Here is a 115,343-nt window from a genome sequence, read left to right as displayed (position 1 = left end):
ACCTTTACATTGTTATACCATTGACTATCCATTTAAAGCTAAGGCGTCTCGTCTAAATCGGTCCGTTAAAATGATAGTGCTAAGAATTATAACTTAACTACATTCTCCCCAAGAATAGAGTCCGTAATAGCGTACATATTTGTAATACTACCTACGCCAAGTTCTTCTTTTACCCCAAAGTAATCGAGACAAATGCCACATGCTGCAATTTCAACACCAAGATCAGCTAGTTTTTTAATATTTTCTAAATGAACAGAATCATTTACAACCATCTTAACACTGCTATTGATGAAATAGATTTTAGATGGTTTTACATCGGCTTCAAGCATGCATACCCAGAACGTTTTCATTAGGTTACGGCCTAATTCTTCACTACCTTCACCAAGATAGTCCTTTGTCATCAAGATGACACGGTTTCCGTAACTCATGGGTTCACTGCTACCATCTGCTACTGGATTATCATTAGGGGTCATAGTGAGGTAGAAATCCTTACCATCTTGGCGGATTGCCACACCATAACCACGAGACTTGCCAAACTTTTCTACATTATCGCGACTCACTTCATTATCTACAATAGTAGTAATAACAGCATCTGGATTCGCATCGCTAACCTTCTTAGTTTCAATCACAGGCTTTGGACACAAGCTACCACGTACATCTACAGTTAATTCATTTGTATTGCTCATCATACACCTCTATATTATATACATTATATATTTTGTAAAAGTATTACCTATCAGCTATCAGCTATCAGCTATCAGCTATCAGCTATCAGCTAATGATATTGTAATTAAATATCGATAGCCAATAGTAGAAAACTGTTTTTTTATAAAACTATTCTGTAACACGTACCGCTAGTCCACTGAAACTTTCAACAGTACCAACAATACTAGCACAGTCAATGCCAGATTCGTGTAAGGCCTCAACCAATTTATTACCTTCACTAGCAGGCACGGAGAATAGTAAACCGCCAGAGGTTTGTGGATCAAAGAGAATATCCGTCCATACAGGGTCCAAAGCCTGATCTACTTGAACGTCTGTTATAGCCTTTCGATTCCCATAGGATGCAGCAGGCACCAAGCCCATTTGAGCTGCTTCGATGACATTATCAAATAGTGGAATGTCATAAGCTTTAATATGAATGGTCACATCAGAGGCACTAGCCATTTCTACGGAATGTCCCATTAGACTAAAGCCTGTTACGTCTGTACAAGCATGGATGGTAAAGTTGTGAGCCACCTCTGCTCCCACCCGATTTAATGTACTCATGCTAGTGACGGCCTGCTCAGTACCTACAGGGAATAAATCACCTTTTAGAGCATTATTCATAATTCCTGTACCAATTCGCTTAGTTAATATCAGCACATCCCCTACTTGAGCCCCTTTATTTTTCCAAATTCGATTTGGATTCACTTGCCCTGTTACAGACATACCGAAGATAGGCTCTTTATTTTCAATGCTGTGACCACCAACGATGGCAGCACCAGATTCAGCCACGATAGATCCCGCTCCGTTTAATACATCTGTTAATATACCTTGTTCAACAAGAGGCACAGGGAACCCCACAATATTCATAGCCGTTAAAGGCGTACCGCCCATAGCATATACATCACTCAAAGCATTAGCAGCCGCAATTTTACCAAATAAAATAGGATCATTAACCATGGGCGTAAAGAAATCTAATGTTTGCACTAATGCTAGTGTATCTGAAAGTTTATATACCCCTGCATCGTCAGCACCTGTCATATCTGCCAGTACGTGTTCATTGGTAACAGGTGTCACTGCTTTTAATACACGATTTAATATATGAGGCCCAATCTTACACGCACAGCCCCCACTTGTTACGTAATCAGTGAGTCGTACCATACGTCCTCCTTATTCATTCTCAGGCAATCGAGATACGATTTTCTTAACTGCCTTTTCAAATTTCGGGCGCGGCATCAATAGTTGATGACCACAACCATTACATACGATGAGAAAGTCTGTACCAATCCGTTTAACTTCCCATTCATCACTGCCACAGGGATGTGACTTTTTCATTTTTACCACATCGCCTATATAATATCTAACAAATGCCATAGCGCCTCCTTTTATATCGTTCAGTATTTATATACTTATTATACAAAAAATACAATGTTCTATAAATATATCAGAATTCTATAGTTATATAGTTATTTTATGGGGAGTTATTAGTACATTTAACAAAAAGATTATTAATACGTAATCAATAATGATTTTTCATTTAGTTATCATTCTCAATATCAAAATGAACTTATTTTATAAACCCTATACTATTCAACCTTTAAAAAACCGCATTTTTACTACATTGATAATATTTATCATTTAGAAAATTCTCGAAATAAATTTTACAAAAACACTTGCATTTCTCATTTAGTATGTTACAATATAGTCAACAATGATTATTCGTTAAGTATACGGATACACCATTGTATATAAAACTGTTAAGACGGCAAGTGCCGAAAAAACAAAAATCAGTAAGTACTATTTTAAGAGTTAGGCAAGTGTCTATTTAATCTAAGAATAAGTTTTCTTACTAAGGCGAAGTCGCCCACGAAAATTGTAGAATAAGTATTCTATTATTTGAATTCACAACCAAGTGGTTATGAATATATAAGTTAAGTAACAAATTTGAAAATTATCGTAAGTACAAAGGAGTATTAAAATGGCAGAATTAAAAGGTTCTAACACTGAAAAAAATCTTCAAGCAGCATTCGCTGGCGAATCCCAAGCATTCCAAAAATATACTTTCTACGCAGCAGCAGCTCGTAAAGCTGGCATGAACGAAATCGCTGATTATTTCGAAGAAACAGCTCACAACGAATCCGCACATGCTAAATTGTGGTTCAAAGCTCTTCATGGTGGCGACGTATCTTCCGATATCGAAGCTAACCTTCGTGATGCAGCAGCTGGCGAAAACTACGAACACACTACAATGTACAAAGATTTCGCTGACGAAGCTGAAAAAGAAGGCTTTGCAAAAATCGCTTACCAAATGCGCGAAGTTGGTAAAATCGAAGCTCGTCATGAAGCTCGTTACCTTGCATTAGCAGCTCGAGTATCTGGTAACAAAGTATTCACTAACGACGAACCAGTAGCTTGGATCTGCGCTAACTGTGGCTATGTACACATTGGTGAAGAAGCTCCTAAAGTTTGCCCAGTATGTGCTCACCCACAAGCTTTCTTCCAACGTTTGGTTGAATCCTTCTAATCTGTAAATACGACACTAACTAAACTAACAACCTGTAAGTACAGATTTAAATTAAACACACCTGTAAGTACAATATAATCTTACAGTAAGTACTAACAACTTCCTTATCAAAAAGACGATGACTTAGGTCATCGTCTTTTTTTGTGTTCTATTCGCTATTTAGTACTATCCACTAAATGCTTAAACTGTTGTACCGCCTCATAAGGGTTATCTGCATGAGCAATAGCAGATATGATGGCAACACCACAGGCTCCTGCTTCTAGTATAGGCTTCGCATTGTCTAAAGTTATTCCCCCAATACCAACACATGGTAAGGTCAAGCCTTCTGCTTGTAGTTCAGCGACACGCTCCGGTCCACATGGCTCTTGTGCATCAGGCTTACTACTTGTAGCATACATTGGTCCTACACCTACACAGTCAGCATAGATTATATCAGTCTTATGAAGTTCCTCTACGGAGTGAATGGAGATGCCAACCACCTTATGGCCTACAAGATTATGCACCTCTTCTAGACGCATATCTTCTTGACCTACATGTACACCATCAGCATTAACAGCCATCGCTAAGTCTACATCATCATTGATAACATAGAGTACATTATACTTTGCACAGATTTGTTTTAATTGTTGGGCTAACTCTAGTTTCTGTTGCCCCACTAAGGTACCTGCGCCCTTTTCTCTAAATTGAAAACAAGTCACACCACCTCGACAAGCGTCCTCTACGATAGAGAGCAAACGATGTTCATTCAGTTCCACATCTTGCGTACCACTGATGAAATATACTTCTAATTGATCCGGCACAACTACAGGGCGTATATGATTTTCAGACATAAGCACCGCATCATCAAGTGTATATAATCTATCCATAAAGGCTACACTAAAGCTACCAGGTTTTACGCCACTTACCTGTACTGCACTTTCACCGGCTAAACCATAGTAAGCCAATGCATAGGCGAGAAACTCACCGATAGATAGTCTGTTTTTATATGGATAATAAGCGCTAAAGAAAGCCGCCAAAACAGCTCCTAATAGACAGCCCGTGCCCGTTACAGCTGTCATAATAGGATGACCATGCGGTACGGCAAACACCCGAGTTCCATCAGAAACATAATCCTCTTCGCCAGTAGCTACAACAGGGCAGTTGATAAGACGTGCGAGTCGATAAGCAATAACAGCACTATCCTCAACTTGTGCGCCATCTACACCTTTACCTTCTGTAGAATTATTATCCTCATCATCAGGACCTAAAGCATCGTAGATAGCTTTAATTTCGCTTTGGTTACCTCGTAATAGAGAGATGTTGCCAGTCTTAATCAAATCTAACACCACAGATAGACGATAAGCCCCCGCATGACAACCTACTGGATCTAAAACGATAGGAACCTCATGTTTCTTTGCCAGTGCTATGGCATCTTTGTAGTAACTAACTTTGTCTGGGGTAAGAGTACCAATATTAATGAGTAGCGTCGATGCATGGACGATGAGATCTTTCAAATCTTCACTACACTCACTCATCACCGGTGATGCACCAATGGCGAGCAAACCATTGGCCGTAAAGGTCCTCACCACATCATTGGTAATACAAATAACGAGAGGGTTTCTCTGGCGCAAGATTTCTAATATATTGAGTTCAGGCCAAGTTTGACCATTCATGTATTGATTTTCATAGGTCATATCACTATCTCCTCTCATCATTTTTCAAGAGCTCATCCATCGTTTCAGGTCCATTAGATAAGAGTCCATAAGCCATATGATTAACGGGACCACAGCCATTTCCCAGCCCAGGATTATGTTTAATAGCAAGTGCAATATAGTCCTTGGCAATACCAATGGCATCCATTACATCACGCCCTTTAGCGAGCTCCGCCGTTATCACTGCGGAGAAAGTACAGCCTGTACCATGAGTATGCACCGTATCATATTTAGGGCTTGTCCAAGTACGGACGCTACCATCTTTAGTGAAAGCATAATCCGTTGCATCTTCACCGATGTGACCACCTTTAATGATAACTACTTGAGGTCCTAAGTCCTGTAAGATACGATTAGCCGCCATTGTTATGTCGCTTTCACAATCAATAGACATGTCCGCTAAGACCTCAGCCTCGCTGCGGTTAGGTGTAATCACTGTAGCCGTCGGAATAAGTTTAGATTTTAAGAAATTTACTGCCTCATCTGATACGAGTCGGTCACCGCTAGTGGCAATCATAACGGGATCCATTACATAAGGAATTGGTTTACTCACATAAGGATAGATAAGATCCATCATCTCCGGCAAGGCAATCATGCCCGTCTTAACGGCTTGAGGTTCAATGTCAGAATACACATCGTGTAATTGCTGCTCAATACTCTCTAGCGACAGATGTTCTACATGATGTACGCCCGTCGTATTTTGGGCTACCACAGAGGTAACAACAGCCATGCCGTATATGTGACGACTTTGGAAGGATTTCAAATCAGCCATAATACCGGCGCCACCGCTAGGATCAGTACCAGCAATTGTCAATGCAGTATGTAGTTTCATTATACCTCCTTATGTAATAGATGACGACGAGATAAGATTTGTAATACTATGAAACCAATGCAAGCACCTGTTATAGAGCTCATGGCGAAGGATGTAATCAAGGTCAACAATGCCAAAGGTTTACCTAACAAGAAATTGGCTATAGGATAACTCACAAGAGCACCGATAAGGCCGGTACCAATGATTTCGCCTAGAGCTGCCGCCCATAGAGCGTTATATTTCTTATATAAATAAGCCGATAACCAAGCGCCAATCATGCTGCCTGGAAAGGCTAAAGGAGAACCTAGTGCCAATATATTGCGCAAACAAGATGTACTAAAGGCAGCACCTACGGAAAATCTTGCCCCCACCACAACGGCTAAGATAACATTAATCATATGTTGAAACGGAAAAATACGCGCTGGTCCAATAGGAATTGATGTAGTAGATAATACTACGCCTAAAGCTACACATATGCTAGCAATAATTAGTTTTTTCATAATACCTCCAGACATATAAAAACGAGACCACTTCAAATGGAATGGTCTCGTAATAGTTTAGTATTATGTTGCACTCCACTTCCCTACGCCAGTATTATCTGGATCAGGTCTAGGGTTTTGAATGGTCAATCTCAGCAAAAGCACCCCTAGTGGCAATATATTTTTATACTCTAGTTATAACATCAATATACAATCTATGCAACAAAAGAATTGACGGTTCCCGTAGCACCTCGTATAATGAAGCCATAACGGGGTGCTCACATGAGTGGGCTGAGAGTAAGCTAACGCTTTAACCCATAACCTGATTTGGATAATGCCAACGTAGGGAACATAGAGGATTAATAGCCGAGTTCCTTTTTGGACTCGGCTTTTTCTATGACTTCCTGGCAAGGAGGACGTATGAAAGACACATACATTACACAACCACAGTTCGCCATGATATGGTTTGGTGCCGCTCTATCTATAGCGGAAATTATGACAGGAACCTATCTAGCCCCCTTAGGGCTCACTCAAGGTCTATATGCCATCATACTAGGGCATATCATCGGCGGTATATTGCTCTTTGGAGCGGGCCTCATCGGTGGACGTTTACGGCAAGGCAGTATGAATACTACCGCCTTCAGCTTTGGACCACTAGGAGCTAAAGGCTTTGCCTTTTTAAATATGCTTCAACTTATCGGCTGGACTAGCATCATGATCTACGATGCTATGCTAGCCTTACAAGAGCTAGCCCCCCTATCCCCTATGATTTGGACGATAGCTATTGGAGCGCTTGTCATCCTGTGGCTTTTCATCGGTCTCCACAATACGGGCTATATTCAAGCCATCGTATCGGTGTTATTGCTAGGTCTCACCCTCTACATGGGCGCTCACATGATATCGCAGTGGCCTAGTGAAGCTAGCCTTCTAACTAGCGGAAACATGAGTTTCATTGCTGCCCTTGAGTTATCTATTGCCATGCCCCTATCTTGGCTACCACTCATCAGTGATTATACCCGTGAAAGTAAAAAACCTTTCTCCGCATCACTTACAAGTGCTACAGTCTACACTGTAACAAGTATCGTTATGTACACCTTAGGTCTTAGTGCCGCAATCTTTGGTGGTGGCGACTCCATCATTACTATCATGATGAATGCAGGACTTGGCCTTGCGGGCCTCATCGTTATCATCTTCTCTACCGTTACTACAACCTTTATGGACGCTTACTCTGCAGGCGTATCTAGTACAACTATCTATAATGGTGCCTCCAGTAAAGGTATCGCCGTCATCGTTACTATCGTGGGCACTATTGCAGCTATTCTCTATCCAATGGATGATATTACAGACTTCCTATACCTCATCGGCTCTGTATTTGCGCCGATGATTGCCATCTTATTGGCGGACTACTTTATCAATCGCCAACAAGTACAAACACTTTCAGCTTATCTCGTACGAGGGCTAATCTGGGCTGTATCCGTTGGTTTATACCACTATATGTTACATAGTGAAAGCACAATAGGTGCTACATTACCAGCCTTTACAATGGCATTTGTCGTTACAGCTATCGTTGGATTTATAAGTAAAACAGCACACATATCAACAGAAATTAAGTAGCATTAGCAAGTAACATCTATTATAAACGTACTAATTCAATACTAAAGATTAAAGATAATAGTAAGTACACTGCTATCATTGCTATCAACTATCTAAAAAGAAAACACCTTCACAATCCACTAGTTACTGAACTATACATCTCAAAATTGTGTCCAGTTTTTGGCATGTAGTTCATAGGATTATGAAGGTGTTTTATGTATCTCTATTTAATTTTAAAGTATTTTATCACTGTATCAAAACCATACGATTTAAATGTTTATCATCATTCAGCAATCGTAATAAGCCCGTTTTCACAGGTCCAGTGTCTATCTCCTACGCTTTCTGCTTCGCTTTCATCATGGGTAACCCATACGCAAGGTACATCCCATTCACGGATGATAGATACGAGATCCTCACGAACTTGCTTTCTCAAGTTCCAATCGAGTGCAGATAAAGGCTCATCGAGGAGCAAAATAGTCGGTTTAGAGTAGAGCGCACGACCTAATGCAACCCGTTGTTGCTCACCACCAGATAAGCTACCCGCCTTAGTATGGCGGTATTTTTCTAAACCTAAACGTTGTAATAGCGTATCGCACATCTCAGGTGTACCGCGCTTACTGTAGGTAATATTATTTTCTACGGACAAGTGAGGAAATACGATATTACCTTGTGGCATATAGCCTACTTGACGGTCTTGAGCAGGTACCCAGATTTTTTTATCCCGATCAACCCACGTTGTTTCATCACATTGAATACTGCCAGTTGTGGGTTTTACGAGGCCTGCAATACATTTGATGAACGTACTTTTACCACTACCGGACTGTCCAGTCAATACAGTAATCCCAGAAGTCAATGTACCCTCAGCTTTCACAGTTACAGAAGGTCTAGCTACAGTAAAAGAAAATGTAATCATAGAACCTCCTAATTATTATCTGTATGGCGGAACAAGGAACCTTTTGTAATAAGATGAATCCCGCTCAGTAACGCCAATGTAAGAACACAAATATAAATAACGAGCTCAAAGGCATCCATGTACTGCCCGGCCTCTACATAGGAGTAGATAGCTAATGGCATAGTGCGTGTTACCTTTGGAATATTACCAGCAATCAAGATGGTCGCACCAAATTCGCCCATGGCACGGCAGAACGCTAAAATACTACCTGTTAAAATACCTTTCCATGCGAGCGGTACAGATATGGTAAAGAAAATGCGTAGCTCTGAAGCACCTAATGTTCGAGCTACATCCTCCATATTATGATCTACGGACTGCAATGCAGAACGTACTGTTTGATAAAACAGTGGAAATGCAATAACAGAAGAGGCTATGACAGCACCAGAAGCGGCAAAGACGACACTCATGCCATGAGCTTCAAGCCAAGCCCCAAAGGCATAGCCCGGTGTAAATACCATAAGCAGCGCAAAACCAACGACTACTGGCGGTAATACTAGTGGCAATGTAATAAGAGCATCAAGAATAGCAATGCCGCCCCATTTACAGCGATTCATCCAGTAGCAAACGGCTAAGCCACTTAAGATAACAATAACGAGAGCAATGCTCGCCACCCACAGCGATAGCCAGAATGGACTCATGCTATACCCCCTTTCTATTTAATAATGCTGAAATCATATATTTCCAGCTAGGACTAACAATAATAATATATATATTGTATCATAAGAAAACGCTAGCCATGAGAGCTAGCGTTTTACCCTTATTTAGAAGTGGAGAAACCGTATTTCTCTAATACTTTTTGTCCCTCTGGGCTCATTACATATTGGTAGAAATCTTTTGCCAATGCATTGTCATATTTTTTAATAATACCGATTGGATAGACAACTGGATCATGAGAGTCTGCAGGTGTTACTGCAGAAATTTGAACGGCATCACCTGCTGCAATGGCATCAGTTTTGTAGATGAAGCCCGCATCACCAGCACCTTGGCTAATAGATGCTGTTACAGCTTTTACGTCTTTAGCATATACTACATTTGGTTCAACTTGTTCCCAAACACCTAATTTTGTTAATACTTGTTTACCATAATTACCAGCTGGTACTGTTTCAGGATTACCTAAAACGATACGTTTAACAGAAGCAATTTGATTTAATTCAATTTTAGGTTGCCCTTTTGGAACTACAAGAACTAACTCATTAGTTACGAAAGGTTTAACATCAGTTACAAGGTCTTTCTCTTGTAACATTTTCATATTTTTTTCGTCAGCAGAGATAAATAAGCTAGCTGGTGCACCTTGTTCAATTTGTTGACGCAATGTACCAGAACCAGCAAAGTTAATAGCAATTTGATCATCTGCTAAATTATGGCTTTTTTTGTAAGCATCAGCGAGTTCTGTAAGAGCCCCTTTAAGACTGGCAGCAGCTTGTACAGTAATCTTTTCAGATGTACTTGGTTTACCTGTTTCTGCCGGTTTGCTTGCATCGTTACCACAGCCTACTAGAAAAGCAAGCATGAAAACGCTCATTAATACTAATAGAATTCGTTTCATAATTCCTCCTGTGCATCCCTTTGGACTCCACACTGTGAAAGCTATGATTACTAACCGCAGAGACACCATCAAAGAACAAACTAAATATACAATATATTCACATTATACTATACATTTGTTAATTATTATGTATGTAAAAGCTCACATTTGTATATATATTTCTGATGAATATGATAAGTAATCATAATGAATCAACTTTTAAGCCCCAAAACAATACATCCTATGGTATGATAATACTATAAATACTATATAATGATACTCTAATAATTAATGAGAAACTCCAGGTGAGACAATGAATATATTTGAATTAATTGGTCATATATTTATGAATTCTATGATCCCAATCTTCATACTCATCGGCGTAGGATTTATACTAGATAGGAAATTCAAACTTGACCTCTATACATTGAGTAAATTGAATTTCTATATACTACTACCAACCTTTGTATTCAGAGCCATGTATGAAGCAAAATTTACATCTAGCACACTAGAAATTGTATTTTGTGCACTAGTTGTACTCATCCTAAACTCTATACTTTCTGGTATAGTCGGTAAAATCCAAGGCTATGACGTGGCCAAAATTGCAACATTAAAAAACTGCGTCATGTTTAATAACGTTGGAAATATGGGTATTGCTCTTGCCATCTTCGTATTTACGAATGTGCCTTATATCATTGATGGCGCAACCCCCTATGCTGACTTAGGCCTCGTTAGCGTTGTATCTATCATGATTATACAAACCATTACGAGTAATACCTATGGTTTCTACCAAGCTGGTGCTGGCCGATTGAGCACAAAAGATGCCTTAAACGTAGTATTCCATATGCCAATGGTATACGCTATCCCTCTAGCATTACTTTGTCAGCTTTTGCCTTTTGATTTACATGGCCTCTTCTTCTTTGCACCTCTTAAGATTTTTGCTAATGCCTTTGTTGGTGTTGCGATGATTGCCTTAGGGGTTCAAATTAATAGAACACCATTAAACTTCTTTAAGGCCGATGTTATGCTCGCTACATCCTTACGACTCATCGTAAGCCCTCTTATCGCAGCAGTTATTACGATACTCTTTATTATGTTCTATGGCCCAATGCATCCAATAGCAGCACAGACTATAGTCATTACCTACAGTGTCCCAACAGCTATTAATATGGCACTCATCGCTATTGAAATGAAGAATAATCCTGAATATGCTACGCAAATCGTTATGGGCACCACAATTCTATCGGCAGTAACTATGCCGCTATTTATTACAATCGCCTATTACCTTTTCCCATTATATTGATACTAGTATACCTATACAAAAAGGAGCCCTTTTAAAGGGCTCCTTTTGTACACTTTAAACAATTATCGTATTACTTACTGATGAGATACGTGTTCCATACCCATTCTTACGAGACCTTCTACATGATCATCGTTTAGAGAGTAGTATGCAGTTTTCCCTTCCTTACGATAGGTTACAAGGCGTGCTTGACGTAATACACGTAATTGGTGTGAAATAGCAGATTGACCCATTCCCATTGTTTCTGCAATATGATTAACACACATTTCATTTTCTAATAATAATTCTACTATTTTAAGGCGCGTAGGATCTCCCAAGATTTTAAACAGTTCTGCTAGCTTTAGCAATGCTTCTTGTTTGTCGCTCATATAATCCCCCATATCTTAAATCACTATTCATGTTTATGTATCATTCTTATATTACTTATGTTCTTACTCATTTGTAACCCCGTGGGGCATATATATAAATATTATATCATTTTTATTATATTAAAAAAGAGACTTTGTTTAAACAAAGTCTCTTTTTATATCATATCTATACAGGATATGAATTATTTAATGATTAATACAGGGCAAGTGGAGTGACTAGTTACATAGCTACTTACGCTACCCATGAACAAGCCTTTCAATGGACCAAGGCCACGGCTACCCATTACGATAAGATCAGCATTGTATTTTTTAGCTACTGCCAACAATGCAGGGCCAGGGGAGCCAACTTCGAATACGCTTTTAACTTTTACACCTGTAGGAATTTCTTTCACTACATCGTTAAGAATTTCTTTACCAGTTTCTTCCATATCTTCCGCAATTTGTTCAGATACGTAGCCACCGGAAATTGGTGTTTGATCGAAATTGGAAATAGCAGACACAATATTTGCAACGTGAACAATAATCAATTCAGCATGGTTGCGGTCCGCTACAGCGAGAGCATGTTCCAACGCACGTTTAGCATTTTCAGAACCATCAGTAGGTACGACAATAGTTTTGTAGGTAACCATAATAACCCCTCCTATTTCTAATCCCTCAAAGGGGATATGATCAAAGATCGTTTAGCCTATATTATTATATTCTAGACCATCAAGGAAAACTCCTCTTTTTCTAGAGGATTTCTTTTATTATAGCACAAATTATACAGAATTATACAAATAAAAGAATATTATGTGTATATTACAACACTTGCGAAGATTGGTTCGTATTCAATGTAGTAGTCAACTTGAATCCATCGAGCACATCGATAAGCTCTGGTGTGCTAAGGCTTGTGCCTGCTGGGCCAATCATACGAGCCACAGCTACATTGCCTTCATTACCTAAGATAATAGTAGCTGCGAAGGATACTGGTGCCGCTGCGGATGTATCAGCCGTATTAGGATTCTTCATATGACCTGCCAAGTAGAACATAACATTACCATCGATGATATGCGTTTCGTATCGAGTGATGGTTGCCTTATTTACCTCAACCAATTGTTTAAGATAGTAATCACCTAGCATTTGTTTACCCATCATCGTAGGCATGCCTGTGCTAACTGCTTGTACTGGAATTGTAAAAGATTCAATATCAAGGCGTACATTATGCTTAGTGAAAGCAATTTTCCCCTTTTCATTAAGACGGGTAAATCCTTTTGGATAATTAAATTTGATGCCTTCAGCTATGCTAATATCACTAGTGCCAGAGATAAATTGTTTAACACCTTTAATCGTACTAGAACCAGTTTTATTTAATAATTCAAAGGACGGAATCGTATGTTCCATCAAGCCTTGTTCCATAAACTCCCCTTGAATAGGGGCATAAGTACTAGCTAAATTATAGCGATGTGTTGGGTCCTTATCCATGATGAATTCCGCTTCAAATACGGATTGAACAGGCTCTGTAGAGGTCATTTCAGCATACGATTTTGGTGTCGTCTTATCCCAACGCGCTGATATAGCCCCTTTCTTGTTAAAGAAGCCACCAACAATATCATTATTTTCAAAGGCATTACTATGTTGACGCCAAATGCTCAAATATTCTTCATCAGACATACCCTTGATTGGCACGCCATACCAAGTCGTATTCCATTCCTTTTGAGATACCCCATCTTGCGGTGTATTATTGCGCTTTGTAAAAGACACAGTATAGGAATCATCTTGAGTTGGACCTGCTAAGTTGAAAGAATAGCCTTGAATATGCTCACTTTCACTGCGCACATCCATATCCAGTTTAACACCATCAGCTACACGCCAAGGAAGCGTAAAGGTATAGCCATTTTTATAATCCTTAACCACTGTATTCATCGTAGTAGCATAGGACTTATATTGTTCTGGCAAGATAGATGCAGAGTCTTTTTGTGAGTCTACAATAGCTATTGGTGTGCTAGGTGTCCCCTGCAAACCTTCCGCCATAATAGAGGTCGTGCCCATAGCCATTACAGCTAATGTAGCGGCAATAAAACGTAACTTCATAAGACCTCCTATAACATATTCTCCAAGAACGCTTTCGTTCTATCGTTCTGTGGATTATTGAAAATTTGCTCTGGTGTGCCTTCCTCTTGGATGACACCGTCGGCCATGAAGATGACACGGTCAGATACTTCACGAGCAAAGTTCATTTCATGAGTTACGATAATCATCGTCATGTGATCATCAGCCAACTGTTTAATAGTCTTTAGAACCTCACCTGTTAACTCTGGGTCAAGAGCAGATGTTGGTTCATCAAAGAGCATAATTTCTGGATTCATCGCCAATGCACGAGCTATAGCCACACGTTGTTGTTGGCCCCCAGATAAACGGGATGGATACATATCGCGCTTTTCCCATAGGCCAACTTTATTAAGTAATCGCTCTGCAATCGATAAAATCTCATCATCTTTCATGCCTTTTACCATACGCGGTGCGATCATAATATTATCGAGCACGGTCATATGAGGGAATAAATTGAAAGATTGGAACACCATGCCCATCCGTAATAGCAAGTCATGTTGTGTTTCTTGGCTTGCATAGTTTACAGTGCCATTAGCATCAGTACTAGCAAGAACAGTGCCATCTACAGTAATAGAACCACCGTCGATAGTCTCTAATTGACCTAAACAGCGCAAGAATGTAGATTTACCAGACCCAGAAGGACCGATAATAGAAACGATTTCCCCTCTATTCATTTTGAGCGATACATCGCGCAATACAGTTTGATTGTTAAAGCGTTTTTCAATACGCTCCATATTTACAAATGTCATAAGTACCTCTTAAATCGTCGCATTCTTTTATCTAAACATACTAATCATTGAGTATTAGCCCACTATATGAACAATAATTGGATGTAAAATACGACAAGCAACTACAGAATAGATTAATCTTCGTATACAGCAAATCTTCTTTCTAAGTAGTTGAAGATATTTGTCAAAATAAAGGTAAAGATCAAGTAGAACAAAGCTGCCACCAAGAAGGCAGAGATGTCAAAGTCACGTTGTACGATAGATTTTGTAATACGCAAGATATCATTCATAGCCAATACGTATACGAGAGAAGTATCTTTCAACAAGTTAATTGTCTCATTCGCAAGTGGAGGCAATACGCGTTTAAACATTTGTGGCAAGATGATCTTACGCATCGTTTGGGCATAAGTAAATCCAAGAACCTTTGCCCCTTCGTACTGACCACGAGAGATGGATTGAATACCACCGCGGAAAATTTCACATAAATACGCTGCGTAGTTTAATACGAATGTAAGCACCGCTGCTGTAGCATCATCCATTTGGACAGCACCATCTGTAATGATAGGTAATGCATAATAGACGAATAAAATTTGAAGCATTAGTGGTGTGCCGCGCATCAAATATACGAAAGCTTCAACGATTTTGTCGAGCACTGTAAATTTAGATAAACGTACCAAAGCAAGTAGAATACCACCAGGAATGGATAAGATCCATACAATACAGAATAGCGATACGGTTACCTTCAAACCATCAGCAATGGTTGGGATAATCTGCAATAAATAATCTAACATGGAATACTCCTTCAAAACACGACTAGAGAAGAGGCATCTGGCCTCTTCTCTAGTGTACATTTCGTTCTTTAATTATCTGTTGTACAAACTGACCATAGTACTATTAGTATATCACGAATTGTACTATTTAGCATCGCTCTTATCTAGGTCTGCGCTAGAGCCCAACCATTTTTCAACGATTTTATCAGCAGTACCATCTTTTTTCATTTCAGCTAAGATACCATTGATTTTATCACGCAATGCAGTGTCATCTTTACGGAAGCCAACAGCGAAGTTATCAACACCGTAATCAGTACCTTCTACGATTTTGTATTTACCAGGTTCTTTTGTCATGAGGTAACGAGCGATAACACCATCTGCGATAACTGCATCAACACGTCCAATACCAAGATCCATGAAAGCACTTACAAAATCAGCATAAGATTTAGTTTCTTTCACAGTTTTACCGCTTGGATCGTTTTGCAATGCAGATTCACCAGTACTAGCTTGTTGAACACCTACTACTTTACCTGCAAGATCTGCTTTAGATTTAATGGATTCATCTTCATTACGAACAACGATGTATTGTTTATCCTTCATATACGTGTTGGAGAACAAGATATTTTTCTCACGTTCAGGAGAAACTGTTAAGCCATTCCATAAAGCGTCAATTTTTTTAGATTTCAACTCAGCTTCTTTACTAGACCAGTCGATAGCTTTGAATTCCACATCCATGCCAGCGCGTTTAGCTGCTTCTTTAGCCATATCGATATCAAGACCTACGATTTCGCCTTTATCATCTTTAAAGCCCATTGGAGGGAAGCTATCATCTAAGCCGATAACGATTTTTTTAGGTAATTCTTTATTAGCAGTTTTAGTATCACTACCACAACCCGTTACAAATACCATCATAGATACTGCTGCAAGGCCAACGGCCATCATTTTTTTCCAATTCATAACTATCCTCCACGGTGTATTACACCTTTAACTACTTGCTAATATATGCTGTACAGAACTCATGTCTGTACCCGATGATTGTATTATACTTTAGTTCATTAAAGTTGTAAATAGCTAATTTGATGAATTTTAAGATTTTTTAGTTCTCTCATGGATCATACAGGATTATAGTACTAAATCCTTTGTATATACGCATACATTATGTATCTGAATGCTTATGAATCGCTTCAATCATGGCCATTTTGTCTTTATACCCTACCTGTGCGAGATCTAATGGTATTACATAAATTCCACCATGACCATTCATAGCCTGCAACTCACGCCAACCTTCAGTAAATCCAACTATATGCTCATAATCGACAAAGACAAAATATTCATCGCCATGAAAGAGGCTGTGAAAGTATTCTTTCACAGAAAAAGGCCTTCGCTTTAACACGAGGCCCTTTTCACAGATAAATGCTTGACTTTCACCTAATCTATGAAGGGTCCACAATATTACGAGCAACAACAGATAATACCATATACGCTCAGCCCAATCGGAGGGCATATATTTTACAATTAAGGCGCAAACCAATAGACCGATGATACGACCGGCCCACTGAATTCCACGATGTATTTCTAAGCTCTGTTGTACGGTACCTGATGAAAAGCGTTCCATCGCCTCTTGTTTCGTCATGGCTTACCTCACAAATTGAAAGTCTACTATATGATTTTATTTACGGCACAAGCCCATAGCTTGCTCTACTTTACGATACATTTGACTTGCTTTAGCATGAGCTTTAGCAGCACCTTCATCGAGAATAACATCGAGTTCAGGGCTTGTAATCAACTCATTGTAACGTTGTTGAATTGGCTCAAGAGTTGCTACCAATAGGTCTGCGATATCGGATTTGAAGACGCCATAACCTTTACCAGCATACATTTCTTCGATAGCTTCATAGCTGTCTTTTGTGATAGCACGGTAAATGCCCATCAAGTTAGAAATGCCGGGTTTGTTTTCTTTATCATAACGCACCGCGTTATCAGAGTCAGTTTGAGCGCGTTTCAATTTTTTCACGATCAAGTCTGGTGCATCCAAAAGACGAATTGTAGCATTTTGGTTATCATCAGATTTACTCATTTTCTTAGTTGGCTCTTGTAAGCTCATAACGCGAGCACCACCTTCGCCTACCTTGATATCAGGTACTACGAAAGTTTCGCCAAATCTACGGTTAAAACGCTCTGCCAAATTACGAGTCAACTCAAGATGTTGTTTTTGGTCCTCACCTACTGGAACATAGTTAGTACCATATAACAAAATATCTGCCGCCATCAATGGTGGATACGTAAGCAACGCAGTAGGAATAGAGTCACCTTGCTTTTGAGACTTATCTTTGTACTGTGTCATACGCTCTAATTCGCCAACATAGCTGATAGATTGCATAACCCAACCGAGTTTAACATGCTCAGGCACTTCGGATTGCACAAATAATGTTACCTTTTTAGGATCGAGGCCAACAGCGAGGTATAACGCAGCCAAATTACGAGTATTTTGGAATAACTCTTTTGGATCTTGCGGTACAGTGATCGCATGTTGGTTAACGATGCAATAATAACATTCATCAGTATCTTGATACTCTAAGAAATTACGTAAAGCCCCCAAATAGTTGCCAAGTGTTAATTCCCCACTTGGTTGGATGCCGGAAAATATAACTGCCATAATAGTCTCCCTATATTGAAATAAACCAACAGTGCCGAAGCACTGTTGGTTATATATATTATTCTACGGTTACAGATTTAGCCAAGTTACGTGGTTTATCTACATCTGCGCCGCGTGTAATCGCTGCGTAGTACGCCAATAATTGCAATGGTACAACCGCAAGGATTGGAGCGATGAATTTATTTGCACGAGGCACATAGATTGTATGGTCTACGTGTTTAGATAATTCTTCGTCACCTTTCATACCAATACCGATTACAACAGCTTCACGAGCTTTTACTTCACGGATGTTGCTGATCATCTTATCGTACACATCTTCTTGTGTAGCCAATGCGATAACAGGTACGCCTTCTTCAATAAGCGCCAATGTACCATGTTTTAACTCGCCACCAGCATATGCTTCAGCATGGATGTAAGAAATTTCTTTCAATTTCAAAGCACCTTCCATCGCTACTGCGTAGTCGATAGCACGGCCCAAGAAGAACGCATCAGATTTGAAGCCATAATGTTTTGCAAAGGCTTTCATATCTTCGTCTACTTCAAAGATTTCATGAATCAATGTAGGCAAGCTTTTAACACCGCAAAGGATTTCTCCGCCTAAAGCCGGATCCATTTTACCATTTAATTGGCCAAGATATACAGCAAACAACAAGCCTGCTACTAATTGAGTAGTATACGCTTTTGTAGACGCTACAGAGATTTCAGGACCTGCCCATGTGTACACAGTGTTATCTGCTTCACGGGAAATACTGGAACCTACTACGTTTGTAATTGCCAAGGATTTAGCGCCATGACGTTTAGCCTCTTTCAAAGCAGCCAATGTATCGGATGTTTCACCAGATTGACTGATAACGATACATAATGTTTTATCATCAGTCAACGGATTGCTATAACGATACTCAGATGCAATTTCCACACTTACTGGAATGCGCGCCAAGTTTTCAATATATTGTTTTGTTACAAGACCTGCATGGTATGCTGTACCACATGCAACAATGAGGATTTTGTTGAAAGCTGTTACATCGTCAGCTGTCCAGTTCAATTCCTCAAAGTGTACAGTTTTACCATCTTCGGAGATGTGTGTACCAAATGTATCGCGAACTGCTTTAGGTTGGTCATGAATTTCTTTCAACATGAAGTGTTCATAACCACCTTTTTCAGCAGCCTCTGCATTCCAGCTTACGTGGAATACTTCTTTATCGATAGCATTACCTTCACGGTCAAATACGGATACATTATCACGAGTTACGATAGCTAATTCACCATCGCTCAAGATGTATGTATCACGTGTGTAGTTAATGATTGCTGGAATATCGGAGGCAACGAAGTTTTCCCCTTTGCCAAGACCGATAACCAATGGATTTTCTTTTTTAGTACAAATGATTTTGTCTGGCTCATCAGCACAAATGATTTCAAGAGCATACGCACCGTCAACACGAGCGAGCATGCGGCGTACAGTACTTACGAAATCGCCATCGTACATATCCTCTAATAAATGAGCTACTACTTCTGTATCAGTTTCAGATTTGAAATGGTACCCTTTTTCGATGAGCTCTTCTTTTAAAGGCATGTAGTTTTCAATGATACCGTTGTGAACAACAGCAAATTTACCATCTTCAGATGCATGAGGATGGGCGTTCATATCGGATGGACGACCATGAGTAGCCCAACGCGTATGACCAATACCTACAGTCCCTTCATTAGGATCTGCTTTTACAATCGCCTCAAGATTAGCTAGGCGGCCAACCTTTTTTTGAATTTTAATTACATTTTCAGGGCCAATAACAGCAATACCTGCAGAGTCATAACCACGGTATTCTAATTTCGCCATACCGTCCAATAAGAAATCAGATGCTTGATTAAAGCCAATGTATCCTACGATACCGCACATAAGTATATCCTCCTATAACTGGGGGTATTTCTAGCCCCAGCCAAAAACTAAGGCTAATTAATGTTCTAGATTAATGTTCTAGATTAATGTTTCAATTATGTATTAATTATTACTTTAATACAATTCATTCAGATACACTTTGTCTCCATTGTTACCAATGGGCTTTTTAGTATCTGTTACGACATGAATGTGCCGGAAGAGCATCCGCTGATTATTCGATCACTCTTCACCTCGTCTACCCTAACGACTGCCTTCGCGGGTACTTGCGCTATTCGCTCTTACGAATTGTGAAACTCCTTTCTATAAGATACGGCAGATCTTTAAAGTATACATCGTATACCAATCTATATTATACGTGATAATGAATGGTGAAAGCAAGACATCCTTATCGACATATCTAAAAATCACGATTAGTATTTCTTTATAAATCCCATGTGTCATTCATACTATTTTCACAGATAATTACTATACTTCTTACAATCTTAATTTTACACAATTCGATTTTATCGCGCAATAAATATTTGGAGGTTATTATATATGACACATTCACGTAATTATAGAACTTTAAGACGTCTCATCCTGCCTGCTTTAGCGGGCGGTGCCCTTGCAGCACTAGCCTTTGCCCCTACATTTGGGGCAGAACCAGTACAAACTAATGTTCCTACCCAAAGCATATCAGCGCCTAAAGGCGATGCACCTAAAGCTGATGTGCCTAAAACCGATGTACCTAAGGCTGATGTGCCTAGACCTGATGATGTAAAGACAGGCGAAATTAATGAACCAACGCCTCATAAGGAAGCTAATCCTAGTACTTTCACAGGTACATCTGTTATTAATGAAAGCAAAACATTCGAACACCAACGATTTGATAATACTACAAGCGACCAAAATTCTTTCATCGGCAAAAACAAAGCGACAATCACCATTAATAGTAGTGTATTTGATAAAACAGGCAACACCACTAATGATGACAACAGTAATTTCCACGGACAAAACGCAGTAGTGCTCGGCATCGAAGGCAGCCAAACAAGCATTAAGGATAGTAACATCACCTCTAATAGCATTGGATCTAATGCAGTATTTGCCACTGGTGAAGTCTCTGTGATCAACGTAGAAAATACTAACATCCACACAAAAGGCGACTCTTCTCGTGGTCTAGATGCAACCTATAAAGGCACTGTAAACGGTAAAAACCTAACTATCACTACTGAAGGTGCTCACTCCGCAACCCTTGCTACAGACCGTGGTGAAGGCACTATTACTGCAGAAGCAGCTAAGCTTACAACCTCTGGCACAGGCAGTCCTGTTATCTACTCCACTGGCAATATTACAGCTAACAATGTGAACGGCGTGGCCAACAAGAGTGAAATTGGTGTTGTAGAAGGTAAAAACTCTATTACCCTTACGAACTCTAATGTAACAGGCTACCACGATAATGGCTTTATGCTTTACCAAAGTTTCTCCGGTGATGCTGAAAGCGGTATTGCTCGTTTAAAAGCGGAAAATAACACACTCACAACTCATGGTACAGGTGCGTTCATCTATGTAAACAACACCACTGCTGAAGCAGACCTTACAGGCAACACAATCTTAATGCCAAACACTACTACACTGGTGAAAGCTGCGGCAGACTCCCGCTGGGGCAAAGACGGTGAAAACGGCGGGCACCTCACACTCCGCGCATCTAACCAAGAACTTAGCGGTAACATCGTAGCCGACTCCATCAGCACTGTCGCACTAGACATGACTAATGGATCTAGCCTTGTAGGCGCTGTAAACACAGATAACACAGCTAAAGAAATTACACTGAAACTCAGCAAAGACTCCACATGGACACTTACTGGTGATAGCTATGTAAAATCTTTAACTAACGAAGACACAACAGGCAGTAACATTCACTTGAATGGATATAAACTTGTTGTAGCTGATAAATAATTACAACTGAATTAAATAAACAGATACTTGTTTATTCATCCAGCCAAACAAAAAGAAAGCATAAGATACGCTAAATCTCATGCTTTCTTTTATTTATGGAGACTCTAAACTGCGGGTTCAAGATTCTCTAAAATATTAATCATTTTATCAGCTTGTTCTTCTTCTGTTGGCAAAATAATTACTTTACGCTTAGTAACAATCTCATTAACTATAGGTTCCATAAACTTATAAGCAAATGCAGCTCTATCAGACTCAGCATACATATCCTTGAGTAAACTGCTATCGATTATACCATGTAAGGAATCAGCTAACGCTTTACATTCCGCTTCATTTAATAAATAATCAGTTGCTAAATCTTTAAATACATTCTCAATAATTGCTATCATTTCTTTAGCATCATCTTCTATTATAATATCCGTTATGCTAGAACTAACTTTATTAGCTGTACTGCCACCAACAAAAGACCCCAATAAACCACCAACTAAACTACCTATTGCAGTCCCAACTCCAGGCACTACAGACCCAATAGCCGCTCCTGCTGCTGCACCACCACTCCATCCAGCAACACCACCAGCAACAGACGCACTGGTATTCACAAGATTTTTAACTAATTGAGCCCCCGAGATACGCCCACGGAAAATATTTACAACATCTACACTAGAAAGAACAACAACGGAAGCAACGCCAGTAACAATATTATTACCCAACATTTTTTGTGCGCTCTTCATTGCAGCAGCACCATAAATATTACTTCCACTTCTAAAAGCATTTACTAAATGTGCCGATGCTTTTGGCCCAATGAAATCAATTATACTCTGTGACATCCCATAAGCTAAAGAATATCCACCTGCTTTTACAATTTGACCTGCTAATACAGCAGTAACAAAACTCTTTGCCCCAACATCTAACCCACTAAGCAAAGCTTGTTCTAAAGCTTCATCAACATCTTTCCCATCCCAAACAGATACCGCAAAAGTGATTGCAGATGTTATACAAAGTGTTTGCGCTGCTATAATACTACCATTAATCGCATCATATTTTAATGAATCTACCGTACCAGCTTTTGCTATATTTTTAGCTTGTTCATATGTATAGTGACCTTTTCGAACTATATTTGACGCCTCTTTTGGATCAGTTACACCTGGTACTTGTCCATTTTTAATCCGATCTTGCATTGCTTGTATCGCACTCTCATATTGATCGGAAGGCACTTCGATTTGCATTGGTTTTCCTTCTGCATCAAAGTATCTAAACGTCTTATTTTCAAAACACTCAGCTATGCTTTTCGATGCGCTACTACAATACTTAGTTTGTATATATTGATTATCGACTAACCGATCTGCACCATTTTTTAGATTATCATCACCTACAATTTTTGCATTCTTACCAGAAATCACATCATACTGATGATTAGCTCGCTCGGCAGCAAAACCATGTCCACGAGATGCATTAAATTTCACTTCCCCATAAAGCGTAGAAGCATTACTCACATTTCCAAATATCATCCCTGGTATTTCACTATTTTCAATATTATTAGAAGTATTTTTTCTGATAGACTTTCTTTTATATGTCTTTTTTTTAGTCATCTTCTATCCTTTTTTAGCTATAAAACGAATATCTAATAGTTACTACTATCCATTTTTCTATATGCTGCAATGAGAATGGTACAAGGAATAATAACTCTATACGCTGGTCCCGCTATATCATAAATAGTCCATAACGCAGTCAAAATAATTCCTATCGGACCAACTAAAACCGACAATCCTCTAGTAATACCCGCATTTACAGCTAAACTCAATCCCCGTCCTAAAATTGCTTTAGCAATGGCATTAACAATAATTAATGTGATTTTATATGATGCAAATCCACCGGCTCTAAACACTTGAATTAACATAGATGATGTTATCCCACCAATTGAGTTAAAATCAATATTATCAATATCATCCTTCAAATCCGATAATAGTGCAATTCGTTCAGATTGAGATAATTTTTCCCACATGTCCTTTATTATAGATTCTAATAGTAATTCTTCCATAACCTCTACCGAATCAGAAGAATGGAAATCAACCTTACATTGTTTCAATACTTTTTCTAGGATTTCTCTATAAGTATTTGGACCAGAAAAAATACTAGTAATGGTATTACTACCAAAATCTCGATATTCTTTTTCAATTCTATGCCAATATTTAGAATAGTTTTTTCCATATTCCTTATAATCTTCTGATGCAGATAATGTCTCTGTAATTCCACCCTTTTCAATTAGCGTATCAACAAATACTTGTAATTGTTCCTCAGGTATTTGGGCCATAAATTCAAGATTTCGATCCATAAGAGCTCCTTTTACTTTAACAATCGGTTCTCTCTTAATAGTTCATGAATAATTCATGATTTACTCATGAATTAATTATAATTTACATTAATATCTTAGTCAATGTCCACCTATTTAAATGAGTCAATTCTTCCACATGCCTAAACTATAGATTTAATCTCAACTACGCTAAATTATATAGAGAACATACTACTTCATATTAAAATTATAGACTAATGATGATAAAACTCAGCAAAGACTCCACATAGACACTTACCGGCGACAGCTATGTAAAATCCTTAACTAACGAAGACACTACAGGCACTAATATTCATTCGAATGGGTATAAACTCACGGTGAGTAATAAATAATATAAACAACAGAAAAGGCAACGTCAATTGATATGTACCCATTTTCCTGGACACATATTATTTACTAGCCTAAACACATGGATGCTTCCCTGTATTTCACAGGGGGCATCCATTTTGTTTTTGCTTGAATCCTTTTGTTATTGTAATAGTTAATGTATTCTTCTATCGCTGCTGCAAAAGCATTAAAAGATGAATATTCTCTCTCAAAACCATAATATATTTCCGTTTTCAATCTACCAAAAAAGGTTTCCATCACAGAGTTATCATAACAATTTCCTTTTCGAGACATAGATTGAATAATACCATGTTCTTTAAGTGTTCTCCTAAAGTACTTATGTTGGTATTGCCATCCTTGATCAGAATGGAGGATTAATCCTGAAAGATTAGTAAACTTCTTAAATGCCTTATCTAACATACGAGAAATTTGTTCTAAGGTAGGACTTAATGCTAAGTCATAAGCAACAATCTCATTCGTATTCATATCTAAAATAGGCGACAAATAGCATTTTCCCCATGAGAAATTAAATTGAGACACATCAGTAGTCCATTTTTGTAATGGTGCAGTTGTACTAAAATCTCTATTGACGATATTTTCTGCTACCTTACCGACTTTCCCTTTGTAAGAGTGGTACTTTTCTTTCGGTCGCTTTCCTGCGAGCCCCATAATATGCATAAGTCTTTGCACTCGTTTATGATTGACTACAAAGCCTCGATTAAGAAGCTCTTGATATACACGGCGTACACCATACCGACCTTTATGTTCTGTAAAAATCTTTTGAATTTCATCTTTTAGCTCTGTATTTCTTTTATCTACAAGATCTACTTTAGTAAGTTCAAAATAATAGGTAGATTTGGACATTGGCATAGCTTTCAAAAGATACTTTAGTTGATAGCCTTGTTGGCGGAGCATTTTGATGATCGCTGCTTTTTCGCCTTGAGTCGCGCAGCCTCTTTTTCTTCTCTCAAGGCAATCTCTTTTTTTATGACTTCATTTTCAGCTTTAATATAAGCATTTTCAGCTCGTAAGCGAACTAGTTCCTCATATTCACTTTCTTTGAGCTTTCGAGGTGAGATAGTCTTAGGTACTTTCATTTTGCAATCCTTTGGTGGTCGTCCTTTAGGTTTATTTATAAGACCATTGTATCCCAAAGTTTTGTATTTATGAACCCATTGATACAGCTGTCCAGTATTAATTCCAGCCATAACAGATACAGAACGTATGGATTTTCCAAATAATACTTGGCATACTAATTCATATTTCTTCTCTGGAGACCAACGTTGATTATCTATACGATGCTTATTGATTTCTGGACCATTAAACATTTCTTGTTTAGCCCATTTTCTTATTTGATCATGAAAAGTATGCGGCAATACTCCGGTTGGTGTCTCTGGCCATTCACCTTGATGAAATAATTCAATTGCTTTTCTTTTAAATTCATAACTATATCTCATGAAAATACCCCCTTTACTGGTTGTCCAGTAAAGGGGGTACATATCAAATTGACGTTGCCTTTTTACATAATTATTTTACTTATAAAAAACTATGACACTTACTAGGATATTTAATATTAAAAGTGCAGCTAAAATATAAAAACTATTCTTCGATGCTTTAGAAGTAATAATATTATTAACACTTAAACTCTGTGTTGAAAATAATTCTTGATGTCTATTCAATTCGTCTTTTAGCTCAAGAATCATAGATTTATTTAGCTCACTATGAGCTTTATTAGAATTGTTTTCTTCAATTAATGATGACAATTCTTCTTGATACTTAGTTAGACTATTTTGAATACCAAGAATTATAGATTTATTACGCTCATGACTTTCTTTATTCGCATTATTCTTTTCAATTAATGATGATAGTAGCTCCTGGCACTTATTTAAATTATTTTCTAACTCATGAATCATGGACCTATTTTTCTCATTACTAGATTTATTAGCATTGTCCTCTTCAATCAATAATGCAATTCGCGCTTGATACTTATCTAAATCATCTTTCAAGCCTAGAATCATAGATCTATTATTCTCAATACCAACCTTATTAGCGTTATTTTGATCAGCTATTTTAGAATCTAACTCATCTAATATATTTTTACAATTAGCTTCATTTAAATCAACCTGACAAAGTATTTTCTCAGTACGTTCAATATTGTTTTCTAATAGTGCTCTACAATCTAAAAGTTGTTGAATTACCCCCTCAGTCTTTTGATCTAATATATTTTTATCAGTATCTAATACTATCAAACTATCATTTATATCTTTTTGGCTTTTCTTTAGAATTTTAACCTCGTCTTTTAATCTAGCTAGCTTTTTTTGTAAGTCTTCTTGCTCTTTTAATTGGGTTACAACACGGACTAACTCATTTCTGGCTAAGTTAGAAATTTCCTTTTCAGATGCACCTTTTAACCTTAACTCAATTTCTCTAACCAAACTTCTATTAGTAGCAATATTAGATATCCCTAAACGAAATAAACTATATGAAATATTAGTTAATCGTTTTTGATATTCGAATGTTTTTTTATGTGCATCACTAGACTCTTCCAACGCCTTAGCAGTAATAATTACAGCATTTTGTAATTTTTTTATGGCTTTATCTTTGTCTAGACTTTTCCAAATAAGACCACTCTTTATTCCGTTCTTTACATTATTTGCTTCTTTGACAGCGGTCTCAGCAGCTTCTTCGGCCTCAATAATATGTTTTTCTAAATCATTTAATGCATCTATCCTTGTAGTAATTAAATCCGATAGCGATTCTTCAGTATATTCTGGAGTATCAATGTTTACCATTTGATCTGTACCAGGTTCAACCTCATGAACTTCAGCTGTAATATCAATTGTTTCTACTTCGCTCATTTTCATTGATTATCCTTATTCTAAAATCTCTAATAATTGTGCTGTTAAACCCGGATTACTATGATCTATCAGTTGTGAATATCCAGAAATATTATTCATCGAAGTATTTATTAATTCCCACTGATTTCTATAATATCCTTCAATTTCAACTGCTTTATTTTCCAACGCACTAATTGCTTTCTCAACAGACTTTGCCTCTATAAACACATCTGCTTGTTTATAGAGTACAATTGCATTTAAGTTATATAAATACTCCATCTGTTTCTCTAAAAAACTAGTTTTTGTTGATTCTAATTCTAACCCCATTTTAACATCCGAATAACAAGCTATCGCAAAGCGACCTATACCAATAAAATTAACTCGTAATATAAAACTTTCCCAAAACGCAGGATTTATTGTCCCACCAGTCTTGATGGCACTTCTAACTCCCGCATCTAACAGATCAACTGCGGTAAATGTTCCTGTCGCAATGGTTAACATTCTATTAATTGACCTATTGTTATAGGGAATTATTTTTTTCCAATTCAATTCACGTATAGAGTCATGCTGTTTTAACTCATTGTATAGTCGACGTATAAAATATGAACCTCTAACTATTACTTCATTAATTATTACTGGTACTGCTTGTCGACCAAGTTCATGTAAAACTGCTAATTCTCCTCTTAAATCAAATCTATCTTTTGTGTATATTTTATGTAGTAATTTTGATAAATTGGTATTTTTTATTAAAGGTAATCCTGAAATTTCTTTTAACATAGAAACTATTGGTCCAGGTATACCCATTCCAGCCCCACTAGTCTTATTACTACCAGACATATCACTAATGAGATGGAAAAACCAATTTATCGTTCCAGCATAAAATTTATGAACGATATCGTGGCCTATAAGTTCTCCATCATCAGTTATTGTGATAGGTATAAATTCTCCCTCAGAATTACTATAATATGCTTTTTTTGTAAATTGTGTAAGAATAGAGAAAAATAAGCCAACTATTGTGGGATGATGTGCTAAATCATCTAAATGATGACTTTTAGGAGTTATGCCTACCCCTTTTCCTTTCCAACTATTATCACTTGGAATTTTAAAATTATCCTCTAAATACTTTATAGCACCATTTAGCCGATCCCCTTTATATCCTTGACTCTTCGCAACCTTCATAACAGTGTCGTTGACTTTCCTATTACTCCAAGCTTTGCCTCTCTCATACGAAAACTCTCCTACCCACAAACTATCAATTATGGCCGCTATAACACCACTACTGACTGCAATAATATAATCAATATTATCACTATTATTACTCAATCTTTCAATTTCAGATTTATACTCATCAAGCTTATGTAACAACACTTCTTGTTGTATCTCTAATTTATTTAAGGAGGTTATTATTCTATCTCTGCGTTCAACATCCTCAGGTAAAATATCAAATAAATCTATTCTTGTGAATTCTATTTTTAAATCATCATCTCGAATCAGTAGTGATTTATCCATATGCTGCCCCCTATATATGTATGATAGACTCGAGTAACATATCCCAATAACAGATATCACTCTCTTTATCAATATTAATATCTCGCTCACTCAAAATTCATATTATTTTCATGATAATTAGATGAGTCAATTATAAATCTGTCTTTAACCCCCGTCAATTAAACAATAATAAGAATTATGTTATCTTTGTTTAAACCAATATGAATACTCCTTAATTTAATATCACTTATAACTGGATATATAGTGTATAAATATCGGCTTACTAGTGACGAATCCATTCGGCAGTCATCTAAAACACATACAAAGAAAATGCCCACCTATATATGTTCCTGCAGCGACTTTACGTAGGACGGAGCAAAGGGACATATATTGGTGGGCATACGCCTATATAAATTTGTAGAATGGATTCAAACGGAGCAGATATTAATTAGCAGCGAGGCCTTGTTCTCTACCGATAATATCAGCAATTTCTTGGCATAGTGCTTGTAGTTCTTCTTGGTTAGGACCTTCTGCCATTACGCGAATGAGTGGTTCTGTACCAGATGCACGAACTAGAACGCGGCCTTCATCACCAAGTTCACCTTCTGCTGTCACAATAGCTGCTTTGATAATATCATTGTCTTCCCAACCTGTTTTTGTAGCAACACGAACGTTGATAAGAACTTGAGGATACTTAGTCATAATGCCAGCTAACTCAGAAAGTGGTTGGTTTTTCTCTTTCATAAGAGCCGCCACTTGAACAGCTGTTAACATGCCATCACCAGTTGTATTGTGATCTAAGAAGATTACGTGACCAGATTGCTCACCACCAACGGAGAGGTCATGTTCACGCATGTATTCCAAAACATAACGGTCACCAACAGCAGTAGAAACTGTTTTCATTCCTAGTTCTTCTGCTGCTTTATGGAACCCAATATTACTCATAACAGTACCAACTACAGTATCATCTTTGAGTTTGCCTTCTTCTTTCAATTTAAGAGCACACAATAGCATGATTTGGTCACCATCGAGAACTTGACCTTTTTCGTCTACCAATAAGCAACGGTCCGCATCACCATCGTTAGCGATACCAAGGTCTGCATTGTGTTGTTGTACAGCCACTTGTAAGCCTTCAATATGTGTAGAACCACAGTGATCATTGATATTCAAGCCATCTGGATTTACGTTGATGTTGATTACTTTAGCGCCAAGACCAGATAAAATTTCAGGACCTACGCTAGATGCAGCACCGTTCGCACCATCATATACGATAGTCAAACCGTCTAAAGATGTATCAATTGTGTGGCGAACAAAGTGAGCGTAGAGATGAGCTAAATTGCTATTGTACTCAATGGTACCAATGCCATCACCCGTAGGACGTGGTAATTCATTATCTGCACTTTGACGAACATATTGTTCTAATTGATCTTCTACTTCATCTGGCAATTTATAGCCATTGCCATCAAAGAATTTAATACCATTATCTGGATATGGATTGTGAGATGCAGAAATAACAGCACCTGCATCAAAGCCTTGTTGACGTACAAGGTAAGCTACTGCTGGAGTCGGTATAACACCGGCAATTACAACATTGCCGCCAACAGAGCAAATACCGGATGCTAACGCACTTTCAAGCATAGAGCCAGAAATACGCGTATCACGACCAATCAAGAATGTAGGATGGTCTTTTTCTTTACCAAAATATGTAGCCGCTGCACGGCCTAAATGATAGGCTAATTCAGGTGTTAAAAATTCATTAACAACACCACGTACACCATCTGTACCAAATAAACGAGCCATAATTATCCTCCTCTAGGGATTGTGAAAATCACAAGTCCTTATATATTCACTGTTGTGTATTATATCACAATATATACACTACACATATATATCCTATACAGATATAGTATTTTACAGTACCAAAATGAACCTATACTGTAGTTTACTTTACAATACATTCTACTACTAACTAGTTAGGTTTTGCATATTTTGCCATGCATATAATGGCAGTTTCTGCCCCATCAAGGGCTGCACTCATAATACCACCAGCGTAGCCAGCACCTTCCCCCATCGGGTAGAACCCACCTACAGTTGGAGAAACGCGTTCTTCATTACGCCCCATGCGAAGCGGTGCAGAGGTACGAGTTTCAACACCTGTCATGCATACCGCAGGATCATCGAATCCATGAATACGTCGTCCCCAATACGGCAACGCCCGTTCTAATACGGATGTAACGAAAGTCGGTAAGCAATCATGTAAATCGCAGTTCACTACGCCCGGTTCATAGCTATATGTGCTATCTTGTACACCTGTTGCTTGTGAAAGCCCCAAAAACTGACCTACGGTCTGAGCTGGTGCATGGAAGTTAGAGCCACCTAATTCATAAGCTTTACGCTCCCATTCACGTTGAAATGCTACACCATCCAGAGGATGATTACCAAAGTCATCGGGACCTACGTTAACTACGATAGCACTATTCGCAACACCGCTATCACGAGCATATAAACTCATACCATTAACAACAACGCCACCATTTTCGGACGCAGATGCTACAACTTGACCGCCTGGGCACATACAGAAGCTATACGCTGTACGGCCTGTTTCTTTATCATGGTACACAAGAGAATATTCCGCTGCACCAAGACCCAAGCTAGATGGTTCTACACCATATTGAGACTCGTCAATGACAGCCTGATCATGTTCAATACGAACACCGATGGCAAATGGTTTTGCTGTCATTTCTACATTACGTTTATGTAACATTTCGTACGTATCGCGTGCACTATGACCTACACCAGAAAGAACAACCGTCGTATCAATGCGTTCGTTATCGTTAACTTCAACACCTACGATATGGTCATTTTCAATAAATAAATCGGTAATCTTAGCACCAAAGCGAACTTCACCACCCCATTCGATGATGCGTTCACGCATAGCTTTTACCATGGTACGCAACTTATCTGTACCTACATGAGGTTTATGTTTATACAAGATTTCTTCTGGAGCGCCGAACTCTACAAAATATTTGGAGATTTCATGCAATCTTGGATGTGTAACGCGGGTTGTCAGTTTACCATCAGAGAAGGTACCTGCACCACCCTCGCCAAATTGTACGTTAGATTCAGGCTTGAATACGCCCTCCTTCCAAAATGTTTCTACATCTTGGCTACGAGTATCAACGTCTTGACCTCGTTCAAGAACGATTGGACGGTACCCTTCACGAGCTAAATAAAAGGCAGCTAGCATTCCAGCTGGACCAAAGCCCATCACTACAGGGCGATGTGCTAAAAGCACATTACCATAAACAATAGGTTCTGGATCCTCTGGAGTAAATACAGATACATCCTTTTGTTTACCTAGTTTTTTCATGATTTGAGCTTCCTTATGAACCTCAACAAACAAGGTATACACAAATACAATATTCGGTTTTTTACGAGCATCTACAGCGCGTCGTACAACGTGAATCGTTTCAATGGCGCCTCGCAATTGAGGATATTTCTTTTCTACAATATCCTTTATATCCAACTTGACCGTAACAGCCACGCGGAGATTTATTATTCTAATCATATCTTTCCTTATTTAAGCTATCCTTTTAGGTTAGCAAATTTCTTTCTTATTTGACCTAAATCCTTCAAATTTAACCTACTAGAAATTGGTCATACAATACTATTATACAATATTACTGTAAAAGCTAATACATAATAAACAGAGTATCCCCATAAAGCATTAAAATAGACCCTAATAGAGTTTAATCTTATCCTCTATTAGGGTCTTATTTTTAATTTAGGTTTTTAGTAATAACAATTTTAGAAATTACTATTACCTCTTTAATCTCATAAACTACGTAGTTTTCTTTTGTATATCTACCTTAACATGTACTGTAGTAACATTACTATTGACACCACTCGGTAATACTAAGTTGTAATTACCTTGAATGCCCTTCGTTACACCGGTAAGATCAATTGGTTCTGTTTGAATTTCTGAAACAGAATCAATCATTTCTTCTCGACCAGTCACAGTTAATTGAGTTGGTGTAACGGATATAGACTTAACTTCATACCCATCAGCTACCGTTCCCGCAGTTGGTACTGTAATAGGAACCGCTTTATCTTTACGCAATAAGTTTAGTTCATATTGAGCTTGACCTTGGCTCGGATTGATGTGTACATCTAATACATTACCAGATATATCCCAGGCTTCTAACGTACTAACAGAACTAAAGTTCTTGGTTTGACCAGCGATATTGACCTTCATAACAACCTTATTTACAGCGTTAACAAGCTGTTTACGTCCAGATACAGTTACTTCTTTCGGTACAATAGTGACTGACTTGAGAGCAACATCGTCGGAGAACTTGCCAATTGGAACAATTTCAACCGGTATTTTCCGCTCTGCATATTCGTCTACATTAATTGTTACAGTATCAGGCTTAACCTCCACAAGGCTCATCCCCGCTGGAGGGGTAAATCCAATGGTTACATTATTTTGACCTGGTTTTACACCAGATGCATCAATATATGCACGAAGATTATCTGCCTTTATAGCCATAATCGTATCGCGAGGGCCCGAAAGGACAATGCGTGCTACATCAGGTGCATCTTCTATAATATAATGGGAATCAAGATTTTGGACTTGAACAGGTACTGTATAGGTTACCTCCATCACAGGGTTCTGATCTCGCATGATAAAGAACCACATGACGATAGCGGCTAGCAATGATAACAACTTAGCTGGCCAATTGCGTTTCAAATGTATCATCATTTTTTTGCCCCCCATTTCCACATACCAGTAATGGTTTGACGAGGGCGTTCCATAAATGTACGCAACGCTTCTTTAATTTGATCTTCCGGTAAATGGCGATAGATATGACCGCCATAGGTGTAGGAAATTGTCCCCGTTTCCTCACTGACCACAACAACGACAGCATCAGTTTGTTCAGACAAACCGATGGCTGCACGGTGACGTGTACCAAGTTCAGTACTCAATGTACGATCCTCAGTTAGTGGCAACAAACACCCTGCTGCACGAATACGTCCATCGCGGATAATCAGCGCCCCATCATGAAGTGGTGTACTAGGAACGAAAATATTTTTAATTAGTTCACGGCTCAACACAGCATCAATTAAAATGCCTGTATCAACAAAGTCATTGAGGCCCACTTCACGTTCAAAAACGATAAGTGCCCCAGTATGCTCACGAGACATAACGCGGGCCGCCGCCATCACTTCATTGATAGTCATATCCATTTCCTCTTCGTTGACATTCTGTGCCTTACTGAAAATTCGACCACGGCCCAATTGTTCTAAAGCACGACGCAATTCCGGTTGGAATACTACAGGTAATGCGAAGAGAAGAACGGTCATACTTTGTTGCAAAATCCAATTGATAACATATAGATTCAGCAAATGACTCAATAAATTTAGAATTGCTAGTATAACAAGGCCCTTCAAAAGAGAAACGGCCCGTGTATCTTTAAGCAATTTATATAAGTAATAAATACCTACGGCAACGATTAAGATATCAGCAATATCAAGAAGCCTAAAGGTATGTATAAGTGCGTCAATATGCATAAAAATAGCTCCTTATACAAAATAATAAGGTACAACCAACTACTTGGCTGTACCTTATATTTTAACTCATTTTAGAAGCACTGTAAATTTATAAACAATTATAAGATATGATTTTTCTATAGTTATAGACTTAAATATTTTGTGTTTCAATCCACACATCCATCTGTCCGCCACACACCATACCTTCTTTTACAGCTACATCGTCATCTAAAAGAACTTCGATACGACGATGTGCTTCTTTTTTATTCAAGGAATCAACAGCACTTAGGCGAATTTCATTTTCAGCACGACCACCACCGATAGTACCAAAGATAGATCCATCTGGGAATACTACCATAGATGTGCCAGCCTTACGCGGTGTAGAACCACGGGTAAATAAAATAGTAGCTACAGCTAGTGTTTCATTTTTACGAGCACTTAAATATTCAATAAACTCACGATTCATGGCTCACTCTACCTTTCCGCAATGAGCCGCCTTTTTTACCACGCACCACTGCCAAATATTCACTAACGATAGATAATGCAATCTCCTCAGGGGTTTGTGCACCTAAGTCTAGACCAATTGGTGCATATACCATATCTAATTCTTCTTGTGTCCAACCTTGTTCACGCAATACTTCAAATGCATAATGAATACGCTTTTGACTGCCCATAACACCCATATAAGTTGGCAAATAATCGCGCAATTGTTCTAAGCATACATTATCATACTCATGAGCACGAGTAACAATGATAAACCCATTATATTCATCAAGAGGTAGATCATTTTTAAAGTTTTCTAACGGCAAGCATTTACGAGTTACTCGTTCGTCAAAGAATTCAGGAACTACATATTCTGGGCGGTCATCTACAACGGTTACACGACACCCGATAAATAATAATAAATCGGTAATAGCACGGCTCACATGACCAGCACCCAATACGAGAACAGATGGATCGTTTTCTACAGGTTGTACGAAACATTCTGCTTCGCCTACCATACATAAAGAATTAATCTTTGCTTTATCTACCATAAATCCTTCGATTGGTGTACCATACAAAACACTACCATCTTCAGCATAAATTGTCTTATCCCCTTGACGAGGGCCAGACAATACAGTAACCATCAGCGTAGTTTCTGTAATCTGAAGACGGTCTTTCATCACATCATAGATCGTTTCCATCTTGATTCCTTTCATACTCCCATGCAGTAACAGCTTCTAAAACACCGCCACCAACGGCAAGGGATTTATCTGAAATACTATAACAATGAGCTTCTTCACAACGAGCATCTACATCGGCCAATTTAAAATGGTCGGATACGATGAGTCCGCTCTTAAGAATACCTCTAAGAATACCTGTAATTTTTGCCCGCACTGGCTCTTTATCTACATAACCAATGACTTCATTAGCTTGTACAGAATCGCCAATATGGCGCTTAGCTGTAAACAGACCAGCCTTTTGTGAGTGAATAACACGTTCATGAGTATAACCACCTACATTACCGGGAATCCCCGTATTAGGCTGCGCTGGACCATCATAGATACAACGACCTAAGTAATGACCGCGCATGGTTTCAATAACAACATCCACATCATGCCCTGCAGTAAATCCAGGCCCCACACCAATGACGAGATCTGCATCATCACGTTTGGTACCAAGATTCTTTTTACTTAAAATAGCATCTACCACAATAGCTGGCTTCAATGTATCAAGTAGCTCTTCATACGAACTAGTCACAACAGGAATAACACCTTGTGCCAACGTATCCGTAACTTCACTAAGGGCTACATGACGTGCTACAAAGCGTTCCAAAATCATTTCTCCGCGATGTACAGCATTGCCATAACATACTTCACGGCGAATCATGGTAGGAATGGCGATTTCGTTAATCACCACAGGATAGCCTGCACGTTTCAATCTATATACAGCGCCAGAAGCGATGTCTCCGCCTCCGCGCATAAGGACTAATGGTTTCATAATGCCTCACTTTCACGTTGTTTCAAACGCTCAAAATCATCGGGTGTGTCAATATCATATCCAACATCGTCACGAATCCACAATTTGATAACATGGTCTTTACCACTACCGCGAATGATAGTTTTGCCACCTTGATCCCCTTGGATATGTTGCAATGATTCAAACCAATGTGAACCAAATAAAACAGGATTTCCCGACTGATAATTCGCCCCATAATGCGGGACGACGATAGTTTTCGAATGAAAGTTATCACTAAATGCACTAATAATCTGATGTACAACATTCCCAGTCAATAGTGGTTGATCCCCTACAGAACAAAGAATGCCGTCTAGCGGTATCGGTGAGTTTTCTACCAAATGACGTACTCCTATTGCTATGGACAGGCCTTGTCCACGATTAGGATGTTCATTCTGAACCACTTCAAACCCATAGCTCGTAACTATAGGTTCTAATCTTTCATGATCATCACCAGTAACCGCTACAAAAGGTAGTTTACAGGATTCAGTAAGTTCTACCGAATCATTCCATCCACAATGAAGAGCCCCACAGACCGCATCTAAAACAGTTTTACCACGCCAAGGCAAAAGTTGCTTATTACATCCCATGCGCTTGGATTGACCTCCTACGAGGAGGACAATGCCAATATGCAAAGGACGACGGTCTATGGGGTCTCTCATGGGACTGAAAGCGGTATTAGATTTTGCTTTCACATAAGACATGAGTACCTACCGACATTGAATAATGCGACGGATTTCACAACTTGCTTTGTATCCATCAGCTAAGATGATATCGGAAATGTCGCTATCTACAATATGATCAATAAAATCATCAATGATACGATGTTGCACCGTTTCATAACCAGTACAGAACAGAATTTTTTTACCTTTACTGTATTGGAATAAACCTTGTTTATGGAGCACAAGATCAGCCAACATGCGTGGCGTTACAATGGCACCCATATCGCGTTTCACAATATCTTGAACGAGCTCGATATTATGTACGTGCTCATCATCAAGCGGCGCTCCTAACATTTGTAAATTCACAAGACCAATCGTAGTCTTTGTGAGAGATGGGATGACTGGTTCAGTCGTCTTAGGCGCCTTAAGCCATTTTTCCTTTGCCCCATCTGCTTCCACTACAATTTGCCAGTTTGGATGCAATTTTGCTAAACCATCGATAAGATCACAATCTAAGGAGTCTACTTTTGTTCCTGTAATGCCAGAGAACCACGCACCACAATATCCACGCAAAATACGATCAGTACAATATTCATCAGCTTCATTAATATTTCGAGTATAAATCGGTTCATAATGAGCCACTTGAGATTCATAGAGTCGAGTCGTAGTCGTAACTACGATGGGCTGACCTTTCAGCCTTCCATATTCTACTAATTTTGAAAGTACAGTCGTTTTACCGCCAGCCCCAACAAGGGCCACGATTCCCGGCTGAATCAATCGATTCCAATAGGATGTTTGTGATGTCATAAAACCAGGCCTCCTTAGAAAGGAAAAGTAAATAGAAATCTCTATACTTTATATTTCTCGTCCATAGCCATAAATACCTTCTCAGGTATCATAGGTAATGTACGAACGTCCGCACCAACTGCATTTTTAATAGCATGTTGAATAGCTGGACTAGCCGTATTAATAACAACTTCACCAATAGATTTGGCACCAAATCCGCCTGTCGGTTCATAAGACTCTACAAAGTCTACATGTAACTCACCAATATCTTGACGGGTTGGAATTTTATAAGTCATAAGGTTATTAGTCTCTAAGCGACCATTATTAGAATAGCGTACATCTTCATATAACGCCATGCCGATAGCTTGTACTACACCGCCTTCAACTTGAACACGGGCCAATTTAGGATTGATAACAGTACCGCAATCGATGCAGGAATATGTATGAAGCGGAATAACCTTGCCAGTTTGTTTGTCTACTTTTACCTCTGCAATAGTTGCCATGAATGGAGGTGGGGACGTATGACTGCCCCATGTAGCGAAACCAGACAATTGTTCTGCATTAACGCCTACCAATAATTTTGGAGCTAATTGATGGATATCCATAGTTTGAGAACCATCTTTTGTGGTAGCTACAACGCCATCAAAGTCGATGTTTTCTACATCTGTATCGAAGAATTGAGCGAACTTAGCAATAATCTTAGTGCGTAATTCTTCAGCAGCCATTTTCGCCGCCGTACCAGTTACGTATGTTGTACTAGATGCATAGGAACCTGGATCAAATGGTACGATGTCTGTATCAGATTCAACAACAGTCATGTATTCCATAGGACAGCCAATGATTTCACAAGCCATTTGAGTCAATACAGTATTAGCACCCATGCCCATATCGGAAGAGCCCGTATACAATGTGTAGTTACCATCATCGCCAAGACGAATTTCTACAGATGCTACGTCAATGTTAGCAACACCAGAACCTTGTAACGCTAATGCCATGCCAAGGCCACCGCGATAACGTTCGTCAATATCCCAAGAATGAGGACGCTCATCCCAACGAGCCATTTCTTTTACGCGGTTTACTGTATCTTGGAATAGACCAGAGTCAAGATATTCATCCGGAGCGTATACCAAGCTTTGTTCACCTTGAGCAATCAAGTTCTTTTGACGCAATTCAGCAGGGTCAACGCCCATTTTATCCGCCAAATTATTAACAGCACATTCTAATGGCCATAGCGCTTCTGTAGCACCATAACCACGGAATGCACCGCCTGGTGTATGGTTCATGTATACGCCTTCTGTACCGTAGTGGACAGCTGTCGCTTTATTGTATAAAGGAATGGACTTATGCTCACCAGCTGTAGTAGTAGTGAAACAGTGAGTTGCATGAGCACCTGCATCAGTAATGGAGTCCATATCAATTACTTTGATAATTCCATCTTTTGTAGCACCTACGCGGATTTTCCATTCACGAGCATGACGTGTAGTGGAGCAAGTCTGTGCTTCCGTGCGATCGTATAAGAGGTAGCAAGGTTTCTTCAATGTCCACGCCACAAAAGCTGTCATAATTTCTGTGCAAGCCGTTTGTTTAGAACCGAAACCGCCACCGATACGAGGTTTGATTACGCGAACCTTTGTAGCCGGAATTCCTAATGCACGCGCAATATGACGGCGTACATGGAATACAATTTGTGTAGAAGATACGATAACTACACGGCCCAATGCATCAATGTAACCATAACTTTGGAATGGTTCCATTGCTGTTTGACGTGTCGCTTGGTCAAAGTAAGTACCTTCGACTACATAATCACATTTTGCAAGTTCAGCTTCAATATCGCCTACTCGTTTATGATAAGATACGCAAATATTGCGTTTATAATCTTGACCTACAGGGATATTGTTATGAATATCATCTTCAGGGTGGACTACTGTTTCATGGCCGATAGCCGTATGCATATCAAGCACAGGTTTTTGTACTTCGTATTCAACCTTGATAAGGGGCATCGCTTTAAGTGCTGTAGCTTCATCTTTTGCAACAACAAGAGCCACTTCATCGCCTACATAGCGAACTACAGGGTCTAAAATAAGCGCATCATAAGCAGATGGCTCTGGATAGGTTTGACCAGCCAAGGTAAAACGAGTATTAGGCACATCTTCATGTGTAAAGATTGCTTCTACGCCAGGAATCAATTTAGCTTTAGATGTATCGATTGATTTAATGCGCGCCTGTGCATGAGGGCTACGAAGAACCTTAATAACGAGCGCATCTTTTGGAACAAAATCGCCAGTATAAGACGGTTTACCCGTCAAAATACCTTTAGAGTCAACCTTGTCATAAGATTTACCAATGTGCTTATTCATTATTTTAGGCCTCCTTCTAAGAATTTACGAACCCCTCGAAGTTGTGATTCATAGCCAGTACAACGGCACAAGTTACCGATGAGGTATTCACGAATCTCATCATCACTAGCCTTTGGATTTTTACGTTTCAAGTTGATAGCACTCATCATCATGCCAGTTGTACAGAAGCCGCATTGGTCAGCGCCTTCGCTAGCAATACAAGCCGCTAATAATTCAGCCTCTTCTTGCAAGCCTTCTAATGTAGTGATTTTATGACCTGGCGCACGGAATGTAGGATATGCACAAGACAAGATAATTTCGTCATCTACCCATACGGTGCAAAGGCCACAGTTTGTTGTGTCACAGCCACAACGTACGCTATAGTAACCAAGATTACGCAATGTATCCAACAACATTTCATCAGTTGGCACATTAACAGTTACATTTTTATTATTAATATTAAGTACGAGTTCCATTATTGTGCCACCTCCTTAGACAAGCGTTGAACCATTGCTTTTACCATTTCCATGCGATATTCTTTGGACGCATGAGAGTTAGATTGGTAAACTAACTCTTCAGATGCTAATTGACCTGCCTCTTTTGCTGCAGACAATCCTTTTTCTGAAAGCAGAGCACTTGCTTTTTCTGCTAATTGAGGCACGCCAGGTCTTGTACCGATGTACACTTCAACGCCTTTGTCATCACGGCGAAGTGCACCTGTCAACACTGGGAAGTCACCACGAGAGATGCGAAGAGCCTCTACAGCTACAGGCACATCTACTTTAGGGATACGAATTTCCACGAGGATATCACGTTCTCTGTATTTCATATAGTCATGTATGGACATGCGACCGCCTTTAAAAGTAACGATGTCTGCATGTACTGCCATTAATGCAGGAATAATGTCGGAGAAGCCGAAGCGGCTTGCTACAGATCCACCCATAGTAGCAGTGTTGCGGAATTGAATGCCAAGAATTTCTTTAACACCTTTAACAACAGCACCACCACAGAATTGTTGTAATGGCTCAAAACGTTCCACGTCGCCTTGCGTTGCCATAGCACCAATGACAAATTCGTTATCCTCTTCGCGAACATAACGCAAGTCAAGACTAGCCATATCAATCACTGCAGGCCATGTGCGCCGACCTAAACGCAACCAGCAGCCGCCAGCTAGCATTGGGGCAGTTTTGTTTTTTGTGGCTAATTCATAAGCCTCTTCCACCGTCTTCGGTTGTAATACTTTCATAAATGCTAACATAATCTGTCCTCTCAATGGTATACTAATACTAACAGAACTGGATGATAACCACAAAAATACAGATATCACCGAACTACAAACTTAGCAGGAATCTATAGAATTCCTCACGTTTCTTATACTTTTATTTTACCAATTATTCGCCACTAAATCTATGATGAAAGATATAAATTTACAGGAATTTTGCAAAGAATTACATATTTATGAATTTGGGATTGCCCCTTGGCCTCTACCTGAAAATGCAAAAACCATTTTGTACGAAACTAATCCCTGTCCATTTACAGCTGCAGATGTGGAGGAACGACTACTAGGAACAACTGAGTTCACACCTAAAAGTGCTATTGTCTGTCTCTTTCCATACTACGTAGAACATAATGGTCCATCCAATCTGTCCCGCTATACATGGGGCACAGATTATCACCTGGTCATTAATGAATATTTAGAAAAACTTATTGAAAAATTACAAAAAATAAATACTTCAGCTCAGTTTTCTATACATTGTGACACCTCTCCCCTCGCAGATCGTTACATGGCATACTTAGCAGGCCTTGGTTTCTACGGAAAAAACAATTGTTTCATCAGCCCTAAATGGGGATCCTATGTTATGATAGGAACAATTTTAACTACCTTAGAATTTGAGCCAAACACACCGCTTGGACAATCTTGCATGGGATGTAATCGTTGTATTACAGCATGCTTAGGTCAATGTTTAGGGCACGACGAATTTAAATATGATACTTGTAAAAGCTACTTAACCCAGAAAAAAGGAGAACTCACCGACCAAGAACAACATATTATCGCTAAAACCCCATTAGTATTTGGCTGCGATGTATGCCAAGAGGTGTGCCCTCATAATCAAGGTATTCCCACAACACCAATTCCCGAGTTCCAACAAATCGAACCACACATCGATATTAATGAACTAGAAATGCTTACAAACAAAGAATTCAAAGCTAAGTATGGTAATCGGGCATTCTCGTGGCGGGGGAAGAAAATATTAATGAGAAACCAAAATATTATTGAAGAAAAATAGATATTATAATTTGTATTTGAGATGTAAAATGGCTGTGACGTCTATTAAGATGTTATGGCTATTTTTATAGAATAAAAAGAGACGACCGCTGGTCGTCTCTTTTTTAATCATTATTTGATTTCGTAGTAATTTAGCTCATCCAAGCTTTTACCAAGAGCAGGCATATAAGTATCAAGGAACATATCTACCTCTGGCATGTTGAGTGCTTTCAGTTTAGCAAAAATGGAGTCATGTGCTTCTTTAAACTCATCGTTCCCTGCCTTGAGTTCGTTTACACATTTCATATAGGCCGAAATTGTATCTGCCGCCTTAACGATAGGCCACTCAGGATTATCCTCTGCATCTACTATGAAAGGCTTATAAACGGCTTGTAATCGTTCTGGCAAGGTAGATAACATTTTCTCTTGTGCTAATGTTTCAACTTCACCATACAGTTCACGAAGTTTTGGATCAAAATATTTAATCGGTGTTGGCATGTCGCCTGTAAAGATTTCACTCACCTCATGGTACATGGCAATGACCGCTACCTTATTAATGTCCACATTACCACCAAAGTATTCATTTTTGAGAGCTGCTAAATTGTGAGCTACCATCGCTACTTCGAGGCTATGTTCTTGAATATTTTCAATTTCTGTATTACGCATGAGGCTCCATCGATTGATAAAGCGCATGCGTTTTAAAAAGGCAAAGAATGAACTCATATATCCCCCATTACACAATAGTTCCCCTAAATAACTCCACGAAGTTTAAAACCGTAATCAAGGAATTGTACTGCTTCTTCCCAACGGTTATCATCGTTAAGCATAACTACAATCATAGTATGGCCATTACGGGTAGCCGATGCAATCAAGCATTCTCCTGCCGCATTCGTAAAGCCAGTTTTTAAACCATTAGCACCGGGATATTTATTGCGAATGAAATGGTTTGTGGTGCGAATTGTTTCTGGCGTACGGTTTTGATAAGGCACCTTATAATAATCATTGGCTACTTTATCGCGGAACATTTGGTATTTCATACCATACGCTGCAATCATCGCCAAGTCACGAGCCGTAGAGTGATGTCCCATTTGTGTCAAACCATGAGGATTTAAAAATACACTATTTTTTGCCCCTGCTTTTGCAGCAACGCGATTCATGTCCTTTGCAAAGTTCTCTACAGAGCCACTTACATTTTCTGCTACTACAACGGCCGCATCATTACCGCTGGCAACCATCATGCCTTCAAGAACGCCTTCCAAGGTAATTTGATCACCAACACGAACCCCCAGATTGGATTCCTCCATACTAGTGGCATAACTACTAATAGTCGCCAGTTCATCAAGTTGTGTACCTTTGAGTTCTAGAGCTGTTAACAATGTAACCATTTTCGTAGTACTCGCAGGATGCATCCACTTATCAGGATTCTTTGCAAATAGGATTTCTTTTGTATCCGCATCAATGAGAACAACAGCCTCACCTATCGTAGATGGTGGCGCAATATACGCCGCATGAGAAACACTAGTACCGAAAATAATAGCGCCTATAAAGGCTATCATCAAAATAAGTCGTTTCCAAACTATACAAACATTAGTTGTTAAAGATATCATATATCTCACTTTCTGTATCACATATTAACTTTCAGGGTTATCATCAATGGCAACATCCGTCCCACTTGCTTTTTTCTTAGTTCCCTTAATTTCACCAGTAGAGTTATCTACATTTTGAAGATATACAACACGTTGAGGATATGGAATGTCGATACCATATTTATCGAACGCATCTTTTACATCAGACATAATTCCATATTGCACATCTAAGAAGTCTTTCGACTTAACGCGTGCATAGGCAGCAATGCGTACAGAGTTATCGCCAAATTCAGAAATACCAATTTCCATGTTTTTAGGATTGAGTACACGTTTATCAGCAGCAAAAATATTTTTTAAGATTTTAATTGCTTCATGATGATTATTGTTATAACCAATATCAAAGACGAACGGGATAACCCTTTCGTGGGTATAAGCAATATTAGTTATGGCTTGGGAGGTAAGGATAGAGTTTGGTATATACACATTTTTTTGATCTTTAGTAGTGATAATAGTATACATAAATTGAATAGACTTAACACTACCTACAGTATCTCCAACTTGAATAACATGACCTGCTCTAAAAGGCTTAAATATAAGAATTAATAAGCCTGATGCCAAGTTAGATAAGTTGTTTTGTAAGGCCAAACCAATACCTAAACCAAAGGCACCAAAGGCTGCTACAAAGGATGTAGTAGGAACACCAATTTGATTTAAGCAAATCAATATTAGACCTACTAGCAATGCATAATTGATGATCTGCGTAATAAAGCTCATCGCAGCAGAGTCATAAGAGGCCTTAGTCATAATACGGACAGCAAAGGTTTTCACCCATTTAATAGCATAACGACCTACCCAAAATATAATAAGAGCTAATAATATATTGCCCGCTTGAGAAAAGAACCAATCTCGAAGTTGAACCAATACATTCGCATCTTTAAACAGTAATTCAGAAGCCCTATTTAAAAGATCACTCATACTAACCTCCATGAATAAAATATAACGCTCATTCGGTAGAATCGGAAATATATTCGAAATAAACATATGTGTTATAATCTAACATATGTATTTTACAATAATTTAGTAAAACTATTATATCCTTATATTATATATATAACAATCTAAATCTAGGGAGACTTATATGTTCAACAATCCATATGAAGCACCACAAGAGCTTGCAACAGGAGGTCATGTAACGAAAGAATTAAATTCCGTTACAGTACACTTTGACGACATCCATTATGCCTTATCTAGTGGTCAACTCAATGGTGGGTATCACCATACGTTAGCCGTACGAAATCAACAATTAACTTATCAGATTGAAACAGAAAAAGATTTACCTGGTGGATCTGTAGCAAATTATTTAGCCCAAGAATTCGAGCATATCGATACACCTGTTCATTTTAGTACAGCACTGCTCACCTCTGCTACAATGAACCTTCACGCATACGCCAAGGTCGAGGAACACGATACGATTGTGGAGACCATCGTTACTGCAGGCTATGAAAAAACAGCCCATCGTGCAGGAACAGGCTATTGCTACGAGGAGCGAGATGGTAATTTCATAGTACCTGGTACCATTAATATTCTTGTCTTTACAAACAAGGCATTAACAGATAGTGCCATGGTGAAAGCCATCATGACAATTACGGAGGCTAAAACCGCAGCCATCCAAGATTGGGGTGTTGAAAGTGTACGCCTCTATCCATTTATCAACGAAGATATTCCTGATGCCATCACAAAAGAACGCAAGACTTCTGCTACAGGAACATCCACAGACGGTATCATTCTCACCATAGATACAAATGGTGATGTGTTAACGGACGCCGGCTCCTTCTCCCTATTTGGAGACACATTGGCTAAAGCGGTTTATGTAGGTATACAACGAGCCTTAGAAAATGCTATTGGCGCCGAATAAAAAATACGCATTCTAGGCGAAATAAAAAACCGCACATCCTAAGCGATCGTGATGTGCGGTTCATTGCATATAAAACTGTTACACATAGTATAATACTTGAAAATGAATATCAAATTAAGATTTGAGAGTTTTTCTCAAATCTTTTTTATTTTCTAATCAATATTCATAGAAAAACTGTTGTAACTTTTTAAGATTTTTAGTTTTTGTAAGCCCCAGCATCAATAAAATGCGAGCTTTTTGTGGACTCAATGTATCACTTACGAGATAGCCTGCTAGTGCATCTTGTGGTACAGCAGATACCATGCCACTCCCTGTACGAGAGGCACGTACAGTTGGGAATGCTGTATTTTGTGTTATTTGACGTACATTTTGAGGAATTGTACCATGACCCAATCCAGTCAAGATGAGTCCATCAGGATTAGTGGCAACTACACTCATTGGCACCATGTCATCCATACCACCATAGCAAGTCAAAATGACTACACGAGGCAATTCCTTAAAGTCATGTACAGCAAAGATGGATTCTTTCGTATGACGACGAGTAGAGGCTTTATAATAATGAGCTACACCATCCTGGACGATACCAAGATGCCCTACTAATGGACTGTCAAAGGTAGCCACATTAGTTGTATTCCGTTTGGACACATCACGCGCCCCATCAACATAGCCATTTAGAACAACAAGCACACCTTTACCTACAGATGCAGGTGTTCTTGCCACTTGAATCGCTTGTAATAAATTAATAGGACCATCTGCACTAATTGCCCCAGCAGGTCTCATCGAGCCAGTAATAACGATGGGTTTATCTGTATGAACAGTAAGATTAAGAAAATAAGCTGTCTCCTCCATGCTATCTGTTCCATGAGTAATAACAACACCGCCTATAGCCTCTTGATTTACTAATTCTTGTACTAACTTAGATAAATCCAACCAATGCTGGACAGTAATATCGGAACTTTCAATATTACTAAACTGAGTATATGTATATGGACCATATGGTTCTGTGCCTGGTACGGAGTCTAAAATTTCATCGAGGCCTAGTACACCTGCAGTATAGCCCGTCAAATCTGTATCGGATGCGCCTTGTCCAGCAATTGTACCGCCCGTACCAATCAACGCAATTTTTGTCTCCATATTACCTCCATCATAAAATACATAAGAAATAGTAAATCTTTTGTTAATCAACATTAGCATGAATTAGACTAGCTAAAACAAGTCCTCTCTCAACATTGTGGGTGAAAGGACGGTATCAATTCTAATTTATGCTTATTAATACGATTTAAATAATCAATACGTTCTTTCGTTTCAGGATTTTCTATCTCTCCAGTTCTAATATATCGATCTAATACAGCATAGGTAAATCCTAATTTATCCTCATCAGATAGACCGCTGAGTCCATCACTAGGCGTCTTATCTACAAGATATTTTGGAATATCAAGTAATCGACCTATTTGGCGTACCTCTTCTACGACAAGATTGGCAAGAGGACTAAAATCTCCAGCACTATCGCCATATTTTGTAGAATACCCTACATAATCTTCAGATCCATTACATGTATTAGCTACGCGTGCGCCATTTGGCAAATTTTGTCCTACTGCATATAGCGTTGTCATGCGAAGACGCGGTGGTGTATTAATTCCTGCATCCTTGGATATATCAGTTCTACCAGTAACTGCTTTATAACCTTCACCTTGAATGATAGCATTTGTCAAAGCTTCATAGGCAGTTCCAATATTCACTATGATATGTGGAATCCCCAAATGTGCCACTACAGCCTTGGCATCATCGATATCAGACTGAATTCCATTCGGCATAAGAACACCTACTACGCGTTCTGCCCCAAGGGCTTCTTTACAAAGGGCCGCCACAATTGTGGAATCCTTACCACCTGAAATACCTACTACGGCGCTACAACTAGGCCCATTTTGACTAAAATAGTCTCGAATCCATTGAATGAGAGCCTCTTTTGTAGCTTGTGGATTGTCTAACATAAGCCCTCCTACTTCTTTCGGAAAATACGATTTAATAAATCCATTTTCATTTGATAGTATCTTGGACTCATATCAAGGTAATGGCGATGTGGATTTTCAAAGCGCTGTTCTTCTAACCAAATTTCAGTTTCTAATTGGTCTTTAACATATTGACGAAGCTCATCTAAAGTTGGTAATTCTACTATTAATTTTCCATCCTTAATAATGAGTTGTTTCATCTCTTTAAAGGTGCAATTTTCAAAGTACAATTCACGCCATGGTTGTTCTGGATCGATATAACGATATGGTTCTGTCGTATCTGGCACCTCTTCTAACAATGTTAATAAATCTGCAATGGCACGCCCTTTATCATTGTATACGCGATACACCTTTTTAAAGCCTGGGTTCGTAATCTTTTCAACAGATTCAGAAATCTTGATGCGAGGCTCCCACACACCATTCTTTTCAACGCCAGCAATCTTGTATACGGCGCCAAATACAGGATCGCTCTTAGAGGTAATCAGTCTTTCACCTACACCAAAGATATCAATGGCCCCCCCCTGTCCCAATAAAGAGGTTATTGTATATTCATCAAGACTATTGGAAGCCATAATTTTGCAATCTTCTAAGCCTGCCTTATCAAGCATACGACGCGCTTTTTTAGCTAAGTAAGCAAGGTCACCAGAATCAAGGCGTATACCTTTTAAGCGTTTTCCCATAGGTTCCAATACCTCTTTAGCTACTTTAATAGCATTAGGAACCCCAGAGTTTAATACATCATAGGTATCAACAAGGAATACAGCTCCATCCGGATACACTTCAGCGTAAGCTTTGAAAGCTTCGTATTCAGAGTCATGATACATAACCCAACTATGAGCCATAGTACCACTCACAGGAATACCAAATTGTTGGCCCGCTAAAACAGTTGCCGTAGACTGTACCCCACCAATGTAGGCTGCTCTCGCACCATATACAGCGGCATCCACATTATGAGCTCGACGAGCCCCAAAGTCGGCTACTACACGCCCATCCGCAGCACGAACGATGCGATTAGCCTTTGTAGCGATAAGGGACTGATGGTTCATCATAGTTAGCACTGCAGTTTCTACGATTTGTGCGTCTATGAGAGGGGCTACGATGGTTATAACTGGTTCGTTTGGATAAATAATAGAACCTTCTGGAAACGCATATACATCACCAGTAAAGGAGAAATCTTTAAGATAGTTTAGAAATTCCTCACTAAAGATTCCTTGATTCCGTAAAAAATCGATATCACTTTCATCAAAGTGTAGATTTAAAATGTACTCAACGATTTGTTCAAGACCACCAAAAATGGCGAAGCCACCCTTATCTGGATTGCGTCTAAAGAACACATCAAAAGCGACTCGATCCGTATTTTCATGTTGTGTAAAATAGCCGTGTGCCATGGTCATCTCATAAAAATCCATAAGCATACTAATATTGCGACTGTCGTGTTGCATCGGTTCACCAACCTTCTAAAATCTAATGGATTTAATTAATCGTTAATCGTATATCCTCATTATACATTATTATTCCTATATAGCCAGTACATACATATACTACAATTTTCATTAACTATCCTAATAATCATTCTTGTGATATAACTATATATATACTAACTATTTATATATTCCATATATATGTCTGTGAAAGTTATCACTGGAATAAATTCTTTTATTAGTATTACAAATTCAGATACTAATAAAAACACTAAGTATTTCGTATAATCAATCAACATATATATCTATTATTTACATGAGAATGAAAGGAACCATTATGGAATCAATCGTTCAAGCAAAACGCGTATTAGAAATATTTAAAGAAATGAGCCAAATTCCTCGTGAATCAGGAAACGAAAAAGGCATCAGCGATTATATCGTAAACTTCGCTAAAAACTTGGGGCTTGAGGTTCATCAAGACGATCAATTTAATGTAGTCATCAAAAAGCCAGCGTCTCCAGGTTATGAAAACCGACCTTCTATCATCTTACAAGGCCATATCGATATGGTTTGTGTACGAGATCATGACTCCAATCATGACTTCTCCAAGGATCCTATTGCAAACATCATCGAAGGTGAATGGATGCACGCAGACCACACTACTCTAGGTGCGGACAACGGTATGGGTGGTGCGATGATGCTTGCCATCCTCGAAGATGATAGTCAACAACATGGACCTATGCAATTATTGTTCACTACCAATGAAGAAACTGGCATGGATGGCGCTTTCGCCATTAAAGAAGGCCAAGTAAGTGGCGATTACCTACTCAATCTCGATACAGAGGTAGAACACGACTTCACTGTTAGCTGTGCTGGCGGTTGTCATGTTCACGTAAACATTCCATTATTGCGCGAAAACAACCAACCTGGTTATGATGCAGGCTTATCTTTTACCGTAACAGGCCTTAAAGGTGGCCACTCCGGCATCGAAATCAACGAACAACGAGCTAATGCTAACCAAGTATTAACACGTGTACTCTATGATATTCAACAACAATATCCTGTATGCTTAGCATCCTTTGAAGGTGGCGTAAAACATAATGCCATTCCTTCTAAAGCAGTTGCTGTATTATCCGTACGCGCTGAAGATGTAGCGGCCATTAAAACATTAATTGCCTACCAAGAAAAGCAATATCTCCATGAATATGGTAACCAAGATCCAGGTCTTACATTTGTTGTAGAAGATGTCGCTACTCCTGATGTAGTATATGCAGATGACACAACAGAAGCTCTTATTACTTACATCTATCTTGCACAAGATGGTGTTCATTCTGTAAGCAAATCTATCCCAAATCTTGTGGAAACTTCTGACAACATCGCTATCGTACGAGAAAACGAACATACTATTGAAGTACTCATTTCCATCCGTAGCTCCAATAGCAACAGTCTTGAATTCTTGGCTAAGAAAATGATATTACTTGCGAAAACACTAGGTGTATCTGCAGAGCGTACTGGTGGTTATCCTGCATGGGAATACGATAAAGGCTCCAAACTTGAAGAACAAGCTATTTCCTTACATAACGAAATGTTTGATACACCAGCTAATGTAAACGCTATTCATGCAGGTCTTGAATGCGGCTTGTTGAAAGGCGTATTACCAAACACACAAATGATTAGCTTTGGCCCTACTATCGTAAGTCCACATACACCAATGGAACGCGTTCATTTACCATCCGTTGAAAACGTGTATGTATACCTCAAAGCATTGTTAGCTAAGTTACAATAAATATACTATATTAAATAATGACTACATACTTTATATATAATTTGGTATACTAAAAGTAATCTAATTAGAGATTTATATAACGAATTCTCTTCCCCCCTCCTATGAGGGCTTCAGTCAACTCTTCCTGACTGAACCTTCTATAGGAGGGATTTTTTTATGTTTTTCAAAAAAATATAAAATTAATATATATTCAAACAGGAGTATTCGTTCATATATGAAGAAATTGATAATTCCTACGTTTTTCACAATTAATTATGAATATTAAATACATCTGTTAATATACTCATATAATGTATATAATCCATATATTTAAAGAGAATTTTAAGAATAATAGAAATCTCATAACTATGCATATACCCTAGGATGTATTTTCTGTGTTATCCTATAGGTGTATACTGTGTTTATCTTACTCAGGAGGCACATATGATTCCTATTATTATCATATCCGGATTTCTAGGTTCGGGAAAAACAACATTTTTACAACATATACTAAAAGAACATAAACCTACAGACAAGGTTTTAATTATAGAAAATGATTTTGGCGAAACTAGTCTTGATGCGGCAAATCTTGCTAAAACAGGTGCTACTATTCGTGAAGTAACGTCTGGTTGTATTTGCTGCAGCCTACAAGGAAATTTCCAACAAGCATTACTCGATATTCTTCAAAATTATGATGTAGATATTATCTATATTGAACCATCTGGGGTCAGCAAATTGAGCGAAATCATCCATACATGTGAAGATGAAGACATTGCGAAATCCGCCTATGTTCACGCCTCAGTAACAACGGTGGATGCTATGCAAGCACCTATATTTATCAAAAACTTTGGTTTATTCTTTAAAGATCAAATCACAAACAGTGACGCTATCTTCTTGAGTCACACCGAAGATGTTCAACAAACAAGTATTACAAAGCGCATGATTCACGACTTAGCTCCCAACACACCTATTCACGAAGAGTCATGGGATACCATTTCCTTACGAGACTATATTAAACGCCTCTATCACTGTCATGATGACAATTCATTACATGATGAGCATCTATTTATGAGTCATACCTTTAAAGACTTGCGTACACTCACTGTATTACAGTGGAAAACAATTTTAGAAGGTATGCCAGACGGTGTGCTCCGCGCTAAAGGTATTGTACCGACTACCGAAGGTCCCCATGAGTTGCAATACGGTACGCATTACTGCTCCCTAGTACCTAGCGAATCCACTGACTACAGCTTAGTCGTTATTGGTACTGATTTTAATGTGCCAATGGTACATAACGAAGTGTGTCAATCATGATACCTGTTTATATCGTTACCGGATTTATCGGTTCTGGTAAAAGTACATTTATAAATGAACAATTACAATACCGTAAAAAGCTGGGCGGCACAGCATGTATCAGTGCCGAACAAGGTTCTGTATCACTTATTAAAGATGCTTTACAACTTAGCCCTGATAAACTCAGTGCAATCACGCCTAATCAACCTGACACCTATAGTTCTATAGCAGACGAAATCGCAACCTATATCAATAAGACAAATCCCAAAGAAATATGGATTGAATGGAATGGTATGGTCAGCTTTTATCAACTAGAATCCTTGCTATACAGTGATAAGCTGCGTCACATGTTACAAATCGAAAAGGTATTATATATTTGTACGGATCAATTCGTCGCATCGATGTTACCTGGTTTAGGTAATGACGTAACAAGCCAATTATACAGTGCAGATTGCATCATCACGGAGACCGATACACATCATACCTTATTACGGACCTATAATAGAGAGGCCAAGATTGTAACAGCGCCAACGCCAGAAAAGGTAGAGCAATTATGTCGCAATTCTACGTGGGGCCTCATACCAAATCTATTAGTTATCGGCATTACCGCCTATATACTTTTAGTTACCGCGTTCCGTCATGACATTCCTTACTCCATTCATCAATGCTTTGCCATCATTACAGGGCTCATTGTCGAAGCGATTCCATTCCTTTTATTAGGAACTATTGGCTCAACCGTTATACGCTATTTTGTACCACAAAGCGTACTACTAAAACTATTAGGCGATTATTCTTGGAAAAGCTATGGTGCCGCCATGGTTAGTGGCCTAGCCTTACCTGTATGTGACTGTGCCATTATTCCATTATTTAAAGCACTCACAGATAGAGGCGTACCATTATCAGTGGCCCTCCTATTTATGCTAGCCAGCCCAATCATCAATCCTATTACCATTCTCTCCACTTGGTATGCCTTTCCAGATAATCCCATGATTTCTGTATGGCGTATCGTCCTTGGACTTGGCGTAGCTTTATTAGTGGCATTATCTTTTCGCTTCTATCCACCTTCAAAGGAACTAATGAAAGCTAGAAATACCCAGAATCTTAGCTACGAAGAGGTTTTAATAGAGTCATCTAGGAGTAAACACATCAACAAAAAAAGATTGTTAATTCATATGGAAAAAGAGTTTTCCCAACTCTTATTCTATTTCTCCATGGCAGCCTCTGTTTTATCAGTAGTCCAAGTATATGGAAAACCTTGGCTCATCAATGCGGGTATCACATTACCTATCGTGTGGGCTATTCCAATCTTGCTAGTATTAGCTTTCTTCTTCTCAATCTGTTCTACATCAGATGCTATTATAGGCAAATCCTTGAGCACCCTATTTCCTATAAGCTCAGTTATGGGCTTCCTCATCTTAGGACCAATGCTCGATATTAAAAATGTATATATTTTAAAACAATATATGCCAACTTCATTCATACTTCGTCTAGGCATAACTATTGTAATTATGTCTTATATAACAGCATTAGGTTTTCAATTCTTTGTAGGCTAATTTTAGTCATTACCATTTCAGTTCGTAATAAATATAAAAGGAGATGATTCTATGAAATTAGGACTGAAAGATCGCTTTTCCATCGTGAAAGGCGCTCTCTATCTCATCTTAGGTATCTGCTGTGTATACCTAATTCTGACGGGCCGTTATTTGAACTATATTGCACCCCGATATGAACTACTGCTCGGCATCAGTAGCATAGCTCTCATATTAGGTGGATTAGCAACTATCATTTGGGCTCCATCCCGCTATTACAAGCACAATTTACGTTCTATCGTACCTATTATTATCCCCGTAGTTTTGCTCATTGTTCCGCCTGTCCTAGTTCCTAATACTGGTGTTCACGGCGCAGCACGGGTTAATGATGATACGAACAATTTTGATTTTACAAATGATGCTATAGGTGAGGTTATTACCGTTAATAGTGAAAGCAAAGAGCCTGGCATTTCTAAAGACAAAAAAGAAATCGTACTAAACTCCGATAACTTCTATCAAACCATCGTAAAGGTTGGATCTAATGTAGACCAATACAAGGACTACACTGTATATATGACAGGTTATGTAAATCGCGATGATAATACGCTAAAATCTAATGAATTTACCATCTCTCGTATGGCCATGTCTTGTTGTATCGCTGACGTAGCCCCCATTGGCATGACCGCCTATAAACCAGATGGTGATAGTTTAGCTAATGAACAATGGGTTTCTATCGAAGGCAAAGTATCTACACGAGACTTTCACGGTCGTGCTCAACCATATGTAGAAGTAACCAAAATAAAAACAGCAGAGCCTATTTTAGGTTATGTATATCCTTAAATAAATAATATTAAATTAACAGTCTTAATAAATCTTAAAGAGACATCATTAAACAGTCTTAAATAGATCTGTAAACAAATAAAACCGAGGCATAACGCCTCGGTTTTAATAAATATATAATAGTATTATATAAAGACTATATTATCGATGTAATTCTTTAACAATTCGTTTGCCAAGAGATGCTGCAACGGCACAAAGGAAGATGTCTGGACCTACGGGAATCAAGAAGCATGTAATAATAACAGCTTCAACCCCAATTGGTTTGCCTAAGTATAAGTTCATAATAAAGTATAGATAAATCATACCAAGGCCATACACGATAAATAGATTTAATATAGATCCTGCTAATAATCGTTTAAAGGATAAAGTCTCCATAGACTCTGCAATACGGCCTACTGCATAAGCACCTACCATAAAACCAATTAAATAACCAAAGGTAGGTTGTAAAATGTAACCAGGCCCACCACCGGATGTAAAAATCGGTACCCCAATTAAACCTAAGACAATGTAAATACCAACGCTAGCAGCCCCCAATCGACTGCCTAATACAATGCCTGCGAGGGTAGTAAATAAGATTTGTAATGTAAATGGACAATTTGGTAATGGTACCCGTATAAAAGCACCTACGGCAATCAATGCGACAAAGAGTGCTGTCATCGTTAACTGACGGGTAGTGATGCGACCTTGTTTCGACACGGTAGAACTCATGGTATACCTCCATTAATAACACATCAACAAACTACTAACTACCTAAATTAAAACACTTGTATTTTTAATTGTCAACTACGTGTGTTGACTTTTAGTTAACTATGTAGTCTAATACTATATATACAGTAATTTCAAGTATTTTATTTTTTTGACTATACATTATAGTTATTACCAATCGTTCATAATAACTAAAAGATATACTCATCTTCATACAAAAAACTTTGTATTTCATCTTATATTCATGTAGCAACATTAAATTATACGTAAGTAGATTGAGTAAAATCTACTTTCATAAAACAGTATATAAACGTACCTTATATTAGGAGGCATTCATTATGAAAAATGTTAAAAAAGTATCAAAGGTATTATGTGCATTTGGCGTTAGTACAGTATTATTAGCAGGCGTAGTTGGCGCAGCTAGCAACCATGCTTACAACAACAATAGCAACTGGAAAGGCGTTGGTAGCGTAGCTCCATCCGCTCAAGCTAACTATTCTGTTGATTACATGGGCGCTGTTACAGTATTCCAACAACAATTCCCTGGCGCATCTGTAAAATCTATTTCCTACGACGCTAAACACAACCCTTACTATGAAGTAGAAGGTTACTACAACCACCGTCAAGTAGAAATTAAAGTAGACGAAGCAACTGGTCAAATCGTTGGTAAAGAAGTTAAAGGCTACACAATAGGCAATAAAGCTATCAACGTTCAAAACATCATCATCCCTGAAGTAGCTGAAACAAAAGCTATCGAAAAAGTTGGTGCCGACTTCCAAACTATGGAATGGACTGTTGAACGCGAAAACGGCCGAGCTGTATACAAATTCGATATGACAACTGGTGGCGACAAAAAAGCTGAAGTAAAAGTTGATGGCATGAACGGTAAAGTTTTAAGCGCTAAAGTAAAAACTACAAAATACTAAGAAGCTCTTTTCATCTAGTGAACCCCTATCCTAACCCACTAAGATGACACACTACACATATAACACACATACTATACACACAGTATCCCAATGGATACACTCTCTAACACACAAACTTAGAGAGCCCTATAACTCACAAAGGGCTCTCCCAAAACCCTATCTCACACAATAGGTAAAGGGTCTGTGCTCACACACCACAGACCAAACGTTACACACACTATACTCCCTTTAAAAGACCTTGGATCGTTGAATCCAAGGTCTTTTTTGTGTAACAACGAAACAGTATCTAGAAACAAAAAGACCTCCCATCGGGAGGTCTTATGTATAAGTTTTATAGGTTTGATAGTTCTTTGTTCTATTTCTTAAGCGAGGTCTAGCTTAAGGATGTCATTTGTGTGTTCTGAAAGTTAGTTCTATAGTTTCCCAATGAGATTTGAGAGATTATGCTTTATCTAAAGCTTGAGCCAAGTCTTCGATAATATCGTCGATATTTTCAAGGCCGATGGACAAACGGATCATATCTGGTGTTACACCAGCAGATTTTTGTTGTTCTTCGTTAAGTTGTGCATGTGTTGTAGACGCAGGGTGAATAACAAGAGATTTAGCATCTGCTACGTTAGCCAAGTTGGAGAAGATTTCCAAAGAATCAACAAGTTTAATACCTGCTTCTTTTCCGCCTTTTACGCCAAATGTGAATACAGCACCAACACCTTTAGAGAAGTATTTATCAGCCAAAGCTTTGTATTTGCTGTCTTCTAATTCTGGATAGCTTACCCATGCCACTTTAGGATGTTTAGTCAAGAAGTCTACTACTTTACGAGTATTTTCAACGTGACGTTCTACGCGCAAGGACAATGTTTCAATGCCTTGCAAGATTTGCCAAGATGCAAGTGGAGTAATGCATGCGCCAGTATCACGAAGCAATTGAGCGCGGATTTTTACAGTGAATGGAATTGGCAAATCACCATATACTAAACCATTGTAGTGTTCATCACCTTCGGAGAAGCCAGGGTATTTGCCAGAACCTTTATAATCGAATTTACCAGATTCTACTACTACACCAGCCAATGTTGTACCATGACCACCAAGGTATTTAGTAGCAGAGTGAACAACTACGTCAGCACCATGTTCTAATGGACGGAACAAGTATGGAGATGCAAATGTGTTATCTACGATCAAGATAATGTTGTGTTTATGTGCAATATCAGCTACTGCTTGTACGTCGATAAGGTTGATACCTGGGTTACCGATAGACTCGATGTAAACAGCTTTTGTATTTTCATCGATAGCTGCTTCAAATTCTTCTAAATTATCAGGATTTACAAATTTAGTTTCGATACCAAAACGTGGTAATGTAGCTGTGAACAAGTTATAAGTACCACCGTATAAAGTGGAAGCTGCTACGATATTGTCGCCCGCATTAGCTACGTTCAAAATAGAATATGTAATCGCTGCGGAACCAGATGCTACTGCGATACCACCAGCACCACCTTCAAGTTGTGCCACACGAGCATCCAATACATCAGTAGTAGGATTGCCAAGGCGGGAATAAATACCACCAGGATTAGTCAAAGCAAAGCGACCAGCTGCTTCTTCTGCATCTTTAAATACGAAAGATGTAGTTTGGTAAATAGGTACTGCACGAGAACCTGTTGGATCTACCGTATGACCGGCATGTAATTGTAATGTTTCAAATCTGTATTGTTTGCTCATTATAACAACTCCTTTATATTAACTATATATTAAGTTCACTCTTTATACCTAGTATAGTACTATGTTTTAAAATTTATGTCTACAATTAATTTATATCGTTATCCATAGCTTGAAGCTATAGCCAATTATACGCCCTCAAAACCTAGAATTAAATCAAGCTCTAAAGAGCAACAAATCAAGCTATCCCCTTTCTTATATATAAAAAAGCCCCTAATTACTTTCCGAGAGTATTTCTCTGTAGAAACCTTAAAAAGTAATTAGGGGAATTTTCTAGTAACGATAATTTAGATATAGGCACCTAAGTTTTTATCGCGTTCAAATTTCATTTTTTGAATTTGTTCAATAATGTACGGTGTCTCTTGGTATACATAGTAATTTAACCAGTTTGTAAATAACAATGTACTTACAGAACGCCAGCGTACGATAGGACGTTGTTTAGGATCATCATCTGGGAAGTAATTTTCAGGAACTGCAATATCCAACCCTCTTTTAACATCTCGTTCATATTCACGATTAAGTGTATCCCAATCGTATTCGGCATGACCAAATACAAAGATATGTTTATTGTCTAAGCTGCGAACAATAGCTGCCCCTGTTGCCTCAGAACCTGCCAACAATTCCAAATCTCGATTTTCCTTAATTTGCTCTAAGGAAACCGTTGTATGACGGGAGTGTGGCATCCAGAATTTCTCATCAAAACCACGTAATAATACTGGACGATCATTGTAAATATCATGTTCGTACACGCCGAATAACTTCTCATCCATAATGGATTTATTAATACCAAAATGATGATACAAACCAGCTTGAGCGCCCCAGCAGATATAGAACGTAGAGTATACATGCTCTTCGCCCCAGTTCATAATTTCTACTAACTCAGGCCAATAGTCTACCTCTTCAAAAGGCATTAACTCTACAGGAGCCCCTGTAATAATCATGCCGTCAAAGAACTCGTCTTTTACCTCCTCAAAGGTACGGTAAAAAGTTTCTAAATACTGCTCATCTGTATTTTTTGATTTTCGAGATGCAGTATGTATTAAGGTTAAATTAACTTGTAACGGGCTATTACTAAGAGCACGTAAAATTTGAGTCTCTGTAATCTCTTTAGTAGGCATCAAATTGATTAACAGAATATTCAAAGGTCGGATTTGTTGATTTTCCGCCCGTTCTGTATCCATTACGAAAATATTCTCTTGAGCTAATTTCGTAATGGCCGGTAAATTTTTTATTACTTTAATAGGCATATTATCACCTCTACACACTAAACAATTTGATAACCTAATCTAACTAATCTAACTAATCTGATTAAAATCCTCTAGCCTCGTAGGCACGGCGCCAAGCTTCAAGGCCTTCTTCCAATGTTTTACGAGGACACGCTACATTGATACGTTCAAAGTCTTCACCATCAACACCAAACATGGAACCAGTATCAAGCCACAATTTAGCTTCATTGATAATCCATTCATCACGCTCTTTAGGGCTTAATGGCAACTTGGAGCAATCTAGCCACATGAGATACGTCCCTTCCGGACGATATACATGAATTTTCGGCATATATTTTGCTACATAGTCGATGGTAAATTGAATATTATCTTGAATATATTCTTTTAACTCGTCTAGCCAAGGTGCCCCAACTTTGTAGGCCCCTTCACAACCAACGATGCCCATCGTATTTAACTGGCTATAACCAGCGCTGTCGATTTCTTTAATAAAACGACCACGTAAGGAATCATTAGGAATGAAAATATTACTTACTTGTAAGCCGGCGATGTTGAAAGTCTTGCTCGGTGCAGTACATACGATGCAATGCTCTGCATAGCTTTCACCTAGGTCAGCAAAGACCTTATGAGTATGCCCTTTCCAAACAAAATCAGCGTGGATTTCATCGCTTACGATGAGTACATTATGTTTAATACAAATGTCGCCAAGTCGTTTTAACTCATCCTCAGTCCACACGCGACCTACGGGATTGTGGGGATTACATAAGAGAAATAATGTTACATTTTCCTCAACGATAGCCCGTTCAATGCCTTCAAAATCAATGGTGTACTTCTCTTCGCCTTTGATTAATGGCACATTTATGAGACGACGGTCATTATCATCGATCACCATGCTAAATGGATAATACACCGGTTGATTGATGAGTACCCCTTCCCCCTCCTTGGTGAAAGCGCGAACAGCCATGGCCAAAGCAAAGACGATACCTGGAGTTTTAACGAGCCATTTTCGGTCTGGCGTCCAGTTAAAGCGCGTAGTAAACCAATTTTGTAGCACTTCAAAGTATTCGTCATCGGATTCGGTATAACCAAATACGCCATGGTTCACGCGGTCCAATAAGATTTGCTTCAACTCAGGGGGAATTTCAAAATCCATGTCCGCTACCCAGAATGGCAACACATCGGCTGGTTTACCGCGTTTAACAGCAAAATCGTATTTTAAAGATTTTGTGTGGGTTCTATCTAAAATTTGATCAAAATTATATTGTCCCATAGGAACTCCTTTATTTATTGAAAGCTTGTTCCAAGTCCGCAATCAAGTCATCAGTATCTTCAATACCTACAGATAGACGCAATAAACGTCGTGTAATACCTTTGCGCTCAGCATCTTCAGGTTTTAAATCTGGATGTGTTTGCGTTACAGGGTAGGTCAACAAGGACTCTGTACCACCAAGACTTTCAGCAAATTGAATAAGCTCAATGCCTTCTAATACTTTTTTAGCCGTTTCTTCGCTATCTACTTCAAAGGACAACATGCCGCCAAAACCAGTCGTTTGGGCTTTATTAATTTCATAGCCTGGATGTTCAGGAAGACCTGGGAACAATACTTTAGTAACCTTAGGTTGTGTTTTGAGCCATTCCGCAAGAGCAATGGCATTCTTTTGGTGTTGCTCCATACGAAGGGCCAATGTTTTAATGCCGCGAATTACGAGCCAGCTATCCATAGCGGACAAACAAGCACCTACGGTTTTGTATGTTAAGCGCAATTTCGCAGCCAATTCATCGTCTTTTACAATGGTGAAACCAGAAATTACATCGTGATGACCACCGATGAATTTTGTACCACTATGAACGACAATATCTGCACCCAACGTTAAAGGTTTTTGGAAATATGGGCTCAAGAATGTATTGTCGATGATTACAAGCGCATTACGCTCATGGACTAACGCGCAGAGAGCGCGAATATCGGTAATCTCCATCATAGGATTTGTTGGTGTTTCAATATATACAGCCTTTGTATTCGGTTTGAAAGCAGCTTTCACCGCATCAAGATCAGAGGTACCTACATATGTAAATTCTATGCCATTTTGTTCGTAAATATTTGTGAACATACGGATAGAGCCACCATATAAGTCATCACCTAAAATGATATGGTCTCCAGGGGAGAATAGATGGAATACTGCATCCACTGCGGCCATACCAGAGGAGAATGCTAATGCATCCGTACCTTCTTCAAGGCCTGCAATCAATTGTTCCAAGCGGTCGCGCGTCGGATTAGACTCACGCGTATATTGATAACCTGTTGTATCACCCAACTGTGGATGAGAAAATGTACTAGACATATAAATTGCAGGGGAAATTGCACCAGTACTATCTGGCTTGCCACTGCCGTGAACACATTTTGTATTAAATTTCATTCCAATCAACTCCTCATATTTGTATACAATATGTTAATTGTAAAGTAGACAATGACTAAGGTCAATAAAAATGGGCACTCATACTGTATGAGTGCCCTTAAAAAGTCATATCTATTTTGAATGGCTTGCCATAACTATAAGTTAAGTTAGACTAATTTTTAGTACGTTTTGTAATAAGTAGAGCCAAAATAATGCCCAAAGAAGATGTTACCAATTGAGGCCAACTAGATACAAATAACATAGTATTTACAATCTTTGGTGGGAATTGGAATAGTGAAAAGAACAAAGAATATCCTCCAAAGAGAACACCTGCTTTTACCAAGGCCGCCACGATGATAAGCAAAGCCTTTGGTTTATGTTGTAACCAGTGCGCTACGAATACATAGGCTGTCGTGCCAAGGGCGGTAATCAAAATAAACGGTGGCAACGGCAACATGCCTTGTAAATGTGCTACTACTGGTGCAATCCAAGCAATAACAAGACCATTTTTCCAACCATGTCGCCATGTGGCTAGTACAAACGTAGCAGATGTAATAGAACCGATGAGGAACATACTCACCTGGTTAGGAATAAATGGGAAAATGAGACGCAAGCTTTGCGCCAATAAGGCTACGGCCAACAATAGACCTGTGCCCGTAATAGACTTTGTAGACATAAGAACCTCCTACTATACGATATAGATTTCACAAGAGGTACCCACCTCATATTTCAAATTAAGCCTCTACAAAATATAGACGCGCTCGATCATATACCCAATTATACACATACGTATAACCTAAGATAACCAATGTCATCGTTATATCCGTCATAAAAGCCATCCAAAAGCTCATCTGCATCATGTACATAATAATCGGTACAGTAGCAAGCATAAATAGACCTTCAAACAATACGGCATGGATTGTGCGGATAATTGGGCCTCGTGCTAATCGATCACCTGGTACTAATTTATCAAAAATCCAGTTAAATACAAAATTCCAAACCATAGCTAGCAAGGAAAAAATAACCATCAATACAAAAGGCTGTCCATCATGCGGAACAAACTGCATTACCAAACAACCAATTAAAATACAACCAAGCTCATATAAAATCGACTGCACCACACGCTCTGAAGCAGACATAATAATAAACACCTCCACCAGTAATCTAGATAAGAAATTTACTATCATATCACTATTATATTTAATTTTTTAGATTTGTCGAGTTTTGTGAAGTATTGCCATTTTAAGATAGAAAAAGCCGCCATATGTCTATCCAGCGACTTGCCCTTTGAAGTGAGTATTGCCATTTCAGGATAAAAAGAAGCCGCATTGTATCTACTAAGCGACTTGCCCTCTTGAAGTGAGCTATGCCATTTTAAGATAGAAGAAGCCGCCATATGTCTGTCCAGCGATTTGCGTTTTCAGAAGTGAGTATTGCCATTTTAGGATAAAAAGAAGCCGCATTGTATCTACTAAGCGACTTGCAGCGAATGGAGCGCAAGGAGATACAATGCGGCGGAGCACTTTATCCTAAAAGTGGCATTACGAACTGAATCCATGGAATACCCACCACGATAAAGATCGCAAGATAGATAATCCCAAAGATAGCGCCTAATTTCCAGAATTCAGGACCTTTGTTATAGCCACTAGCAAACCAAATTGGGCTGTGACCAGTACCATATGGTGTAAGGATACCCATAATACCCATCGGTACTAAAAGAATTAACATAACTTGAGCTGGATCAACACCAGGAATTTGAAGAATTAGAGTTGCAAACAAGCCTACCATAGCTGTTACATAAGCAGTGCCGGAAGCAAAGAAGTAACGAAGCAAGCAGAATGCTAACAATAAACCAAGAACTGCCATTGTAGGATCTAAAGAAACTAAAGAACCACCTGCAGATTTAGCAAGCCAGTCTAAGAAGCCTACGTTTTTAAGGCCAGCAGCCATTGGTACGAGTGTAGCGAACCAAGTCAAAACGTTCCATGCTGGTTTGTTAGCAAGGAAGTCTTGCCATGTCATAATCTTAGTGAAAATCATCAAGATAATAACAATTAAAGCCGTTGTAGTTGGGTTTACTTTGAATGTAGAAGCACCAATCCACAACACAAGAGCCAATACAGAAATTAAGGCCATGAAGATTTCACTGCGTGTCATGGAACCTAGTTTCTTGTACTCATCCTTTGCCCAGGCTGCAATTTCAGGGGAACCTTTTACCTCTGGCTTGCAGAATACATAGGTCAACAATGGAGTGATGATGAACAAGATAAGGCCTACTGGCAAGAATGCGAGGAACCATGTGCCCCAGTTCGCCGCTACGATACCAGATTTAGCAGACAATTCTAGAGCCAATGGATTTGGCGCTGCACCAGTCAAGAAGATAGAGCTAGATACACATGTAGTTGCCAACGCTACCCAGTTCAAATAAGAACCAATTTTACGAGGGTTCTTATCTGGATAGGAATCAAACATCGGACAAATACTAGATACGATTGGATAAATCGTACCACCAGAACGAGCCGCATTACTTGGAATAAATGGAGCCAACACAAGGTCCGTAATAGCAATGGCATAACCAAGACCTAAGGAAGACTTACCAAGCTTTGCTACAAGGAACAAAGCAATACGACGACCAAGGCCAGAGTTTTCATAACCAATACCAATCATGAAAGCGGCAAAGATCAACCATACGATGGCATTAGAGAAACCACTAAGGCCCCAGCTGATAGCTTGCGCATCAGTAATCGCCTTAGCGACACCGGTTGCTTTATCTACCACAGGGGCAGGACCAACCTTAAACAACATAGACACGGTAACAGCAATGATACCGATGAAAGCTGGTGGCATTGGTTCTAAAATCAACCCTACCACGAGGCCAGCGAAAATACTTACATAAATCCAAGAATTTGCGCTAAGACCTTCAGGAGCACCGATGAGCCATACAATAATAGCTACTACAAGCGGTGCGAATAATTTCCAATTCAACTTCATTAGAAACTCTCCTTACTACTTCAAAACAAAAATTACAAAAAAAAATGCCTATTTAGTATATCAAAAATTTTAATAAGATGATATAAACTTAATCATAACACTTATTAATTGATAATAAACTTTTAGTAATAAATTTCATCCTACTAGATAATTTTAATTTTATGCAATATAATATAAATATCAAAAATTATTGATTTATCAAAAGGATTCACATGAAACCATTTATGCATTATATAAAACCCTTATGGTTTCCTGCTGCCATAGTATCGCTTCTTTCCTTACTCACCGTGGCAGGCACATTATATATACCAACATTAACGGCAACCATCATCAATGATGGTGTCCTCAAAGGCGACCTAGAGATGATTACCAGCTCTAGCATAAACATGCTTGTTGTGGCACTACTAACCGTCCTATCCGCTATTCTAGGCGTTGCTATGAGTGCTCATATCTCAGCATCTGTAGGCAAGGTATTGCGTGACGATCTAGTAAAAGCATTACAATGCTTTTCACTCCGTGACTTTACGCACTTTGGTACCGGCACTATATTGATGCGCACAAGCAGGGACGTAGAAAAAATTCAATCTGTTCTCGGAGAAGGTTTAAATATGATCCTCCCTATGCCACTCATGATTTGCGTCGGTCTAGGACTTACCTTCTATAAGAGCTGGCAACTAGGTCTCGTCATCCTTGCCGTTATGGCTTGCATGATACTTACCATTATCTTTATTGAAAGTCGCGCCTTGCCAATTATCAAAGCTATACAATTAAAGCTAGATGATATTACTGATCTAGTCCGAGATCATATCGTAGGTATGCCTGTTATCAGAGCTTTCAATAGGAGAACCTACGAAAACGACAAGGAAATTGTTATTTTTTCAGAGTCCGCCCGACTGAACAAAAAACTGCGCCAAACCTTTGCCATCGGTTTACCGACGATACTCATTCTATTTAATATGAGTACCGTAGCTATTCTCTGGTTCGGCGGCTACAATGTCAGCATGGGCGCCCTACAAGTTGGTGATATCATGGCCGTTATCGAGTATGCAAACCTCATCCTATTGAGCATGCTCATGGCCATATTCGTAATCATCGACATCCCGGAAGCTATCGTGTGCTACGCTCGTATTCGTGAGTTATTAGAACACGAAAATACAGATACTTTCCCTGAACCATATGCTAGTAGTATTACAAATTCAATGTCTCAATCTACTAAGCATTCTACCAATCAAGGAAGCTACCAAAACTCTACGGCTATGGCAACCGCAACCGCAACTGCAACCGCAACCGATAATACCCCACTTTTGGAATTCCGCAACGTTACATTCCGTTACGACAATGCTGAATCCCCTGCGCTTGAAAATATCTCCTTTAAGGTATATCATGGCGAAACTTTAGCGATTATGGGCGATATCGGTTCCGGTAAAAGTACAATCACCAACCTCATCCCTCGCCTCTTCTCTATTGAATCTGGAGATATTCTCTTTAAAGGTAAATCCATTTATGATTGGAATGTAGATGACTTGCGCGCTCATATTGGCTATGTACCGCAAAAGGCTTATTTGTTTACCGGAACTATCGATATGAACGTTCGATATGGAGCCGCATCAGGACAAGTACTGTCTGTAGAAGATGTAGAAAATGCATGCCACTTGGCTAAGGCAGATGAGTTTATCAATCGTCTCGACGGTGGTTACCAGTATACGGTTTCTCAAGGTGGTACCAATCTATCTGGTGGTCAACGGCAACGCCTTGCCATGGCTAGAGCCTTAGTGCGTAAACCTGATTTATTCATATTCGACGATAGCTTTTCCGCCCTAGACGGCACTACAGAACGTGCTGTTCGTACAGCGCTACATGAGGAGTTACAAAAGGACAATCGGCCAGCCCTCATTTCTGTGGAGCAAAAGGTAAGTGCCGCAAAAAAAGCAGACCATATTCTAATCATCAACAGGGGTCAAGTTGCAGGATATGGTACACATGACGAGCTAGCAACTACCTCTACTGTATATCAACAGATTTTAGCATCTCAGGAGGTGACAGCATGAGCCCATTACGTCGTTTCCTAATCGAATCTAAAAGCCAATGGGGCTGGCTTGCGCTCCTCATCTTAGCACTTATTACTGCGGCTATATTTGAGGTCTCCGCTCCAGTGTTACTTGGTAAAGTGGTAGATGCTATTGTTAGTGGATTACAAACAGATCAAGATATCAATACTATCTTTACCTCTATTGATACAATCATCCTCTGGCTTATTGCCATCTATAGTGGGCATGCCTTATTCACCTACTTTGGGGAATACGTGATGGCCTCTATCGGTTCAAAGACAGTACTCGCTTTACGTACACGCATGAGTACTCATTTATACTCATTGCCTATCGAGTACTTTCACGATCACCAGCGGGGCGATTTATTAAGCCGCCTTACGTCTGATTTAGATACTGTAGCAGAAACAATCGGTAGAGGTGTACCAGGCCTCGTATCCGCCATTATCGGCATTATTGGTGCTACTGCTATGATGCTTTGGATTAGCCCTATATTAGGGGCCTCCATTATCGGTATTATACTGGTCGGCATCGTATGCTTAACGTGGCTATCTAAACGAGCGCGCCGCGTGTACCTTAGAAATCAGAATGCCTTAGGCGCTTTCAATAGTGGCATTGAAGAAATCGTTGTAGGAAAACCAATCATTCAAACCTTTAGCCTAGAAGATACTACGACGAATCAAGCACAGGTGCTGAATGAAAATCTATTTAAAAGTATGCGAAGCGCTGCTTTTACCAGTCAGCTCGTAGAACCTCTTGTAAAATTTCTAAATCAATTCACCTATTGCCTCGTCGCTATTCAAGGGGGCCTCATGGTGTTGCGTGGGTCCATTTCTATCGGTGATATCCAGGCCTTCTTCCTCTATGTAGGACAAGTATCGGATCCTCTATCTCGCAGCTCCTATATCATGACAAAATTTCAAGAAACTGCCGCCGCCCTAGGCCGTATTTATGAAGTCATAGATACACCATCTGAAATCGATAATGGAAAACTCGTGTTATCTAATAGTAAATCCCCTATTAACACAGATACAATTGACTCGGATTCCTCTATAATAGCTAATACCTCGAATCCTATAACGCATACAGGCACTATCGACTTTGAACATGTTGATTTTGGCTATACACCATCCAATGTGTTTATGAGGGATATCAACATTCATATTCCTGGTGGATCCATGGTAGCCATTGTAGGCCCTACAGGTGCTGGTAAATCAACCTTGGTGAACCTCATCATGCGCTTTTACGATATTATGAAAGGCTGCATCACCATTGATGGTATCGACATTCGTGATGTATCTCGTGAAAGCTTACATAATACGGTAGGCATGGTATTGCAAGATGCATGGATTTTCACAGGCACTATTGCTGATAACATCGGCTACGGTAAGCCAAATGCTACTCGTCAGGAAATCGAATATGTAGCAAAGCTAGCCATGGCAGATCACTTTATCCGTACCTTGCCAAATGGTTATGATACAGTGCTCAAACAAGGTGGTGATGACCTATCTCAAGGTCAACGCCAATTGATTACCATCGCTCGTGCCTTCTTGGCAGACCCTAGTATTCTTATCCTCGACGAAGCAACGGCTAACGTAGATACCCGCACCGAGGTGGAGGTTCAAAAAGCCATGAACACCCTTCTCAAAGGTCGAACTAGTATCGTTATCGCCCATCGCTTATCAACAATAAAAAATGCCGATTTCCTACTAGTTGTAGAAAACGGCACCATTGTAGAACAAGGGACACACCAAGAACTGATAGAGTGCGGTGGTCACTATAAAGAACTATACGCAAACTATGCTGCGGGTATGAGCGTATAGAACAAAGACCTCTCGAGCCTTTTAAAATCAGGTTTAAAATTATCCTTACATAGTTCCGCAAACGACAAAAAGAACCACTGATAAGCTACAACTTATCAGTGGTTCTTTTTTATACATCAACTAAGCATGTTTTATATATTCTATTCACCTTTTGGTACGAACCATAGTCCGTTATTATTTTTCTGCATGTAGTCTTTGAATTCTTGAGAGTGGTAAGCTGCTACGATGTCTTTTGCCCATTGTGCATCTTTATTTTTCTCGTTAACTACGACTTGTAGTAACCATTGTGGTAGTACATCTTCATTTGCCAATGCAGATTTAGGATCAATTTTTGCATTATAGATAATAGCGCCTGTAATAACGATATAATCGAAGTCAGTACGTACAGAAGGAATTGTAAGGGATTTCATTTCTGTAAATTTAAGATGTTTAGGGTTTTCAATAATGTCTGCTTGTGTTACTGTCGCTAAATCTTTATTTGGATCAAGTTTAATCCAACCGATTTTTTGCAATAACGCATAGGCACGTGCCATGTTAGATGCATCATTTGGTACCGCAATAGTATCACCATCTGCCACTTGGTCTAAAGATGTTTTGGAACCGCTAAAGATACCTGCTGGTACAGTTGGAATTGGAGTCAACGCTACAAGATGACCATTTTGCTTTTCATTAAAGTTTTTCATATATGCTGTATGTTGTTCAACGTTGAAATCTACTTCACCATCGCTCAACACTTGGTCCGCTTGTACCAAGTCAGACATATCTACACCTTTAAAGGTATAGCCTTGTTTTTCCAAAATTGGTTTTACACCTTTTTCAAACAATTCAGAGTAAGGACCTTGAGACTTACTATAGGATAATTCTTTTTTAGCACCATTATCGCTATTGTTTGAGCCGCAGCCTGCGATAAAAGCTACGCTAAATACTAATGCCGCACCGAGGGCAAGAAGTTTCTTAAATTTCATAGTACATTCTCCTATACTTTCACAATCAATATAACCAAAATCTATGTCATCAAATCAGGAACGACGCGCACGACGTGCAAAGTAGTTACCTATTGTTTGAATAATTTGAACAAAAATAATTAAAATAACAACGGTAAATAGCATCAATGGGAAATTCAACCGTTCATAACCATAGGTGAGAGCCAAATCACCTACACCACCTGCACCAATAGCACCAGCCATAGCAGTAGCACCGATTAGACCAATAGTACCGGTCGTAATAGATAAGATAAGTGAACCCTTTGCCTCTGGTAAAAGGAAATGCCAAATCACTTCAAAATGGGATGCCCCCATCGATTGTGCAGCCTCGATAATGCCTTTATTAACCTCTAAAATAGAGTTTTCAAAGAGTCGCGCAAGATAAGGCGCAATGAATATAACAAGCGGTACGATGGCCGCCGTTGTACCAACCCGAGTACCAACAATCATCTTAGTCAACGGTAAGATAAACACCATCAAGATGATAAATGGGACGGAACGCACAATATTAACAATTGTATTTGTAATGGTGTAAACAATGCTATTTTTAACAATACCATTCGGATTTGTTACCACCAGTGTCACTGCGATAATCAGCCCTAGTACGGTACCAATGAATAGAGATAGGAACACCATGTATAATGTTTGTTCTGCAGCTAGTAATAACTGCGAACCTGGAACACCAAGTTCTTGCATGAAGAAGTCCATTATAGTGTCACCTCCTGCCATTCAATACCTTGTGTCACAAGATACTCTTTCACCTTGCCCACCTCAAGATCGTCGCCAATAAACTGAACAATAAAAATACCAAGTACTGTATGCTCTAGCTCTGTTACGGTAGCGAATAATACACTTGTTTCCAAATCAAATATTTTATTAATATGATATAGAACATTATCGGTCGTATTATTTCCTAAAAAGTGCATCTTAAGAATTGTATATGGCCTTTTATCACAAGCCAAAGTATGTTTCACTGTTGATGGAATTTCATCAGGAATTACAGTACGTACAAATCGTTTAGTTGTTTCATGTTTAGGTTTACTAAACACCTCAAGTACGGAGCCGCTCTCTATAAGCTTTCCATGTTCCATAACCACAACGCGGTTACAAATTTTTTGAATTACATCAATCTCATGAGTGACGATAACAACTGTTACCCCAAGTTCACGATTAACGCGCTCCAATAATTGAAGAATAGACTCTGTCGTATCTGGATCAAGAGCACTTGTTGCTTCATCGCATAAAAGAATCGATGGATCTGTAGCTAACGCACGGGCAATGCCAACGCGCTGCTTTTGACCACCTGATAATTCGCCTGGATAGGCATTTGCTTTATCCCCTAAATCAACAAAGTCTAACAAGGTTTTAACCTTCTTATCAATCTCTGATTTAGAAACTTTATTTAGAATTAATGGAATCGCCACATTATCATATACAGACTTAGCATTCAACAAATTGAACTGTTGAAATACCATGCCGATGCGCTTACGCACCTTTCTAAGCTCGTTAAAACTTAAGCCATTGATATTCACACCATCTATTTCAACATGACCAGAGGTAGGTACCTCTAAGGCATTAATCATGCGTAGCAGTGTAGATTTACCAGCTCCACTAAAGCCAATAATGCCAAATATGTCGCCTTTTTCTATGGTAAAGTTTACATCAGATAATGCAGTAACCTTTTGCTTATTAACGTCGAACTCTTTCGTTACATTTCGTATAGCAATCACTGTACCACCTCTTTCCCTACTATATGGTAGGAATTAATCTTAACCTTAAAACATATCTTCAAGGTATGTTTTAATTATGTACTTAGATTACTACAATTTATAAGGACTGTCAAACAAAAAAGAACCTTACCCATCAATAGGTTAAGGTTCTCTTTTATATAACGCTTATATTATAAGGGTTTATATCCCTATTTTTATATCTTTTACATCAAATCTAGATGATTCAGACTCTAACAAAATTAACTTATCTATATCGATTAAAAAGATATAGAGATCCTAAAATAACAGGTGCCCCAATATAGAGCCCCATGTTTGGTATTTCGCCCAATAAAAAGGCTGCTACTATGGCTGCCACAATCGGCGAGATATACATAAAGTTAGTTACATCAGACACCTTTTCAGCATGTTCAAAGGCATAGCTCCAGAATACAAATCCTAGTGCACTAGAGAAGAATGCTAAGTACAGCATGGCAAGCTTTGCACTAATAGGTGCGGCTACGATCATATCAATAGCGTGATCTGCAACTGGCAATGCCATGATGGCACCGGTAAACATGGACCACATGGCGATGGTGATAGAATTATACCCTTTCAAGCTAAGCCCGCGATTCAGAATGTTATAAATTGCAAATAGTACCATCCCTATCAACGTCCATATGGCCCCCATAGGAATCGTTAGAGTTGAGTTCCAAAGAATAATAACAGCTACGCCTACAAAGGCTGTTACGGTGAAAAGCCAACCAATAGGACGTATTCTATCTTTATAAACAATCAATGCCATCAGAGCCGTTACCATCGGGGTCAAAGCCATAATAATACTTGATGTAGCTGCTGGTATCGTTCGCAAGCCTTCGTTAAACACAACTTGGTAAACGAAGTTCCCCGTAGCACCTAATAAAATATATATGCCCCACTCACGCCAGGATGTAGGAATGTGTAATCCTTTAAACACACCAATAATTAGCATGAGTATAGCACCGCCTACTACCCTCGCGACAGAGAGCGTTAATGCATCTACTGATTGTAATGCCAGTTTACCAAACGGAAATGCTGTAGCCCATACGGCAATCGTGGCAGATGCACCCAAAATAGCTTTCATTCGATTTGTCATTAGCATCCACCTTTCACAGTATCTTTATAGGATCTTTAAATTTACATTACGCTAAATACACGTATTCACAAGTGATTGAGAACTAACGCATCCTATCTAAACTAAGTCCATCAAAACACAGCATATATTACATAACATATTTTAATATTACCATAATACATTACTAATACTATAAAAAATTAGTTCTCTTATTCGAACTCTTTCTATTTATTGATATAAATTTTCATTATCTAACAATAATAGAGTTTCCCCAACACCTAAGTATATATCGTTCAAACATTACAGTTTATTACTATAGTTAAAGACTTTATAAAGAACACAAACTACTGAATTTAAATATAAATAACTACTATACTTACGAAAACTGCATAGCATGTATTGAAAATATATATCATTTAAAATTTGTTAAATCAGGACAAACATTGTACACTATAGGCATAGAAATCTATAGTTATATCCTTTTATGGAGGTGCAAAATGCAACATACTGCATGGAAAGAATTTAACACAGGTGTGTGGGATAAAGCCGTTGATGTACGCGACTTTATTCAAAGAAACTATATCCCCTATGAAGGGGACGATTCCTTCCTTGCTGGTCCTACAGAAAGAACGACAAAATTATGGGACCAAGTAATGAAGCTTTATGAGGAAGAACGTGAAAAAGGCGGCATGCTCGATGCCGATACTTCCGTGGCCACACACATTACTGCCCATGCGCCAGGATATATCGACAAAGACCTCGAAACAATCGTTGGTTTGCAAACTGATAAACCACTAAAACGCGCTATGTTCCCTTATGGTGGCTTGCGTACAGCAAAATCTGCTATTGAAGAATACGGCTTCAAAATGGATCCAAAAACAGAAGACTTCTTCAAAAAGCACCGTAAAACTCACAATGATGGCGTATTTGATGTATATACACCTGAAATGCGTGCCGCTCGCACAGCTCATATCGTAACTGGTTTGCCTGATGCTTACAGCCGTGGCCGTATCATTGGCGACTATCGTCGTATCGCGTTGTATGGTATTGATTACCTCATCGAAGATAAAAAAGAACAATTCAACATTACTATGGGCGATATGCTAGAAGACGTAATTCGCGACCGCGAAGAGATTCAAGAACAAATCCGTTCCTTGAAAGAATTGAAAGAAATGGCCGCCTCTTATGGTTACGACATTTCTGGACCAGCTAAAGACGTTAAAGAAGCTATGCAATGGATTTACTTTGGCTATCTTGGCGCTATTAAAGAGCAAAACGGTGCTGCTATGTCCATCGGTCGTAACTCTACATTCCTAGACATCTACGCAGAACGTGACCTTCGCAATGGTACATATACAGAAGAACAAATCCAGGAATTCGTAGATCACTTCATCATGAAATTGCGCATGGTTCGCTTCGCACGTATCCATGAATACAATAACTTGTTCACAGGTGACCCTGTGTGGACTACTGAATCTATCGGTGGTATGGGTACTGACGGCCGCACATTAGTTTCCAAAATGTCCTTCCGTTACCTACATACATTGACTAACCTTGGTCCTGCTCCAGAACCAAACCTCACTGTATTGTGGTCTCCTCGCATGCCAATCGGCTTCCGCCGATTCTGTGCGAAATTGTCCATCGAAACATCTTCCATCCAATACGAAAACGACGACTTAATGCGTCCTAACTCTGGTGATGACTACGCTATTGCATGCTGCGTATCCCCAATGCGTATTGGTAAAGAAATGCAATTCTTCGGCGCTCGTTCCAACTTGGCTAAATGCTTGCTTTATGCAATCAATGGCGGCGTTGACGAAAAATTAAAGAAACAAATTGGTCCTAAATACCGCCCTATCACTTCCGAATACTTAGAATTCGATGAAGTATGGGAAAAATTCGACGACATGATGGAATGGTTAGCAGGCGTATATGTAAACGCCTTGAACATCATTCACTACATGCACGACAAATACGCTTATGAAAAACTAGAAATGGCATTGCATGACCGCAAAGTAACACGTTGGTTTGCAACTGGCATCGCTGGTTTATCCGTAGTAGCTGACTCCTTGTCTGCTATTAAATACGCTAAAGTAAAACCTATTCGCGACGAAAACGGCATTGCTGTTGATTTCGAAATCGAAGGTGACTTCCCTAAATATGGTAACGATGACGATCGTGTAGATAGCTTGGCAGCAAAAGTTGTTTCCACATTTATGAACAAGATTCGTAAACATCCTACATATCGTCAATCCGTTCCTACTATGAGCTTGTTAACAATTACTTCCAACGTAGTATATGGTACTGCAACAGGTTCCACTCCAGATGGCCGTAAAGCTGGTGAAGCTTTCGCTCCTGGTGCTAACCCAATGCATGGTCGTGATACTCACGGTGCTATTTCTTCGTTGGCATCCGTAGCAAAAATGCCATGGCGTGATAGCTCCGATGGTATTTCCAATACCTTCTCTATCATTCCTGACGCATTAGGTAAATCTGGTGAAACATTTGTGTCCCTCAGCGATTTTGATATTGAGTTAGATCCATCTCAATTACCTAACTCCAATACAAACTTCGCATGTAGCGAACCGAATGTTACTATAAAGGAAGATAAATAACGTCTTCCATAGTATCGGACTGCTTTCACCGGCACCGATACGAGTGTTAGTCTTGGTTGAAAGGAGGCAATACCCATGAGCAACCAACAACAAGTTGATAACTTGGTAGAGTTATTGGATGGCTACTCCCAAAAAGGCGGTCATCATTTGAACGTTAACGTGTTCACTCGTGAAACATTGTTAGACGCTCAAAAACATCCTGAGTTGTACCCTCAATTAACTGTTCGTGTATCTGGTTACGCAGTGCACTTCAGCAAATTGACAAAACAACAACAGGACGAAGTTATTTCCCGTACATTCCATCAACAAATCTAATCGAGGTTTACTATGACAGGACGTATTCATTCGGTTGAAACGATGGGTACGGTTGATGGTCCAGGCATGCGCATGGTGGTCTTTCTCCAAGGATGTCCCATGCGTTGTGCTTATTGCCACAATCCTGACACATGGAATGAAACTAGCGATGATGCTAAGTTCATGACTGTTGAAGAATTGTGGGACCAGTACGAACGTAACCGCCAATTCTATGCTAATGGTGGTATCACCGTCACAGGTGGGGAAGCTCTAATGCAAATCGACTTTGTTACTGAGCTTTTCACATATTTCCGTGAAAGAAACGTCCATACCTGTTTAGATACAAGTGGAATTTGTTTTGATCCCCACCAAGAGGTGGCATACCGTAAATTACTCAGTGTCACTAGTCTCGTCATCCTAGATATTAAAGAAATCGATCCTGATAAACATCTGTGGCTAACAGGCAAACCATTAGAGCCCATTATTGGGTTTGCTCGATTGACAGCAGACGTAGAAGTTCCCATTTGGGTTCGTCATGTTGTAGTTCCTACGATTACAGATAATGCAGATCATCACTATCGTCTAGGCTTTTTCCTAGGATCTCTGAAAAACTTACAAGCCGTTGATTGCTTACCATATCACGTTATGGGTACTGCTAAATATAAGGAGTTAGGTATTACCTATCGCCTAGAGGGCATACCGGCTGCAACAAAAGATATTGCAGCTAAAGCGACAAGAACCGTGGTGGAAGGCATCAAGGCCTATCGACGCCATTGGTGGAGTCCCATCAAAACACAACATCAATCATAATCAAGTTTGAGGATAACTACCTCCCTTGATATATATACATATATATACCAAGACTTGATCTATGATAGCCCTAAACAATAGAGCCGCCCCCACACAACCGGGGACGGCTCTTATTGTATTTATTGTATTTATTTAGATACTACGTTAATAGGTTCACCTTTGAAGAAAGCTTGTACATTGTCACGAATGATGCCTACCAAGCGTTGGCGTGTTTCAAGGCCTTTCCAGCCCATATGAGGTGTGATAATAACATTATCCAGTGTATATAGAGGGCTATCCTCTGCTGGAGGTTCTACCTCTTGTACATCAAGGCCTGCACCTGCAATGCGTTTAGCCGCTAATGCTTCACAAAGGTCCGCTTCATTAATAAGAGGCCCACGGCCAGTATTTACGATGACTGCACTAGGTTTCATTTTGCTGATAGCTACTTTATTAATCATGTACTTAGTTTGTTCATTCAATGGGCAATGCAATGTAATATAATCACTATGTTCCAGTAATTCATCAAGACTTACATAACGAATGCCATCTCCATCAGCCTTTGGTGTGCGCGTATGAACCAAGATATTCATACCGAGTGCCTTTGCTACTTTGATCACTTCTATACCAATGTGACCAGCACCGACAACACCTAATGTTTTACCATTCACTTCTGTGTGGCTCACTTGTAAATATTTTGTGAAATTACTGCGATCACCTTTAGCAAGCATGCCGATTTGTTTCTGCATGGTAGATGCAAAATTGAGGATCATCATGATTACCGTATGTGCCACACGTTCAGTACTGTACGCTGGGATATTGCACACAGTGATGCCTCTTTCCTTTGCTGCATTAAGGTCGATATTATTATATCCTGTACCCGCTTCTACGATGAGTTTTACAGTATCTGGGAATTGTGAAAGCAAATCAGCCCCTACGGGTAATTCTTTTGTAACTACAACGCGAGCCCCTTGAATACGTTCTATAAGCTCTTCATTTGTACTATTATCATAAACCTGTACATCACTAGATAATACAGAAAAATCTAATGCATGGTCATAATTCATTTTACTTGCATTTACTACTACTACACGTTCGCTCATGAGAACCTCCTACATAGTTATTAAATTTTATAGAGTATACGTAATGTCCAAATCTAGGGGGGTGCATACACCTATTAAGGAAAATACTTCTATATAAATTATACTATTATTTATATGAATTTATACTATTAATATCATAGAGAACTATATTAATTAGTATACTTTCACAATTATTGTATATAATATATGTATAAAAATCATAAAAACAGAATTTCTGTATAAAACTTTCACAAAAGTATTGTGTAATTCCCCAAAAGTTATACAATTATATTAATGTTATATAGAATTGAGGAATACCATGAGACCTACCTATTTGACCATAAATACAAGTCTCGTTCGCGAGAATTTGCGTAAAATTAAAGATAGTTTACCGGAATGGAGCACATCCACAGCTGTTATCAAGGCCAATGGATATGGGCACGGCAGCGTTATGATGGGCCGTATTGCCGTTGAAGAAGGTTATGAATCCTTAGCCGTTGCCATTCCTGAAGAGTCAGTTCCACTTCGCAACGCAGGGATTATGGTACCGATTTATCTACTTGGCCTCACAAGACCTCAGTCCTTTGAGCTTGTAGCAGACACAAATTCCATTCCAGCTGTATGCGAATCTACCGATTTAGAAGCACTCGACAAGGTAGCAGAAAATCACGATATGATTATCCGCGTTGCAGTCGCCGTTGATACAGGAATGCATCGTATTGGTATCAAGCCTGAAGATGCTGTTGAGTTTATCAAACGCGTTGAGTCCTACGAAAATCTTGAGGTAGACGGTTTCTTCTCTCATATGAGTAACGCCGATGCGGCGGATCAAAGCCACGCTCATGGACAGGCGCAAAAATTCCATAAAATGGTCGATGAAATCCGTGCATTTAGACCTGATGCGGACTATCGCTTCTCTCTTGCCAATAGTGCTGGCTTATTATCCGTAAAAGACAGCTTATTTACCGATGCCCGTCCTGGCATTATTCAATACGGCATTATGCCATCCCTTGATGTGCCAAATCGATTAGGGTTAAAACCGGTCCTCTCCTTCCATAGCGAAGTAGTACATGTACAGCGACTAGAAGCAGGTGAAGGTATCGGTTATGGTTCTACCTATGTAACACCTGAACCAATGACGATTGCTACCATTCCTGTAGGCTATGCAGATGGATACCCTCGTAGCTTATCCAACCGCGGTACAGTCCTCATTCATGGCACACGTTGTCCTGTAGTGGGTCGCATCTGTATGGACCAATTCATGGTGGCCGTTCCAGATACGATTACTGTACAACCAGGTGACAAGGTTGTGCTCCTAGGTTCTCAAGGTCATGAAAGCATCTCTGCACTCGAGATTGCCGCCCTTGCCTCTACAATTCCTTATGAAATCTTTTGTGGATTCTCAGAACGCGTGCCTCGACAATACATATAAAAGGCTAACTATTGTTACTAATAGTAAATGCTCCATATACCAAAAGCGCAGATATACATTATTGTATCTGCGCTTTTCCAATTTCTACTACGGATTTTCCTTATATGATACGTCTTTATATTGAATAAACATAGAAAAAGCCCGTAATACATGCAGCGGTCTACATGTATTACGGGTTTTCCTGCTCCCCTATACCTAGCGTACTGTAAAGCAGTTACGTTCTTATTGTGAGAGAGAGTATTATATACCAAGTATATAATCTTATGATTGGGAGGGAACCACAATGCATAAGGGGCCCTCTGAACGACAGACGGCATAGGAGAGAGTCAATGTTTGTCTATCCACTCCAGAGGGCTGCGTGTGTGTAATTGTTTATTGTGTGTGTAAGTGTATTGTGTATGTGTGTTGTGTATTGTGTGTATAGTATTATGTGTTTAGTGTTCGTGTATTAAAGGGGTTTGCTTTACAGTAGGATAGGCTTAGGATTAGCTTATTTTACGGCTATACCTGTTTTAGCATCCAATGCGATGGATACAGGTTTGTTTTGTGCATCATGGAACTCTACAGTATATATAGGTTTACCATTTTGGTTCACTACAGACCAAGAGTTAATACCAGTTGCTATATTGCCAGTTTGCGCGAAGGCTGCATTGATCGCCACATGTGGAGGTAACACAGTACCAGCATCAATAGCACTAGCTTCCATAGATGCATCATATGCTTTAGGAGTACCTTCAGCTACATTACCAGTTGCCACATCTAGAGTCATGGAATGGGCACCACTAGCATTGAAACCGTCTACTTCATAAATAGCAGTTTTGTCGGCAGCTTTGAAGGATACTTTAGTAATCTTAGAGTCGCCATATTTATTTTCAAATTGATCGATTAAATAATTCGCACCAATTACGAAAATACTATTTTGATCGACTACGCCTGCTTGCTTACTTGTTGTGCTAGGTTGTGATTTTCCACTTTTAGAGTTTTTTTTTCCTCTTTAGTAGTTTCTTTTTTGTCAGCTTTTTTATCTGCTTTTACTTCTTTAGTTTCTTTTACAGCTTTATCAGCTTTAACTGCTTTGTCAGCTTTTACTTTAGGCGCTTTATGTGCTTGCGCTTTTTTAGTATTTTTTTCGTCTTTATTAGCTTCTACTTTTTTATCTGCTGCACGTACTACTTTAGCTTCGCTAGGAGCTTTTGCCACCGCTGCAGTTTCAATTGTAGGAGTTGCTGCTGCTGGATTAGCTGCTGCTGGAACTACAGTGTCTTGAGCAACTGGAGCTTTTACATCTTGAGTTGCTGTTGGAACTGGTGTAGTATCTTTAGCTGCTGGAGTCACTTGAATGGTAGGAACTACTTGATGCGTAGCAGGTTCTGCGACAGGAGCTGCAGTAGCTGCTACCTCTTGAGTTACAGGAACCGGTGTTGCTTGTTCAGCTGCTGTTACTGCTACAGTAGCACCAAATATACCAGCTACTGCTAAAGCAATACTGCTTTTCAAAATAGATTTTTTCATAATATCCTCCTTGATAATCCATATATATGCAAAATCACGCATATATATTTTTAACCAACTCGGTGTTATCGTTATAGTTCCAAAACATATATCTAGCGTGGACTGTAGATATATAGTCTGGAAATTCCCGATATATTTGAGTTCTGTCTTTTGACTGGACACATATTATCGATAATCTATGAAATAAAAATGTAGAACTCACCGGTCTAGCTTATTTTGGGGTGAGAATAAAATGAATTTATATGTAATTTCAATGAAATTCTATAGTATTCGATTTACAACTAAGTATTCTATGAACTAACTCTAAAAAGCCATTTTTCCCATAAATAAAGGAACAGAAGCCACTCATTGTAATTCTCATAATGTAAATATCCCCTTTCATGAGCAAATGTTCACAAAAAAACTCCTTAAAACTATCCTTTTCTACAAAAAAAGATAATTTTAAGGAGTTTAATTCTTATATTTAAGATAATAAGCCTTCTACTATTAAGTTATATTTACTAGTCACCATAGTTTAGTCGTCAAATTTAACAGACAACAACGTACCATTCATAGCATCAATGCGTACATTGACCTCTTTGTCACCTTCTGTACCGAAGCTAACTTTGTATACTATTTTACCTTTATCATATTGTACAGACCACTCATTAAGGCTTGTTGCTTTGCCTTGTGTTTGAGCATAAGCAAAGTTAACTACCGCTGCTGGCGGTAAGATTTCACGAGGATCAAAGGATGTTTTCTTTAAGGATTTATGGAAGTCACCTTCACGTTTTTCAAAGATTTGATTTGTTGCATAGATATAAGTGAGCTCATATTTACCACTTTCATCAACACCTTCTACATCATATCTAATTTGACCACCATCCGCATCAAAAGAGATTTCAGTGATAGCTGCATTTGGATGATTTTGAATAAATGCATTCAATAAACCATTTGCACCTACAATCGCTGCATGGTTTCCATCAACAACTGCAATAGTTGGTTCTACTGCTACTAAAGGCGCCGCACTTGCATTTGGCATACCGAACACTGCTGCCAAGGCTAATACAAGGCTACCTTTTATAAATAAGGATTTCATAGGCTCCTCCATCTCTCAAACAGGACCATAGTGTATATATACAATTATACACTAAATCGATACGATTTATTAATCTTTATTTATAATATTAATGCATAGACCACTGCCCTATGATACAATGCACGTAGAATATTTTTTACTACAAGTGAGACCATTATGATTTCAATATATCCTACTATATATCACACATTTCAATGCAAAGCAGATCGATGTGAAAATACATGCTGCCAACTGTGGACCATCGATATTGACGAGACCACTGCTGAACGCTATCATGCCATGACAGGACCTCTTGGTGAAAGCTTAAGACAAGCCATCACTGTCGATGACGAAGGTAGCCATTTCGTCTTTTCTAAAGAACAACCTATGTGTCCGTTACTCAATGAAAATGGCCTCTGTAAGGTGGTGCTCGAACTAGGTGAAGAAGGCCTATGCGATACATGTCACATGCATCCGCGATTTTATAAATATATTGAGGACCTCGAGCTATGTGGGGTTGGTTTATCCTGTGAAGCATCGGTAGAACTGCTGACAGAAGACATGCAGTCTAATCAAGTAATCTTTACTATTGAAGACGATAACGGCGAATTTAGTCCTGACGAACGTTTAACTATTCAGAATATATTTGAACTATTAGCCTTTGATATAGATCCAGCACTATTTCAATATATTCCATCCCCTGACGCACAGTATTATACTAGACTATTAGATCTATATGGTACCACAGAGCCTATCGATGAAGAATGGACTGCACAAATTAGTGTATTATCTCATGATATAGATAAACTTACTACCTCTGTTCAAACCTATATTGCCACTCACGATATGGGGCTATTCAACAAGGTCTTCCAATACATCTTATATCGTCAAATCGATATGCTAGCAGATTATTCTTTAGAAGCCATCCTTTCCTATGCTAAAGATGGTGTGGAATACATACTTATGACAAGTGCCCTCGAAGGCTCTCCACTTAAACAAGTGGCAAGATGGTCCCAACAAATCGAATACGACGAAGATAATGTAGAACTGCTATTACAACATTATGAAGCAACAAAAAACCTCCTAGTATAAACTAGGAGGTTTTTATATAGTTACGCAAATAGTATGCGCATAATCCAGTTATATAAGAGATTTATAATAAATAATACCACATAAACAGCCCCTACTGTAAGAGGCTCTACTTTCATAAGACGAGATAAAAGTATGACCGCCACATAGATAACGGCACAAACATAGGCTAGTGCTAAAGGAACTAATAGGATCATCAAAAATGGCGTAATATAAATGCAAATAATAGATACCAAAATTAATGCTAATCCCAGTGCGCCGGTATAGCCTTCCACATAAGCAGTGCCCATTAATACTTGCTTGAAATCAAATTCACGCTCTAAGAGAACGCTCAATAATTTCCAAAGTATAAAGCTACCTACAAACCAATAGATTCCAAGACCTATGATTTCTCGTAATATAGAGAATATGCCATATACGGCAGGTATAAAGCCAAATAAAAAACCGCCAAAGGTCATAGCCAAAGGTAATAGTATAATGCCTAACGCAAATCCCAAAATATGGGTAGCACACCAACCGGCGAGGCCAGCTTTGATTCCCTTTTCTAAGGTACCAAACCAGAAGATTTCATCGATCCCCTTCTTCGGTGAACGCACCAGCAGGGATATTTCTCGTAAAAATGTCGTATCCATAACTAACTCCGCTCTCAACTACACTATAAAATTAATTATATCATAAATTTCCAAATTTAAATTATATATAATTAATTTTAATATAAATTAAACGATAAAAAAACCGCAAGACTTTCATCTTGCGGTTATACTACATTACAGTCTTATATTATTTAACTAGGGTATGTACAAATCGGATCCAATGAGGCAATACTGACACTGATAGCAAAGCCACAATAAACATAATAATATATGTTTTTACGATACCTAGTTCCACATAGCGGCGCATGAGCTGGGCCCCAATAAAGACAGCATAATACTGACTAAACATGGTTACAAGATAGGCCATATTCCCTACATATTTCGGCATAGATAGATAAAATAATATGAGCCCCACTATATGGACCAACACTAATACTACGGTACGAAGTGCATTCGTATAAGCTAAGCCATAGATATAGTTTCGCATCACGCCCCTATAGGTCCCAGTACCACCTAGCAATACTAGTAATCGCCATATAACAAAGGCACCTATGATAATTTGAAAAATTAAAAATGATGCATTTGCCAAAGCACTAACCAGATCAAAATGTGTGAGACCAGTCATGCGTTTTATTCCTAATGCGGGAGACACAGCTTTCACTATGAACGGCAAAGCATAGGTCATCACATATAATACAATTGTAGACATTATAAGATTTAGTATAGCTCGAGTATAGGTTCCATTTCTAATAATATTTTGAAAGGATCTGTCACTCAATTTTGTAAATAAATGTAATATGTCCTTATACCAAGTCATAATACTCCTCATATATTATCGAGTTAATGTATATAGCACTTCACATAATAGTGATGCTAAAATAGCGATTAACATAATGCTTAGTCCTTCATAAAAACTGCCATTAATACATGCTCCGGCTATACGCCCCATGGTCTGTAGTAGCAATACAGTACTAAGAATGCATAAAACAATCATGCAAAACCCAATAATGGCTTGCAATAAAATTGGTATGGACGTAAGGATCAACATAATCCCTGCCGTAAGAGTAATCATAGCTACTACTAGTTGAGCAAAGGCCATCATGTGTAAAACACCAGTTACTACGCCGCGAATGTAAAACTTACGCTTTTGCAACATAGCGTAACCTATCAAGATACCAGACATAAGCGCCGCTTTTAAAATCACCCATGTAAAACGACCTACATTCCAAAACTCACGAGGTTTACTTAGCTGCTCAAAAAAGACTTGTATTTCATGCTGCCCTACGGGAAGTGAAAACAATTGCCACTTTACCAAAAGTGATGAATTACGTATAAATGCGCGTATAGCGTCTAAATAGACGCTTTCACCAACGATGGTAAATTGATAACATATGAGGGACAATACCAGCATCCATACAAGCTGACCATAGGTAACATCATAGTGGTACATGCGCGGATGTTTTTCTTCAATGGGGTTTAATAAGCGATAAACGAACTCTAATAAACCTCCCATCATGCCTCTCACCACCTTTTACACAACAAGAATAGCACCATTCTATATAGAATGATGCATCACACAACACAACGATTACGAATTTATAACAATTATTTTATTTTTAATTCATACTCTGTTCATCATTATAGCACAAAAGCAAGGTATATTCATACCTTGCTTTCATATTTTTCATACTATGTAATTATCTAGATGTAGCAAGCATAACCATGCCTACCAAAATACCAATAAAGACTACAGGAATTAAACTCGTAATAATAGAGATGCCAAAAGTTGCTAAACGAGATTTATTAATTTGGTGACTCAACAATGTCAACCACACCCAGAATATAAAGACTGAAAAAGCAATTAATGTAAATATAACAATAGTTAACCATACGATACTATTTACTGTAGAATTAAGATTAAAACCTAGTATCACAAAGAATGGCACTGATACTAATATTAGTCCAATAAAATATACTAATCCCATAATCTGGTTATAAGCTTGTTCATACCACATAATCTTTAACACAGACTCATATGTAGTATTGGCATCAAATTTATTAGCGACCCAAGAGAAAATAGCAGAATAAATAGCAATGCCAATAAAAGTAAATAGCAAACCTAATACTAGATTCAATATACCGCCCCCAAAAAGAGCTGCCACAATAGTAAGTGCACCATCAAGTTTATCTGCAAATATCGTACTCACAATAATAGGCAAGATATCTGAGAATACCAAGGATACCAATGCCATAGCCACAGTAGCATAAAACCCCTTTCGACAAGATCCATGCTCTACAATCTGTGGAATACCACGTTTAAATGGAGCTACAATAAGCTGCCAAATATCTGAATACCATTTTGTTTCCATATGTTCCCCTCCAAATACATTAAAAGCACATATATTTCTATCATTGTATCACAATGTAGTTTTAAATTAAATATAAATTCATTATAAATTATACAAACAAATATAGTAATAAAAAAGTTGATAGACACCTAATAGCATCTATCAACATTCCTATTACATATATATTTAAATGGACATAGACAAAATAATGCCACCTATGCCAAAGACAAAGGATACTATATAAAATGCAATACCTGTTATCCAAGGGCTCATACTAAATTGCTTAGACATTAATTGTGCCATGATAAAGACATTAATGAGTTCTATGGTGCTTAATCCCCCCGACCCACCTCGAATTTGTAGGTTTAATAAGAGATAAATAGGTGCAGCAAAAAGCACAAAAATTAAATGGATTCAACCAGCAATACAAGTATTCAAAAGTAAGTCTGCTACTAGTTGCTTATATGTAACCTGCCCCTTAAAGACCTTAAAAATACCATATAAAATACCAGAAGATGCGAGAACAAATGCTACAATTCCAAGTACATATCCAACGATAGGCACTAACTCAATCTCTACGGGGCTTATAATCTCCCAAATAAATGTTTTAAAAAATGGGCTTTTGGAGAAAATTAGCGATAATATATGTAACCCAAAGTCAGTTATGATTGCTGATATAACAGCTAATAATAACATATTCTTAATAGTGATCAAATGCATCCATTTTTCTATATATGGGCCAAATAAACCATTCATAATTCTGTACCTTATAAATCTTCACTTTTAAATAATTGATATCCTTCAAAATAATAACTATGGTCAAGGCCTTTCATAAATAGTTCTCGATTATTGATATCACTTGTAAGGGCTTTAGCAAGAATAGCTTTTATTTCTAAGTCATTTACTGGACTTCGTTCCATAGCAGACAAATATTGCTCTTTATCCACCTGACTCCAATCGATGGTCTTTTGTAGTTCTGTACACAACATATGATCAAGCCATAATCGCATGCTACGCCCATTACCTTCTCTAAAAGGATGAGCGACATTCATTTCAACATACTTTTCTACAATTTCATCAAAAGTAGATTGCGGCATATCTTCAATGGTTCTAACTGCTTCAGCAAGATACATGACAGGAACAAAGCGGAAATTGCCTTTAGCAATATTCACACTTCGTAATGCACCAGCAAAATCATATATATCTTGGAATAATATAGTATGGATTCTTTGCAAGGTAGTCCACGTACCACTAGGCATATCATTAAGTAAGTTTTCTTCAAACAGTGTTGTTGCTGCTTTTTTACTAATTCGTTCTTCTTCTCTAGCCAATGTTGGGGAATCGGTAATCCCCAATCTATTAGTGATAACCATGTTGGACCTCCTTTTAATTTATTTTCATTATATATATTATACTATAGGCCCCAAAATTATAGATATTACAACTTTAAATCTTACGCACAATGCGTAGAACTAAAAAAAAGCAGCCCTATAAGGGCTACTTTTTCGTTCATCTTATTGTAAAGATGCTGCAATTTTTGTAAGGTTTTCATCCATACGTTCTAGGTATGTTTTATTATCTTCGTTGCTTTCGATTGTGTAAATAGTTTCTACCTTAGCACCAACTTCGCTTGCCAAAGTTTTAGAAACTTCTGGGCTAGCCATTTCTTCTGCAAAGATAGTAGTAATATTGTTTTCTTTACAATATTTGATGAGTTCAGCCAATTGAGCCGCATTTGGTTCACCTTCGGCAAATACATCTTCTACACTATTTTGTTCTAATCCAAAGTCACGGCATAAGTACGCAAATGCTGCATGACCAGTAACGAAGTTTTTATGAGGAGCTTTAGCGAATTGATCTTCATATTTTTTGATCATTGCATCTAATTTAGCAACATATTCATTATAATTCTTTTCATAGTAATCTTTGTTTGCTGGGTCAGCTTTTACGAAAGCGTCTTTAATATTTTTTACTTCGATTTTTGCATTTTTCAAAGATAACCATGCGTGAGGATCTTCTGCACCATGTTCTTTAATTTCTTCAGGATCAGTATTTTTGATAGCTTCTACGCCATCTGTAGCAACAACAGTGATGAGTTTGCTATTTTTAGCCGCATCAATCGCTTGTTGTGCCCAAGGTTCCATACCAAAACCGTTGTACACGAATACTTGAGCTGTTGCCAATTGTTTCATATTTTCAGGTTTCAACTCGAAATCATGTGGCTCTACGCCATCTGGAATAATGGTAGATACCTCTACCTTGTCACCACCAATAGCTTTTGCGAATTCAGCCATGGCATTAAAACTTGTTACCACTTGGATCTTCTTACCTGCTTGTTCCTTTGGTGCATCATTGCCACAGCCTGCAAATAAGGCAGCCATCATGATCCCTATCATTAACAAAACCAGCTTCTTGACCATCGTAGTCCTCCTTTGTGAAATCCTGATCGCTATGCTTTCATAGAATAGTAACCATTCTTTAGTTGCAGTTGCGACTCAGTTGCATTTGTAATATAGTTATAGTATAAACTTACTCAAGATTTTGTCAATTAGAAAAGTGGTTTTTATATGTTATCCATAGAACATCTTTATTTTTCCTACCAAGGTCAGCCACCTTATGTGTTGAATGACCTTAACTTACATATTCACAGTGGTGATTATATATCCATTGTTGGGGATAATGGGTGTGGTAAAAGCACCTTGCTACGCCTCATTTTAGGATTCCTTACACCTGTAAAAGGCTCTATCAAACGAGATACGAACAACATTCGCTACGTGTCTCAGAAGAATGATTTTTCTCATGCAGGCTTCCCTATTACGGTAAAAGAAATCCTCTATTCCTACCGTAAATTACTAAAGATTAAAGATAAGCATGAAGTAGATCGCGTATTAGAGCTTACCAATATGACGGCGTTCAAAGACCGTTTAATCAGTAAACTGTCAGGTGGTCAAGCGCAACGCGTATCTATCGCGCGTGCCCTCATCGGCAGCCCTGACCTCATCATACTCGATGAACCATCTACTGGTATCGACCGGAAAAGCCAAGAAGGCATCTACGCCCTTTTGCGCGAGTTAAACCAAGTACACCACATTACAATTATCTCCGTAGAACATAACCTTGAAATGGCCCTAGCCAATTCAACTAATATCTACCACATCGCAAATGGCCAAGGTCACCTTTGCTCTCCTGAACAATACGCTAGTGAAATCATGCACAGCACAGGGCGCAATCCTATGGATCACGAAAATTGTGCTTGCTTTACAGATGTAACACCTCAGGCTCAGGCTCAGGCTCAGGCTCAGGCCGATGATACTACAACTAAGGAGGTGCACCATGTTTAATTATGATTTCATGCAAAATGCCTTCTTCGTAGCCATCTGCATTTCTCTACTCTGTCCATGCATCGGTATTTTCATGGTTCTACGCCGTTCTAGTATGATTGGCGATACCATGAGCCATGCATCGCTAGCAGGTATTACATTAGGCTTATTAACAAATACCAATCCTATCTTAGGAGCATTCATCTTTACCGCTATCTGCGGTGCCCTCATCGAGTTCTTGCGAAAATACTTCTCCCACCATCTCGATTTGATCCTAACCATCATCTTGTCACTTAGTATTGGTACCGCTATTACCCTTATTAGTTCAGGCAAGTTGAAAGCTAATGCTAATGTGTTCTTCTTCGGTAGCATCTTGACTGTAAACACAACAGATATGATTAGCATTGCAGCCCTAACTATTCTATCTGTTTTAACCTTATATTTCTTATATAACTCACTTCTTTACATCGCCTATGATGAAGAGGCAGCCCGCGTAGCCGGTGTTAAGGTTGATTTTATCAATTACATCTTTGCCATCTTAATGGCTGCGGCCGTATCCATTTCTATTAAAATCGTTGGTGTTCTCGTATTAAGTGCTATGATTGCCTTACCTGTAGCATCGGCATTGCAGTTAGAAAAGGGATTTAGAACTACATTACTCTGTTCTATTGGATTTAGTTTGCTAGCCATGATTATCGGCCTCTTCGGATCCTACTATCTCAATGTAGCTCCAGGTGGTTTTGTATCTCTTACATCGGTTGCAATACTACTCGTAGTATTAGTCATCAAAAATATCAGAACCATCCTACGCCGTATGCAATTTAGCAAGTAAACAAAGATAATCATCAATATATAGATAGCTATTCTATTAGCAAAATAAGATGGCGATCCTGTGCAAAATAAATTATCTACTTATACAAGTGTATAACAAGTTTAGTATTAAAACAGAATCGAAAGAGCGTTATGAATACAACAAGTTGGCCTGAAGGCATAAAAAAAACCAAACAGCGCGAAGCAATTTGGTCTGTATTAACAACTACAGATAAACCTATTACGGCTATGGAAATCGCAGAGCGATTAGGCGATGGTAGCACTACATGGATGTCTACTATTTACCGCACTCTTGAGCTGTTAGAAACAAAGGAAATCGTTACCCGTACAACACTCATGGGTAGCGATATGGCATATTATGAAATTACCCCTCATACGCACCGCCACTATGCAGTATGTACAAAATGTGGAGCCATGATACCGCTGCACACCTGCCCTGTTGTAGAAATGCCACAGGAATTAATTGATGCAGGCTTTACAGTGACGGAGCATCATTTGGAAATTGCCGGAACATGTAAGGATTGTAAGAATAAAGGTTAATAAAAACGCTATAAATAGATCAAACAAAAAGGACGTAACTTTTGAAAGTTACGCCCTTTTCTTATTTGAATATGTTTGAATTAGCCTTATTTAGCTTTTACCAACTACAGCATCAATGGAGCTACTACAAAGCCAAGTGCTACTGCGATAGCAATGGATAGTACGCCAGGGATAAAGAACGGATGGTTAAATACGAGTTTACCGATTCGTGTAGAGCCGGTATCATCCATTTGTACAGCCCCCAAAAGTGTTGGGTATGTAGGCAATACGAAAAGTGCAGATACAGCTGCAAAGGATGCGATAATAATGTATACGGATCCTGTATTCTCAGGTGTAATACCGAGAGCCAAGATTACGGCTGGTACCAACGCTTGTGTAGTTGCCGCTTGGCTATAAAGCAATGTACTAGCAAAGAAGAATGCTACAGCTAACAAGAACGGATATGCCGTAACCATGCTAGAAGCAAGAGCTTTGATTTCAGGAATATGACCTTTTACGAAAGTATCACCCAACCATGCTACACCTAATACACAGACGCAAGCGGATAAACCGGATTTGAATGTGCTAGTATTAACAAGTTGTGCTGTATCAATTTTACAGAAGTAAGTAATTGCTGCAGCAATAATCATCATGAAGCCGATGATCGCATCATTTCGACCAAAGATAACTGGTTTAATAAGACCGATATTTTTGGAAATTGCAGTTGCGTAGAATACGATACAAATAATACCAATCAAGAAAATCAATACAGAAGTTTTCGCACCTGGTTTTAAGTGGAAATCAGCACTTTTTTCACGAGGTGGTACCACGTGACCTGCTGCCAAACGTTCTTGGTAAACAGGATCAGAAGACAAATCATTATTCGCAAATGTAGACATAACAAAGGCAGTAATCATAACTGCTACGAATGTTGTAGAAATACAAATAGCGAGTAATGTTGGGTAGTTTACACCGAATGGTTCAAGGAAACCACTCATAGCAACAACTGCTGCAGATACTGGGCTCGCTGTAATAGCGATTTGGCTCGCTACAACGGCGATGGATAATGGTACAGATGGCTTAATGTTTTCACTTTTTGCCACCTCTACGATTACCGGAATCATAGAAAATGCTGTATGACCAGTACCAGCCAACAGAGTTAAGAAATACGTTACTGTTGGCGCTAAATAGTTGATGTGTTTAGGGTTTTTGCGCAAAATATTTTCCGCAATACGCACCAAATAATCAAGACCGCCGGCTAACTGTAAGGCACAGATGGCAGCGATAGCAGACATGATGATGAGAATTACATCCCAAGGAATCTGTCCAGGGAACATACCCATACCAAGGCTTAACAATACTACCCCAAGGCCGCCAGCGTATCCGATGCCCATACCACCGAGGCGAACACCAAGGAAGATAGCACCAAATAAAATAATAACTTGCATAATTACATAAATGTCCATACGATGACCTCCTTTATACATATATAGTATCATAGATATGCAGAAATATCATCGAATTTTCACAATGTATAGTCTATAGTTTAAAGACATAACTAAAACATCATAATAAATATAAAAAGCTATATATGTCGATGACTCTACTCACGTAGCATCACAACATATATAGCTTTTACTTTTGACCTAACTCTTTATAAAATACTTAGGCATAAATTTTTATAGAATAATTGGCCGTAAATCTTCGAGAATCCCCTCTTCTTCGGTAGCTCGTTGGATACTTTCACCAACGATGCGAACCATATCCTCTAATTGTTCCACAGTGGACGCCAATGGAGGCATGAGAATTACTACATCGCCGATAGGACGGCAAATAAGGCCTTGTTCACGAGCAAGAATAGCCACCTTAGCCCCTACCGCATCATTTGGACGATATGCTTCATGAGTGGCCACATCTTTTTCAAGTTCAATACCTACGATGAGGCCTCGTTGACGAACCTCTTTCACATGTTTTAATTTTTCAATAGGTTTTAATGCATTGGTGAAAGCCTCGATTTTTTTAGGCAATCCTTCGATAACCTTTTCATCGCGGAAAACTTTCAACGAAGCCAATGCAACCGCACAAGCTAAGGCATTACCTGTGTAGGAGTGACCATGATAGAATGTTTTCTTTTCTTCAAAGGTGCCAAGGAATGCATCAAATATGCGTTGTGTAGTCAATGTGGCAGCGAGTGGCATATAACCACCTGTAATCCCTTTAGACAAGGTCATAAAATCTGGAGCCACATCTTCGTGTTCGCAGGCAAAGAATCTACCAGTACGACCAAAGCCTGTTGCTACTTCATCGACAATGAGAAATACATCATGTTTTGCAGTCAATTCACGAACTCGTTTCAAATAGCCATGAGGCATGACGAGCATGCCTGCTGCAGCTTGAACCAATGGTTCCATAACGAGAGCTGTAATTTCATTCCCCTCTTCATTAAGGATGCGTTCTAATTCAGCCAAAGACTCATCGAAAGCTTTATCTCGATCCGCTAAGTCGCGATATACGCCAGGGCTTGGTAATGTCAACGGTTTGAATAATAGATTATGAAATACTTGGTGGAATAATTGAATACCACCTACAGATACAGTACCTAATGTATCCCCATGGTAGCCTGCATTAAGGGCGATAAATTTAGTTTTTTTCGTTTGTCCCACTAGTTGGCGGTATTGGTAAGCCATCTTAATAGCAACTTCAATAGCTGTACTACCATCATCAGACAAAAATACTTTATTTAAACCTTCTGGAGCGAGCTCTACTAATTCTTTACACAATTGTGCAGATGGTGGGCTTACAAGACCGAGCAATGTGCTATGAGCAATTTTATCCACTTGTTCCTTCAATGCCTGGTTTAATACAGGATGGTTATGCCCATGAATGTTAACCCATAAGGAGGACACGCCGTCATAATACTTTTTGCCGTTCTCATCGATGAGGTATACCCCCTCACCACGTTCGATTACGACTGGTTCTTGTGCCAACCAATCTTGCATTTGTGTAAATGGATGCCATACAAACTCATGATCCCATTGTGCTGCTTGTGAAAGCTGTTTCTCTGCCATTTCGTCACCTCATACTTAACAAGTATTACAAACTCTAACTCTCTATTACCATAAACAATGTAAGTTAAATAACTATATATCTGACTACACTATCTGACTACACTAAATTAATATATAACTTATGCTAAATTTCCAGCACTAATATATGCTGAATTATCATATCTAAACTTTATAGACCTAATACTGTATGCCATACCTTCTTAGAATCAACAAAGGATCTCCCCCAACCAAGCTGAACCTTTTGGATATCTGGACCTTGGTATGGCGGTACAACAGCCACCACAGGAATACCTGTATATCGTTCCATATCTTCCACATTTGTTTTCAATAAGAACGGATCTACTGCAGTCGTATCATTGACAATGATGGCTTTCACCTCAATACCATGCATCTTCGCGTATTCACAAGTTAAAATAGCGCGGTTAATGGAGCCCAACCGTCCATCAGCTACAACGATGGCTGGTAATTTAATATCTTTTATTAAATCCGTGAATGTTTTATCGCCGTAAAGAGGTGTTGTAATACCACCAGCACCTTCTACAAAGGTTAAATCATAGCGATTAACAACATCTAATGTATGAGCTACTACACCAGCATAATCGATTTCTATACCAGCCAATTCTGCTGCAAGACGAGGAGAAAAATCTCCAGCAATAGCATATGGATTAACCTCGTGACGGCGCGACTCAGGAATGCCAGCGGAACGCATCAAATATGTAGCATCCTTGCTTTCAAGATCCACATTATAATTATCCTCATCCATCGTTACACATTCAGGAAAAGGTACTGCGCTGGAGGACACCGGTTTAACCATACCAACCGCAAAGCCATCATCGACAGCCATAGCCCCTAACAACCCTGTCACAAACGTCTTGCCTACATCTGTATCGGTTCCAATTATAGAAATACCTAACTGCTTCATACACGTCTCCTCTCAGCGATACTTAACGCCGCATAGGTTAACTAATTTATGTGAGTAAGTTTACAATCTAATTACAATATACAGCCAAATGGAATATATAGTCAACCTATTATTACGCTTAAGGTTTACCGTAATAGGACTATATGGGGCCCCCATACATTAGTGCGAGCCTTGTTAAAAATCACAGAACCTAGCTCATCGCTCCAAAGCGAGCTAAGTCGCTCTTTACTAGGTTCTGTGATTTTTATGGCTGTACTTATGTAACAGTCCCATATAGTCCTATCTACAACCATAAATGCGAGAATAATAGGTTGGCTATATATGAAGAAAAGAGAAAAAGAGTGATGACTAACCGATTAGCGACTTAGCTCGCTTTGAAGCGTAGAGGTTAGTCATCACTCTTTTTTACCTAAATGTAGTTATGTAAAGGGGCCCATTAGGTTCCCTTTCCCTATTGATACAGCGAAATTACGCTATTTCGGTAATAGACATTCAGATTTGATGGGACTAATTCATAGGTACAGTTAGAAAAAGGACGATAACTAACCGATTAGCGACTTAGCTCGCTTTGGAGCGTAGAGGTTAGTTATCGTCCTTTTTCACTTAAATGTACAAATCAACTTGGGACCCATCAAATCAAAGGTTATATTTCGAGGTAGCGGAATTCGCCTGTATCAGGATCCATCATCCCTCCATAGAATCCCATTCCTTTTGGGAATAATGGGTGGTGACGCAAGAAGTTAACTGTATAGATTACATTGTCTTCGGAGATGTGGAAACGATCCATCCAGTCAATAAGTCCTGGTTCGATCATGCGAATCGCATCTTCACTGATACCTTTTTCTTTCATGGATTCCATAAACGTTGTAGCAGAGAAATCAATCATGCCGCAGTTTTCATGGCCGATGACTAATACATCTTCAATTTCCATACCATACGTAGCTACTAGCAAGCTTTGTACGATATTATCGATAGGTTGCGTTACACTATTACCGGCTGTTTTTATAACGATGATTTCACCACGGTTAAAACCTAATGCATCTTCTAGCATGCAGACTAAACGCGTATCCATACATGTGACAATACCTAGTTTTTTAGTAGGATGGCTTGTTAATCCTGCTTTTGGTAATTCTGGGTGATTTTTCACATACTCTTTATTGGTTTCAATTATTTTTTTAATATCAATCATAAGGTACCTCATTTACATTTCTATCTATAAAATAGATTCTATTCATTATATACAATATATTCAATGAAAAACAAGAGATTTTCATCACCTATAAATATTTATTATAACCTATCATCTTCACAAGAAGGCCATAAAACTCATATTAATTCTATCTTTATAATTAATATTCATTTATTATACCTTTTATTCTTATATATTTATAAAAATGAATATACTGTATATTTCTTACATTACTAGTAGATTATAATTCCCCAATGTGGTACCATTAAAATTATAGAAAAGAAACGCCACATGATACCACATATGGCGTGAACTGTATGTACAGTAAGGAGATTTTTATTATGGGTATCAATCAAAAAACGTTGCCAGGCATTCTGCTCTGTGCAGTCCTCGCTATTCCTTGTTGGCTATTAGGCCTAGAGTTTCATCTAATCGGTAGCCCAATCTTTGCCATTATCTTAGGTATAATTATTGGCTCTATATTCACATCTTGGAAGCGCGAAAAAACTGGTGCCGGCATCGGCTTCACATCTAAAAAGATTTTACAATGGGCTGTTATTTTATTGGGCTTTGGCTTAAATATTACACAGATTTTACATGTAGGTTGGATTTCATTACCTGTCATTATTTCAACCATCGCTACATCCTTAATCGTGTCATATGTTATCTATCGACTCACTCATATCGACTCTAATACAGCTGTACTTATCGGCGTAGGTTCCTCCATTTGTGGTGGTTCTGCTATCGCTGCAGCTGCACCAGTCATCAAGGCAGAGGATCAAGATATTGCCCAAGCAATCTCCGTTGTATTCTTCTTCAATGTAGTAGCAGCTTTTGTATTCCCTCCATTTGGTGATGCTATTGGTCTTTCCAATATGGGCTTTGGTCTATTTGCTGGTACAGCCGTAAACGATACATCCTCTGTAACAGCTACAGCTGCCGTATGGGATAGTATGAAAGGTACTGGTACACAAGTACTAGAATATGCGACAATCGTTAAATTAACACGTACCCTCGCTATTATTCCTATTTGTTTAGGTTTAGCAAGTTACCAAGTATATAAAGCAAAACAAAGTGCTGCTCAAGCTGATGGTAGCAGTGTTAGCATCGCTAAAATCTTCCCTAAATTTGTTTTATACTTTGTGATTTGTTCTCTTATTACAACAGCATTATCCTATGCGAATGTAGATATTCAATTCTTGAGTGTATTCAAAACTATTTCCAAATACTTTATTACAATGGCAATGGTTGCTATCGGACTTAATACTAATATCGTAAAATTGATAAAATCCGGTGGTTCTGCCCTTGCATTGGGTGCTTGTTGCTGGATTGCCATCACAGCAGTCAGCCTAGCTACACAACATATGATTGGTTTATGGTAAGAAATATACATACCTATTTTAATATGATATAATTGTATATAGTTAGAATAGTAATAACCCCTCCAGTAATGGAGGGGTTTCGTGCTACTATTCACCTTATTAGTACTTTATCATACTATAGTTAGGAGGGTTAACATGTACTTCTTACAAGGACTTCTTGTCGGTCTCGCAACATTTGCCCCTGTTGGCATGCAAAACCTCTTCATCATCAACACAGCATTGGTACAACCTATACGTCGTATCATATTGACCCTTATCATATTGGCACTATTTGATATGAGCCTCAGTACGGCAGCCTTCTTTGGTATCGGCGCCATTCTTGAAATGTGGCCGCTTACAAAGCTTATCGTACTCCTTTTTGGGGGCCTACTGATTGTATACATGGGCTTTAATATATTCAGAACTGAACCAGATATACGCAATGTAAATACGAATATTCCAATTCGTAAAATTATCCTATCCGCTATCGCTGTATCCTGGGGGAATCCTCAAGCCGTTCTTGATGCAACTATGATGCTCGGCGCCTTTCAAGCTAATATACCTGAAGAAGGTATTTATTATTTCTTTGGAGGCTTCCTAGCTATGACACCAATGTGGTTTGGAGCCTTAGCTGCCACCATGCATTTATTAGCTAAAAAAATAAAAATTACCCATATGGCTTGGATCAATCGCTTCTGCGGAGCCGTTCTCGTCATTTATGGTATAAAATTATTCATCGATGGAGTCACAATGTTCTTAGAATATTTTAATTAAAATAACTTTAATACCGCAATCTATAGACAGTAAAGCCGTTAGCATATGCTAACGGCTTTTATATTGTAATTGTTTATTTGTTATATGACGATTAAATTTATTTTACATAATCCGTCTTTGATACATTAAAACTCTGACAAAACTTGTCTAAACATGTCTCTAAAAGCTTCTACATAGGTATTATTTTGATTTTGTTGCGATACAAAGTAGTAATTGCGCTCCATCGATTTACCATGGTTAGTTAATACCTTGCGCTCAATACCTGGCATGGAGTCGGTTAAATATTTAAAACGATCAAGCAGCAATAGTCCTTGTTGACCTGCTACTAAATAGCGCGCCTCCTCTAATGTACGAGCATATGCAAAGGCACCGGCATAACCAATGGCCTTACGATAATGTTCTTCCTCAGCTAGCGTATACTTACCGCGACAAACTAAGATAAGTGGTAAGTCATCAATAGTTTTAATTTCGACGCTACCTTCCTTTGTATAACCTTGTGGCACCTCAATTATGGTGATCGCCTTATCAATCAAAAAACTTTCATAATCATCAGATAAAATCTGCCACTGATCATTAAATATTACATCCACACGACGATCATCTAACATGCCATATAGTTCCTCATGGCTGCCACTATACATGCGGATATCTAGGTTTTTATAGCGTTTAGCCATGCGAATGACCGTTTGCTGCATAGCCATCCCACTATAGCGATTTAAATAGCCAATTCGTAAGCTAACACGTGCATCTGTACCAATGCGGGTTGTTTCTACCTTAATAGCGTGAAAGCGTTCTAGTAATTTTTTACCAGATCGATATAAATATTGCCCCGCTGGTGTTAGGTGAAAGCTTCGTTTTTCTCGTACCATCAGCTCCACGCCTAAACTCGTTTCAAGGGCTTTAATTTGTTGTGAAATAGCAGATTGAGACACATACTGCTCTGTCGCAGCTTGAGTAAAACTATTATTATCAACTACACACACAAAATACTCTAATTGTTTCAACAACATAACGATACACTCTCATCTCTCTTATAATTAGTAGCCTTACTCTATCTACTAGCCCACTACACAACATACACCAACCCCTCTCATTGGTATTTGCTACTCACATAATATGTTTCTCTACAACTACAACTACAACTACAACTACAACTACAACTACAACTATTATATTTCATTGAAAGTAGATTCACTATGATGAACTGCTTTCACGAGACATAACTAAATTACGATATACAAACCAGGACGCCACAAAGAATATTGTCGCCGTAGACCAGAACACAGCACCATATCCAAAGGCGCGAGCAATAACACCACTTATAACAGGGCCTAATACATTACCCATCATAGCTACGCTAGATACGGCGCCAAAGACGATGCCTCGTCGCTCAATAGGGACGGCCTTGGATATCAGCGTATTTGCAATGGGCGTAATAAAGCCCATAAAGAATCCGGCTATAGCACGGAATATGCCTAGTCCCCATATACTAGGCATTAAGTATTGCAAAATAAATAAGGAGCCCACTGCCCATGTAGCAGTAAAGATAATACGAGGCATGGTCAATCGTTGTGTTACCTTACCGATTGAAATGGATGCTAAGGCACTGAATACACCAGCACCGAAGATAATAATACCAACAATAGTCGCCACAAACTCGTCAGTCATATGCATATAGTGCTTAATATATAACGGTAAAATAGGACCTATACCTGTAATACCAAAATTACACAAGAATAGCATTCCTACAAGGAGACGTACACGAGGTATAGATAAAAAATATTTAATCAGCGAAATTTCTGATACACTTTCATCCACCTTATGTTTGAACTGTAAATTGGGCATTAAGAAATAAATCCCTAACATACAAATCCCAGTCAATGCAGAAAATACCAAAAATGGTGCACGATAACCTAAGAAGTCGGCCACAAGGCCACCCATGAGCGGTCCAAAGACGAGGCCCATAACCATAGACGCTTGGTATAAGCCCATTGCCCAAGGCACTTTATTCTCAGGTGTTATAAGGACAATAATAGCTAATCCTATCGGCACATAACCACCCACAACACCTTGCAAAATACGTAGAATCAATAATTGCATTGGCGTCTGTGTAAAAGCACAAGCTCCAACAGTAATCATCAGAATAAACAAAATGAGCATCATTACCTTACGAGGGCCCCATTGATTTGCCTTACGAGACCAATAAGGTGCACTAAGTGCTACCATTAAAGGCGTAACCCCAGATACAATCCCTGCCCACATAGCCGCCTGTCCTTGATCATGAAGTCCTAGTTCAGCCAAAAACAAAGGAATAAACGAAACCACCCCTATAATGGTTATACCGCCACCAACCTGTATGGTACAAATTAGGTATATAATTCGTTTCCAAGAAGAATCCATAATGCCCTTCTTTCTTATTTGAGATTATCTAGAAAGGTAATATATACATATTAATAATGTCTAAAAATAAGCTAAAACATAATAAATGTTTATAATACTAATTTACCCTAACCCTCACAATAACAAACAGCATATACTTACACAAATCCGTAAAGTATATACGTATACTCCTATTGTATCGTAAAGAATAAAAAAAGACCATCTCTTCCACATATAAAGGGTAGAGATGGTCTCTTTTTAGTTCTATGATTATACGACTTTTATAAGAATAAAAGTACGTATACATCATTTATTTTTGTTTGAACATCCAATAGATGTAGTAAATAACAAGTGCATACGTCACTACATCAAATACAGGTAAGAATGGTACCATTTTAGACAAACGTCCAAAACCATGAACATGAATATTTGCTGCAATGATAGCAATAAGGTTCAAACGATGAATCCAGATTGCTTTTTTACGAGATACAGATTTTGCCATATTGCCTACCCAAGGCGTTAAGTACAATACGGCAAAGATAAGAGCAATAAACATGGCTCCAAGGGAGATATAACCGCCCCAGAATCCTAAGAAGGACTTCAATGCTTTCAAGAAGTATACATACCAATGTGCACATACAAGAACAACACTAACGATACCTACGATGCGATGAACTTCAAACATTTCTTTTGGATTATATCGTTTGATAAACCATTTTGGTCTTGTTGCAATATATGTTAATACAAGCCATGCAACATAAGGAATAAGACCTAAGTGAACCTTCCAGTTACCAAATGATCTACCGCCTGTTACATAACCATATTCTACCATTCCCATAAATATTAGGGATAAAACCGCAATCCATATTAAAATATGGTATTTACTCTTAAACTGTTTTTTTACTACTTCTACCATATAAACCTCACTATTTCTTATACAAACTACCAGTATATATCTAGTTGGCCTAATGTAGCATGCTAACAATTTCAATCCACATAGCATTCTACTTAGAACTTAAAACTAATTAGTTATTAAATCCAGATCCATCCTAAAATTAGAACTAGAATTTGAAGTTGAGGTCTGCACGGTAGAAATCATTTACACGGTTACCATCTTGTGTTTTCGCATGGAAGCCATAGTATGCATTAATACCAATATTTTTCTCTGGTGCGTAAGATGCACCTAATTGCCATGCTTTATAACCTTCATACCGTGTTTTCTTTAATAAGTCATTAGATTCATATTTTTGCGTTTTAAATACAGGTGCATTTTTAGCTTGATCAAAGTAATCTAAGCGGATATCCCAAGAGTTTTTCTTGTTAATTTTATAATCGCCCCATTTAACGCCTACGTTCCAAACATCGGAATCACTCAAGCCAGATGCTTTTACCCACTCGCCATCAATACCGAATTTACCAACATTATATTTAGCATTAAAGCCATATACATTATCGAATTCGTTATTTTTCTTGCCATTACCCATACGTACATTTGTTGTACCTACATGAGCAAACATACCGCCAAAGCTAAAGTGATCATTAACAGCTACATGGGCATTAATAAGACCTACATCACCATTATCATCTTTACTAGTCTTAGCAAAACGGCCTGCTGTCATATAACCATATGCACCATTTAATGTAACTTTATCACCTAGCTTCGCTGTAGCGCCTACACCATCAAAGTTAGAGCTATAAATCAAGCCACCACCAAATTTTTGGGTATAACGACCAGCATCAACTACAACATTTTTACCGAATTTATGCTCTACATATGCTAAATCCCAATTAGCTTGAGCATCTTTAGAACTATCACCTAGTTCAATAGAGCCTGTTGTAATACGAGCTTTTACAGATGTATTTTTATTAACCTTTGCATCTAAGCCTAAACGTACACGGGCTGTAAGTTTATCTTCGTAATCATAACCATCGATCCCCTCTTTACCGATGTAGTTGATACGAGCATCACCAGTAACCTTTACATTGCCTACACGGTCTTCCAATTTAGCTACACGCACACCAAGTGTATTCAATTCATTGGAAAATTCGTCAGCCAAGCGGTTCAACATAGCTTGTTGTTCTGCATTAGCACGATCTTGATTAGCCATGCCTTTCGCAATCATTTGAGCCATTTCGTAACGAGTAATGTTATTTTGGCCTTTAAAAGTACCATCAGGATAACCATTGATAATACCAGCTGTAGCCAATTGATCTACTGCTTGGTATGCCCAGCTATCGGACGGAACATCGGAAAATGGATTAACAGCAAACGCTGTAGCCACACTCATCATGGCTGCCACTGCAAAAGCACTGGTCATTTTACGTTTAATCATAATAAACCTCACACAATAAATAATGATTAATAAAAAATGAAGAAACAATGAATTATATGACTATAATTATCATTATCATATTTAACATACAGATAATAGCAATTTTCATCAGGTCAGTAAAGAGAGAATGTATATCAATCTCACAATCAATTATGTATCAAACTGATAATATAGAATATTTTATTTCTTGGAAAATAAAAATATAACTAAAAAAGTCCCTTCTGTACTATACAGAAGGGACTTTAGCAATTCATATTATTTCTTTTTAAACATCAAGTAGATGCAATAAATCACAAGACCATATGTAATGATATCAAACACTTGAAGGAATGGTACCATTTTGGAAATTCGCGTAAAGCCATGGATATGAATATCTGCAGCAACTAATGCTACAAGATTTAAGCGGTGAAACCAAATACCTATTGTTCGACCAGATGCAGTTACCTTTCTCAACTTTGGTGTTAAGAATGCAAGACCAGAAATTGTAGCAATACCAAAAGAAGTGAGGGCTACATAGCCACCCCACCAACCGAGGACGGATTTAGCAGCTTTACCAAAATAGAGATATAAATGGAACGCAATAACAGCTACAGATGCAATGCCTAATGCACGGTGAATCTTGAACATTTCACCTAAGTTATAACGACTAGTAAACCATTTAGGGCGCGTTGCCAAATAAGTCATCACAATCCACGCGCACCAAGGTACAAGGCCTGTATAGACTTTATAGTTGCCGAAGGCACGACCACCTACGATATAGCCCCACTCCAATAAACCGATCATAATTAAGGAGAATACTGCAATCCATATAAAGATATGGTAAATACTCTTATACTGTTTCGTTTCCACTTGATTCATCTTAAACCTCTCTAACATAATTCCTGAAACGCCAAATTTACTTAATATATTTTATCATTTAAATCGAGATTTGTAGACTACTTTTATTAGATAGGTACCATTCATTATAAGAATAATTCTAATTTAGTCTTTTATTCTAACTATATAAACAACTCCAAAGTATTTCGGTAAAAATAGGTAATTCAATCAGAAATAATGTTATAGTATCTAAACTCCGCTAAGCAAAATTAGCAAATAAAAGCCCCTTGTATTGCTTAGCATAAACTAATATCAATACAAGGGGCTTAGATTAATTTGTCATATTATAAAAAGGTATACAAATCAATCATCATCCTAGTTATTTTTCATCTCGTTTACGATAAACGATGAACGGACGTGTTAAGTAGTTGAGTGGAGCACTCAAGCAGTGTACCAAACGGCTGAATGGGAAGATGATTGCCACTGCCATCCACGCGAACATGTGGAATTTAAACATAAATGGTACACCTTCCATCAAGGATGGATCCGGCATAAATGCTAATAGGCTGCGGAACCAAGGACCGATGGATACGCGGTAATCAAAGAAACCAGATGCATTAAGCAATGTACCAGCCATACCGCTGAAAATAGCTAATGTTAAGAACAAGTATAACCATTTATCAAGGCCAGATGTGTTAACTTTCATAGCAGGCACAGTAAAGCGACGTTTCATCAAAAGCAAGAAGCCTACGATAAAGATAATACCAGCTACAGCACCCATGTATAACGCACCTTCATGGTACATATGGTCATTAATACCGATTGCAGCAGTCCAAGTTTTAGGGATTAACACACCTACTACGTGACCACCGATAACGCAAAGCAAGCCAAAGTGGAACAATGGATTGGCAATGCGCAATTGTTTTTTCTCTAAAAATTCACTCGATTTTGTAGTCCAGTTTCTTTCAAAGTAGAAGAAACGAACCAAAGTACCTACGATTAAGAAGGTGAAAGCGATGTAAGGCAAAGCGCCCCAAAGGAATAGATTCATCGTGCACCGTCCTCCAATCCATTTGCAACAGACAAGATAATATCAAACAAGAATGCATAAGGCAATTTAGCCTCAATGAAGCGTTCTCTAATGTATTCCAATTTTGGCTTACAATAGTCGTAAATTTCTTTTGCTTTTTCATCATCGATAACGGCACATAATTCAAGAAGTGCTGGAATATAGTCTGGCATTTCTTTTGGTAAATCATAGTCGTTTTCTAGGAAGAAAGCTTTAAATTTAACGAGTTCTTCTGCTTGTTCCCCAGTACCTTGTAATTCATAAGTCGACAAATACATAGTTGTATTTTGACTAAAATCAAAGGTACGAACATATTGGTCTTCAAATTCTTTTTTATTGGATTCCTCTACATAGTCGAAGAATTCTAATAAACCTTGGCGAAGTTGAGGATGCCCAACGGATTGGGCGTCCTCTCTCCATTCAGGTAGTTCGTTATACCATTGTTCATCAGGATAGCGTAGAAGAAATGACGCAATAAGAGCGATTTTCTGAGCATCCTTCATTATTGACATCCCCCTGTAGGGCAAGCAAATCCGCGATTATGTTGCATTTCTAGGCGACCTTCGCGAGATACTTTTACGTCAGATGGAATAACAAAGCGATCATTGTATTTGGACAATGCCAACAATTTGTACATACCGTACATTTGATCCTCTGTTAAATCAACTTTGTGTTCAATAGGACCGTCACCTGTTTCACGACGACGCATATATTCACGCATGTCGAGAACACGTTGCAATGTACGAGCTAAGATTTCTGTATTACCTGCTGTAAACAAGTTAGCAAGGTATTGTACAGGTACGCGCATTTCATGTGCATCTGGCAAGTATACATCAGATGTTACACGTTGCAAGATTGGGCTGAGTGGTGGTACATACCAAACCATTGGCAATGTGCGATACTCAGGATGCAATGGCAATGCCACGCCCCACTCTTTTACAAGTTTGTATACAGGAGATTTTTGAGCTGCTTTAATCCATGCTTCGGAGATGCCTTCAGCACGAGCCGCTTTGATAACCTCTGGATCATGAGGGTCCAAAATCAAATCTAATGTATTTTCGTAAATATCTTGTTCATTTTTTGTAGCTGCCATAGCTTCTACTTTATCCATATCGTAGAATACAACGCCAACATAGCGCATACGGCCTACACAAGTTTCAGCACAGATTTGAGGCAAGCCATTTTCTAAGCGTGGGTAACAGAATACGCATTTTTCAGCTTTATTAGTTTCCCAGTTATAGAAGATTTTTTTGTATGGACAAGATGGAACACAATGTCTCCAACCGCGGCATACATCTTGAGATACGAGAACCACACCATCTTCGTCGCGTTTATAAATCGCGCCGGATGGACATGCAGCTACGCATGCAGGGTTCAAGCAGTGGTTACAAAGACGAGGCAAATAACGCATGAATACTTCTTCGTAATCAAATACGATATCTTCGCCCATCTTAGCCAAGTTCACATCGGAACGAGCGTGTTGACCACCTGCTAAATCATCATCCCAGTTAGGGCCCCAAGTAACTTCCATTTTTTGTTTAGTCACTAGGGAACGAGGACGAGCAACTGGTTGGTTGTTTTTACGACCACCATGAATCAATGTTTCATAGTCATATGTCCAAGGTTCAAAATAATCTTTCAATTCTGGTTGTTCAGGATGGAAGAATAATTTCATCAAACGATTTGTTTTAGAACCTGTAGAAAGAGCTAATTTGCCAGAGTTATCTAATGTCCAGCCGCCTTTCCATTTTTCTTGGTCTTCCCAATGACGTGGATAACCTACGCCTGGGCGAGTTTCCACGTTATTGAAGTACATATATTCCGCGCCTTCGCGGTTCGTCCATGTATTTTTACAAGTGATAGAGCATGTATGACAACCCAAACACTTATCCAAATTTAGGACCATAGATACTTGAGCCTTAATCTTCAAGCCAATCTACCTCCTTCATTTTACGAGCCACAATTGTCATATCACGTTGGTTACCAGTTGGGCCATAGTAGTTAAAGCCATAGCTCAATTGGCCATAACCGCCGATCATGTGTGTCGGTTTCATGTGAATATGAGTTGGTGCATTATGCGTACCACCACGTTGTTTCTTAACCTTCGCACCAGGAACGTTAATGTGACGGTCTTGGGAATGGTGCATATAGGAAATACCGCGAGGAATACGTGGGGAAACTACAGCACGAGCTGCAACGATACCGTTTTTATTGAAAGCTTCTACCCAATCATTATCTTTAACGTCAATTTCTGCTGCATCGTCTTCGTTGAGCCAAATTGTTTGACCACCACGGAACAATGTCAACATTTGTTGGCTATCGAAATACATACTATGTGTAGACCACTTATGATGTGGTGTTAAGTATTTCAATGTGATTTCAGGGATACCTTCTTGTTTGTAGTCACCTTGTACTGGTTTATAGGACAATACAGGTTTGTACAACGCCATAGCTTCACCGTAATCACGCATCATTTCATGGTCGCAATAGAAGGATTGACGACCTGTTACGGTACGGAATGGTACCTTATCTTCTGTAGATGTTGTAAATGGAGAGTAACGACGGTTTTTATCGTTCTTACCAGTACTTGTTACAGAGCTAATAATGAAGCGTGGTTGGCGAACCATGTCATCGAAAGTAATTTTTTCTTGTTCACGGCCTTTTGCGTTCTTTTCAAGACCAGAAAGACCTGTTTTTTCTTCCATTGCTTTCCAAGAGCGAACAGCCAATTTACCGTTTGTACAAGAGGACAATGTCAATACAACATTACAAGCTTCCTTACATTCGTAAATGCTAGGGCGACCATGAGAAATGAATTCTGGATTATCGATTGTACCATTTTGATCATATAATGTCTTATATTCATCAGATACATCCCAAGCCATGCCATGAGCACCCATTTTATTTTCAATATTAGGTCCCAATGCAATGTATTTTTCAAAGATTTTACTATAATCGCGTTTTACATGAACGAGGTTCGGCATTGTTTTACCAGGAATTGGTTCACATTCGCCTTTGCTCCAGTCGAGAACCTTACCTTCTGGTTGAGCCACTTCACCTGGGCTATCATGACCAAGAGGTAATGCTACGATATCTTCGTATTCTGTGAAGCCAGACTCTTTCGCTACGCGAGATACTGTTTCTGCAAGGGTACGGAATGTATCCCAGTCAGATTTAGTTTCCCATGCGCAATCAACAGCTGCTTGGAATACGTGTACATATGGATGCATATCTGTAGAAGACAAGTCTTCTTTTTCATACCATGTAGCCGCTGGGAATACGATATCAGAGTACAAGCCTGTAGAAGCCATACGGAAGTCGATATCGATTAAGAGATCAAGCTTACCAGCTTCATCTGCTTCGCGCCATTTGATTTCTTCTGGTTTTACTGGTGCATCATCATCTTCAAGAACACCATGTTTTGTACCAAGTAAATGTTTCAAGAAATATTCGTGGCCTTTAGAGGAAGAACCGATAAGGTTCGCACGCCATACAAACAAGTTGCGTGGATGGTTTTCTTTAGCCGCTGGATCTTCTACGCAGAATTGTAATTCTTTGTTTTTCAACGCTTGCGCCACATATTGGTTGATTTCTGCTTCTGTACCAGCACCCGCTGCACGAGCGTCGTTAATCAAGGCTTGGCTGCCTTTATTGAAAGTAGGGTAAGATGGCAACCAGCCTAAACGTGCAGCCAATACGTTGTAGTCACCAGGGTGACGGTAACGAGGCTTAGCTAATTTAGATACGCGGTCTGCCAAATCGATGCAATCAGAACGGTATTGTTCTGTAGCAAAGTAGAACCAAGATGTACCATTTTGCAAACGAGGAGCTTTACTCCAGTCGTTAGCTGTCATGATACCGCCCCAGCCTTCAACAGGACGAAGTTTTTCTTGACCTACGTAGTGAGCCCAGCCACCACCGTTAACACCTTCTGTACCACAGAACATGATGAGGTTCAAGATTGTACGGTAAATGATATCTGCATGGTACCAGTGGTTAATACCACCACCCATGATAATCATGGAGCGACCTTTAGTTTTTTCTGCATTATCTGCAAACTCACGAGCTGTGGCAATAGCGATATCTGCTTTTACACCAGTAATTTTTTCTTGCCATGTAGGTGTGTAAGGAGTGTCATCTGTATAAGATGTTGCCACTTCACCACCGATACCACGGTCGATACCATAGTTAGCAAGAATAAGGTCATATACAGTAGTTACTTTTACAGGACCATCTACAGTTTGTACTGTAATTGTAGGAATAGCACGTTCAATTACGCCTTCGTGCTCTTCATCGCCAAAGTATGGCAACTTAACAACAGTCACATCTTCACGTTGATCAAACACGGATAAGCGAGGATCGATTTTAGCCCCTGTATCGCGGTTTTCAAGGCGTAAATTCCATTTTTGTGGATTTGTGTAACGTTCGCCCATTGTACCATTAGGAATAACGATTTCATTTGTTGTTTCATCGATCAATACCATTTGGAAGTCAGCGCCTTCTTCTTGGCGACCTAAGTCCTTAGCATTCAAGAAGCGGCCTGGTTGAACTGTGCCGTTGATTTCTTCAACGCGTACAAGGAATGGCATATCTGTGAACTCTTTAGCATACTCTTTGAAGTATGGAGTTTCCTTGTCGATGTAGTATTCTTTTAAGATTACGTGGCCCATTGCCATAGCAAGAGCCGCATCAGTACCGGCTTTTACATTGAGCCAAGCATCGGAAGAAGTTGTAGATTCCGCATAGTCAGGGGATACGGATACTACTTTAGTACCTTTGTAACGAACCTCTGTTAAGAAGTGAGCATCTGGCGTACGAGTCAACGGTACGTTAGAACCCCAAGTCATGATGTAACCAGCATTGTACCAGTCACCAGATTCAGGTGTATCAGTTTGTTCACCCCAAACTTGAGGGCTAGAAGGTGGTAAATCGGCATACCAGTCATAGAAGGACAATGGTGTACCACCCATTAAGTTAAGGAAACGAGCACCTGCTGCATAGGACAACATGGACATCGCTGGAATTACAGAGAAGCCTGCGTTGCGGTCAGGGCCGTATGTTTTTGCAGTATATAATAAGGATGCGGCAGTAATTTCTGTCGCTTCATCCCATGTGGAGCGCACAAAGCCACCCATACCACGGGCAGATTTGTATTTCTTCGCTTTTTCAGGATCTTCTACGATAGATTTCCAAGCTTCGATTGGGTTCTTAGCATGTTTTTTAGCTTCTCTCCAAAGCTCAGCCAATTCACCGCGCACATATGGATATTTTACGCGTAATGGGCTATAGAGATACCAAGAGAATGTTGCACCACGAGGGCATCCACGTGGTTCGTAATCCGGCATATCATCTGGTGTTTCAGGGTAATCAATCGCCTGATTTTCCCACGCTACAACACCATTCTTAACGTAGATATTCCAGCTACAAGAACCAGTACAGTTTACGCCATGCGTTGTGCGGACAACTTTATCGTAAGACCAACGGTCACGATAAAAATTTTCCCACTCGCGACCGCCATCTTCAGTTATTTGATGGCCGCTTGGAGATACGTTCTTCTTCCGAAGAAACTTAAACTTTTGAGACAACAAGCTCATCTCGTGTCCTCCTTCAAAACTACAAAAAAATCCCTTGTGCTAGCTGAGCTAACACAAGGGAGAAAATACTGTTATTCGATATTACTAATATTAGGGTCTATATTATCAACCTCTAAATCAAGCAATCCGATTAAAGCATCAAAATCACAGATTACTAGATGGTGTTTATCATAGGCTACATAGCCCAACTTACGCAACTCACTTAGCATGCGATTTAAACTTTCTCTTGATGTGGCAGCAAATTCAGCTAGCTCTTGATTTGTTAAAGCGATATCGATAAAGATACCATCCTCGCGCTTCACACCATAACTATTGGCTAAGCGCAACAAGGTAGAATAAAATGCTCCCTTCTTGCCGTATAACAGCAAGTCTCGGTATTTTGCCTGTTGACGCCGCATATGTAATGTATAGATTTTCATCATCGCAATAGCCAATGAATGATCTTTTGCAATAGCTGATTCTAACAAATCATAGCGAATGGAATAAACAGTGCAATCCTCCCGAGCGATGGCGTTGAACACGTATGTTTTTGTGTTCTCCTCATACAACGGAACCTCACCAATTACATTATTCGGTCCTACTAATCGTAGCGCAAAAATGTGCCCACTAGATTCGAATTTCTTAATGCTCATTCTACCTTTTAACACTACGTAAAAGTGTTCTGCCTTGTCCCCCTCGTGGAAGAGAAAATCACCTTTTTTAAGATGGAGTTCCTCGCCCGGCAAAGCAAGTAATTGGTTAATTAAATTTTCATCCATACCTTCACCACTCCATTGTACTTTTAAAATAAAATCCATTAGTTATACTAATCTATTTATAGTAAAAGTACATGTATTATATACTTTTTTGTATATATAAGATTATTATAACTTATTAATTTCAGAATATGTGTGTTTTATGTCACATTCACAAAAATTTTTACAATATATAATATATTTGTGATATAAGACATTGCAAATTTAGTTGATACAATAATTATAACTCAGTTCTCTAAGTAATTCGAATATTTTCTATAGAAATTCCATAGATTGCAATATTCATATACATTGACTGATAATTGTATCTTCCATGTCTTCATTGCATGTATAGTTTTTCAGTAAGGAGAAGTTCAAAATGAGCGAACTAAAAATGCCTCAAGTAGGGGCAAGCCGTAGCGAAATTGTGGCTAATTGGCAACCAGAAAATCCAGAATTTTGGGAAAAGTTTGGTAAAAAAATCGCTAAACAAAACTTGGTTATATCCACAATTGCATTAACACTTTCATTCTGTGTATGGTATTTATGGGCAACCATTGCAGCACAGCTAAACGGTGCAGGCTTTAATTTCACTACAGATCAATTATTTACATTGGCTGCCTTGCCAGGTCTTGTTGGTGCTACATTACGTTTTGTATATACCTACATGCCAGCCTTAATCGGTGGTAAGAACTGGACATTTATTTCCACACTTATTTTATTAGTTCCTGTTGTATGGCTTGGCTTTGCCGTTCAAGATACAACAACTTCTTATATGACATTTATGATTTTAACTGCCCTTATCGGTTTAGCGGGCGCCAACTTCTCGTCCTCCATGGCGTACATTGGCAACTTCTTCCCTAAATCTGAAAAAGGTACAGCTCTTGGTATCAACGGCGGCGTTGGTAACCTTGGTATCTCCGTAATCTACTTCTTAGCTCCATTCGCTATGGGTTCCGCTGCATTAGGTAGCGTATTTGGTGTAACACCAGCTATCATCAAAGGTAATGCAGTATACCTTGCCAATGCGGCTTTCATGTGGATTGTACCACTTGTTGTTATCCTTGCACTTATGACACGTTTCATGGATAACTTACCACTAGAAAAACCAAATCCTAAAAATCTTGTACAAATCTTTGGGAACAAACACACTTGGGCACTTACATTGCTATACACATGTTCCTTCGGTGCCTTCTCTGGTTATGCGGCAGCACTCGGCCTACTAGTCGGCAAGGAATTCCCTGAAATTCCATTTGCATCCATTGCATTTGTTGGTCCCCTTGTTGCAGGTGCTCTTCGTCCTGTAGGCGGTTGGTTAGCCGATAAAATCAATAGTGGTACAAAAGTTACCTTTGTAAGCCTTCTCGGTCTATGTGCAACAACAGCACTAATTGCAGTTGGCGTAGATATGCACAACTTCCCATTCTTCTTTGCTATGTCCGTGTTGACATTCGTATGCTGTGGCTTCGCAACAGGTGCTACATTCCGTATGATTCCTCACGTATTCGGCAATCCATTGCTTTCCTCTTTAATTACAGGTTTCGTTGCTGCCGTAGCTGCATACGGTGCCTTCATTACACCTAAGATCTTCGGTTTCACATATACTACATTCGGTAGTATCTACCCAGCTTTCGTTGCATTACTTGTGTTCAACCTGGTAACAGTAGCTGTGTGCTACTGGTTCTATGTGCGTAAAAGCGCAAATATGAACGTATAATTTTCTGGAAACAGAAAATTTACGTTCACTCCACAGTACAACAAAATATAATTCACTTTTCTAAACTAAGTGATAAAAGAAACCCCGCATCTCTCCTCCATACGTATCAGGCCTGCGGCCTAGGGCCTTGACCTCGTAAGTCGGATCGATGCGGGGTTCTCTTTTATAAAAATATAGTTGTAAATAAGATGCTCAGATATAGTGAATTATATTTTACGCAGTGCAGTACGAACATCAAATTTTCTGTTCAAAATTATAGCATTCATTAAAAAGGAAATAAAAAATAGCCCTCCGTTACCATGCGTAATTAGCTAAACAGAAAGGCCATTTCCTAGATAATTAGTTTTTGAGATGCGCCTGACGTCCTACTCGTCTGACTATCTATTTATATTATAGAGTTAAAGATATATATCGTCAAATTAGAATAAAGGGACTGCCAAGCAGTCCCCTTTTTTATCCAAAGATTTCTTCTAGTAGTGCATCGTCGATGATGGTACCAACGTAGAAGTCGCTGAAGATGCCGTATTTTGCACTGGCTACTTCAAAGCGCATATCGTATACGATTTTTTTGAATTGGATGTCGTCATTACTGAAGATTGTAATGCCCCATTCCCAGTCATCTAGGCCACAGCCACCTGTTGTAAATTCGGATAAAACGTCTAGGTATGTTTTACCAAGTTCACCGTGAGATTTCATCAACATGCCTCGTTCTTGTGGTGGTAGCATGAACCAGTTGTCATCACCTTCACGTTTTTTGCTCATGTTATAGAAGCAGATGTATTTGTCACGAGGTACATGAGGGTATAATTTTTGGTTAACTTCTTCTGTATCGAGTTTAGCTTTAACATAAGCACTTACTTCTGTTACAGATGTATAGGAATATGTTTGAACTAATACGCTTGCAATCGCAAGGCGACGGAATTTGCGTTCTACTTGTGCCAAGTATTCAAGGGATGGACCAAGGATCCATAGGATTAAGTCCCCTTTTGCACCATTACAATCATAGAATGCATAGCTACCTTCTTTAGCTTGATGTTTAGCTTCAAGGTCTGCTAAAAATGCTTTTAATTCGTTGCATGCTTCTGCTTTTTCTTCAGCTGTAAAGCAGTTCCATGCACTGAAATCCATAGCAAAGACCATGTGTTGGCTATGCCAACCTTCTACTGTAGGGATTGCTTTTCCCATTGTGATCACTCCTATCTATAGTGATTATATTAAAAGGATATATATCTATTACTTTAAGAATCGAAAAGACTCCATATACTATTATAGCATATGGAGTCTTTTCTTATAATTATTTATTAATATTAACTTTTATTACTATCCACAATAGACTGTACTAATTCTTTCGCTTGCTTCACACCATCAGGAATACCGATGCCATCAAATGGTGTACCAATGAGATGTAAATTTGGATAGTGTTTTGCCACATGTTCACGCACTGCTGTGATCCCTGCGCGATGGCCCACATTATATTGAGGCATGCAGTGAATGAGACGATTGATGCGCACCCATTCAGGTTGTGCTGCAAAATTCATAATGCGTTGAATTTCTTTTACTGCTAACTCTGAAAGTTCCTTATCATTGAGATGTTCTACTACATCATTACCAGGTTTACCAATAAAGACGCGCAATACGATTTTATCGTCAGGCGTTGTTTGAGGCCATTTTTGATTAAGAATAGTACACGCTGTAAGAGGTGTATCTGTGTTGCGTGTAATCAAGAGGCCCGAACCTTTTAAGTCACCATCAAAGGTAGCTTTATCAAAGGCCATAATAGCAATAGCACAGCTCGACTGTTCCATGGAGCGCAAGAAATCAAAACCCGGATCATCCTTAAACCATTGCGTATATGTGGCAGGCGGTGTCGCGATAATCACATGATCCGCCATAGCAGGAGCTTTATCAAGGAGTACCTCTATAGCTGAATCTGTAGTAGAATCACTAGCTTCTACCCTGTTCTCAGCATTAATAGACGCAGTTCTAATAGATTTAGAATGAGACTGACAGCCACAAGCATCGTTTCCAGAGTTCTCCACATCGATAGCATACATACCTTCAACATATCGAATATTAGAAACTAGCGTACCTGTATACAAGTGCACATTACTAGGCATGGCATCAACGATAGCGGTAATAACGCTTTCAAGGCCGCCTGTCAATTGGCGGAACATACCAGATTGAGCAGCAGTCCCCTTACGACTCGCCATATCCGCTTGAACCTTACTAGTTTGTCGGTGTGGACTAGTATTTGTGGCATGGCCAGAACTGTTTGAACTATTATTCGTAGATGCAGTTTGACTAGACTTTGCTTCATGGCTTTCGAATTGACGGTCTGTCATAGTCCCTTTACCAGCACGCGGTACGTCGCCTTCAGCTACGGCACCTTTAGCCGCTTTAGTAACCCCCGCTTTAGAGTGGCCCATCTTAGCAGCCATCATGCCTTTTACCATGTTCCCATATTTTTGTTCTACTTGAATAAAATGAGGGAATGTAGATAACAAGCTAATTTTATAAATGTCGCCGCCATAGATACCCGCCAATAGAGGCTCGATGAGCTTATCCATCATTTCTTGACCTAAATGGTATTGAAAGAAATGACCAATAGATACATCTCCATTTTTATCTAGTTGGTATGGCTTTTTAAAGTAATCTAAACCAGCTCGCAATTTGCCAGGCCAAGAAATAAGCGTTGCTTTCACAAAAGGCATCATTTCCGTAGGGATGCCCATGATAGAGCCCCCTGGAATCGGATGAATAGAACCTTTGTCATACACAAAGGCTTGCCCTGTTTCATTCGATACAAGGGTGTCCCCTAATCCGAGATCATAGACGAGATCCGTCATTTCCGTTTTACGGCCTAAGTAAGAATCAGGTCCGAGCTCTACCACGAAGTCATCGACGCGTTGTGTTTGTATTTTCCCACCAAATCGTGGTGCTTGTTCATAAAGAGTGATGGTCCAGTCCGGCTTTGCACGGCCTAAATAATAAGCCGCTGTCAATCCAGTTAAGCCACCGCCCACTATTGTTACATTCACGAATGAATCCTTTCTATTATTGCACTCGCCATCGCTTGCAAGAATGTTTCATCACAATTCGGCATTTCTGCACGCATATATACAGCGCCGCCAGCATCAACGAGTTCTTTACACTCTACATCATTATCGTACAATACCTCTACATGATTGCTTACAAAGCCAAATGGTACAAAGGCTATATGTATCGCACCACTACGCAAAGATTGATTGATTGCTTCCGCTACGGTTGGACCTAACCATTGCCCGTGAGGGGCTGCGCTCTGCCAAGCTACAGACCACTGTTC

General features: G+C 38.9%; 106 protein-coding genes and 2 riboswitches (1 of these 108 only partly in view). Of the genes, 24 read left to right on the top strand and 82 right to left on the bottom strand.

What is annotated here, in order from left to right:
• Positions 1 to 86 precede the first annotated feature (86 nt).
• From yedF to VEIT17_RS01540, 3 genes are all read right to left on the bottom strand, one after another.
• Positions 87 to 686, bottom strand: coding sequence for a sulfurtransferase-like selenium metabolism protein YedF (yedF, locus tag VEIT17_RS01550; RefSeq protein WP_178885983.1), 600 nt, complete (start codon positions 684 to 686; stop codon positions 87 to 89).
• A 148-nt stretch (positions 687 to 834) separates the two neighbouring features.
• Positions 835 to 1,866 carry a selenide, water dikinase SelD gene (gene selD / locus VEIT17_RS01545; RefSeq protein WP_178884440.1) on the bottom strand — a complete coding sequence of 344 codons (1,032 nt, stop codon included), beginning with the start codon at positions 1,864 to 1,866 and terminating at the stop codon, positions 835 to 837.
• 9 nt (positions 1,867 to 1,875) lie between these two features.
• Positions 1,876 to 2,079, bottom strand: coding sequence for a DUF951 domain-containing protein (locus VEIT17_RS01540; protein ID WP_060923842.1), 204 nt, complete (start codon positions 2,077 to 2,079; stop codon positions 1,876 to 1,878).
• A gap of 604 nt (positions 2,080 to 2,683) precedes the next feature.
• Here VEIT17_RS01540 and rbr point away from each other — a divergent pair.
• Complete coding sequence (rbr, locus tag VEIT17_RS01535) at positions 2,684 to 3,229, top strand: rubrerythrin (protein WP_060923843.1); 546 nt, start codon at positions 2,684 to 2,686, stop codon at positions 3,227 to 3,229.
• 155 nt (positions 3,230 to 3,384) lie between these two features.
• Here the strand turns inward: rbr and thiM are convergent, their stop codons facing one another.
• Genes thiM through thiW form a run of 3 tightly spaced genes read right to left on the bottom strand, consistent with a single transcriptional unit; the run spans position 3,385 to position 6,228 of the window.
• Positions 3,385 to 4,902, bottom strand: coding sequence for a hydroxyethylthiazole kinase (gene thiM / locus VEIT17_RS01530; protein ID WP_178884438.1), 1,518 nt, complete (start codon positions 4,900 to 4,902; stop codon positions 3,385 to 3,387).
• A 4-nt stretch (positions 4,903 to 4,906) separates the two neighbouring features.
• Entirely contained in the window at positions 4,907 to 5,749 is an 843-nt protein-coding gene (thiD, locus tag VEIT17_RS01525) for a bifunctional hydroxymethylpyrimidine kinase/phosphomethylpyrimidine kinase (RefSeq protein ID WP_178884436.1), read from the bottom strand.
• A complete protein-coding gene (thiW, locus tag VEIT17_RS01520) occupies positions 5,749 to 6,228 on the bottom strand; it encodes an energy coupling factor transporter S component ThiW (RefSeq protein WP_178884434.1) in 480 nt (159 codons plus the stop codon). Before thiW ends, thiD begins: the two co-directional genes overlap by 1 nt.
• Before the next feature lie 63 nt (positions 6,229 to 6,291).
• Positions 6,292 to 6,386, bottom strand: a riboswitch (TPP riboswitch).
• A gap of 81 nt (positions 6,387 to 6,467) precedes the next feature.
• Positions 6,468 to 6,573: riboswitch (TPP riboswitch) on the top strand.
• Between the two features lie 54 nt (positions 6,574 to 6,627).
• Here thiW and cytX point away from each other — a divergent pair.
• A complete protein-coding gene (gene cytX, locus VEIT17_RS01515) occupies positions 6,628 to 7,821 on the top strand; it encodes a putative hydroxymethylpyrimidine transporter CytX (RefSeq protein WP_178884432.1) in 1,194 nt (397 codons plus the stop codon).
• A 262-nt stretch (positions 7,822 to 8,083) separates the two neighbouring features.
• On the opposite strand, the gene VEIT17_RS01510 is transcribed toward cytX, so the two are convergent.
• The 3 genes from VEIT17_RS01510 to modA form a co-directional block, all read right to left on the bottom strand.
• Positions 8,084 to 8,713: an ATP-binding cassette domain-containing protein gene (locus VEIT17_RS01510; protein ID WP_178884430.1), complete on the bottom strand. Its 630-nt coding sequence runs from the start codon at positions 8,711 to 8,713 to the stop codon at positions 8,084 to 8,086.
• An 8-nt stretch (positions 8,714 to 8,721) separates the two neighbouring features.
• The gene (modB, locus tag VEIT17_RS01505; RefSeq protein WP_129823922.1) at positions 8,722 to 9,390 is read right to left on the bottom strand and encodes a molybdate ABC transporter permease subunit; all 669 of its coding nucleotides are present in this window, start codon (positions 9,388 to 9,390) and stop codon (positions 8,722 to 8,724) included.
• Between the two features lie 119 nt (positions 9,391 to 9,509).
• Positions 9,510 to 10,298: a molybdate ABC transporter substrate-binding protein gene (gene modA, locus VEIT17_RS01500; protein ID WP_178884428.1), complete on the bottom strand. Its 789-nt coding sequence runs from the start codon at positions 10,296 to 10,298 to the stop codon at positions 9,510 to 9,512.
• 292 nt (positions 10,299 to 10,590) lie between these two features.
• Between modA and VEIT17_RS01495 the strand changes: the two genes are divergently transcribed.
• The gene (locus tag VEIT17_RS01495) at positions 10,591 to 11,580 is read left to right on the top strand and encodes an AEC family transporter (protein WP_178884426.1); all 990 of its coding nucleotides are present in this window, start codon (positions 10,591 to 10,593) and stop codon (positions 11,578 to 11,580) included.
• Between the two features lie 74 nt (positions 11,581 to 11,654).
• On the opposite strand, the gene VEIT17_RS01490 is transcribed toward VEIT17_RS01495, so the two are convergent.
• The 9 genes from VEIT17_RS01490 to glmS form a co-directional block, all read right to left on the bottom strand.
• Positions 11,655 to 11,945: an ArsR/SmtB family transcription factor gene (locus VEIT17_RS01490; RefSeq protein WP_005387769.1), complete on the bottom strand. Its 291-nt coding sequence runs from the start codon at positions 11,943 to 11,945 to the stop codon at positions 11,655 to 11,657.
• Between the two features lie 182 nt (positions 11,946 to 12,127).
• Positions 12,128 to 12,574 carry a universal stress protein gene (locus tag VEIT17_RS01485; RefSeq protein ID WP_060923852.1) on the bottom strand — a complete coding sequence of 149 codons (447 nt, stop codon included), beginning with the start codon at positions 12,572 to 12,574 and terminating at the stop codon, positions 12,128 to 12,130.
• A 169-nt stretch (positions 12,575 to 12,743) separates the two neighbouring features.
• Positions 12,744 to 14,015: a hypothetical protein gene (locus VEIT17_RS01480; RefSeq protein WP_178884424.1), complete on the bottom strand. Its 1,272-nt coding sequence runs from the start codon at positions 14,013 to 14,015 to the stop codon at positions 12,744 to 12,746.
• Positions 14,016 to 14,023: 8 nt separating this feature from the next.
• Positions 14,024 to 14,782 carry an amino acid ABC transporter ATP-binding protein gene (locus VEIT17_RS01475; RefSeq protein WP_178884422.1) on the bottom strand — a complete coding sequence of 253 codons (759 nt, stop codon included), beginning with the start codon at positions 14,780 to 14,782 and terminating at the stop codon, positions 14,024 to 14,026.
• 113 nt (positions 14,783 to 14,895) lie between these two features.
• Positions 14,896 to 15,552 (bottom strand): amino acid ABC transporter permease, encoded by a 657-nt coding sequence (locus tag VEIT17_RS01470; protein WP_005387763.1) that lies wholly within the window; start codon positions 15,550 to 15,552, stop codon positions 14,896 to 14,898.
• 123 nt (positions 15,553 to 15,675) lie between these two features.
• Positions 15,676 to 16,488 carry an amino acid ABC transporter substrate-binding protein gene (locus tag VEIT17_RS01465; RefSeq protein WP_129823661.1) on the bottom strand — a complete coding sequence of 271 codons (813 nt, stop codon included), beginning with the start codon at positions 16,486 to 16,488 and terminating at the stop codon, positions 15,676 to 15,678.
• Positions 16,489 to 16,687: 199 nt separating this feature from the next.
• Positions 16,688 to 17,164 carry a hypothetical protein gene (locus VEIT17_RS01460; protein WP_178884420.1) on the bottom strand — a complete coding sequence of 159 codons (477 nt, stop codon included), beginning with the start codon at positions 17,162 to 17,164 and terminating at the stop codon, positions 16,688 to 16,690.
• Between the two features lie 36 nt (positions 17,165 to 17,200).
• Positions 17,201 to 18,187 (bottom strand): tryptophan--tRNA ligase, encoded by a 987-nt coding sequence (gene trpS / locus VEIT17_RS01455; RefSeq protein WP_060923857.1) that lies wholly within the window; start codon positions 18,185 to 18,187, stop codon positions 17,201 to 17,203.
• Between the two features lie 58 nt (positions 18,188 to 18,245).
• The gene (glmS, locus tag VEIT17_RS01450; RefSeq protein WP_178884418.1) at positions 18,246 to 20,078 is read right to left on the bottom strand and encodes a glutamine--fructose-6-phosphate transaminase (isomerizing); all 1,833 of its coding nucleotides are present in this window, start codon (positions 20,076 to 20,078) and stop codon (positions 18,246 to 18,248) included.
• A 537-nt stretch (positions 20,079 to 20,615) separates the two neighbouring features.
• On the opposite strand from glmS, the gene VEIT17_RS01445 reads away from it, so the two are divergent.
• The gene (locus tag VEIT17_RS01445; protein ID WP_178884416.1) at positions 20,616 to 22,013 is read left to right on the top strand and encodes a hypothetical protein; all 1,398 of its coding nucleotides are present in this window, start codon (positions 20,616 to 20,618) and stop codon (positions 22,011 to 22,013) included.
• A 104-nt stretch (positions 22,014 to 22,117) separates the two neighbouring features.
• Here the strand turns inward: VEIT17_RS01445 and VEIT17_RS01440 are convergent, their stop codons facing one another.
• From VEIT17_RS01440 to VEIT17_RS01355, 18 genes are all read right to left on the bottom strand, one after another.
• A complete protein-coding gene (locus VEIT17_RS01440; RefSeq protein WP_178884414.1) occupies positions 22,118 to 23,599 on the bottom strand; it encodes a YeeR family protein in 1,482 nt (493 codons plus the stop codon).
• A gap of 32 nt (positions 23,600 to 23,631) precedes the next feature.
• On the bottom strand, positions 23,632 to 24,342 hold the full coding sequence (locus tag VEIT17_RS01435; RefSeq protein WP_178884412.1) for a YaaW family protein: 711 nt from the start codon (positions 24,340 to 24,342) through the stop codon (positions 23,632 to 23,634).
• A 414-nt stretch (positions 24,343 to 24,756) separates the two neighbouring features.
• Complete coding sequence (locus VEIT17_RS01430; protein ID WP_242013294.1) at positions 24,757 to 25,611, bottom strand: IS3 family transposase; 855 nt, start codon at positions 25,609 to 25,611, stop codon at positions 24,757 to 24,759.
• Positions 25,575 to 26,144, bottom strand: a complete 570-nt coding sequence (locus tag VEIT17_RS01425) for a transposase (RefSeq protein WP_241670381.1) — start codon at positions 26,142 to 26,144, stop codon at positions 25,575 to 25,577. The genes VEIT17_RS01430 and VEIT17_RS01425 overlap by 37 nt, the downstream gene beginning before the upstream one ends.
• Before the next feature lie 75 nt (positions 26,145 to 26,219).
• The gene (locus VEIT17_RS01420) at positions 26,220 to 27,545 is read right to left on the bottom strand and encodes a coiled-coil domain-containing protein (RefSeq protein ID WP_178884410.1); all 1,326 of its coding nucleotides are present in this window, start codon (positions 27,543 to 27,545) and stop codon (positions 26,220 to 26,222) included.
• A 15-nt stretch (positions 27,546 to 27,560) separates the two neighbouring features.
• Complete coding sequence (locus VEIT17_RS01415) at positions 27,561 to 29,033, bottom strand: hypothetical protein (protein WP_178884408.1); 1,473 nt, start codon at positions 29,031 to 29,033, stop codon at positions 27,561 to 27,563.
• 423 nt (positions 29,034 to 29,456) lie between these two features.
• On the bottom strand, positions 29,457 to 30,812 hold the full coding sequence (glmM, locus tag VEIT17_RS01410) for a phosphoglucosamine mutase (protein ID WP_178884406.1): 1,356 nt from the start codon (positions 30,810 to 30,812) through the stop codon (positions 29,457 to 29,459).
• A 169-nt stretch (positions 30,813 to 30,981) separates the two neighbouring features.
• Positions 30,982 to 32,580 carry an NAD(P)/FAD-dependent oxidoreductase gene (locus tag VEIT17_RS01405; protein ID WP_060923862.1) on the bottom strand — a complete coding sequence of 533 codons (1,599 nt, stop codon included), beginning with the start codon at positions 32,578 to 32,580 and terminating at the stop codon, positions 30,982 to 30,984.
• 273 nt (positions 32,581 to 32,853) lie between these two features.
• Positions 32,854 to 33,774: a CdaR family protein gene (locus tag VEIT17_RS01400; RefSeq protein WP_178884404.1), complete on the bottom strand. Its 921-nt coding sequence runs from the start codon at positions 33,772 to 33,774 to the stop codon at positions 32,854 to 32,856.
• A complete protein-coding gene (gene cdaA / locus VEIT17_RS01395) occupies positions 33,771 to 34,583 on the bottom strand; it encodes a diadenylate cyclase CdaA (RefSeq protein WP_129823652.1) in 813 nt (270 codons plus the stop codon). The genes VEIT17_RS01400 and cdaA overlap by 4 nt, the downstream gene beginning before the upstream one ends.
• Before the next feature lie 130 nt (positions 34,584 to 34,713).
• Positions 34,714 to 35,028 (bottom strand): XdhC family protein, encoded by a 315-nt coding sequence (locus tag VEIT17_RS01390; protein WP_024066914.1) that lies wholly within the window; start codon positions 35,026 to 35,028, stop codon positions 34,714 to 34,716.
• Positions 35,018 to 35,746, bottom strand: coding sequence for an XdhC family protein (locus VEIT17_RS01385; protein ID WP_178884402.1), 729 nt, complete (start codon positions 35,744 to 35,746; stop codon positions 35,018 to 35,020). Before VEIT17_RS01385 ends, VEIT17_RS01390 begins: the two co-directional genes overlap by 11 nt.
• Entirely contained in the window at positions 35,730 to 36,542 is an 813-nt protein-coding gene (gene yqeB, locus VEIT17_RS01380) for a selenium-dependent molybdenum cofactor biosynthesis protein YqeB (protein WP_178884400.1), read from the bottom strand. The genes VEIT17_RS01385 and yqeB overlap by 17 nt, the downstream gene beginning before the upstream one ends.
• Positions 36,539 to 37,261, bottom strand: a complete 723-nt coding sequence (locus VEIT17_RS01375) for a nucleotidyltransferase family protein (protein ID WP_178884398.1) — start codon at positions 37,259 to 37,261, stop codon at positions 36,539 to 36,541. The genes yqeB and VEIT17_RS01375 overlap by 4 nt, the downstream gene beginning before the upstream one ends.
• Before the next feature lie 6 nt (positions 37,262 to 37,267).
• The gene (gene yqeC / locus VEIT17_RS01370) at positions 37,268 to 38,026 is read right to left on the bottom strand and encodes a selenium cofactor biosynthesis protein YqeC (RefSeq protein ID WP_060923868.1); all 759 of its coding nucleotides are present in this window, start codon (positions 38,024 to 38,026) and stop codon (positions 37,268 to 37,270) included.
• A 41-nt stretch (positions 38,027 to 38,067) separates the two neighbouring features.
• On the bottom strand, positions 38,068 to 40,362 hold the full coding sequence (locus VEIT17_RS01365; RefSeq protein WP_178884396.1) for a xanthine dehydrogenase family protein molybdopterin-binding subunit: 2,295 nt from the start codon (positions 40,360 to 40,362) through the stop codon (positions 38,068 to 38,070).
• Positions 40,362 to 40,817, bottom strand: coding sequence for a (2Fe-2S)-binding protein (locus VEIT17_RS01360; protein ID WP_024065760.1), 456 nt, complete (start codon positions 40,815 to 40,817; stop codon positions 40,362 to 40,364). The genes VEIT17_RS01365 and VEIT17_RS01360 overlap by 1 nt, the downstream gene beginning before the upstream one ends.
• Positions 40,817 to 41,599, bottom strand: coding sequence for an FAD binding domain-containing protein (locus tag VEIT17_RS01355; protein ID WP_105090130.1), 783 nt, complete (start codon positions 41,597 to 41,599; stop codon positions 40,817 to 40,819). The genes VEIT17_RS01360 and VEIT17_RS01355 overlap by 1 nt, the downstream gene beginning before the upstream one ends.
• A 154-nt stretch (positions 41,600 to 41,753) precedes the next feature.
• Here VEIT17_RS01355 and VEIT17_RS01350 point away from each other — a divergent pair, with 154 nt between their 5' ends.
• The gene (locus VEIT17_RS01350; RefSeq protein WP_178885981.1) at positions 41,754 to 42,629 is read left to right on the top strand and encodes an epoxyqueuosine reductase; all 876 of its coding nucleotides are present in this window, start codon (positions 41,754 to 41,756) and stop codon (positions 42,627 to 42,629) included.
• A gap of 110 nt (positions 42,630 to 42,739) precedes the next feature.
• Here VEIT17_RS01350 and yfbR read toward each other — a convergent pair whose 3' ends face one another.
• The 3 genes from yfbR to VEIT17_RS01335 are packed head-to-tail and all read right to left on the bottom strand — an operon-like array spanning position 42,740 to position 45,168.
• The gene (gene yfbR / locus VEIT17_RS01345) at positions 42,740 to 43,330 is read right to left on the bottom strand and encodes a 5'-deoxynucleotidase (RefSeq protein ID WP_178884394.1); all 591 of its coding nucleotides are present in this window, start codon (positions 43,328 to 43,330) and stop codon (positions 42,740 to 42,742) included.
• A 26-nt stretch (positions 43,331 to 43,356) separates the two neighbouring features.
• On the bottom strand, positions 43,357 to 44,214 hold the full coding sequence (locus VEIT17_RS01340) for a D-alanyl-D-alanine carboxypeptidase family protein (protein ID WP_156719847.1): 858 nt from the start codon (positions 44,212 to 44,214) through the stop codon (positions 43,357 to 43,359).
• Between the two features lie 24 nt (positions 44,215 to 44,238).
• Positions 44,239 to 45,168 carry a mechanosensitive ion channel family protein gene (locus VEIT17_RS01335; RefSeq protein ID WP_178884392.1) on the bottom strand — a complete coding sequence of 310 codons (930 nt, stop codon included), beginning with the start codon at positions 45,166 to 45,168 and terminating at the stop codon, positions 44,239 to 44,241.
• Positions 45,169 to 45,331: 163 nt separating this feature from the next.
• Between VEIT17_RS01335 and VEIT17_RS01330 the strand changes: the two genes are divergently transcribed.
• Positions 45,332 to 46,108, top strand: coding sequence for an adenosylcobinamide amidohydrolase (locus tag VEIT17_RS01330; protein WP_178884390.1), 777 nt, complete (start codon positions 45,332 to 45,334; stop codon positions 46,106 to 46,108).
• A gap of 156 nt (positions 46,109 to 46,264) precedes the next feature.
• Here VEIT17_RS01330 and VEIT17_RS01325 read toward each other — a convergent pair whose 3' ends face one another.
• The 3 genes from VEIT17_RS01325 to VEIT17_RS01315 form a co-directional block, all read right to left on the bottom strand.
• Positions 46,265 to 47,242 (bottom strand): asparaginase, encoded by a 978-nt coding sequence (locus VEIT17_RS01325; protein WP_178884388.1) that lies wholly within the window; start codon positions 47,240 to 47,242, stop codon positions 46,265 to 46,267.
• A gap of 89 nt (positions 47,243 to 47,331) precedes the next feature.
• On the bottom strand, positions 47,332 to 48,099 hold the full coding sequence (gene nadE / locus VEIT17_RS01320) for an NAD(+) synthase (protein WP_178884386.1): 768 nt from the start codon (positions 48,097 to 48,099) through the stop codon (positions 47,332 to 47,334).
• Positions 48,100 to 48,107: 8 nt separating this feature from the next.
• A complete protein-coding gene (locus tag VEIT17_RS01315; RefSeq protein WP_178884384.1) occupies positions 48,108 to 49,559 on the bottom strand; it encodes a nicotinate phosphoribosyltransferase in 1,452 nt (483 codons plus the stop codon).
• A gap of 316 nt (positions 49,560 to 49,875) precedes the next feature.
• Between VEIT17_RS01315 and VEIT17_RS01310 the strand changes: the two genes are divergently transcribed.
• From VEIT17_RS01310 to VEIT17_RS01295, 4 genes are all read left to right on the top strand, one after another.
• Positions 49,876 to 51,324, top strand: a complete 1,449-nt coding sequence (locus VEIT17_RS01310) for an aminoacyl-histidine dipeptidase (protein WP_178884382.1) — start codon at positions 49,876 to 49,878, stop codon at positions 51,322 to 51,324.
• A 423-nt stretch (positions 51,325 to 51,747) separates the two neighbouring features.
• A complete protein-coding gene (locus VEIT17_RS01305; protein ID WP_178884380.1) occupies positions 51,748 to 52,617 on the top strand; it encodes a CobW family GTP-binding protein in 870 nt (289 codons plus the stop codon).
• Entirely contained in the window at positions 52,614 to 54,149 is a 1,536-nt protein-coding gene (locus VEIT17_RS01300) for a permease (RefSeq protein ID WP_178884378.1), read from the top strand. The genes VEIT17_RS01305 and VEIT17_RS01300 overlap by 4 nt, the downstream gene beginning before the upstream one ends.
• Positions 54,150 to 54,200: 51 nt before the next feature.
• Positions 54,201 to 54,965 (top strand): TIGR03943 family putative permease subunit, encoded by a 765-nt coding sequence (locus tag VEIT17_RS01295; protein ID WP_156719838.1) that lies wholly within the window; start codon positions 54,201 to 54,203, stop codon positions 54,963 to 54,965.
• A 141-nt stretch (positions 54,966 to 55,106) separates the two neighbouring features.
• Here the strand turns inward: VEIT17_RS01295 and VEIT17_RS01290 are convergent, their stop codons facing one another.
• Positions 55,107 to 55,673, bottom strand: coding sequence for a biotin transporter BioY (locus VEIT17_RS01290; protein ID WP_024066798.1), 567 nt, complete (start codon positions 55,671 to 55,673; stop codon positions 55,107 to 55,109).
• Between the two features lie 335 nt (positions 55,674 to 56,008).
• Here VEIT17_RS01290 and VEIT17_RS01285 point away from each other — a divergent pair, with 335 nt between their 5' ends.
• Complete coding sequence (locus VEIT17_RS01285; RefSeq protein ID WP_129823640.1) at positions 56,009 to 56,596, top strand: PepSY domain-containing protein; 588 nt, start codon at positions 56,009 to 56,011, stop codon at positions 56,594 to 56,596.
• A 441-nt stretch (positions 56,597 to 57,037) separates the two neighbouring features.
• Here the strand turns inward: VEIT17_RS01285 and VEIT17_RS01280 are convergent, their stop codons facing one another.
• The 7 genes from VEIT17_RS01280 to VEIT17_RS01250 form a co-directional block, all read right to left on the bottom strand.
• Positions 57,038 to 58,309 (bottom strand): O-acetylhomoserine aminocarboxypropyltransferase/cysteine synthase family protein, encoded by a 1,272-nt coding sequence (locus tag VEIT17_RS01280; RefSeq protein ID WP_178884376.1) that lies wholly within the window; start codon positions 58,307 to 58,309, stop codon positions 57,038 to 57,040.
• 284 nt (positions 58,310 to 58,593) lie between these two features.
• Positions 58,594 to 59,553 (bottom strand): homoserine O-acetyltransferase MetA, encoded by a 960-nt coding sequence (gene metA, locus VEIT17_RS01275; RefSeq protein ID WP_178884374.1) that lies wholly within the window; start codon positions 59,551 to 59,553, stop codon positions 58,594 to 58,596.
• Between the two features lie 61 nt (positions 59,554 to 59,614).
• Positions 59,615 to 60,799 (bottom strand): MalY/PatB family protein, encoded by a 1,185-nt coding sequence (locus tag VEIT17_RS01270; RefSeq protein WP_178884372.1) that lies wholly within the window; start codon positions 60,797 to 60,799, stop codon positions 59,615 to 59,617.
• 10 nt (positions 60,800 to 60,809) lie between these two features.
• Positions 60,810 to 61,943, bottom strand: coding sequence for a trans-sulfuration enzyme family protein (locus VEIT17_RS01265; protein WP_178884370.1), 1,134 nt, complete (start codon positions 61,941 to 61,943; stop codon positions 60,810 to 60,812).
• A 151-nt stretch (positions 61,944 to 62,094) separates the two neighbouring features.
• Positions 62,095 to 62,598 (bottom strand): ECF transporter S component, encoded by a 504-nt coding sequence (locus VEIT17_RS01260; protein WP_178884368.1) that lies wholly within the window; start codon positions 62,596 to 62,598, stop codon positions 62,095 to 62,097.
• Positions 62,599 to 62,656: 58 nt separating this feature from the next.
• Positions 62,657 to 63,061, bottom strand: a complete 405-nt coding sequence (locus VEIT17_RS01255; RefSeq protein WP_178884366.1) for a PACE efflux transporter — start codon at positions 63,059 to 63,061, stop codon at positions 62,657 to 62,659.
• Positions 63,062 to 63,446: 385 nt separating this feature from the next.
• Positions 63,447 to 64,913 carry a DASS family sodium-coupled anion symporter gene (locus tag VEIT17_RS01250; RefSeq protein ID WP_178884364.1) on the bottom strand — a complete coding sequence of 489 codons (1,467 nt, stop codon included), beginning with the start codon at positions 64,911 to 64,913 and terminating at the stop codon, positions 63,447 to 63,449.
• Between the two features lie 212 nt (positions 64,914 to 65,125).
• Between VEIT17_RS01250 and VEIT17_RS01245 the strand changes: the two genes are divergently transcribed.
• The gene (locus VEIT17_RS01245) at positions 65,126 to 66,961 is read left to right on the top strand and encodes an ABC transporter ATP-binding protein (protein WP_178884362.1); all 1,836 of its coding nucleotides are present in this window, start codon (positions 65,126 to 65,128) and stop codon (positions 66,959 to 66,961) included.
• Complete coding sequence (locus tag VEIT17_RS01240) at positions 66,958 to 68,781, top strand: ABC transporter ATP-binding protein (protein ID WP_178884359.1); 1,824 nt, start codon at positions 66,958 to 66,960, stop codon at positions 68,779 to 68,781. Before VEIT17_RS01245 ends, VEIT17_RS01240 begins: the two co-directional genes overlap by 4 nt.
• Positions 68,782 to 68,921: 140 nt before the next feature.
• Here the strand turns inward: VEIT17_RS01240 and VEIT17_RS01235 are convergent, their stop codons facing one another.
• From VEIT17_RS01235 to VEIT17_RS01220, 4 genes are all read right to left on the bottom strand, one after another.
• The gene (locus VEIT17_RS01235) at positions 68,922 to 69,746 is read right to left on the bottom strand and encodes a MetQ/NlpA family ABC transporter substrate-binding protein (protein WP_178884358.1); all 825 of its coding nucleotides are present in this window, start codon (positions 69,744 to 69,746) and stop codon (positions 68,922 to 68,924) included.
• A gap of 54 nt (positions 69,747 to 69,800) precedes the next feature.
• On the bottom strand, positions 69,801 to 70,472 hold the full coding sequence (locus tag VEIT17_RS01230; RefSeq protein ID WP_005381510.1) for a methionine ABC transporter permease: 672 nt from the start codon (positions 70,470 to 70,472) through the stop codon (positions 69,801 to 69,803).
• Positions 70,472 to 71,494, bottom strand: a complete 1,023-nt coding sequence (locus tag VEIT17_RS01225) for a methionine ABC transporter ATP-binding protein (RefSeq protein WP_178884356.1) — start codon at positions 71,492 to 71,494, stop codon at positions 70,472 to 70,474. Before VEIT17_RS01225 ends, VEIT17_RS01230 begins: the two co-directional genes overlap by 1 nt.
• Before the next feature lie 244 nt (positions 71,495 to 71,738).
• Positions 71,739 to 72,605 carry a DMT family transporter gene (locus VEIT17_RS01220; RefSeq protein WP_178884354.1) on the bottom strand — a complete coding sequence of 289 codons (867 nt, stop codon included), beginning with the start codon at positions 72,603 to 72,605 and terminating at the stop codon, positions 71,739 to 71,741.
• 476 nt (positions 72,606 to 73,081) lie between these two features.
• Between VEIT17_RS01220 and pflB the strand changes: the two genes are divergently transcribed.
• From pflB to pflA, 3 genes are all read left to right on the top strand, one after another.
• Positions 73,082 to 75,199 carry a formate C-acetyltransferase gene (gene pflB, locus VEIT17_RS01215; RefSeq protein WP_178884352.1) on the top strand — a complete coding sequence of 706 codons (2,118 nt, stop codon included), beginning with the start codon at positions 73,082 to 73,084 and terminating at the stop codon, positions 75,197 to 75,199.
• Positions 75,200 to 75,274: 75 nt separating this feature from the next.
• A complete protein-coding gene (gene grcA3, locus VEIT17_RS01210; protein WP_024066082.1) occupies positions 75,275 to 75,514 on the top strand; it encodes an autonomous glycyl radical cofactor GrcA3 in 240 nt (79 codons plus the stop codon).
• Between the two features lie 12 nt (positions 75,515 to 75,526).
• A complete protein-coding gene (gene pflA / locus VEIT17_RS01205) occupies positions 75,527 to 76,303 on the top strand; it encodes a pyruvate formate-lyase-activating protein (RefSeq protein WP_178884350.1) in 777 nt (258 codons plus the stop codon).
• 128 nt (positions 76,304 to 76,431) lie between these two features.
• On the opposite strand, the gene VEIT17_RS01200 is transcribed toward pflA, so the two are convergent.
• Positions 76,432 to 77,385: a 2-hydroxyacid dehydrogenase gene (locus VEIT17_RS01200; RefSeq protein ID WP_178884348.1), complete on the bottom strand. Its 954-nt coding sequence runs from the start codon at positions 77,383 to 77,385 to the stop codon at positions 76,432 to 76,434.
• 298 nt (positions 77,386 to 77,683) lie between these two features.
• On the opposite strand from VEIT17_RS01200, the gene alr reads away from it, so the two are divergent.
• Complete coding sequence (gene alr / locus VEIT17_RS01195) at positions 77,684 to 78,796, top strand: alanine racemase (protein ID WP_119206986.1); 1,113 nt, start codon at positions 77,684 to 77,686, stop codon at positions 78,794 to 78,796.
• 490 nt (positions 78,797 to 79,286) lie between these two features.
• On the opposite strand, the gene VEIT17_RS01190 is transcribed toward alr, so the two are convergent.
• From VEIT17_RS01190 to VEIT17_RS01180, 3 genes are all read right to left on the bottom strand, one after another.
• Positions 79,287 to 79,565 (bottom strand): PepSY domain-containing protein, encoded by a 279-nt coding sequence (locus VEIT17_RS01190; RefSeq protein WP_178884347.1) that lies wholly within the window; start codon positions 79,563 to 79,565, stop codon positions 79,287 to 79,289.
• 158 nt (positions 79,566 to 79,723) lie between these two features.
• A complete protein-coding gene (locus VEIT17_RS01185) occupies positions 79,724 to 80,308 on the bottom strand; it encodes a ribonuclease E (protein ID WP_178884345.1) in 585 nt (194 codons plus the stop codon).
• A 514-nt stretch (positions 80,309 to 80,822) separates the two neighbouring features.
• The gene (locus tag VEIT17_RS01180) at positions 80,823 to 81,386 is read right to left on the bottom strand and encodes a PepSY domain-containing protein (protein ID WP_178884343.1); all 564 of its coding nucleotides are present in this window, start codon (positions 81,384 to 81,386) and stop codon (positions 80,823 to 80,825) included.
• Positions 81,387 to 81,542: 156 nt separating this feature from the next.
• On the opposite strand from VEIT17_RS01180, the gene fliB reads away from it, so the two are divergent.
• Positions 81,543 to 82,457: a flagellin lysine-N-methylase gene (gene fliB / locus VEIT17_RS01175; protein WP_129823621.1), complete on the top strand. Its 915-nt coding sequence runs from the start codon at positions 81,543 to 81,545 to the stop codon at positions 82,455 to 82,457.
• A gap of 20 nt (positions 82,458 to 82,477) precedes the next feature.
• Here fliB and VEIT17_RS01170 read toward each other — a convergent pair whose 3' ends face one another.
• From VEIT17_RS01170 to VEIT17_RS01140, 7 genes are all read right to left on the bottom strand, one after another.
• Positions 82,478 to 83,086 (bottom strand): hypothetical protein, encoded by a 609-nt coding sequence (locus VEIT17_RS01170; RefSeq protein ID WP_178884341.1) that lies wholly within the window; start codon positions 83,084 to 83,086, stop codon positions 82,478 to 82,480.
• Between the two features lie 148 nt (positions 83,087 to 83,234).
• Positions 83,235 to 83,756, bottom strand: coding sequence for a hypothetical protein (locus VEIT17_RS01165; RefSeq protein WP_242013277.1), 522 nt, complete (start codon positions 83,754 to 83,756; stop codon positions 83,235 to 83,237).
• 123 nt (positions 83,757 to 83,879) lie between these two features.
• Positions 83,880 to 84,563, bottom strand: coding sequence for a hypothetical protein (locus VEIT17_RS01160; protein WP_178884337.1), 684 nt, complete (start codon positions 84,561 to 84,563; stop codon positions 83,880 to 83,882).
• A gap of 181 nt (positions 84,564 to 84,744) precedes the next feature.
• The gene (locus VEIT17_RS01155; RefSeq protein WP_005387676.1) at positions 84,745 to 85,416 is read right to left on the bottom strand and encodes a hypothetical protein; all 672 of its coding nucleotides are present in this window, start codon (positions 85,414 to 85,416) and stop codon (positions 84,745 to 84,747) included.
• Positions 85,417 to 85,809: 393 nt separating this feature from the next.
• Positions 85,810 to 86,151, bottom strand: a complete 342-nt coding sequence (locus tag VEIT17_RS09795; protein ID WP_242013276.1) for a hypothetical protein — start codon at positions 86,149 to 86,151, stop codon at positions 85,810 to 85,812.
• Between the two features lie 11 nt (positions 86,152 to 86,162).
• On the bottom strand, positions 86,163 to 86,768 hold the full coding sequence (gene fic, locus VEIT17_RS01145; RefSeq protein ID WP_178884335.1) for a protein adenylyltransferase Fic: 606 nt from the start codon (positions 86,766 to 86,768) through the stop codon (positions 86,163 to 86,165).
• 141 nt (positions 86,769 to 86,909) lie between these two features.
• Positions 86,910 to 87,815: a metal ABC transporter substrate-binding protein gene (locus tag VEIT17_RS01140; RefSeq protein WP_005387669.1), complete on the bottom strand. Its 906-nt coding sequence runs from the start codon at positions 87,813 to 87,815 to the stop codon at positions 86,910 to 86,912.
• Positions 87,816 to 87,962: 147 nt separating this feature from the next.
• Here VEIT17_RS01140 and VEIT17_RS01135 point away from each other — a divergent pair, with 147 nt between their 5' ends.
• The 3 genes from VEIT17_RS01135 to VEIT17_RS01125 all read left to right on the top strand — a co-directional run bounded on the left by VEIT17_RS01135 (position 87,963) and on the right by VEIT17_RS01125 (position 90,086).
• Positions 87,963 to 88,736 (top strand): metal ABC transporter ATP-binding protein, encoded by a 774-nt coding sequence (locus tag VEIT17_RS01135; protein WP_178884333.1) that lies wholly within the window; start codon positions 87,963 to 87,965, stop codon positions 88,734 to 88,736.
• On the top strand, positions 88,729 to 89,547 hold the full coding sequence (locus tag VEIT17_RS01130) for a metal ABC transporter permease (protein ID WP_178884331.1): 819 nt from the start codon (positions 88,729 to 88,731) through the stop codon (positions 89,545 to 89,547). The genes VEIT17_RS01135 and VEIT17_RS01130 overlap by 8 nt, the downstream gene beginning before the upstream one ends.
• A 131-nt stretch (positions 89,548 to 89,678) precedes the next feature.
• Complete coding sequence (locus VEIT17_RS01125) at positions 89,679 to 90,086, top strand: Fur family transcriptional regulator (RefSeq protein WP_060923908.1); 408 nt, start codon at positions 89,679 to 89,681, stop codon at positions 90,084 to 90,086.
• A 104-nt stretch (positions 90,087 to 90,190) separates the two neighbouring features.
• On the opposite strand, the gene VEIT17_RS01120 is transcribed toward VEIT17_RS01125, so the two are convergent.
• The 4 genes from VEIT17_RS01120 to VEIT17_RS01105 all read right to left on the bottom strand — a co-directional run bounded on the left by VEIT17_RS01120 (position 90,191) and on the right by VEIT17_RS01105 (position 95,244).
• Positions 90,191 to 91,531, bottom strand: a complete 1,341-nt coding sequence (locus tag VEIT17_RS01120) for an anaerobic C4-dicarboxylate transporter (protein ID WP_060923909.1) — start codon at positions 91,529 to 91,531, stop codon at positions 90,191 to 90,193.
• Positions 91,532 to 91,744: 213 nt separating this feature from the next.
• Positions 91,745 to 93,133 carry an adenosylmethionine--8-amino-7-oxononanoate transaminase gene (gene bioA, locus VEIT17_RS01115; protein WP_178884329.1) on the bottom strand — a complete coding sequence of 463 codons (1,389 nt, stop codon included), beginning with the start codon at positions 93,131 to 93,133 and terminating at the stop codon, positions 91,745 to 91,747.
• A 169-nt stretch (positions 93,134 to 93,302) separates the two neighbouring features.
• Complete coding sequence (gene bioD / locus VEIT17_RS01110; RefSeq protein WP_060923911.1) at positions 93,303 to 94,055, bottom strand: dethiobiotin synthase; 753 nt, start codon at positions 94,053 to 94,055, stop codon at positions 93,303 to 93,305.
• Positions 94,056 to 94,698: 643 nt separating this feature from the next.
• Positions 94,699 to 95,244: a beta-class carbonic anhydrase gene (locus VEIT17_RS01105; protein WP_060923912.1), complete on the bottom strand. Its 546-nt coding sequence runs from the start codon at positions 95,242 to 95,244 to the stop codon at positions 94,699 to 94,701.
• 341 nt (positions 95,245 to 95,585) lie between these two features.
• On the opposite strand from VEIT17_RS01105, the gene VEIT17_RS01100 reads away from it, so the two are divergent.
• Together VEIT17_RS01100 and VEIT17_RS01095 are read left to right on the top strand one after the other, a co-directional pair.
• A complete protein-coding gene (locus VEIT17_RS01100; RefSeq protein WP_105085160.1) occupies positions 95,586 to 96,626 on the top strand; it encodes a YeiH family protein in 1,041 nt (346 codons plus the stop codon).
• A gap of 135 nt (positions 96,627 to 96,761) precedes the next feature.
• On the top strand, positions 96,762 to 97,379 hold the full coding sequence (locus VEIT17_RS01095; protein ID WP_156719712.1) for a LysE/ArgO family amino acid transporter: 618 nt from the start codon (positions 96,762 to 96,764) through the stop codon (positions 97,377 to 97,379).
• A 125-nt stretch (positions 97,380 to 97,504) separates the two neighbouring features.
• On the opposite strand, the gene VEIT17_RS01090 is transcribed toward VEIT17_RS01095, so the two are convergent.
• The 10 genes from VEIT17_RS01090 to VEIT17_RS01045 all read right to left on the bottom strand — a co-directional run bounded on the left by VEIT17_RS01090 (position 97,505) and on the right by VEIT17_RS01045 (position 110,328).
• Positions 97,505 to 98,389 (bottom strand): LysR family transcriptional regulator, encoded by an 885-nt coding sequence (locus tag VEIT17_RS01090; RefSeq protein ID WP_129823607.1) that lies wholly within the window; start codon positions 98,387 to 98,389, stop codon positions 97,505 to 97,507.
• A gap of 184 nt (positions 98,390 to 98,573) precedes the next feature.
• A complete protein-coding gene (locus VEIT17_RS01085) occupies positions 98,574 to 99,779 on the bottom strand; it encodes an MFS transporter (protein WP_129823606.1) in 1,206 nt (401 codons plus the stop codon).
• A gap of 289 nt (positions 99,780 to 100,068) precedes the next feature.
• Positions 100,069 to 100,674 (bottom strand): ferric reductase-like transmembrane domain-containing protein, encoded by a 606-nt coding sequence (locus VEIT17_RS01080; protein WP_178884327.1) that lies wholly within the window; start codon positions 100,672 to 100,674, stop codon positions 100,069 to 100,071.
• A 145-nt stretch (positions 100,675 to 100,819) separates the two neighbouring features.
• Positions 100,820 to 102,091 carry a putative porin gene (locus VEIT17_RS01075; RefSeq protein WP_178884325.1) on the bottom strand — a complete coding sequence of 424 codons (1,272 nt, stop codon included), beginning with the start codon at positions 102,089 to 102,091 and terminating at the stop codon, positions 100,820 to 100,822.
• A gap of 255 nt (positions 102,092 to 102,346) precedes the next feature.
• On the bottom strand, positions 102,347 to 102,949 hold the full coding sequence (locus VEIT17_RS01070; RefSeq protein WP_178884323.1) for a ferric reductase-like transmembrane domain-containing protein: 603 nt from the start codon (positions 102,947 to 102,949) through the stop codon (positions 102,347 to 102,349).
• Positions 102,950 to 103,286: 337 nt separating this feature from the next.
• On the bottom strand, positions 103,287 to 103,958 hold the full coding sequence (gene narI, locus VEIT17_RS01065; RefSeq protein WP_178884321.1) for a respiratory nitrate reductase subunit gamma: 672 nt from the start codon (positions 103,956 to 103,958) through the stop codon (positions 103,287 to 103,289).
• Positions 103,955 to 104,479 (bottom strand): nitrate reductase molybdenum cofactor assembly chaperone, encoded by a 525-nt coding sequence (gene narJ, locus VEIT17_RS01060; RefSeq protein ID WP_024064403.1) that lies wholly within the window; start codon positions 104,477 to 104,479, stop codon positions 103,955 to 103,957. Before narJ ends, narI begins: the two co-directional genes overlap by 4 nt.
• On the bottom strand, positions 104,479 to 105,906 hold the full coding sequence (narH, locus tag VEIT17_RS01055; RefSeq protein ID WP_178884319.1) for a nitrate reductase subunit beta: 1,428 nt from the start codon (positions 105,904 to 105,906) through the stop codon (positions 104,479 to 104,481). The genes narJ and narH overlap by 1 nt, the downstream gene beginning before the upstream one ends.
• On the bottom strand, positions 105,896 to 109,570 hold the full coding sequence (locus tag VEIT17_RS01050) for a nitrate reductase subunit alpha (protein WP_178884317.1): 3,675 nt from the start codon (positions 109,568 to 109,570) through the stop codon (positions 105,896 to 105,898). Before VEIT17_RS01050 ends, narH begins: the two co-directional genes overlap by 11 nt.
• A 71-nt stretch (positions 109,571 to 109,641) precedes the next feature.
• The gene (locus VEIT17_RS01045) at positions 109,642 to 110,328 is read right to left on the bottom strand and encodes a Crp/Fnr family transcriptional regulator (RefSeq protein ID WP_060923935.1); all 687 of its coding nucleotides are present in this window, start codon (positions 110,326 to 110,328) and stop codon (positions 109,642 to 109,644) included.
• 355 nt (positions 110,329 to 110,683) lie between these two features.
• On the opposite strand from VEIT17_RS01045, the gene VEIT17_RS01040 reads away from it, so the two are divergent.
• Positions 110,684 to 112,021 carry an MFS transporter gene (locus VEIT17_RS01040; RefSeq protein ID WP_178884314.1) on the top strand — a complete coding sequence of 446 codons (1,338 nt, stop codon included), beginning with the start codon at positions 110,684 to 110,686 and terminating at the stop codon, positions 112,019 to 112,021.
• 453 nt (positions 112,022 to 112,474) lie between these two features.
• Here VEIT17_RS01040 and hemQ read toward each other — a convergent pair whose 3' ends face one another.
• The 3 genes from hemQ to hemH form a co-directional block, all read right to left on the bottom strand.
• On the bottom strand, positions 112,475 to 113,206 hold the full coding sequence (gene hemQ / locus VEIT17_RS01035) for a hydrogen peroxide-dependent heme synthase (RefSeq protein ID WP_129823600.1): 732 nt from the start codon (positions 113,204 to 113,206) through the stop codon (positions 112,475 to 112,477).
• 122 nt (positions 113,207 to 113,328) lie between these two features.
• Positions 113,329 to 115,059, bottom strand: coding sequence for a protoporphyrinogen oxidase (hemG, locus tag VEIT17_RS01030; protein ID WP_178884312.1), 1,731 nt, complete (start codon positions 115,057 to 115,059; stop codon positions 113,329 to 113,331).
• Positions 115,056 to 115,343, bottom strand: partial view of a ferrochelatase gene (gene hemH, locus VEIT17_RS01025; RefSeq protein ID WP_178884310.1) — the 3' end only. The gene runs 612 nt beyond the window's last position; 288 of the gene's 900 nt are visible here — the last part of the coding sequence; its start codon lies off the right edge, out of view; its stop codon occupies positions 115,056 to 115,058. The genes hemG and hemH overlap by 4 nt, the downstream gene beginning before the upstream one ends.

The organism is Veillonella nakazawae (genome assembly GCF_013393365.1).
GTDB lineage: Bacteria > Bacillota > Negativicutes > Veillonellales > Veillonellaceae > Veillonella > Veillonella nakazawae.
Note: the sequence above shows the minus strand (reverse complement) of the source record. Positions and strands in the feature narration are given on the sequence as shown.

Bases quoted from the DNA above. Each gene is read 5' to 3' on its own strand.
- yedF (WP_178885983.1), bottom strand. From the start codon at position 686: ATGAGCAATACAAATGAATTAACTGTAGATGTACGTGGTAGCTTGTGT.
- selD (WP_178884440.1), bottom strand. From the start codon at position 1,866: ATGGTACGACTCACTGATTACGTAACAAGTGGGGGCTGTGCGTGTAAG.
- VEIT17_RS01540 (WP_060923842.1), bottom strand. From the start codon at position 2,079: ATGGCATTTGTTAGATATTATATAGGCGATGTGGTAAAAATGAAAAAG.
- rbr (WP_060923843.1), top strand. From the start codon at position 2,684: ATGGCAGAATTAAAAGGTTCTAACACTGAAAAAAATCTTCAAGCAGCA.
- thiM (WP_178884438.1), bottom strand. From the start codon at position 4,902: ATGACCTATGAAAATCAATACATGAATGGTCAAACTTGGCCTGAACTC.
- thiD (WP_178884436.1), bottom strand. From the start codon at position 5,749: ATGAAACTACATACTGCATTGACAATTGCTGGTACTGATCCTAGCGGT.
- thiW (WP_178884434.1), bottom strand. From the start codon at position 6,228: ATGAAAAAACTAATTATTGCTAGCATATGTGTAGCTTTAGGCGTAGTA.
- cytX (WP_178884432.1), top strand. From the start codon at position 6,628: ATGAAAGACACATACATTACACAACCACAGTTCGCCATGATATGGTTT.
- VEIT17_RS01510 (WP_178884430.1), bottom strand. From the start codon at position 8,713: ATGATTACATTTTCTTTTACTGTAGCTAGACCTTCTGTAACTGTGAAA.
- modB (WP_129823922.1), bottom strand. From the start codon at position 9,390: ATGAGTCCATTCTGGCTATCGCTGTGGGTGGCGAGCATTGCTCTCGTT.
- modA (WP_178884428.1), bottom strand. From the start codon at position 10,298: ATGAAACGAATTCTATTAGTATTAATGAGCGTTTTCATGCTTGCTTTT.
- VEIT17_RS01495 (WP_178884426.1), top strand. From the start codon at position 10,591: ATGAATATATTTGAATTAATTGGTCATATATTTATGAATTCTATGATC.
- VEIT17_RS01490 (WP_005387769.1), bottom strand. From the start codon at position 11,945: ATGAGCGACAAACAAGAAGCATTGCTAAAGCTAGCAGAACTGTTTAAA.
- VEIT17_RS01485 (WP_060923852.1), bottom strand. From the start codon at position 12,574: ATGGTTACCTACAAAACTATTGTCGTACCTACTGATGGTTCTGAAAAT.
- VEIT17_RS01480 (WP_178884424.1), bottom strand. From the start codon at position 14,015: ATGAAGTTACGTTTTATTGCCGCTACATTAGCTGTAATGGCTATGGGC.
- VEIT17_RS01475 (WP_178884422.1), bottom strand. From the start codon at position 14,782: ATGACATTTGTAAATATGGAGCGTATTGAAAAACGCTTTAACAATCAA.
- VEIT17_RS01470 (WP_005387763.1), bottom strand. From the start codon at position 15,552: ATGTTAGATTATTTATTGCAGATTATCCCAACCATTGCTGATGGTTTG.
- VEIT17_RS01465 (WP_129823661.1), bottom strand. From the start codon at position 16,488: ATGAATTGGAAAAAAATGATGGCCGTTGGCCTTGCAGCAGTATCTATG.
- VEIT17_RS01460 (WP_178884420.1), bottom strand. From the start codon at position 17,164: ATGACGAAACAAGAGGCGATGGAACGCTTTTCATCAGGTACCGTACAA.
- trpS (WP_060923857.1), bottom strand. From the start codon at position 18,187: ATGGCAGTTATATTTTCCGGCATCCAACCAAGTGGGGAATTAACACTT.
- glmS (WP_178884418.1), bottom strand. From the start codon at position 20,078: ATGTGCGGTATCGTAGGATACATTGGCTTTAATCAAGCATCTGATTTC.
- VEIT17_RS01445 (WP_178884416.1), top strand. From the start codon at position 20,616: ATGACACATTCACGTAATTATAGAACTTTAAGACGTCTCATCCTGCCT.
- VEIT17_RS01440 (WP_178884414.1), bottom strand. From the start codon at position 23,599: ATGACTAAAAAAAAGACATATAAAAGAAAGTCTATCAGAAAAAATACT.
- VEIT17_RS01435 (WP_178884412.1), bottom strand. From the start codon at position 24,342: ATGGATCGAAATCTTGAATTTATGGCCCAAATACCTGAGGAACAATTA.
- VEIT17_RS01425 (WP_241670381.1), bottom strand. From the start codon at position 26,144: ATGAGATATAGTTATGAATTTAAAAGAAAAGCAATTGAATTATTTCAT.
- VEIT17_RS01420 (WP_178884410.1), bottom strand. From the start codon at position 27,545: ATGAGCGAAGTAGAAACAATTGATATTACAGCTGAAGTTCATGAGGTT.
- VEIT17_RS01415 (WP_178884408.1), bottom strand. From the start codon at position 29,033: ATGGATAAATCACTACTGATTCGAGATGATGATTTAAAAATAGAATTC.
- glmM (WP_178884406.1), bottom strand. From the start codon at position 30,812: ATGGCTCGTTTATTTGGTACAGATGGTGTACGTGGTGTTGTTAATGAA.
- VEIT17_RS01405 (WP_060923862.1), bottom strand. From the start codon at position 32,580: ATGATTAGAATAATAAATCTCCGCGTGGCTGTTACGGTCAAGTTGGAT.
- VEIT17_RS01400 (WP_178884404.1), bottom strand. From the start codon at position 33,774: ATGATGATACATTTGAAACGCAATTGGCCAGCTAAGTTGTTATCATTG.
- cdaA (WP_129823652.1), bottom strand. From the start codon at position 34,583: ATGCATATTGACGCACTTATACATACCTTTAGGCTTCTTGATATTGCT.
- VEIT17_RS01390 (WP_024066914.1), bottom strand. From the start codon at position 35,028: ATGAATCGTGAGTTTATTGAATATTTAAGTGCTCGTAAAAATGAAACA.
- VEIT17_RS01385 (WP_178884402.1), bottom strand. From the start codon at position 35,746: ATGGAAACGATCTATGATGTGATGAAAGACCGTCTTCAGATTACAGAA.
- yqeB (WP_178884400.1), bottom strand. From the start codon at position 36,542: ATGAAACCATTAGTCCTTATGCGCGGAGGCGGAGACATCGCTTCTGGC.
- VEIT17_RS01375 (WP_178884398.1), bottom strand. From the start codon at position 37,261: ATGTCTTATGTGAAAGCAAAATCTAATACCGCTTTCAGTCCCATGAGA.
- yqeC (WP_060923868.1), bottom strand. From the start codon at position 38,026: ATGACATCACAAACATCCTATTGGAATCGATTGATTCAGCCGGGAATC.
- VEIT17_RS01365 (WP_178884396.1), bottom strand. From the start codon at position 40,362: ATGAATAAGCACATTGGTAAATCTTATGACAAGGTTGACTCTAAAGGT.
- VEIT17_RS01360 (WP_024065760.1), bottom strand. From the start codon at position 40,817: ATGGAACTCGTACTTAATATTAATAATAAAAATGTAACTGTTAATGTG.
- VEIT17_RS01355 (WP_105090130.1), bottom strand. From the start codon at position 41,599: ATGTTAGCATTTATGAAAGTATTACAACCGAAGACGGTGGAAGAGGCT.
- VEIT17_RS01350 (WP_178885981.1), top strand. From the start codon at position 41,754: ATGAAAGATATAAATTTACAGGAATTTTGCAAAGAATTACATATTTAT.
- yfbR (WP_178884394.1), bottom strand. From the start codon at position 43,330: ATGAGTTCATTCTTTGCCTTTTTAAAACGCATGCGCTTTATCAATCGA.
- VEIT17_RS01340 (WP_156719847.1), bottom strand. From the start codon at position 44,214: ATGATATCTTTAACAACTAATGTTTGTATAGTTTGGAAACGACTTATT.
- VEIT17_RS01335 (WP_178884392.1), bottom strand. From the start codon at position 45,168: ATGAGTGATCTTTTAAATAGGGCTTCTGAATTACTGTTTAAAGATGCG.
- VEIT17_RS01330 (WP_178884390.1), top strand. From the start codon at position 45,332: ATGTTCAACAATCCATATGAAGCACCACAAGAGCTTGCAACAGGAGGT.
- VEIT17_RS01325 (WP_178884388.1), bottom strand. From the start codon at position 47,242: ATGGAGACAAAAATTGCGTTGATTGGTACGGGCGGTACAATTGCTGGA.
- nadE (WP_178884386.1), bottom strand. From the start codon at position 48,099: ATGTTAGACAATCCACAAGCTACAAAAGAGGCTCTCATTCAATGGATT.
- VEIT17_RS01315 (WP_178884384.1), bottom strand. From the start codon at position 49,559: ATGCAACACGACAGTCGCAATATTAGTATGCTTATGGATTTTTATGAG.
- VEIT17_RS01310 (WP_178884382.1), top strand. From the start codon at position 49,876: ATGGAATCAATCGTTCAAGCAAAACGCGTATTAGAAATATTTAAAGAA.
- VEIT17_RS01305 (WP_178884380.1), top strand. From the start codon at position 51,748: ATGATTCCTATTATTATCATATCCGGATTTCTAGGTTCGGGAAAAACA.
- VEIT17_RS01300 (WP_178884378.1), top strand. From the start codon at position 52,614: ATGATACCTGTTTATATCGTTACCGGATTTATCGGTTCTGGTAAAAGT.
- VEIT17_RS01295 (WP_156719838.1), top strand. From the start codon at position 54,201: ATGAAATTAGGACTGAAAGATCGCTTTTCCATCGTGAAAGGCGCTCTC.
- VEIT17_RS01290 (WP_024066798.1), bottom strand. From the start codon at position 55,673: ATGAGTTCTACCGTGTCGAAACAAGGTCGCATCACTACCCGTCAGTTA.
- VEIT17_RS01285 (WP_129823640.1), top strand. From the start codon at position 56,009: ATGAAAAATGTTAAAAAAGTATCAAAGGTATTATGTGCATTTGGCGTT.
- VEIT17_RS01280 (WP_178884376.1), bottom strand. From the start codon at position 58,309: ATGAGCAAACAATACAGATTTGAAACATTACAATTACATGCCGGTCAT.
- metA (WP_178884374.1), bottom strand. From the start codon at position 59,553: ATGCCTATTAAAGTAATAAAAAATTTACCGGCCATTACGAAATTAGCT.
- VEIT17_RS01270 (WP_178884372.1), bottom strand. From the start codon at position 60,799: ATGGGACAATATAATTTTGATCAAATTTTAGATAGAACCCACACAAAA.
- VEIT17_RS01265 (WP_178884370.1), bottom strand. From the start codon at position 61,943: ATGAAATTTAATACAAAATGTGTTCACGGCAGTGGCAAGCCAGATAGT.
- VEIT17_RS01260 (WP_178884368.1), bottom strand. From the start codon at position 62,598: ATGTCTACAAAGTCTATTACGGGCACAGGTCTATTGTTGGCCGTAGCC.
- VEIT17_RS01255 (WP_178884366.1), bottom strand. From the start codon at position 63,061: ATGTCTGCTTCAGAGCGTGTGGTGCAGTCGATTTTATATGAGCTTGGT.
- VEIT17_RS01250 (WP_178884364.1), bottom strand. From the start codon at position 64,913: ATGAAGTTGAATTGGAAATTATTCGCACCGCTTGTAGTAGCTATTATT.
- VEIT17_RS01245 (WP_178884362.1), top strand. From the start codon at position 65,126: ATGAAACCATTTATGCATTATATAAAACCCTTATGGTTTCCTGCTGCC.
- VEIT17_RS01240 (WP_178884359.1), top strand. From the start codon at position 66,958: ATGAGCCCATTACGTCGTTTCCTAATCGAATCTAAAAGCCAATGGGGC.
- VEIT17_RS01235 (WP_178884358.1), bottom strand. From the start codon at position 69,746: ATGAAATTTAAGAAACTTCTTGCCCTCGGTGCGGCATTAGTATTTAGC.
- VEIT17_RS01230 (WP_005381510.1), bottom strand. From the start codon at position 70,472: ATGGACTTCTTCATGCAAGAACTTGGTGTTCCAGGTTCGCAGTTATTA.
- VEIT17_RS01220 (WP_178884354.1), bottom strand. From the start codon at position 72,605: ATGACAAATCGAATGAAAGCTATTTTGGGTGCATCTGCCACGATTGCC.
- pflB (WP_178884352.1), top strand. From the start codon at position 73,082: ATGCAACATACTGCATGGAAAGAATTTAACACAGGTGTGTGGGATAAA.
- grcA3 (WP_024066082.1), top strand. From the start codon at position 75,275: ATGAGCAACCAACAACAAGTTGATAACTTGGTAGAGTTATTGGATGGC.
- pflA (WP_178884350.1), top strand. From the start codon at position 75,527: ATGACAGGACGTATTCATTCGGTTGAAACGATGGGTACGGTTGATGGT.
- VEIT17_RS01200 (WP_178884348.1), bottom strand. From the start codon at position 77,385: ATGAGCGAACGTGTAGTAGTAGTAAATGCAAGTAAAATGAATTATGAC.
- alr (WP_119206986.1), top strand. From the start codon at position 77,684: ATGAGACCTACCTATTTGACCATAAATACAAGTCTCGTTCGCGAGAAT.
- VEIT17_RS01190 (WP_178884347.1), bottom strand. From the start codon at position 79,565: ATGACTCTAGATGTGGCAACTGGTAATGTAGCTGAAGGTACTCCTAAA.
- VEIT17_RS01185 (WP_178884345.1), bottom strand. From the start codon at position 80,308: ATGAAAAAATCTATTTTGAAAAGCAGTATTGCTTTAGCAGTAGCTGGT.
- VEIT17_RS01180 (WP_178884343.1), bottom strand. From the start codon at position 81,386: ATGAAATCCTTATTTATAAAAGGTAGCCTTGTATTAGCCTTGGCAGCA.
- fliB (WP_129823621.1), top strand. From the start codon at position 81,543: ATGATTTCAATATATCCTACTATATATCACACATTTCAATGCAAAGCA.
- VEIT17_RS01170 (WP_178884341.1), bottom strand. From the start codon at position 83,086: ATGGATACGACATTTTTACGAGAAATATCCCTGCTGGTGCGTTCACCG.
- VEIT17_RS01165 (WP_242013277.1), bottom strand. From the start codon at position 83,756: ATGTCTACAATTGTATTATATGTGATGACCTATGCTTTGCCGTTCATA.
- VEIT17_RS01160 (WP_178884337.1), bottom strand. From the start codon at position 84,563: ATGATGGGAGGTTTATTAGAGTTCGTTTATCGCTTATTAAACCCCATT.
- VEIT17_RS01155 (WP_005387676.1), bottom strand. From the start codon at position 85,416: ATGGAAACAAAATGGTATTCAGATATTTGGCAGCTTATTGTAGCTCCA.
- VEIT17_RS09795 (WP_242013276.1), bottom strand. From the start codon at position 86,151: ATGAATGGTTTATTTGGCCCATATATAGAAAAATGGATGCATTTGATC.
- fic (WP_178884335.1), bottom strand. From the start codon at position 86,768: ATGGTTATCACTAATAGATTGGGGATTACCGATTCCCCAACATTGGCT.
- VEIT17_RS01140 (WP_005387669.1), bottom strand. From the start codon at position 87,815: ATGGTCAAGAAGCTGGTTTTGTTAATGATAGGGATCATGATGGCTGCC.
- VEIT17_RS01135 (WP_178884333.1), top strand. From the start codon at position 87,963: ATGTTATCCATAGAACATCTTTATTTTTCCTACCAAGGTCAGCCACCT.
- VEIT17_RS01130 (WP_178884331.1), top strand. From the start codon at position 88,729: ATGTTTAATTATGATTTCATGCAAAATGCCTTCTTCGTAGCCATCTGC.
- VEIT17_RS01125 (WP_060923908.1), top strand. From the start codon at position 89,679: ATGAATACAACAAGTTGGCCTGAAGGCATAAAAAAAACCAAACAGCGC.
- VEIT17_RS01120 (WP_060923909.1), bottom strand. From the start codon at position 91,531: ATGGACATTTATGTAATTATGCAAGTTATTATTTTATTTGGTGCTATC.
- bioA (WP_178884329.1), bottom strand. From the start codon at position 93,133: ATGGCAGAGAAACAGCTTTCACAAGCAGCACAATGGGATCATGAGTTT.
- bioD (WP_060923911.1), bottom strand. From the start codon at position 94,055: ATGAAGCAGTTAGGTATTTCTATAATTGGAACCGATACAGATGTAGGC.
- VEIT17_RS01105 (WP_060923912.1), bottom strand. From the start codon at position 95,244: ATGATTGATATTAAAAAAATAATTGAAACCAATAAAGAGTATGTGAAA.
- VEIT17_RS01100 (WP_105085160.1), top strand. From the start codon at position 95,586: ATGGGTATCAATCAAAAAACGTTGCCAGGCATTCTGCTCTGTGCAGTC.
- VEIT17_RS01095 (WP_156719712.1), top strand. From the start codon at position 96,762: ATGTACTTCTTACAAGGACTTCTTGTCGGTCTCGCAACATTTGCCCCT.
- VEIT17_RS01090 (WP_129823607.1), bottom strand. From the start codon at position 98,389: ATGTTGTTGAAACAATTAGAGTATTTTGTGTGTGTAGTTGATAATAAT.
- VEIT17_RS01085 (WP_129823606.1), bottom strand. From the start codon at position 99,779: ATGGATTCTTCTTGGAAACGAATTATATACCTAATTTGTACCATACAG.
- VEIT17_RS01080 (WP_178884327.1), bottom strand. From the start codon at position 100,674: ATGGTAGAAGTAGTAAAAAAACAGTTTAAGAGTAAATACCATATTTTA.
- VEIT17_RS01075 (WP_178884325.1), bottom strand. From the start codon at position 102,091: ATGATTAAACGTAAAATGACCAGTGCTTTTGCAGTGGCAGCCATGATG.
- VEIT17_RS01070 (WP_178884323.1), bottom strand. From the start codon at position 102,949: ATGAATCAAGTGGAAACGAAACAGTATAAGAGTATTTACCATATCTTT.
- narI (WP_178884321.1), bottom strand. From the start codon at position 103,958: ATGAATCTATTCCTTTGGGGCGCTTTGCCTTACATCGCTTTCACCTTC.
- narJ (WP_024064403.1), bottom strand. From the start codon at position 104,479: ATGAAGGATGCTCAGAAAATCGCTCTTATTGCGTCATTTCTTCTACGC.
- VEIT17_RS01050 (WP_178884317.1), bottom strand. From the start codon at position 109,570: ATGAGCTTGTTGTCTCAAAAGTTTAAGTTTCTTCGGAAGAAGAACGTA.
- VEIT17_RS01045 (WP_060923935.1), bottom strand. From the start codon at position 110,328: ATGGATGAAAATTTAATTAACCAATTACTTGCTTTGCCGGGCGAGGAA.
- VEIT17_RS01040 (WP_178884314.1), top strand. From the start codon at position 110,684: ATGAGCGAACTAAAAATGCCTCAAGTAGGGGCAAGCCGTAGCGAAATT.
- hemQ (WP_129823600.1), bottom strand. From the start codon at position 113,206: ATGGGAAAAGCAATCCCTACAGTAGAAGGTTGGCATAGCCAACACATG.